Genomic DNA, 115,343 nt, shown 5'->3' with positions numbered 1-115,343 from the left:
CGGCATCGTCACCTGGTGCGTCGCCAGCGAAGGCGCCTGGGGCGCCGGCATCATCCTGCTGTCCGTCGTCTTTGCCGGGCTGCTGGCGATGAACTTTTTCGAACCGCTGGCCATCGGTCTGGATGGTATGCTGCCGGCCGGTTATGCCGATATCGTGGCGCTGTGTCTGCTGTTTACCGGATTTGTTTCGCTGCTGCGCGTTGCCACCGAATGGATTGCGCCCATCGATATCGAACTTCCCGCGCCGGTCTATCAAGCGGGGCGGTGGGGCTTCGCCGTGATCACCGGTTATACGACAATGGCCTTTCTGCTGACTGCCTTGCACACAGCACCGTTGCCCCGGGAGTTTGCCGGATTCAAACCAGAGCGAAAAAACCTACTCAATATGGTGGCTCCCGACCGTCAATGGCTGGGTTTTACGCAATATGTCTCCGAGCACGCATTGAACAATAGCGTCGCAGGTCGCCGTCGCGTGTTCGACGGCCTGGAATTTCGCCGTCCCGGACGTCCCAGCGATACCCTGTGGGCCGCGTTTCCGATCCGCTACGCCACCCGCCGCGAACTGATCTCCGGCGCATCGTCTAGCAGTTCATCGGGCAACACTCTGAGCGCCGGCGGCGGCTCAAGCGGGGGAGGAAGCAGTAGCGGCCCCCCCAAGCGCGGCACCGGGATGTAATCAACCGCGCCGGGGAGTTCACCCACCGCCAAAAACATGCTCGACAAATCGTGGCAGCAGTTGTTCGGTTTCCAGTGTGTCGCGGCACAATTCGCCGAAGTGTTCCGGCGGAATGTTTTCGATCCGTTCGACGTATTCCGGATAGATTTTGACGCGAGCTAACAGATCGTTGCGATTCAGTTCCGGGTGAAACTGCGTGCAATAAATCGGCGCATCCGCAAAACAGTATGCCTGGTTCTTCACCCGCCTGGATGAGGCTAGCAGCACGGCGTTTGCTGGTAAGCGCGTCACGCAATCCTCATGCCCCATCTGTCCAAAGAACGTTTCCCCCAGAGGACCAAAAATCGGATCAGCCCGGCCCGCTTCGGTCAACGTCAGCGTGTGCGTTCCGACCTCGGCCCGTTCCATGTCCTTGACCACTTCTCCTCCCATGGCGCGAGCCATGGCCTGAAATCCCCAGCAGGAGGCAAAGGTCGGCTTGCCCGCTGCATGCAATTGGCGGAGATAATCCAAGGCCCGCATCAGCCATTCCCCTTCGCCAGCGGCCGAATAATGCCCGCTGCCCCCCAACAGGCAAATATCCGCTTGCTCGGTGTTTTGACGCGACGGAAGGCTGTTGAGCATGTCGTGGACAGCAATCCGTTCCGTTGAGACCCCCAGGACCCGCGAAAAACTTTCGACTTCGTGGGTCTGCATCGGATCATTCGCATTCCGGACCTGGAGCAACAAATAGCGAAGGTTTTCGGCAAGGTTCATGGAGCGATCAGTCAGTGGATTGGGGCGACATAGCTTGATAAATGAAGCGCCCAGCTTAGAAGGCCCCGCCCAGTTGTTCAACCGGTCCAGGGCTGCGCGAGGGGCAGGGCGGATGCGAAATCGGAACAATCGGTCCTCTCGGATGTCGCGTTGCCCAAAACCAGGTCCGCCAACCGGTTCGCTGACTTGACGATCAAGTCAAAGGCCATATATTAGGAACACGCCCAGCCGAAGTGGCGGAATTGGCAGACGCGCTGGATTCAAAATCCAGTGAGGGTAAACCTCGTGTGGGTTCAAGTCCCACCTTCGGCACTCTACAAATCGACCCCAACGAACCCCATAGGCCCCTAAGACACGGGACCGAAGGGGTTCGTTGGGGTTTTTGTGTTTCTCGGGTCCCACAGGCACAAACCTAATTGACAAGTTTAGGATTGGCCTGAAGTTGGTGGAACCAGTTGCCAAACTGCTAACTCATCGAATATTTCGGTAGAACAATTGCGCCGTGATCGGGGTGAAAGGTGCCCCTACTGATGAGCCGCCCGGCGAATCGTTGTGCGGCAATGACTTACGCCGAAATCCAAGGAGAGGAATTAGACCGCGGTCCATTGTTGGTACAGTTCGTTCAGCTTGGCTTCTTGGGGTGTGCCGGTGTGCAGGACGACGCGATAGCGCAGGTTGAGTGTTTCCCCTTCCGACATCGTCCAAGGTGACTTGAGGAAAGCCAACGGCGACGGTGAAAGATGGCCATAGTCCCGCGTGAACCACGGGCAGTTGCCTCCGAAATTCTCCGGGTGATTCATGATGCAAATCCCTTCGACCAATTCCGGTCGGAGCTTTCGCTTGCCAAAATAACCACACCAATCCGCGGTTTTTCCATAGGTGCCTTTGGCGTTGAGATCTCCGTGGGAATTCATCAGCGTTCCGCCATAGGCGGGAGAAATGTCCGAAGCGGCCCGCATAGCAAAGAACGAATGTTTCGCCCGCTTGATGGAGATATCTTCGATGGCGGTGATCTCAAACTCGCAATCGATCCAGATTTGTGAATCATGGGGACGCGTGATGGTGTATTGACGCACATCGTTCAGCGGCGTGCTGCCGGGGCGAGTCCATTCGCATCTCTCGTTGAAGGTCACCAAGTTGTCGGTCTGCTTCTCGGTGTCCAGTGCTAATTCGACAGAACGAATTTGACCTGTCTTCAAAGGATTGTCCCCCCAGTAGTTCCCACCGTTGAGTGGGTCGCAGCCTAACCACAAACTGCGATGGTGCGGGTAGGGGAGAGCGCTCTCGGTAGTTAACGGCAATCCCGAATTGGGGCCGTTCAAGGGATAAAAGTAGGGATACTTCAAGTTCGACTGCGCCCGATACGCGAGGATCGGCAAATTGTCGTAGCGCACAATGAGATTCGAATGATTGCAATACGCCGTGAGTCCCTTGGCTTCGGGAACCGGCTGTGGGTAATCGATGGCCAACAATTCTGGTGAAAACATGCTGCCCAACGCAATTCCTGATACGGAAGCGGCACCGAGTGATTTTGCAATCATTTTTCGTCGAGTTAACATCAAATTATCCTTTTATGAAAATCGGTACGTCGCGATATGACTCGTTTGGACTCAGCGGCACTTGGGTCTGCCGACCTATCTGGTCAACCGGCGCGATGCTGTCGTTGTCATTGAGTGGATACGATTGGCCTTGCTGACTCAACCGTCTTTCACAGACAAGGGCAAGTCCACTGACACGCAGTGCGAGACAACGAATGTATCGCAAACAATGAGCGATTACCATTTGGTCATTGACAGATTTCACGCATGCAACGGTCTCGACGTACTGCTATTCGTCAGCCACACCGCACAGTATTACTTGGTCCCCCGCCATCACGGCTTGCCGGGGTCTGCAAGTTTTAATTCGATAACCTCGTTTTGATCAGATCAATCGAAAGACGCTGGCTTGGGTTTTCTGACATGCGCGGGGCGCTCGGCTAGCTAATCGATGTACAGAAACTCATTGGAGCACAGGAGCATGTGGACGAATTGTGCGAAGGACTTCTTCGGCACATCGGCTCCCGCGGCGTCGGAGGCTTCATAGAGTTGATCCAGGTGCTGCAAGTGCTCTTGCGCAGCTTCGACTTCAGAGTGCGACGGACTCCTTGAAAGCGCGAACCAGTAGGCCTGCTCAATCTTCTTGTCCAGCGGAGCATCGCTTCCGACGGTTTCTTCAACGCGGCGCGCTAGGTGGTCGGCGCTGTCGGTGAGGAATTCGCTGTTGATCATCGTTAACGACTGCAGCGGCGTCGCCGATGCCGACCGGCGCGTGCAGTTAACGTCGATGATCGGAAAATCGAACACACGCAAGAATGTAAGCGGGTTCGTCCGGCGGGCTATGAGATAAATGCTGCGCCGCTTGTCAGCAGCAACGGTCTGCAAACCGCTGGACGTCGCTTCCAGCAATACCGGCGGTCCGCCCAGCGTATAGTCCCCCTGACCACTGACAGCAACGACGGAATCGCGCAAAGCTTCGGCATCGAGTCGCCGCAGGTTCATTCGCCAAAGCAGTCGGTTCTCTCGATCGATGACAGAAGGAGATGACTGTCCGGCGATTTTTCTATCCTGTTCCTCGTCTGTTCCCGTTTTTGATGTCTGTCGGTAAGCCGTCGAGGTCATCATCATTTTGTGGAAACGTTTTGCGCTCCAGCCTTGCCGCATGAATTCTACAGCCAACCAATCCAGCAGCTGCGGGTGTGTGGGAGGCGTACCGGAGATGCCGAAATTCCCCGGCGTAGCCACGATACCACGGCCAAAATGATGCTGCCACAAACGATTCACAATCACCCGCGCGGTTAAAGGGTGGTCGGGATTGGTCAACCATTCAGCAAAGGCCAGACGCAAGCCGGTCGTGTTTCCCACTGCTGTTGTCGCGGGAATGGCAGCGGACATGCCCGGTTCGCTCAGAACCGTGAGGAATCCCGGACTGACTGTCGGGCCGGCGAACTCGACATCGCCGCGGTGTAGCAGGCGAATAGTGGGAGCCTCACCGACATCCCAAAGAGCCTGTATTTTCTCGATGCGAAGCGTGTCCAGAACCGCTTGGCCATCTCGGATTTGTTCTTGCAACGTGTCGCAAGCCATGCGGTCGGCCTCGCTCAAGGCCGCATCGACTTGAGCATCTGTCACGGAAACGGTTTTTTCGTACTTGCTCGCAAGCTCTTTCTGGTTCTTGTCGCGTTTTTTCGCTGCTATTGCGAGGGCTGCTTCGACATCGGCACGGACCGCTTCGGGGATCTGATTGAGTTTTTCCTTACGCAAACGATCCCGATAAGGCGCGCGAAGCTTCTTGAGCTGCGTTTGCAACTTGCTCAGAGTCGCGTTGGCTTCCTTCTTTTTCCGCTCAATTTCGGTCTGCTCGGTTTTCGAGACGTGGTAGAGATGTCGTTTCTTGGGCGGCAACCAATCGGTGGGATTGTATGCCGACGTAAACAACGACAGAAAACGATAATAGTCTGCTTGAGGAATCGGATCGAACTTATGATCGTGGCAGCGTGCACACGCCAAAGTCATCCCCAGCGTGCTTGATGAGACCCTTTCCATGAGCATGAACAAGGCTTCATAGCGATCGAACGGCAGGTTCGAAATATCTTCATCGGTGGCGTCCAACACATTGCGCAGATAGCCGGTCGCCGTGAGAAGTTCCAAAATTTCGGGCGTGTATTTTTCCGCGTTTCGCCAATCGACTAATTCGTCACCTGCGATCTGCTGGACCAAAAAACGGTCCCAGGGAGTGTCTTGATTCGTCGCATTGACGACGTAATCACGATAACGCCAATAGCCGTCGGACAACGTGGCCTTCGTGGGGTTGAAGTCTTTCCCCGCGGTATCCACATAGCCCACCACGTCGAGCCAATGCCGCCCCCAACGTTCGCCATAGTGCGGTGATGCGAGTAGTCGATCGATCAGGTGTTCGTAAGCATCCGGGCGGTCGTCGTCTAAGAATTCACGCGTCTGAGCGGGGGTCGGCGGGAGGCCGGTCAGATCGAAACAGGCCCGCCTGAGCAGCGTGAGTTTTGACGCATCGGGTGAGTACGTCAGTCCACGCGATTCCAATTTTGCCAGAATAAATTGATCGATAGGAGTACGAACGCGCTGTTTGGCTTTCACCTCGGGCAGTGGGACAGCCACGGGTTTCTGGAACGCCCAAAACTGACGATCCTCGTCAGTAATCGTCGAAGTCACCATCGAATCCGCTGACTGACTGTGCCGCGGCGTCACTTCGACAAAATCCGCAAACCGGCCTTTGTCGATCCAATGGGTGATGGTTTGAATTTCAGCGGCAGACAGTGGATCGTCCGAGTCGGGCGGAGGCATAGCATGGCTGGCGACTTTTCGGATGAGAATGCTCTTGTCGGAAAAACCTTCTACAATCACCGGGCCGCTTTTGCTACCGCGGACTAGAGACTCCAAGCTGCTGAGGTCTAACGCGGCATCCGGTTCGTCCTCGCCGTGACATGCGACGCAGCGCTCTGTCAGAATGGGTTGGATCTCTTTTTCGAATCGTGCGAAATGCTGTTGGACGTCCTCGGGCAACTCGGTCGATTCGTCGGACGGCGCACCGGTTTCGATCCAACGGCGCACCGTCTCGATTTCATCATCAGACAGTCTGAGCTTGAAGATCGCCGGCGGCATTTCGCGGGTCGAGACCTTCTTCCATAACAGACTCTCTTCCAGCGACCCTTTGACGAGGACCGCTCCGTTCTGGCTGCCGCGCATCGTCAAACGGGCTGAACGCAGGTCGAGTCCCAACTGCGGCGAACTCTTGCCGTGGCAGTTGAAACAGTAGCGTGTGAAGATCGGCAGAACGTCTTTTTCAAAGACAGGCTTTTCAACAACATCAGCCGAGGCCATCGACCCGTCAGCAATTACGATCGCGGCAATCACGATCATCAAGTAATTCGACATAAGAAGTTTCGTCATTCCGTCAGGTCATGAACTATAGACTGTGTTGCTCAACAGGTCGCCAACGACTTTGGCGCCGGTGACGGTCACATTGGAAGGAGTCTCAACACGACCGCCCAGAGGAAACTGGACTCTCTGGTGGTCTAACCCCAACTGATGGCAGACGGTGGCGATCATATCGGGAACGCCGACTCGATTGACGATGCTTTTGTAACCAAACTCGTCGGTTTCGCCATAGATCAGCCCCGGCTTAAATCCGCCTCCGGCAAACCAGAGAGTGAACGCGTTGCGGTTGTGGTCGCGGCCTTTTCCATTTTGTGTCGTGGGCAGACGACCAAACTCTCCGGCCCACATGACAATCGTGCTATCGAGCAATCCGCGTTGCTTGAGATCTTTGATGAGCGCCGCCGCCCCTTGGTCCGTCGCAGTGGCAATATTCGACATGCCTTTGCCGATATCGTTGTGATGGTCCCACGGTTGCCCGGGGCTTGTGGTGACTTGCACAAACCTCACGCCCGATTCGACAAGGCGGCGCGCCATCAAACAGCGCGTGCCGTATTTTGCAGTCGCCGGTTTATCGAGGCCGTAGAGTTTCTGTGTTTCCTGTGTTTCTCCGGCCAAATCGAGCACACTGGGCGCTTCCAGTTGCATCCGTGCTGCCAGTTCGAAGTTCTCGATCCGCGATTCCAACTCAGACTCGCCGGGACGATTGCGGAGATGTCGAGCGTTCAGTTGATTGAGAAAGTCCAAGTTGGCGCGCTGAGCGCCCGGCGGAAGTGACGCCGGAGGATTCAAATGGTGGATCGGTGCGCCGCGCGTACTGAACTCAACGCCCTGGTACAACGCAGGCAGAAAGGCGTTGGCCCAAAGTTGTTTCCCTCCGATTGTGTATCCATCCGGGTCGCGCAAGACGACGTACGCCGGCAGATTATTATTTTCGGTGCCCAAGGCATAGCTGATCCACGCTCCCATCACCGGTCTGCCGGGAAATATCTTGCAGGTGAGGAGCATGTTGAGCCCCTCCAGGTGATTGTTGTGCTCTGTGTACATCGAACGCACAAAGCATAGGTCATCCACAACGGTGCTGATGTGCGGCAACGCTTCGGAAACGTCCATGCCGCATTCACCATATTTTTGAAACTTCAACGGCGAAGGGAGCAGGCTGTTGACGTTATCTGGTTGGTGAATTTCGACTCCATCGGGGTGTGGTTTGCCGGCCATTTGTGTCAGCAGTGGCTTGGGGTCGAACAAGTCCATCTGACTGGGACCGCCGTTTTGGATCAGCTGGATGACCGCTTTGGCACCCGCCGGAAAATGCGTTTTCCGCGCGCGAAGATCACCGTGGATCGGAATGCGGGAGGGCTCCGGCGTTTCCGCACCGAATTGCTGGTCCCCACCAAGTAAATCGGCAACGGCAATTTGTCCCAAGCCAAATCCGGAAAGTGAAAGCATTCCGCGACGACTGAATTGCATCATGTTCTAGCTTACAAAATCTGACTTGCGGGTTGGAACGCCGTTTCAACCACAACAAGTCGATGAAACAGCAATGCTCCTTTTCTTCTATTTTCATGATACACGAATAAAGCAGCCGGCCACAGAGATAGGCAAACCGTGACTAAAAATTGCCTGACGAAATTCCCGGTAATTCTGCATTTTTCGGCGAATTCTCGGCACTTGGCGTCTATGGCGACGGGCCGCAACACGTTGTCAGAAACGATTACTCGTTGGTTGGGGGGCACACATGTCACGCTGGCTGCGAATGGAACGATCGCAGTGACGCAAGTCGTTTGTTGTTTAACGCGGGGAGGGTTATCTAATCCCCGGATCGCTGCTAAACGGTCATCCAACAACCAGCGTCGGTCACAATCCCGTAGGCCGAACAACCGCCGATTGGACTTTCGCGGGTGGCCCATTTAGATTCTATCCGGGACGACGAAGTCGGCAGTAGGTTTGCTGAAGGTTGGACTTGGCTGATAGGAACATCCCTCCCACGTCTGTGCCGTACCGATAGAATCTTTCGGGGGCACCCTGCGATCTCTGGCAAAAGTACCGTCTAACTTCAACTCAGTTGACAGAAGCCAAAACATAATGCTGCGCTCGCTTCTTCAACTTTTTAAACGTCCTAAGCCCCGCAAGCCCGCCTTTGATGGACGGATGTCTGAAGTGAATCCCCAAGGGGGCAGAATCAAGGAGCTTCTCCGGCAATTCGTGGAACAGGGCAACCAGGAGAGTACGAAACAGGTATTACATTTCGTGAATAGCCGTATGGACGATGCTGTCCGAGTAGAGTCGAATAAGACGCACGAGGCCTTGATGCAAGCACATCAGGAAGCTGTGGAAACAGAAACCTTCTTTATTGACGTGGAGCCAGCGATACCAACCGGAACCGCCCGTAGGACGCGACAAAGCCCTATTGCAGACGACTTATTGGGAAATACTTGGGTTTATTGCGGTAATGCGACTCAGCTTTTCCGACATTCCTTTATCCGGGAAATGAGAAATCGAAGGCGACACTTTTTATGTGCGCCGCGAAAACGGTATTGGTAGTGGTCCGTTCTGTGAACAGTGCTTTGCACGAACCCAAAAGGCATACCTGTTGGCGCATTCCCCGACGGAGGAAGTTCACATGAAATGTCCCAATTGTGAATTGCCTTGACCAGAGTGAGGTGACTGACCTCCGCGAACAGATGTTCATCTCAGCTGGATGATCGCAGGGTCCAAAAAAACGGCGGCCGGATAGAGATTCCGGCCGCCGTTCTTTGTTTTCCAAACATCAAACATCCGTTACGGATGCTCGAGGTAATCGTCGTCGCTGCCGACGGCTTGTTCGATTCCCGTGTCTTGTCCGACCGTTTCGGGGAACGGGTCTTCGCGGATGACGTCGAAACCGGCCGGGACGATGGTTTGCAATTCTCTGGGAATCGTTTCTCCCTCGGCCAAGGTCAATCGGACGTGCTGTTTCAGTTGTACTTGGTCGCGACGCTCATCCGGTCCCTGAATCAACCGCATGTCGTCGATGCGGTAGGCGTTGTTTTCTTTGACCAACCAGACGACCGCGCCCAGGTTTTGGTCGCCCAAGACGACTTGTACGTTTTTCGGATTGGAGTTTTCGACGCGATGCAGCGGCATTTTCAAGTGCGATGCAGGTGTGACATTCAAATGCGGAATACATCGGCATTGGCTCCAAGCCATACGGTTGAGTTCACGTGACGAGTTCACAGCCACCAGTTCTAGGTTGTTCAAGCGGAAACCGGCAGCGAAATCATAGATAGGAATCATAATTTCCGCGGTCTGTTTCAGTGAATCGGGACGTCCCTCGCTGGGGAACAGGATGTCGTCCACTTTCATTTCACCATGCAGAGCACGCATGACATAGGTGACCGGCTTGTCGCCTTGGTTGACGGTGATTTCGGTCAGTTGTCCGCGGAAGACAATGTTTTCCGGAATGGGCGGTGTGTTGGGAATGTCGTTGAGCGGCAGATCATGAATCGTGTCGGGTGTCAGCCGTTCCCAAACACGTTTGCGGAAATCTCGTGTGGAAAGATAATCGAGCGTCTTCAGATCGCGTTGTGCCAGGGCGTGGCTAAATACCTGCATCGACTGTTGTGCATTAAAGATAGCTGCCAGGCGTTTTTCTTGCCGATCCTGCCAAACCGTGACATCATCGACGCGGTATTTTCGCGGTGCATTGACGGGGGTGTCTTTATCCCGCATGAGCGTGATTTGCAGTACATCGTCGGCATCGCGGATCACGAACTCGGCGCGGCCTTCGACAATATCCACGCTCCGATTGTCTTGATCGACGTTGTCCATTGCCGGGATTGGAAATGATGCGAGGTCCGCCGAGGCGAGAGCCCCTTTAAAGAACTGCGGTGTGGTCACTTCTTCCAGACCGGTTTTGTCGTTTCCATCGTAGGCGGCACGGAATGAATTTGTGGTGATGAGTACGGCGGCTAAGTCTTGAATGGAAGGGATGTCCCGAACTTCGCCGCGTGATTCTCCGGAAATGCTCACGGCGACATTGTCGACCAGCCAGCGTCCGTCGTGGTTCCGATAGGCGGCAATAATTTTGCGGCCGTTTTTGCTCATGGAAACTTCGGCGGAATCTTCAGCCATACGAGCGCGGGGGTTGAATTTCTTACTGCCTTTTCCCTTACCGTGCACGCTGGTCAAGATGTGGTCGAGATCCGGTGGCGGCAATTCAGCCATCAGACGCGCCAGTCGCGGCGTGCAACTTCCCAAAACCTGTTGGCGGTCGCCGTTGGTCCAGATGTAGTTGAACTCTTGCACGGCTAGCAGCAGATTCATTTGTTGGGCGACGGAACGATAGCGTTTTTGCCCGGTCCGTTGCGTTTCAGAGCGATGCACGTCATCAACAACCCAATTTCCGGAATCATCATCCTGGGTGATTGTGAAGACCAACTCGCGTTTCGGTTTGTCCTTTTCGCCAATTTCAGCGATGACAATTTTGTTTTCGCCCTCATCTTGGACATCTTTGATTGTGATTTGTCCTTTAGGCAGGTTGAGCACCTTCAAAGCGGCGAACGGTTCGGCCGGTTTGCTCAGCGGGAACGCTTGCTCTCCAAGCTTATCGGAGCTGCGATCGCGAACTTTTGCCAGGTCCTCTTCTTCGACCTGCTCCATCCACTGACTGATGGTTCGCATTTCCAGCGTATTGGCACACCCGGTTACGAGACTCGCCAACAAAGCGATCAGGAATAGCGACTTGGCGTTGAGATTCATACCAAAAATCCTTCGGCGGACACGCGGATCGTGCGATGACGACCTGGCGTCGCCCGAATTGAGACGGGACGGACTTTGAGACTTGATTGAGAGAGGTGAAGAGGGTCGGGGTTCTCGCAGATTTTCAAAAACGCGTCAAGGCCTTCGGCGGCCCGTCAAGCGAAGTTTTTACGACCGGTCATGAAGAACATCAATTTAAGACGCGCCGCAGGGGCGGAGGTCTCGATTTCTTCGAGCGCGATTGTGCGAACCAGAAGCCATTTTGGGCTGTTCATTCCGGGAACGTGTGCCGTAACGGACGTCATGCGAAATCGTTGTAAACGTTACGATTGGATCTCAGGTCCGTTTCCACACAGTTTTGTGCGTGCGGACGGACTCAATTTGGCACGCAATCGCGGATTCGGGCTAGCTTTACGGGGAGTGGATCTCAAGGTCCGCTTCACACCAACAGATCAGCTGCGCTTAAGAATTCATTGAAATTTATCCGCGCCCTGCCTTTCCCCTGGGAGCCAGAACTGTGACCATCGCCCTCTCAAAACGATTTGATGAATTAAAAGCGACCGGGTTGTTGCCCTCTCCGACTGGAGTGGCAATGGAGATTTTGCGTTTGACGCAAAACGAAGGCTCGACGATTAAGCAGATCGCTCAGACCATCCAAGCCGACCCGGCATTGACGGGACGGACCTTGAAATTCGCAAACTCCGCCCATGCCGGCGCCCGCAAACCGATTGCTTCGGTTTCCGATGCGGTCGTACGCTTGGGCATGCGTACAGTGGGAACGTTGTCGTTGGGCTTTTCGGTATTGTCCAGTTCGCGCCGCGGGCCGTGCGAGGGGTTTGATTACGACCGGTTTTGGTCGAATTCCTTGGTCTTGGGAATCGCCTCAAAAACGTTGTGCGGAATGACAAAAGCCGCTCCTCAAGAAGAAGGTTTTGCTTGCGGGTTGTTAAGTCAAATCGGCCGGTTGGCGCTGGCGAGCGTCTACCCGGAAGAATACGCTGAGGTGCTAACGACTTGGGCGAACGGTACTGGGAACGAATTGCGGGATTTGGAACAACAAGCGTTCAGCACCGATCATGCGGAAATGACTGCGGCAATGTTGGAAGACTGGAGATTGCCCGAGTCATTCCGTATTGCGGTCTTAAATCAAATTGACGATCACCGCAAAGCGCCCTCGACAAAAACGCAGTCCGACGTATTGACTCTCATTCTCCAAACGGCCAATCAGATCGCTCGGGTCTGTGTCGAGGACGAAGACAGCCGCGCGGAACCAATCAAAAAGCTCATGGCTTGTTACGACCAGATTGACTTGGAATCGTCTGGGTTAGCGGAATTGTGCGACGAGGTCGCCGAGCAATGGCAAACATGGGGCGAAATCCTCAACGTCAATACGCGAGAACTGCCGAAATTCGAAGAGATATTGGAGAAATCGCGCGAGGTGGAATCGGAAGTAACGGTTGAGGAGCAGATCGAACCCGAAGGCGAGAACGACCCCCAACCCAAATCGTTGCGGATTTTGGTCGCCGAGGATGATCCACTGCAACTGGCATTGATCACAAAACTCGTAAAGGCGGCCGGGCATTCCGTTGTCGGAACGTCGAATGGCCGCGAAGCGTTACGAACCGCGTTAGAAACAAATCCCGATGTCGTGATCACCGACTGGATGATGCCGGAGATGGACGGGTTTGAGTTGTGCCGATCGTTGCGGAAAGCGAAGTTTGGTCGCCAGTTGTATCTGATCATTATGACCAGCAACGGCGAAGAAGAACGGCTGGTCGAGGCATTTGAAGCCGGTGCGGATGACTATTTGGTCAAACCACTGCGTGCCCGGCCCTTGCAAGCGCGAATTCGCGCCGCTGTGCGGATGATCGAATTACAGCACGAGGTGGAACTGGAACGAGAGCACATTCGACAGATGACGGCTGAACTGGCGGTCGTCAATCGCAAGTTGGAACAGGCGGCCTTTACGGATGCGTTGACCGCTTTGCCGAATCGGAGATACCTGATCAAATGTCTCAAGGAAGAGTGGGCCACGATCTCCCGCAAGGGGGGGCAACTGTCCTGCATGTTGCTAGATATCGATCGTTTCAAAAGCGTCAACGATACCTACGGACATGACGTGGGAGACTTGGTTTTGAAAAAAGTTGCGGCAATTCTGCAAACCGTGACTCGCGATAGCGACGTCGTCTGCCGGCAAGGTGGAGAGGAGTTTGTTGTTGTCTGCCCGGGAAGCGATCTCCAGTCAGCGGCACTAGGTGCCGAACGACTGCGGAGCAAGATCGAAAGCGAAACGTTGGGGTATTTCGAACAGTTTGAGCATCCGATCACGGTGAGTGTCGGCGTCGCGACGCGCGAAAGTTTAATGCGTGATGAAGATGTGATTCTCAAAGCGGCCGACGAGGCGTTATATCGCGCCAAAGAAACCGGTCGGAATCGGGTTTGTTGTGCCAACGACAAACCGGTCGAAAAAATCTCCAAAATTCAGGACTCGCTGCGATCGATATTCCAGTAGCCCAAACATTTTTGAGACGCTCCTAATGAAAATAGTAGCATCCGACGAAACGATACGGATGAATCCCGCCGCGGTGTATGTCGGCCGGCAAGCGATTTATGACAGTCGCTTGCAGGTGGCCGCCTATGAACTGCTGTATCGGGATAGTCATCACAATCGCGCGCTGTTCATCGACGGCGAAGAGGCGACAGGGCAACTGCTACTCAATACGTTTGTCGACATTGGCATTGAGCATATTGCCGGGTCGCGACCGGCGTTTATCAATGTCAGCGATGAGTTTGTGCTGAACGGGCATTGCGAATCGCTACCCAAGGAACGAGTTGTGCTGGAGTTGCTGGAAGATGCGAAACCGACTGCGGAGTTAGCGGATGCGTTGATGAAACTTTCGCAAATGGGGTATCGCATTGCGCTCGATGATTTTGTCTACGAACAACACCTCGACGCGCTCGTCCGCTGCGCGGACATCGTGAAAATCGACATCCAACAATTAAGCCAAGCCCAAGTCGAAGAGCACGCAAAATTGCTCAAAGGTTTCGGCGTTGAACTGTTGGCGGAAAAAATTGAAACGCATGACGAATATGAATTCTGTAAGAAACTGGGTTTCAAGTATTTTCAGGGTTATTTTACGTCGCGACCGCGCGTCATCGAAGGTTTTCAAGTCCCAGCCGATCGAATCACGACGATGCGCTTGGTGGCCAAGCTACATGACCCGAATGTGCAGATCAGCGAATTGGAAGAGTTGATCAAGCGTGATCCGGGACTTTGCTACAAATTGTTACTGTATATCAACTCAAGCAGTTGCGGTTTGAAAAACCAAATTGCCTCAATCCGGCAAGCCTCCACGCTCGTCGGTTTGCGCAAATTGCGCACCTGGGTCGGTCTCTTGGGGTTTGGAGCGATCAACGAAAAATCGCCCGAGTTGGTCGTCACGGCCAATGTGCGGGCAAAAATGTGTGAACTGTTAGCGGCGAAATCTGGCCACAAAGACTCCGATCAGTATTTGACCTTGGGACTGTTTTCGTTATTGGATGCCTTCGCCGACTGTCCGATGGAGCAAATCCTAAATCTTGTCCCGCTAGCCGACCCGATCACCGAGGCGTTGTTAGAATCCACCGGACCGCTCGCCTGGGCGCTGCAATGCGTCTTGGATTATGAACAGGCAAATTGGGATGCAGTAAATTCCACTGGTATCGATCCCTGTTTAATTAGCCAGGCCTACCTCGAAGCAGTCGACTGGACGGGGCAAATCATGGGCGAGCTCAGTCACCTCGACGAGTGAATTCCGCCCGCTGAAATCGAGCGCATTTTCATCGAACATTCGGCTGCCCCACTCCATCCCGCTGGATTGACGTGGAATCTCGCGTTAAGCTGCGCCATACGCTTGGTATCACCTTGGTACATAGGATTCTCGAAGGAAGTGGCGGTGCACGATGGCCGATTTTAAAGTTACACGGCTCGACGCGGATCTGGATTTTGACAGTTTGACCTATTGGGACGTTGTCATTATCGGGGCCGGTCCTGCGGGATTGGCGGCGAGTCTCACAACGGCTCACCGCGGTCTGACCACATTGGTCATTGAGGCAAAGGATCGGCCGGGGGGGCAGCCGCAGTTCTTGTACGCTGACAAACGCATCGTCGATATTCCTGGGTTTCCCGATGGAGTCACAGGTGAAGAGTTGTCGGATCGAACCTACCGTCAAGCTGTCGACGCCCTGGTCCAGTTTCGCTTTCAAGAAGAATTGACGGAGATCAACGAAACCGATCAGATCGAAAATGAAGATCAACTCAAGGAGGTCGTGACCAGCCAAGGCAGCTATCTGTGTCGCAAGGTGATTATTGCTTGCGGGTTGTTGCATTTTCCTCGCAAACATCCTGTGTTGGACGAGCTGCAGTCGAATAAGGTCTATTATAAAAACCCCAAAATCGGCGACTACGAGAACCAGCGAATCGCCATCATCGGCGGCGGGGATTCGGCTTTGGATGCGGCCGTCATGGTCTTGGAACGGGGTGGACTGGCGGAGGTCATCGTTCGAGAGGAGACACCGGTCGGTAAAGACGATTCATTGCAGCGGATCAAGGACTCCGGCGGCGTTGTTCACACAGCCACGGAGGTCACCAATGCCGAATTTTCCGGTGATCGCATAGCACTAACCCTTTCCAATTCACAGTCCCTGCCGTGCGACGGTGTGATCGTGCAAATCGGCTTTCTGTCGGCTAAAGACACGTTTGAACGGTTGGACGTGCGACTCAATGATGATGGCAGTATTGCCATCGACGCCTATTTCGAAACCAGCCGTCGCGGCATTTTTGCCATCGGCGACGTGCACGGCGACATCAAGCTCATTACGGTTGCCTGGGCTGAAGGAATTCAGGCGGCAATCTATGCCTTCAAAGAAATCAGCAGTCCATACTGGCTCAACGAAAAACGTCTCCGTGACAACAAGATCACCATGATCGGGGAGAAAATCACGCAAGCGGCCGCCGCACAGAAACCGCAGCGCAAACGACCGTAACGTCTCAACAAGGTGCCCCTCAATTCGGGAGATGCGATTCAAATCACCCGCGGACGTTGAAACCCGTTCTTTTCACGGCGTTGACGGACTCGCTGGGCGGCGGATTCGGCGTTTTTGTTTTCTAGACGCTCCAACGAACGTTGCCGGGCGTCATGACTGAGGTCGCAGGTGACGTCGTCTTGCAGTCGCGATGCAACCAAAGTGTAAGCGGCCGGGGGGCAATCGTCCAGGTATTCGACCACGCCCGCTTGCAGACTCGCGACAGGCATGCCATCTAGATAGACGATGCGGTTCGAGGCGGTACTGGGGACGCGAGGATGATCGGTGAGGATGCCGATCAGATTCAGCGGATCGGTTGCGGAGAGGACGATCAATTCTTGCCGCGGACCGTCGTCGCGCAGTTGCCGCAATTGATTGACGGTGTCCCCCAGCGCGAATTGTTCACCCCCCACACCGGCGATGAAACGTCCGCCGCGAATTTCGCCTCGAGCTTCCAGACGCCGGTAGACTTGCAACAATTCAAACCAACGTGGTGCGCCTTGTTCCCGCTGCAACAGGTCGCGGAAGATGACGCCCCAACGACGTAACAATTGCCACGCCCACTGTTCGTTCGTCTCTTCGACCGACAATGACGTTTCCGAATCACGTTCCCAGACCGACCAACGCCCGGTCGATTTGACCGGCAGCCGTCGGCGACCGGCGCCGCGACGCATGCGCGCCGGCAGGGCGGAGTTTGATGCAGCGGGTTTGTTGGCCACAAATTGCCGTATACCATCGAAGCCATCGGCGGTCACCAATCCACTGGCTACCAATTCTCCGAGCGTTTCGGCAAGCTGGCCGGGGAGCATGTGATTGGCGGCGGCCAAATCGCCGGCGAACATTGCGCCCCGCTCGGTCAGACACTCCAGCACTTGCTGCGCGGGCGTGGTCAGTTCATCCACATCGACCGCTGCGGAGGACGTACTCAACCAATCAGCGTCGGAGCGGAGGAATAGCGACATCCGCGCGATCTTGGTCAGGCTGACCATCGGACGGCTCCGTTGCGGGTCGCGGCGCGGAGGATACAGTCGTCCCCAACCGATTTCCCCCGTCATGCACAGTTCATCCAACCAGGCGGGTTGATAATTCTCGACGCGGGCAGAAAGCACGTCCCGTTCCCAAGCAACGGCCGGGACATCCATCCCTTGCAGTTGTGCGATCGCGTCAAACAATGCATCGGATCCCGTGCGGCGGGTTTCGGGAAGCACCTGTTGGTGCCGCGTGAGGTGTCGTATGAAAATATCAACGCTGACCGGCTCAATTTGTTTTCGCAGGCCTTGCAACGTAAGCCGATGAATCCGCGACAGCAGTCGTCGATGACACCATTCTCGCTGCACATCCTGGCTGGGTTGTGGGTCGTCCGATTTTTCATCGTAGCAGGCGGGTGTGAAATGGCCTTGTAGGACCACGCCCTCGCCTTCGAGTGCTTCCAAGGCAGCTGCCGCTTGGTTCAGCGCCGTCCAGGTTCGCTCGGCAACCTCTTCGACGGAAATCGGGCCGCACATTTCCATCAAACCCCGGACAATCGCAACACGGGCCTCGGTCGATTCCCATTCTTGCCGCACGTTTTCCGGAACAGTCACGGGCGGCGCGACGTCAATGTCATCAAACGTCGCCAACACCGCCGGCAGTCGTTCGGTCGCCACCCACGCGCGGCGCCCATCGGGCTGTGTGACGGTCGTCGCCCGCCCGTCCGTTTGCAATTCTAAATAGTGGGGCGACCAATCGGCCGCTTCATTCACGGGCAGCAAAATTCGCCCCAACAAGGCGTCGTGCAATTCATCCGCATCGCGCACCGTCGGGGTGGCTTCGTCGCGGACTTGCGAGATGGCTAGCGGATCGAGACGTCCAAGATCACTCACGCTATCGACGGTTAACGAGCGACGGGTCGCCACCATCCGCGCACGACGTTCGACGAACTCGCCACCATCCAAAAACGCGTACGGGCTAGCGTTGAGCAATTCGTAACAAAACGGCGAAGGCTCGCGGGTGTCGCGCGCAACGTACGTAATATCACCCCGCTGCACGCCGGTGAGAACGTTTTCCAATCCAGCAATGTCCATCGCCTCGAACAGACAATCTTCCATCGTTTGCCGAATGAGCGGATGGTCAGGGATCTCGTGATCGCCGGTGATATTCTCCTGGCAGCCGGTCAATTTGGGAAACACAGCCGTCAGCAAATCATCCGCGCGAAATCGTTGTAGCGGCGGCGGTACTTTTTTACCGTTATTCATCCGCGCGACAAGTAGCGAGCGGGTGACGTTCCACCGCCAGCGAATTTGAAACGTCGGCACTGCAAGCAATGCCTGTTCCAATAAATGGCGAGCGTTGTTGGGATTGAGCATGCCAAACATGCTCTCCAGCGGAAAACTGTGTTGCGGGCCGAGTGAAAGTATCAGGCCGTTGTCGTCCGCAGTCGCTTGCAGTTCAAAATCAAACGACCGGCAAAACCGTTTGCGCAGCGACATACCCCATGCCGTATTGATCCGACCGCCGAAGGGGGCATGAATCAACATCTGCATGCCGCCACTCTCATCAAAAAACCGCTCGAAGACCACGCGTTTGCAAGTCGGCAACAACCCCAACGCCGCTTTTTGCGCCGCGGCATACGTCACCGCTTGTTCAGCAGCTGCCGGGGTAATATCAGTTTCGCCAATGAGCCATTGCTGCGCTGCAGCTTCATCATCAAGCAGCGGTTCCAATTCCTCCCGCAGTCGCGAGACCTCTTCCGAGAGTTCTAAAGTCCGTCCCGGAGCTTCACCGCGCCAAAACGGAATCGACGGCGGTGCTCCATGTGCATCGAAGACGGTCACTTCACCACCGCGGACATGTTGAATCCGCCAGGACGTATTCCCCAGCAAAAAGATATCGCCCGCTTGGCTTTCCGCAGCGAATTCTTCATCCAATGTACCGACGACAGTTCGTTCCGGTTCAGCAATAACGCGATACGAAGCGACTTCGCCAATCGCCCCGCCGTTCATTGTTGCCGCCAAGCGCGCGCCGGGGCGCGGGCGGATTCGACGATTGACTTGATCGTGATGCAAAAAGACGCGGCTGCGGCCGTTGGCGTGTGCGACCCCTTCGCTCAGGAATTCAACGACCTTGTCAAAATCGGTCCGTGATAATTCATGATACGGTGCGGCGCGGCGGAATGCGGCGAACAGGTCGTCGGTGCCCCATTCCTCGGCCGAGACTTCAGCGACGATTTGTTGAGCAAGGATATCCAACGGAGCAGTCGGAATCGGAATGCGATCCAAGCGTCCACCACGCACCGCCCGCAGCAGCGCCATGCATTCATACAACTCATCGCGAGTCAGCGCGAACAACCGGCCTTTGGGGATCAAACCCAACGAGTGTCCCGACCGTCCGACACGTTGTAGAAACGTGGCAATCGAACGAGGCGAGCCGATTTGGATGACCAGATCGATATACCCAATGTCGATACCCAACTCCAAGGAAGCAGTCGCCACCACCGCCTTGAGTTTACCTTCCTTGAGACGTTGTTCGGTCTCCAAACGAAACTTGGCCGCCAACGAACCATGATGGCTGCTGACGGCGTCTTCGCCCATCAATTTGGTCAGCAGATGCGTAATCCGCTCCGCCATTCGCCGCGTATTGACAAAGATCAATGTGCTGCGGTGATTGTTAATCAACTCGGCGATCCGCTCATTCACCTCAGCCCATTGCTCGTGCATACAAACAGCGCCGAGTTCGCTGGGCGGGACTTCAATCGCCAAGTCCAATTCGCGCTGATGACCGACATCAATGATTTCGCAGGGTAACTGCCCGGCGTTTGGACCATGGAACCCGACCAGAAACCGCGCCGTATATTCGATCGGCCGCTGCGTGGCTGAAAGCCCCACGCGTTGAAACGGCCGTTCGCACCACGACTGCAGGCGTTCCAATGTCAACGACAAATGCGAGCCCCGTTTGTCGCGGACGAGGGCGTGGATTTCATCAACAATCACCGTCTCGACAGCCTTCAGTTTCTCGCGGCTCTTTTCGGCGGTGAGCATCAAGTACAACGACTCGGGGGTCGTGACGAGAATGTGCGGCGGTTTCCGCACCAGTGCGGCGCGTTGCGACGACTTGGTGTCACCGGTGCGCAGGCCCACACGAATCGGCGGGACATCGATGCCGTTTTCAGTGGCCAATGCCATGATCTCGTTGAGCGGGTCTTCCAGATTGCGGTGCATATCGTTCGACAGCGCCCGCAGCGGCGAGACGTAGACGACATACATCCGCTGCTCAAGTTCCCCCGCCAGCGCTAACTTCAACAACCGATCAATCGCCGCCAAGAAAGCGGTCAAAGTTTTTCCGCTCCCCGTCGGGGCAGCAATCAATGTGTGCTGTCCATCAGCAATGAACGGCCAGCCCCGCTGTTGCGGTTCAGTCGGCGCTGCGAACCGGGAGCGGAACCATTGTTGAATCAGCGGATGGAAGTTGTGAAGCGTGCTCATGATTTCGTGCATCAGCCCGTTTTTATTTTACATATGCACAAAGGGATTGGATCGTTTTTCTTCGCCGGTGGTGGTCGGCGGTCCATGTCCGGGATAGACGATCGTGTCATCCGGCAAGGTATACAACTTCGTGCGAATGCCATTGAGCAGTTTTTGTTCGTTGCCGCCGGGGAAATCAAAGCGGCCAATCCCCCCTTGGAAGAGCACATCGCCGCCCAACACAATGTGCGGCTCGACCTGTTCGATGACGTACACCACATGCCCAGCGGAATGGCCAGGAATTTCCAACACACGCAGCGAGATACCAGCTGCTTCAAGAACATCCCCCTCATCGACGGTCCGATCCGCCGGCGGGCTGGTGATACTCCCCCCAGCCAGCGCGCTGAGATTGGCCCGCGCATCGGTCAGCATGCCGGCATCCCCGGTCCCGATGACCAACGGCACGTCCGGCCAACGTTCCTTGAAAAAACCGTTGCCGGCAATGTGATCGGCGTGGCCATGCGTGAGCAGCACCATCGCCGGTTCGACGCCCAGCGACTTCATTTTCTCAGCAATCGCTTCGGGATCAAATCCCGGATCGACAACCAAACAATCGTCACGTCCTTCGACGCGGACAATCAAGCTATTTTCCATAAACGGGGGCGACACAATTGTGTCGACAGCAATATTCGCACTAGGCAACGGGGGGCCTCCTGATTTTATTCTGGCAGTGGTTTTCTCAAATTTGATTTTCGTCTGAGTATTGTATCCCGGTTGCCGGTGAGATGTTATCCTCGGCAGAAATACGTCGTGAAAATTGTTGCCGGAGTGCGTTCTCAACGAAATGCGGATAGGAACATGAATTCATCAGACACGGGAAAAATCGCGGTGGTCGTCGGGGCTTCTAGTGGAATGGGGCGGGCGATCGCTGCGGCTTTGGCTGCTACCGGCGCGCATGTCGTGGCTGCGGCACGGCGGGAAACGGCGTTGCGGGAACTCCAGCAGGAAGCTGAGAGCAACGGACACCCATTGGAGATTATCCCCGTGGACACGACCGTCCAGGGCGATGTCGAGCGACTGATCGAAGAAACCGTCGCCAAATTCGGCCGCATCGACCTATTGGTCTATGCCACCGGCACGAACATTCCCGACCGCAGTTTGGACGCACTTTCGCCCGACACTTGGGAAATGATGTTGTCAACCAATCTGACCGGCGCGTTTTTATGCACCCGCGCGGTCGTACCTGTGATGCGCGAAGGCGGTGGGGGATTGATTGTGTATCTCTCCACCGGGGCCGTACAAATGCCGGACGTCTCAGGCGTCGCTTATCAAGCCAGCAAACACGGCCTGACCGGTTTGGCACACGGCACACGGGTCGAAGAAAAAGCAAACGGCATTCGCACAACCATCATCTTCCCCGGCCTGTGCGACACCGAAATCCTCGACAAACGTCCCACACCAACGCCGCGCGACATCCTCGATCAAGCCCTACAACCACAAGACATCGCCGACGCCGTGCTATTCGTTGCCGGGTTGCCGGCCCGGGCGGTGGTGCCGGAGTTGCAGTTGTTTCCGAGCCGGTTGTGAGGCGGGGTTTGGCCTGCTGTCTAGCGGATGACGTTGACATGCGGCAGAAGCGTGCGGAGTTTGTGCTCGCCCCGTTCAGAAACCTTCGACTCGAGGATGCTGATTGTGCGTAGATCGCGACAAAGGCTTTGAAGATTCTCGACATCCGTTAATAATTCGATTGTGGCATCCGTCGTGTCGCCGCCGTCCAGTTTAACGGAAACGAGAGCTCCATCTTCAAACTCCAACCCACAATGTTTGCTGACGTAATGATCTGCATGATGTAATAAGCGGCTGAAAACTTCGAGAGAAGTTTGTGGAGGCTGTGGAGACGGAAGATCAGGTCCAAAAATGTGGATTAGGTTGACTTCGTGATACGTCTCAGACGCGATTGCAGCAAATATACTTTTCGAAATGCCCAGGGATTCTAATTGTTCACGGATCGTCGATGAATCTGCGGTTTCACGCATAAGTTGTATTTTTTGATCCGTTAGGTGTGCGAATTCTGTGTCAAAGGCATCGGTGTCGGCGCCTTCATCGGGAAGCAATCGATCGACGGCAATGTATTGTTTTTCATGTTCAGCGACGTAAATGCTAACGAACTGATTCATATGTGGAATCTTAAAGTGTTCAACATTCTGATCCAGGTCGCTTTCCGTCTGTGGAAAGCGAAAGGGAAGCAAACATTTCGCCGGTTCCGCAGCAACCCGACCTTCGTCCCAGACACAACAAATGACGATGTCCCATTCTTCGGGAGTAAGGGAGGTGGTGAAAACAGTCATAACCGTTTGCCAGAATTCCCCAAACGCATTTTTGATGTCCGCTTCATTTGTTGACATCACGCGGATTTCATGGTGCGTCGGTTTTGGGGTCGGAGTGCGACCTCTATCAGAATTCCGCGCTGCGGCAATGATTTCTGCAGTGGTTCGTTTCTTCGCCATATTGCGCTCTACCGTTCCGGTGCTCGATAACACTCAATGCCCCGACGACATCTTCAAACCAATAATACCTACAATAATCACACCCACAAACACAAACCGCATCAACTCGGCCGGTTCTTTGAACAGCAAAATACCCAATACAAACGCGCCCACGGCGCCGATGCCGGTCCAGACAGCGTAAGCGGTGCCCATGGGAATCGTGCGTTGCGCAAGCAGAAGAAACGCGCCGCTGAAAATCATCGACACCACCGCCCCGGCCAGCGGCCAAAAGTGGTAGCCTTTATCGTCGACGCCATATTTTAAGCCGACCGGCCAACCCCATTCCATCAGACCGGCGAGCAGTAGGTAAATCCAAGGCATGGTTTTCTCGGTGTGGTTAGTGGAGGACGACGGAGTGTCCAATGTCTAATCGCTTACGATTTTCATTAGTATCGCGGCATTGCACAAGACACTACAGGGTGTGATTTGGAACGCTCATTCCCAAAGGAGCATCATGTACGACCGCAAGCGGTCGGTTTGGGATTCATCGAACGATAAATTTGAATCCGTGTTTTGTCCGTGTTAATCTGTGGCTAATCGTACTCCTTGCCGAATCGCATCGGAATGCATCCACATGATCGATGAATCAGACATTCGACCGCATTACTCCGCAGAGGTGCAGTTGTTTCTTGAAGCGAACGGACAATCATGGCGCTTGGCTAAGGTCGGCCCCGGGCGGATTGTCCCTCGTGATAAGATTGAATTGGAAGCTGGCCCGGCGGAAATCTTAATGATAGTTGATGGCCAAGAACGTCGTTGGGGCGTCTATCTTGTCGATGGCATTGTTCCGTTCGACACCGAAGCGAGAACTGTGGCACGCTGACATATTGTACCCTATCCACTGAGATATTGCGGCGGACTTACCCCGCGCAGACGATGGGGGCGGTTTCACAAGATGCGCACCATTGTTGCCACATCGCTTGATAAGCCATTTCCAAGCGGTGTGTGAACCCGGCGGCGTTGCACAGGGATGAGCGTAGCATGGCGTCACGAAGTCCGCTGCGGAGGATGGTGAGCCGTTGTTCATCGCGCGCCAATTCGCCGGCGATTTGCACGTACTCCGCTTCGTCATGAGCCACCAGCTTGTTCAGACCCAACTGCGACAACAAACTTGTGCCGACGCGACTGACGTGCGTAGCGCCCGACAGGGTCACCACCGGTACGCCCATCCACAATGCCTCGCAAGTCGTCGTGGTGCCCCCATAGGGAAACGTATCCAGACCGATGTCGATTCTGTTGTACAGCGCCAAATGCTCCGTAGCGTCTTCGACGTGGCCCAACAATTCCAGTCGATGTGCGGGGATGTCGAGTTCCTCGAATCGTTGTGTCATGCGCGTGCGGACTGATTCGTCACGCAGTGCGCCGTTTTTTAAACACAACCGCGATTCGGGCATCTGCCGTAATAATTCCGCCCAGGTGCGCATTACGTCGGGCGTGATTTTAGCGAGACTATTGAATGAACCGAACGTGATATACCCGTTTTGCGTACACGGCAACTCAGCGACTTCCGGCGCTGCTTCGGGCGGGGCGAAACAGAGGAACCCGCCCGGCAGACGGATTAACGTCTCGCGGCAATACTCGTCGCTAAACCACGGATCAGCCCAAGCATCGCTGATACGATAGTCCATGGTCGCCAGTCCGGTCGTGGTGGAGTCTCCCAGATAATTCACCTGAATCGGCGCCGGTTTGCGGGCAAAAACGCGCAGCCGATGCCGCGCCGTGTGTCCTGCCAGATCCACCAGAATATCAACGCGATCCGCTGCGATTTGTTGCGCGACGTGTTCGTCACTCATGCCGTAGATATTACGCCAAGTTTCCACCAAAGATTGCAAATGCTGCGTCATGTTATCGGGGACGGCAACATCGGCGTAGCAGAGGACTTCAAACTCGGTGCAATGATTGGCAAGTATCGGTTGAATAAAACTCGCCACCGCATGTTCTCGAAAATCGGGTGAGATGTAACCGATTTTGATGATCCCGCCATTGATCTCGCTGCTGTGATGCGTTTGATGTGGGGCAATTTGTGCGGCAACCTCGTCGCCCCATTGGCAGCGGCGCTGGTGGATTTCTTGCGGGCAAACGTCGGCCGCATAGTCCAATGTCATCAACGCATTGGATTGCGCCAAATGGTGCCGTGGGTCGAGCGATAAAACTTGTTCGAAACAAGCACGAGCCTCATCAACGCGGCCTTGAATCCGCAGCGCCGAACCGAGGCTGTTGTAGGCATCGGTAAATTGCGGACGGCACGACAACGCGCGGCGAAAGCATTCCTCAGCTTCGGTGAGGCGGTCCTGGGCATCGAGGCAAAGACCGAAATTGTGCCAACTGTCCGCGTTGGTGTCATCGAGGGCCAGGACGCGTTGAAAACATTCGGTCGCTCCCGCAAGATCGCCTTGCGTTTGCAGTGCCGCTCCAAGATTATTCAGCGCATTGAGATGCTCAGGTTGTACCTGCAGCACCAACCGGTAGGCAGTCACCGCTTCGGCCAGTCGACCGGCAGCTTGCAATGCATTGCCGAGGTTGAAGCGAGCCTCGACGTAATTCGCATCGAGTTCCGCCGCCCGTTCAAAACTCACAATCGCTGCGTCAAGCAACGCCAATTCGCGCTGCGCAGCTCCGAGATTGTTGTGATAGACGGCCGAGGTCGGCGAAACATCGATCGCTTGTTGAATCGATTCAATCGCCTCCTGATGCGCGCCTTTTTGAAAGGCGACCACTCCCAACAAATGCAGTGCATCGGCGTTGCGCGGATCGATCGACAACACCTGCCGATAGATCGACGTCGCTTGCCCGAGTTCGCCCGCTTGATGCAGCCGCAAGGCGTCGTGGATGTCGGGGGAGCTGTTCTGCATAGCCGGATTCGATTCTTGTGAAAGTCGCTGTCAGGCTGCGGCGGTGTTCCCGCTGGCGAGCCGGTTTAGATAGGTCGGTTGCATGTTGGCGCCGGTCAAGGCGTCGTAATGTCGCAGCGCCAACGCCGCCATATCGTAGGAGCGATAGACCTCGTGCAGGATCACCGCCAGTTTGAGGAGTTTGTCGGCCGTTAATTCACCAAAGGACTCAAAACTTTTGACATACACCGCATCGGCCCACAGCCATTGTCCAAATCCGCGAAACGGTTGGTTGCTGAGCATCAACGGCTTAAACGCGCGACCCGCATGTCCTTCGAATTGGTGAAACAAAAATCCCTGCTCGCGCAAATGGCTATCCACATCGGCGAACAATGGCGCTTGTTTGTAGAGTGGCACGAAATGAACTTCGGTTTGCACTACGAGTGTATCTTCCAACACGCGCGGCGCGCCGCGAAAAACATCAAGCTCCGCACCATCGACATCGACTTTGAGCAGATCCACGTCACCCACTTCGGCAATCTCATCCAACCGCCGCGTTTGCACCTGTGCGGTCTGCACGACCCTCATGTATTCTTCTAGGTGCTGAAAGTGGCCCAACAGCGGCCGATTGGGTTCGTACAACGACGAAGACATCGCTGCCTGGGTGATGTAAAACGGATGGACATTGCCGTCGCCCACAAAATTCGGCAGATACGTCAGATGGTCCGCCGATTGTTGATTCAGCTTTTCGCATTCCTGGTCAATCGGTTCGAATCCCACCAGATGTGCAAAACCGCGATCGAGCAGCGACTGAAACGGCATCTCGCCGCCGACATCCATTGCACCGATATCGACGATGGTGATTTCCGAAAGCGCGTCGCCCAGTATGGACGTGATGTCAAACATGCTGCCACCGTTGAATTTGGACCGTTCAATCAGGACTGTGTCTCTTGTTGAAACATCGACGACGTTTGTTCCGTTGTGGAGACGTGCGAGAGAAAATTCGGGGCGGCAATCGCCGTCGGCGCGCTTTCCACGACCCCTTCGGGATGTGCAAATCCCAATAACTCCAGCGACTTCCAATAGTCGGCGTTGGCTTCGCATTGCTGCAGCAGTTCGGGTTCGAAATCCCGCCGGGGCAATTTTTTGATCGCCGTCTCTGCGCGGTTTTGGTTCATGTCGCCGGTGACTTTGGAGTAGTTCACCCATTCGGTTTCGAAACTCGGATCGTATTGCAGATCTAAGCGCTGGCACAGTTTTTGAATCTGGGTCGTCGGTGAATTGACAAGGTCGTCGTACCGCACGAATTCCATCTCGACGCATTTTTCGGCGAAATGCCGATATCCGGTTAGATACTGCGCCAACGAGACATGGCCATCAATCACAGCCAGCCGCCGCAGACTGAGCCATTGATCAATCGGATGCCGCACGCTGGCGGTGTGACGAATGTCGAAGCGGTCTTGCAGTGCCTCGACGATCGACAACTTGTACGTGGGAGCAGGAAACGGAGGATGCGCGGTGAAGTCGGCATGCGACCAGTCCCGCAACAACAACGTTTGTCCCCGTGCGGCGCAGCGGCTGTGGACGAGCTCGATCAAGGTGGCATAGTCCAACGACGTCTGTACGGTCAGCATTTCTGCTTCTTCAACGGTGAACAATTCATGCCATTTGTAGGCTTGCAGGATGGGGTGAAACTGGATGCAGGAACCGATCGTCGCAGGTGTGATCGCCCGGTAGGGAATGGGACTGACTTCGCTGAGCAACGTCACCCCTTGCATGCTGCCCAAACAGCGGGAAATAATCGTGCCCCCACTGCGGGCCATATGATGCAGAATACGGAGGGTCGGCTTGCCGTTGGCAGATTCCATGTCCAGATACTCCCGAAGCCTCAGTGAAGAGGCGAGATGTAAGGCTCTATTTTGCAGCAGGTTATGACAAATTGAATTCCTGCGGCGTCGGCGCGCGGTTTTTCAGCCGTGCGATCGGTCAAATCGATACAATCAGTATCGGCTCGCCAAAGCCCCTAACTGAGCATGCAGGTCACAAAACCGGAGATTTTGAGTCGCATCGTTGCCAGAAATCGCATCCGCAACTTATCTCATGAGTTGGAATCGCCGTAAGTTGCTCCCCTTGACGGGCTTGGACCACGCATCTATACTCGCGCGTCCAACGCTGCGACAAACTCTTAACCCGCAAATAACGCGGAAAAGAGGCGGAACGGGGCCGCTCACCACGTTGAGCACACCGGCCGACCGCATTTCTTTGTCGAGCGATCAAATTTCCAACATCCGCCCATGACGGCTGCCTGTGACAGTCTGAATAAACCATCATGAAAAGCGAACACCGCCACGAGTTGCAGACCAATGATCTGAGCAAGCTGACGCAGAAAGGCGTCCGGTTTGTCGAAGAACATGCGATGAAAATCACGATCGTCATTTGTGTAATCACGGTCGCAATTGCCGGTTATCGAATTTACGCCACCCAAGCCGCGTCGACGAGCGCAAACGCTTGGTACGATTTCTCCACCGCGCGCACGCCCGACGATTTTGCCACGATTGCCGAAAACGACCGTGTCAAAGGGACTGTTGCCGCCGACTGGGCAATCTTGTTGGGAGCGGAAGGACGCTTGTCACAGGCCATTCAAGGAATGTTCACCGACCGCGCAAACGCGGTCACCGAATTGACCGCGGCGCGCGACGACTTCCAAAAATTGGTCGAGAACCGCGATGGAATGATCAAACAACGCGCCATTTTTGGTTTGGCACGAGCAGAAGAATCACTGGGAAATCTGGAAGCTGCACGCGCTGCGTACGGTGATCTGGGCGGCGACGAATTCAAAGGCTCCGTCTACCAAAAAATGTCTCAAGAACGCGCCGAGTATTTGGCCAAATCCGGCCCGCAGGCGTTTTATGCGTGGTTCGAAAAACAGAATCCCAAACCGGCCGAACCTCCCAAGCCGGATAGCGGCTCAGGGCAGCCGGGTGGCAATATCTTCGATCCCGGCGAGTTACCCTTTGGCGGTGGACCGAATAGTCTGGAAAACCCATTGCGGGGTTTGCCGGCTCTTGACGACTCTGACAATGAAGGCCCCGCTGATACGGATGCGAAGCCGGACGCAGAAGCGAAACCGGATACAGCGGCTGATGATGCCGCTGAAACACCCGCTGAAACACCGGATGCCCCGGCCGACGACGCTGTTGAAGCGCCTGCCGACCCTGTGGATGCTCCGGCCAAACCCAGCGAACCCGCGACCGAGGCTGACACGGACGGCGCCGCCGATAATACCGACGACGCAAAATGAATGCCCCCGAATCGCGTGAGCCAATTTCTCTAGCCGTGGAAGACCGCGCGCATGGTTGGCGGCTCGATCACTATTTGACCCGGCTGTATCCCAACTTTAGCCGCTCCGCATTCCAAAAATCGATCTCTGCCGGAACGATCTTGGTCAATGGGTTGGAAGCCAAACCGGCCCATCGTTTACGGGTCAACGACATACTGTCGGTCCAACTTCCAACGGTGACCGACGGCGGAATCCCGGCTGAGAACATTCCGCTCTCCATCATTCATGAAGACGACTCGCTGGTCGTCATCAACAAGCAAGCCGGCATGATTGTGCACCCCGGTCGCGGCAATCCGCACGGGACGTTGGCAGCGGCGCTGCAATATCATTTTGATTCGCTCAGCGATGTCGCAGGCCGCTTTCGTCCTGGAATCGTACATCGCTTGGACCGGGACACCAGCGGGCTATTGGTGGTGGCGAAGGACAATCAGGTCCATAATCGCTTGAGCAGCCAGTTTGAACGCCGCGAAGTGAAAAAGGTGTACCACGCGATCGTGTGGGGCGAAGTCGAACTCGATAGCGACTATATCGAGACCCACGTGCGTGTGCATTCCAAGAATCGCGAGAAAATGACGATCTGCCCGCCCGGCGGCGAAGCGCGCGAGGCGGTTACGTTTTACGAGGTCATCGAGCGTTTTCGCGGCTTTACGCATGTGCGATTGCACCCCCGCACGGGACGCACGCATCAATTGCGGGTGCACATGCAGTACCTGGGGCATTCGATTGCCGCCGACCGTCTTTACGGCGGACATGCCAAGTTGGACCTGGAACGGCTCGTTACAGGTGAGAAATTTGCCGCAGCCGGTTACACTAGTGAACATGCCGATGATGAACCTTCTAGCGGGCGGCGTGCCTCGCTCATCAGCCGGCAGGCATTGCATGCCCGGCGGTTGTCGTTCACACATCCAGCCGACGGACAATGGTGCGAGTTTGAAGCTCCATTGCCCAGCGACATGCAAGCCTTGTTGAACGCCCTTCACGAACATAGAGCGACATAGCGATGCGAGTGGCAACGATTCAACTGGCCGACCAATCGACTCACTTGGCCTTAATTGAAGAGAAACGCGTGCGGATGTTGGACCTGATGCAGGTCGACAATTGTCACAATCTCGCCGATTTGCTGCATAGCCCCGATCCAATCGGGCTGGCCAAATACCTCATCGACCAAAAAGCAGCTCCGATTGGAATCGAAGAGGTCAACTTTCGCGCACCTGTCGATCGCCAGGAAATCTGGGCTGCCGGCGTGACCTATAAACGCAGCCAAGTCGCGCGGATGGAAGAATCGGATACAGCTGCGTCTCACTACGACCGCGTCTACACCGCCGATCGTCCAGAGTTATTTTTCAAAGCCACCCCCAGCCGCGTCTCCGGGCCCGGCGATCCGGTCCGCGTTCGCTTCGACAGCGGGTGGTCGGTTCCAGAACCTGAGTTGGCGCTCATGGTGTCGCCGGAAAAGAAACTCGTCGGTTTGACAGTTGGCAATGACATGTCCGCCCGGGACATTGAAGGCGAAAATCCGCTCTACTTGCCCCAGGCAAAATTCTACAACCAATGCTGCGGCTTGGGACCATGCGTCCTGATTCCAGAAAAACCGATCGACCGCGCCGGCACCAGTATTGTCCTGTCGATCAAACGAGGCGGCAGCGAGGTCTTCTCTGGCGAGACCAACGTCGATCAAATGGCCCGCAGCTTCGAAGATCTCATCAGTTGGCTGGGAAAAGAAAACGACTTCCCACACGGCGCGATCCTGCTCACCGGCACCGGCATCGTCCCCCCGGATGAATTCACATTAGAGCATGGTGATGAAGTCGCAATCACCATCACCGGCATCGGCACACTTGTCAATCCGGTCGTGAAAGACTGATCCGAAACGTCTCTGTCTCCTCATTCCCCTCTCTTCTTTCCCAAACGGAGTTTGGGAACCAGGGCAAGGGCGAAAACTCCTATGCCCCCACAGGAGCACCCCAGTGGTCGCGGTAGGGGCGTGACACCAGCGCGTTCGCCTCGTCATCGTTGATAAACGTTTCGTGCTCGGGATCGAATTCCAGCGAACGGCCTAAGCGCGTTGCGATGTTACCCAGATGGCATAGTGACGAACTGAGGTGGCCGTGCTGAATATCACCATGTGGACGGCGTTCGTTGCGCACGCTGTCGAGAAAATCGGCGACATGTTTCTCGGCGTTTTGCGGTTCGGGCGCCACAGCGACTTCGGTGCGACGATTGCGCTGACCGAGCACCTGAATCTTGCCGCGGCGGCTGAGAAACAGTTGTCCGTCGGTCCCGTAAAACTCAGCACCACTATCGACGTTGTGTGGATAGTTGGTGGACCACAATCGTTGTTCGTAGATGAACATTCGCCGGTTACCCGGCTTACCGTCACCGGGATATTCGAAGGTGACTTGCTGTGTATCGGGAAACTGTTGGTCGTCGTCAAAGAAATATTTCCCACCCACGGCAGTGACTTTCGAGGGATGCGTCGTGACGCCCAGTCCCCAGCGCGCATAATCAATATCGTGCACGCCATCGTTTCCCATATCGCCCGTACCAAAGTCGTACCACCAATGCCAACCGTCGTGGACGCGGTTCTCCTGGTACGGGACCATGGCCGCCGGACCGACCCAGTTGTCGTAATCCAGGCCGGCGGGCGCCTCACTTGGTTTGCCATGACCAATGGATTTGCGTTTCTGAATATTCCAGGCTTTGACGACCAGCACGTCGCCGATGATTCCTTCTCGCAGTTTTTGTACTGCTTCAATCATCATATCGGTGCTGCGGACTTGTGTCCCATGTTGCACAATCCGTTTGTTGCGTCGTGCTGCATCAACCAACAAACGGCCTTCGCGAATGTTGTGCGAGCACGGTTTTTCGACATACACATGCTTGCCCGCCTCGCAGGCTAAAATTGCTGCCGGCGCGTGCCAATGGTCGGGGGTGGCGACAATCACCGCGTCGACAGTTTTGTCGTCCAGCACCCGCCGCATATCATTGACCGCCTGGGGAGTCTTGCCGGAGATCTCGCGTCTTCCACGAGCGAGCCGGTCCTGGTCGACGTCGCAGAGATAGGCGACCTCCACGTTTTTCTCATTGGCGAACAGGCCGGAAAGATACCTTCCCCGCCCGCCGCAGCCGATCAGTCCCACAGTCACCTTGTCCGCCGCGCTGGCGGCACGTGTCGACGTCGGCATGGCCATGGTGCCCAGGCCGGTTATTACGGAGCCTTGTAGAAACGTGCGACGATTCGTTGTCGGCATCTTGGGGCCTCCCGATGTAGAACGACTGAGCGGTCATGATCATATACACTGCGCATTATGCATCATTGTGCCAGCAGAATCTGCGGTTTGCCATGCCAAAAGCACCCGATCAGTAAACAGACGGGTTTCGTCTCAACGCGGCAGTGCGTATAATCCGATTCCGCGTCAGGCAGGGTGCCCGCCTCGCACGCCAACATCTTCCCCAACGTGTAAGAAATCAAATGGGACTTGAAAATAGAGACTACGCTCGCAGCGGCAATAGCGGTGGCTATGGCGGCGGCTATGGCAACTCCGGTGGCAATTGGGCGATCAATTACCTGTTGGTCGCCAACATTGCCGTTTTTCTGCTGCAGCAGCTCTCCAAGCAGCCGGTCAATGCCGGAGGCTTTATCGTCATGGACGACCAGATATCGAATTATCTCAGTTTGAGTCTCCGTTCCCTGGAACAATTCCAAATCTGGCGGCTGGTCACCTACGGTTTTTGCCACGGCAGCTTTATGCACATTTTTTTCAACATGTACGTGCTGTGGATGTTTGGTCGCATTGTCGAACCGATTTACGGCTCCAAAGAATTTCTGGCATTTTATCTGACCGGCGTTGTTGTCAGCGGATTATGCCACGTCGCGATTCAACTTGTTGATGGAAACATCGCCGGGGTGATCGGGGCTTCGGGCGGCGTGAATGCGGTCGTCTTTTTGTGTGCCATGCTTTACCCGCGGATGACGATCCTGTTTATGTTCGTGATCCCCATCGAGTTTCGATTCTTAGCGGTTGGTTACGCGGCCATTGATCTGTTTGGCGTCATCAGACCCGGTGATTCGGTGATCGCCCACGCGGCGCACTTGGGCGGAGCGGCGTTTGGTGTCGCCTACAAATACTTCGGTTGGCGGATCATGCCGCTGCTCAGTTTCGGCAATTGGAAAATGCCCAAGCGCGGTCCCAAGTCCAATCCCAACATTCGCGCCTATCAACCGCCGGAGTCGCCACCGTCACAAAATCTCGACAGTCGTGTGGACGAGATTTTGATCAAAATTCAAGAGCAGGGCGAAGCCAGCCTGACCGATGAGGAACGCAAAATCCTCACCGATGCCAGCAAGAAATACAAAAACCGCCCCTAACAACGTATCGAACAACGGGAGAGGCACCCACCGCTTATCGGTGTATTTAATCGACGAACAAAAACTCGTTTGCGTTAAACAACAACCGGCAGGCATTGGCTAGGCCGTGTTGTTCGGCGTACGCAGTTAGCGTTTGCGATTCTTGCTCGCTTGGCACGCGTCCCAGGGCGGTCTGAAAGGCGAAGGCAATTTGTGCCGGCAGCCCCTCAGCTTGCGCTTGGGCTCTTGCAGCGAAATGCTCCGCTTGTCGCACCATGAATTTGTTGTTGAGCAGCGACAGCGCCTGCAGGGCTGTGACGGTGGAATTTCGCACCGGCACATTCTGCGAGGGATCGGCGCAGTCGAGGGTTTCCATGAATGGATCGGGGACTGAGCGGACGATGAAGCGATAAATGCTCCGTCGCAATCCGCGGGGATCATCGGGATCATATTTGTCGTACAAATAATGCGGCGAATGGTCGTCGATGAAACCAAACAGATCAAATCCCGGCCCATACATGGTCGTGTCCAATTTTCCGCTGGTCGCCAACACGGCATCTCGCAGCGCTTCGGCCTCCAATTGTCGGCGATTCATCCGCCACAGGAATTGATTCCCCGAATCGATCTTCGCATTGTGTTCGTCATACGCCGTCGACTGACGATAGGAGGCGCTGGTGACGATCAGCTTGTGCAATCGTTTGAGCGACTGCCCGTTGTCGCGAAAATCGGCCGCCAGCCAGTCGAGTAGTTCGGGATGCGTCGGCGTAGCCCCCATGTGACCAAAATCGTTGGGGCTATCAACGATGGCGCTGCCAAAATGATAATGCCATACGCGATTGACGATCGACCGCCACGTGAGCGGGTTTTTGACGTCGGTGATCCAAGCCGCCAATTGGACCCGCCTTGCTCCTTCGTCATCAGGATTGTCGAGTTGGAATCGCGACGGCAATCCGGGGATGCAACCAACCGTTCCAGGCTGCATCATTTCACCCGGCTGTTTCTCGCTTCCCCGATTGAGCAAATGAATCTCACGCGGCTTGCCACCGGTCGGGCGGAAACTTCCCGCGTGGGGAAAATTGGTCGCAGCGGCATAAACCAATGGCGGTTTTGGCAACTTAGCCAATGACGCTTCGATGGGGGCCAACTGTTTTTCAAGTTCCGCCAAGTCAGTTTTGGCTTTTTTGGCAGCATTGATTTTTGCGCGGAGGTCGTTTCGCTCCGCCGTCAATTGTGTGCGTTCTGCTTCAATCTCGGCATCGATTTTATAGGGACGTGGTGCGCGATCGATCCCGGCGAACACCGCTTGCAGGCTGTAGTAATCCGCTTGGGTGATGGGATCGAACTTGTGGTCGTGACACCGCGCGCAGTGCACCGTCAAGCTGCAAAAGGTGGCCATGGTGTTCGTGACCATATCATCACGGTCGAGGTTGCGAGTGATTGTTTTATCGAGTGTTCCTTCGCGCAGTTCCACGTGTCCCACAAAATCCCACGGCCCGGCAACGACAAAACCGGTCGCGATAATGCCATCCGGTTCGCCAGGAAAGAGCACGTCCCCGGCCAATTGTTCGCGGATAAATTGCGTATAGGGTTTGTCTTCGTTGAGTGAACGAATGACGTAATCGCGATAGGGCCATGCATTGGGGCGACGCTTGTCTTTGTCGTAGCCGTGCGTATCACCGTAATGCACCACATCGAGCCAATGCCGCGCCCAACGTTCGCCATACCGCGGCGAAGCCAACAACCGGTCGACCAATTTGTCATAGGCGGCCGGGTCAGAGTCGGCCACGAATGCGTCAATCTCCTCCTGTGTCGGCGGCAGACCGTGCAGATCAAATGTCAGCCGGCGAATGAGCGTGCGACGATCCGCTTCCTGGTTGGGGGTGAGTTTTTTCTGCGTGAGTCGTTCAAGAATGAACGCATCAACCGGCGTGCGGATCCACGGCGACGTCGCTTGCGGAACCGGCGGGTTGGCAAGCGGTCGTAGCGACCACCAATCGCCATCACCCGGCTTTGGTTGGAGGATTGTTGTCTTCGGCCAAGTCGCCCCGGAGGTAATCCATTGCCGCAAATCTGCGATTTGCTCTTGGGTCAGGGCAGGGCCACCCTCGGGCATCGCAGGATCGTCGCCGGTGACCATCTCCAACAGCAGACTGTCCTCAACCGCAGCAGCAACTGCCGCGCCGCTATCGCCCCCATCGTGCAGCCCTTGGGACGAAGAGAGATCCAAGCCCCCTTTTGCATTGTCTCCATTGTGGCAACGCACGCAACGTCGTTCGAGCACTGGTGCGACGCGCTCCAAGAAAAACTGCTCATCAGCTCGCAGCTGCGGGGCGATCGTCAGGAATATCCAAAGTCCAACAAAAACGCTTATACGTTTTAATGAGGCTACGAAACATCGTTGAATTGTTGCCATTCGAATCCGCATCTTGCGCCTTCAACAGGAGTACTCAAATCACTGCCATTTAGTATATCTCGAACGGAAGCAAATGCCGAGTAACAGCAGTCTATTGGCATACTTTGCGGCCTTAAAATATGAATGCGAGCGAGTCCGTGATTTTCCGCGCGGCGTCGCTTTTCGGCACCATCCTTCGGCGGTAAACTCGGTGACTGCACATTCAGCGATCAACACATTTATGAGGAAACAGCGATGGCATTTTTTACAGACATTTCCAAAATTGAATACGAAGGTCCCACGAGCAAAAACCCCTTGGCGTTTCGGCACTACAATGCCGACGAGATCGTCGAAGGTCGCTCGATGCGGGACCAGTTGCGATTCAGCGTTTGTTACTGGCATACGTTTCGCGGCACCGGAGCCGACCCGTTTGGCGCTGGGACCTTGCAGCGGCCGTGGGATGACGGGACCGAAAGCGTAGAGAACGCAATCAATCGCGTGCGGGTCGCGTTTGAATTTATCGAAAAGCTCGGCGCACCGTTTTATTGCTTCCATGACCGCGACGTCGCTCCCGAAGGCGCGACCTTGGCCGAAAGCCACAAAAACCTCGACGCCGTCGCCGATGCCTTGGCCGAGGAACAACAGCGGACCGGTATCGATCTGTTGTGGGGGACCGCCAATTTGTTTTCGCATCCGCGGTATCTGCACGGAGCGGCGACTTCCTGCAACGCCGATGTCTTCGCCTACGCTGCCTCCCAAGTCAAAAAAGCGATGGAAGTCACGCACCGACTCGGCGGCGAGAACTACGTCTTTTGGGGCGGTCGCGAAGGGTACATGAATCTGTACAACACCGACATGAAACGCGAGTTGGATCACTTAGCGGCGTTCATGCACATGGCGGTAGAACATGCAAAGAGCATTGGCTTCACCGGTCAGTTTTTGTTTGAGCCGAAGCCGAAAGAACCAACCAAACATCAATACGATTTCGATGCCGCTGCTTGTCTGAACTTTCTACGGCAATATGATCTGCTGGATCATGTGAAGCTCAACATCGAAACCAACCACGCCACGCTGGCCGGGCATACGATGGCGCATGAGTTGATCTATGCGTCGATCCAAGGCGGGCTGGGAAGTATCGATGCCAACACCGGGGACCTATTGCTGGGATGGGATACGGATCAATTTCCAACCGATATTTATCTGACCACGCAATGCATGTTGGCGATTTTGGATCAAGGCGGTTTGGCGCCCGGCGGGGTCAATTTTGACGCCAAGGTTCGTCGCGAAAGTTTCGAGCCAATCGATTTGTTCCACGCGCACATCGGTGGCATGGATGCCTTTGCGCACGGGCTGAAAATTGCGGCAGCGATCCGTGCCGATGGGGTGTTGAGTGATTTCGTCAAGAACCGCTATCGCAGTTTTGACGAAGGGATCGGAGCGAAGATCGAGGCGGGGTCGGTCACCTTTGCCGACTTAGAGTCTTACATGCTGGAGGCGGGAGAGGTGCATCCTAACGAAAGCGGACGTCAGGAGATGCTGGAGAACCTAGTCAACATGTATCTTTAGGCAGCAGTACGGCTAACTCGTTTGGCTCCCTAGGAATAGAAAGAAGCGGCTGGCGTAAACCAGCCGCTTCTTCTCGTTGTAACCCGTGTGCCGGTGGAGCCGGCAGTCGATTATTTCACCAAAGAAGTATTGCTACTTTTTCTTCTTTTTCTTTTTGGCGGTTTTTTTCTTGGCCGCCTTCTTCTTGGCTACCTTCTTCTTAGCGACTTTCTTTTTAGCGGTTTTTTTCTTAGCCGCTTTTTTCTTGGTCGCCTTCTTCTTTTTCTTGACGGCCTTTTTCTTGACGGCCTTTTTCTTGGTCGCCTTCTTCTTCACGGCCTTCTTCTTAGTCGCCTTTTTCTTTGCTGCCTTCTTGACAGCTTTCTTCGCTGCTTTTTTCTTGGCCACAGAAGTTCCTCCTTACAGAGCCAATTTGGTAGTCGTCTCGCCGCTGGCACCGGGCTTTAATTTCGGCAAAGACAAACCACACAACACCGAAACATGAATCCATTCCAACTTGTCGTACATGACAAGTGGCAGGAACGCTCATTGATCAACAGTCGCGTTATCAACCGCAAACTTTGAATCGAAATTCAAGCAATTCATAACTCTCGAACTCTTGAAAAATTAGAGTGTTCACTTGACACGTCGACATGGTAAGCATTTCGAGAGATTGTGCAAGACGACTGTGGATCATTTTTCGTTTCAATTGCTTTGCTGTGAATGCTTTGCGCGATGCGTCTTAACGATTCACTGACATAGAATTCTTTATCGCAACAAAGAACGCGCGCAACACCGCGCATGAAAAAACGCGAAAAACGCCTATAAAACAAGCGTTAATCGCGTACATCGTTTTTCAGGATGCGCTGCGCGTGCTACGCACTATCGTATTGTTGCGTTGTTAAGCATGCCTTCGATGCAGGGTATTTCCCCTGCGAAATTTTTTTTGCAAACTTTCATTTTTTTAACAAAAAAACGTCAAAGTACGCACCGTTGACGTCTAGGAAACTGCGTTAAGCGTCTCTTGCATGTAACGAAAACTTTCGCGCGCGATCAGTTCTGCGCCTGGTTTGTAATCGAAAACTTCCACCGAGACCCAACCATCGTATTGCGTTTCCAACAACGCTTTGAAGATCGGCGCGAAGTCGGTTTCGCCCATTCCCGGTCCCAATAAGTTACTGTCGTTGACATGAAAATGTCCGGTCACTTTTGCGTGACGATGTATCAATTCCGGAATCGAATCCGACTCGCTCAACATGGCTTTGACATCTTGATGCAAAATGAAATTCGGATGGTCCACCAACCCCATCAACTCCACCCCGTCGGCGCAGGTGGTGATGAAGTTTGTTTCCTTCGGCGTGAGCGGTTCCATACACAACTTCACATTGCGGTCACTCAGAACCGGCATCGCCTGTCGGAACACCTCAGCCGCATTGGCCATCGCCTGTTCCCGCGACATACCCTCTTCGAGGTTCCGTTGTTGAGGCGAGCCAAACACAAGAACCTCGCCCCCCAAATCAGCACATGCGTGGGCCAACTCGGCAATATAGTCCGCCGTATTACTGCGAACTCCTGCGTCGGCAGTGGTCAGATGTAGTCCTTCGGTTTTCGCCAGAAGCCAATGCAAGCCAACGACTTCCAACCCAGCGTCTTCTGCTTGCTTGCGCAAGGTTTGGCGTTGTTCAGCGGTGACGTCGGTGACTCGGTCAGCCAGTGTGAACGGAGCGACTTCAATCCCCGTGTACCCGACATCAGCGATAAACTTGCACTGCCGTTCCCAATCCCAGTCAACAAACAATTCTTGGCAAATGGCGAATTTCATCTTCGGTATCCTTAGATTCATTAGTACTGTTTTACGCGGAGATTCCCGACCCGGCAGGGTCGTGAAGGCAGTTCTCCCACTGCGCAGATTGTGTCGTCAATTTGTGAATCACCCTCGGACTATGAAAGCTGCGTCGCGACATTCCCTGCGAAGATTGGGACATGTCATGGTGGCGAGCAAGTCCCTCGAAACCAGGCTGATTACGGTCTTAGGATAACAGTGATCACCGGCGACGACGAGTCTCCTCAGCCGGTTTGTTGTTCATGCGGCGAGAACCGGTAGAATGTTGGGTAGCCGCGTGTCTCGAATGAACGATGGCGCTGAATTGTTTCGTTAACAATTGGGGCCATAGTGGCACATCGGTGGGATGGGATACAAATCGGCGCAGAAGTCCACGACCGCGACACCTCGACTGAAACGCATCATGCTCACGCTCTATTTCTGGATCACACTTTGCGGTTACCTCGTAACGTTGCTGTTGATCCCGGTTCTGCTGCTGCAAAAGAAACGGCCGGTCTCAACCGTGGCTTGGCTATTTTTAATCGTACTCGCCCCATATTTTGGCGCGTTGTTCTACGTCGTCTTCGGTGTCAACCGCGTACAACGGCGCGTGAGGCGTAAAACGGTCTCCGATCGGGAAATCTCGCGGCTACTTCCTGAACTCACGCACTATCAATTGCTCCCCGGCGAAGGTCTCACCACCAAGCAGCAGAACATTGTGCGGTTGATCAACCGTCTCTCTTCCACGCGGCCGACCATCAATAATCGTATCGAGTTGCTCAACGATACCAACCAAACCTTGGGCTTGATCGAACAGGCGATTCTTGCCGCTGAGCATTCGTTGCATTTGGAGTACTACATTTGGCAAATGGACCGCACTGGCACCCGCGTGCGGGACTTGTTGATTCAAAAAGCTCACGCGGGTGTGACCGTCCGGTTTTTGTATGACGGCATCGGCTCGATGTTCCTTAGTCGCAAATTTCTTCGTCCGATGATCGATGCGGGCATCCAAGTCGCTGCATTTCTACCGGGAAGATCTTTCCGTGAACGATGGTCTATCAATCTGCGCAGCCATCGTAAGATTGTGATCGTCGACGGGCAAATTGGATTCACCGGAGGGATGAACATCGGTGACGAATACTTAGGACGCAATCCGCAACTGGGGTATTGGCGAGATACACATTTAAAGATGCAAGGCCCGGTCGTTTTGCAGTTGCAACAAGTCTTCGCCGAAGACTGGTTTTATGCGGTCGGCGAAGAATTGACCCAACCGGCGCTCTATCCCGACCCGCGCATCAGTGGCGACAACATTGCCCAGATCGTCTCGTCGGGGCCGATCGATGAATTCAATTCGTTTCACGCGTTGTTCTTCGCTGCGATTGCTAAAGCCGAACAAAATATCACGATGGCAACAAGTTACTTCGTGCCAACAGAACCGTTAATGGCTGCACTAACGACCGCCGCATTTCGCGGGGTCAAGGTCCGCTTGTTATTGTCCGGACGGGGGGCTTATCGGTGGATGTTGTACGCAGGCCGCGGCTACTACGATGAATTGTTGGATGCCGGTGTCGAAATCTTTGAATACCAAAAAGGATTGCTGCATAGCAAAACGTTAACGATCGATGGCAATTGGTCACTAGTCGGGACGGCGAATTTCGACGTGCGCAGTTTGTTGCTCAACTTCGAAGTGGGCGTCGCCGTCTATGATCAGGAAATGGCGCGGCAACTGGAAACCGCATTTGAGAAAGACATCGCTTCAGCGCGGGTGATTGACAGCGAGTCCTGGGAAAACCGCGGTCTCGGCCAACGGCTGAGCGAAAATTTGATGAAGATCTTTTCGCCAGTCTTGTAACGCGCCCTCCATAAAACCTGCTCCCTCTCCCTCCGGGTGAGGGCCGGGGTTAGGGTTTTCGCTTTACCGAGCGATTTGCTACCTCGCCGAGTTGACCGCCCATAGTTTATTAGCGCTCAACGCAACACGACGCACCCATCGAAGCTGTAAACAGACGGCCTACGGAGGCACAAAGAAGCCTAAGAGAAGTTATTGAATGCTACGACCTTGATCAACAGACGCGACGCACTTTGTTGCGCAGGGGATGGATTAACTCTCCTGGTCGCGGTGTTCTTTTTCGGCAGCCTCTTTCCACGGTGATTCGGCCGGCGTGTCGGGTTTGACGTAGAACTCGCTGATGTCGAGTTGGTTTTTGGATTCACGCTCCAAGAGCGTCAGCCGTTTTTCCATGTTGAGGAGCTTGGCTTTTAATTCACCGACCAGCGACTCTTGTGAGGTCTTGGGTTGCGGGCGGGGGACCGCCGGGTATCCCAGGTGGCGCTGTAGGGCGGCGAACATGTATAACGGATCGCGGCCGCGGTTCGCATAAGCAATGCGGCCCGCCTTGTGCCCGAACAGCACCGGCTCGGCCGGTTCGTAGTCGGGATTGCGATTCTTACGACGGTACTCATCCACAGAGTACTGTGAGCGCATGCAAATCAGATCGGCAAAATCGGTTGCCCCCAACTGGAGACGCGTGCGCAGGATCCATTCGGACCAATCTTTATCATAAATTGGATCGCCCGCCATCGCCTTCATGCCTGCGTCGTAGCCCAGTTTATTGCGGCTGAGGCATTCAAAGTGATAGACGAACATACCGGCGGGTGTGGGGTCCTTGATGCGATATTCCGCTTCGTATTGCAAAATCTCCAGCGCCGTCCGCTGATCAAAGCGGGAATAATCGTCTTCGGCAGCTGAGATGATGTAGGTTTGAAACTCGGTGAAATAGTGATCCAGCCGCGCCATCCCCGCGGCCATCCGTCCGTTGAGCACCATCTCGCCCACCAGAAAATCGAGGGCCATCGGCAATTTTGTGGTGGCCAGAATTTCTTCTTTGAGGTCGGCCAGAATCACTTGCGACGGGACGCTATCCTCCAACCGCTGACGAAACACGCGAAAGAAATACGCCTGTTCCACATATTCTTCGGTTTCGAGCAAGGCGTGTGGCATGGGCAGCCAGGGGTCATCGAATGGAAACGGCAAGCGACGCGTGTGCGACGCAATCGGGTAAAACTGCGGGGTGTGATGCAGAGTCGCAAGTCTATTTCAACAACAACTCCGCTGCCCCATTCATATCGAGCTTCTTATCGATCAGCGTTAACTTACCCTGGGCAGCGTCATAGACGGTTTTCAATGGCTGTAGCTCAGCGTCGGGGACACCTTGGGTGCCGGCGACTGTCAATTCCGCCGGCGCGGCAAGAGCGGTCAGGCCTCCCAGTCCGCCATACTTCAGTGCGCCGGCCAATAGCATGGGGTCGTTGATCGACGTCACTGATTCAAATCCGAAACCGTTGGCGTCCACGATAGTTTTGTCGACCATTTTTCCTGCCAGTCCACGAGCCAACATCGCCCACGGGCCGGCTTCGCCCGTTCCGATTAAGTGAATCGTATTGATGTTTTCATCTTCGACCATGGTGCCGATCACCGTTAAAATATCGCGAACACGATTGGCGAGTACCGAACGGTTATAAGCCAACGTGTAACCCGCATAATTCTCATCCAGCGCCGGGTACTTAGGTTTTTCACCCTCAGCTACAAACTCCCCGGTCAAAAACAGATCGGCCCCGACGACTGCAAAGCCCTCGTCGAGCAAATCTTGGACTGCTGATTTTGGTTCGCCATCTTCGGTGAACAATCCCGCCTTGCCGTCGGCATGCACACAGAAGACGGCCTCGCCATTAAAATCGGGTGACACTAACGCAATCAACGGCACCTGTTCCTGCGCACCCTTGCGGCCGACGAGCAATTTGTAGATGTCATAACCCGATTCGTGGGCTGTATCCCTATCCTCGCGTTCCAGGTCCATCGCCGCGGGGACACCCGTATCCAACATCACATTTGCGGCAGCGCGAATCGTTTCTTCATACTTGGCCACGTCTGTTTGGGATTTGGGGAGGAGGCTATCGAACATCTGTTTTTGATACTCCGTGACAGCTTCACGGAGCGACGCCGCGTCGGATGCGTTTTCGGGCAATGGATGGGCCTCGTCGAACACACTCAGTTCGGCGGGGGGGATGGGTTCGAAATCGGTTTCCTTATAAGGAGTTTCGCGTCCGATCTTGAGGTGCTGGTTCATCCATTCATACATCCGTTCCCGTGCCACCTGGTTGTAATTGTGGCCGAACTGGGGAAACGCCTTAGCGTCCACCTTTTCCTGCGCGCCAAACAAGGAGTACACCTGCTTGAGTTCCGGCAAGCCTTTGGTTTCAATGTCAATCGTCCAGTCGTTGGCTCCGGTCATGCCCAGCGGACGCGGCGCGAAGAGCGCGGCGATGGCGACGTTGTTGATACCCAACCGCAGGTAAGAAGCATTCTCGCAAATGCAGCCACCCTGCATGTTGGTGGAGACCATGACCGCCGGAAAGGCGGCTGCTGGACGAGGGTCGATCGCGCACAGCATAAACGTCTGTGTCCCGCCGCCACTGGAGCCCGACACGCCGATGCGGTCCGTGTCGACATCGGGCAGCGAAGCGAGAAAGTCTAGTGCGCAGAGTGAATTGTATGTCTGCAATCCCATGAAATTTTGTAGACGCGACAAGGCCTCAACGTCGCGGAAACCTTGGGTATGTCCGATTTGCTTGCTGTCGGCGTTACCCACCATGTCATAGTGAAAGACAACGCACCCCATGCGAGCCAGTCCCACCATGCGGGCCTGCAGCGGATAGCGCGCAGCCGACATAAGGCTTTCGTCATCCCCTTCAATTTGTTTTTTTGCCGCCTCTTCACCGGCATCATAAAAGCGACCCTGGTTCCAGTGACCATGGGGGGCGAGTACCGCTGGCAATCGCCCGGGCCGATTTTTGGGGCGATACAAGTTGCCTGTCACGTAGTGTCCGGGAGCCGAGGGGAGAAACACCTTTTCCACGGTGTAGTCATCGCGGTCGATCTTGCCGTGAATGGTCGGTTTCGGTTCCGGGCGGGGAGGCAAGGGCCACAATCCGGTGCTCACCAACACCTGCTTGCGAATCGCGTCCGCTTCCCGCAGCCACGCAGCTTTGGTCGCTGGAGGCGCCCACGGGTGATTCTTGTCTCGCAAATGACGAGGCGTCCCCAGCCGCGCGTCCGCTGGCAATTGACCTGCCGGCAACACCCGCGAAACGTCCGCTGCTTTGTCCGCACCGCGCACGTCCGTCACGCAAATTGCAGAAACGAGGATCAAACCGCCAACCAGGTATTTCATAGCGATGCTTTCCGGACCAACAAATGAGGATTATCTAAATCCAAGACAAAATTCTGTCGACAAGTCGTTTCTCAACTCTCTGTTGCGTGCCGCGGTGTTGAGGCGTCACATGGTCAAACGCCATTCAGGAGGCTCATTGCTCGCCGCCGGAGTCTTTAACTGCAGTGGAATCGTCTTCGCTGTCAGTACTGGGCTGCGTTGACTCCTCTACATCTTTTTCTTTCGTGGGGGGCGTCGCGCCTTCATCGGCGGAGACATCCTCTGTTTTTCTGGCCTCTTCATTTTTTTTGAGTACTTCCAAGAGTTCCTCCTCACGCTTCATTTCGTCATAGATGCCGGCCCCGCGGCTGATGAGATCAGGCCGTTTGGCGACGATATGAAAGTCCAATCCATCCGCTAGAGAGGGGGAACCAGTGTACATGGCCAATGATTTGGAAAACACGGTTCGATGTTGCGACTCTATTCCGAACAAAACTTGTCCGGTGCAAACGATATTCGCATCACCTTGCATATTCGTGGTAAAATCGTATTCGTTGTCATCGGTGTAAATCGTCAACAGCGTCGCGACGAGCGGTCGTCCCTGTTCGTCTTCCAGATGCACGTGGACGGTGTTGGGGAGACCACTGGTTTTCCAAGTCACGTCCGCCAATGGACCATACTGGTTAGGAGACAACTCCTTCCAGAACCAGTTGCCGACGAGTCCCACCACAAAAATAACGACGATAAAAATTGCCCAACGTTTCAAGACGAGACCACCTTTGAACGAATACGTAAATAACCGTATATGAACTGTTATCATACCAATCCCCTGATAGGACGTCGAGTAATTGTCGCGTTCACAGGGCGGGGAGGGCTTGACCCGCAATTCGGTGTCCCCGCATAATGCAACCAAGCAAACGGACCTTGCCGAGAGGGCAATCTATTGACATCGGAACGTACGGAACCCGAAACAAACAAATTCGCGGCATTCGCCGGAACCCTGTGGAGCGTAGCGGTCAAAGTCGCCGCCGTTGTCCTCAGTTGGATCTGGCGAAAGTCGAGGATCGTCTGCGCCTATTACTGGGAACGCCGACAGAATTTTTGGCAGCATTTCACCGAATACGCCCGTGATTTGCGTCCGGAACGATTTGTCACCCGCGAAATTCGCGTTTCCAGCGAGGAACAATACCTCAATGCCGAATTCGACGACGATACGTGGAAAGTCCGACTCCCCAAAATGTGCGTCGTCTGCGGCACGCCGGGCGAAGGGGCGCCTTTGACGGAAAGTTATCAGGTCGAAAACCTGACCGCTCCTTTTTGGAGTGTCGTGGTCGGGACGCTTTCCGGATTTGTGTTGTGGATGTTGGTTTGGAATTGGTTTTTTCCGATCGGAATCATTCTCGGTTTCGCGATTGGCTACGGCCGACATGCGACCGTCAATGTGAAGATCAAGCAATGGAAGTGCGATAAGCATCGGGACTCAACCCGCTATCCACGGCTACGGACATTCGCCGACTTTTTAATCATCAGCGTTGGCAGCAAGGAATTGAGACAGGAATTCAGACATCAACGCAGCGGCGATCGAGGAGACTATGGTTCCAATGCCCCCGTACAGACCTATGTGCCGGCAGCCACCACGAATCAGCCGCCTCCCGAGATCGAGCCGATCCCGTTAGCAGAAGAAGCACATGATTCCATCGAAATTGACGAGCGAGAACGCCTGGATCCCTCCGCGATCGAGGATCAGGAACCACCGCCGTTATGACGGACCGGTTCGTCTCGGTTCAACACGACTCTGGAAACTGAATGCTATTTGAAGGTCACTATTAATTTACGGCCACCCAGTAGAGTGGCATTCAACACCCACTTGCGTTTTCGCCTTCCGGCGATTGAATATTGCTATTCCATATTTGTCACAACGTCTGAAATCGTTTTGTGGCACTGATCGGTGAGATCGATAACATGGCTGCCAGCTCGCGCTTTCGCAGAATCTTATCCAAAGTGGAAGGATATCTGGAACTCGAAATGCCCGAAAAAGCGCTGGAGGAATTGGCGAAAATCGACGAACAGTATCGATCCCGCTTCTCCGTTCAGTATTTGCACGGCATGGCGTATCGCGATCGCCAACAGTACGACCAGGCGTTGCCGTATTTCTTGCACGCCTTGGCTGAAAAACCGGAGCGCGTCGAAGTGCTCTTAGCATTGGCGTGGTGCTACAAACGCATCGACCGCTTGAACGAGGCCATCTCGGCGATGGAGCAGGCGTATCATGTCGCTCCGCAGGAGCCCATCGTGCTCTACAACATGGCCTGTTACTGGTCGCTCGCCGGCGATAAAACCAACGCCCTTTCTTGGCTGGGCCGCGCCTTGCGCATGGATCAGGACCTGCGAAAACTCATCGAAGACGAGCCTGATTTTGATACCTTGCGGCATGACCCCGATTTCGAGATGATCGTGCGTAGTAAGTAGTCATCCGTTCCGAGCGCTAAGTCGTGGCCACCCGGTCAGCGTTTGCTTTCGACTGTCTGTACTTCGGTTGCGCCTGGCCACAAGCGGCATGTTTGCCGACGGCTTTTGAATCAATTGCAATATCCGGGCGCGAGGCTCATTTCGAGTTGCGCTTTGTCCAAAACACGAACCAATCACCACAACCGTTGAATTCACAAGAGTCGGAGACCGCTATGGACTCATTCGAGGATCAGGAACACCCGCCGGTTTCGGAACTGTCCCGGCGACAACGCCGTGTGCTTGGCGTGCTTGTGGAAAAGGCGTTTACCACGCCGGAATATTATCCACTCACTCTTAAAGCGGCGACCAACGGTTGCAACCAAAAAAGCAACCGTGCCCCCGTCTCCAGTTACAACGAAGACGACGTCGAAGAAGCGTTGGACGAACTGCGCGAAATGGGTTTGGTCACGGTCATCCACACCGATGGCGGCCGCGCGCCGCGGTATCGACACTGGATGCGCAAACGTTTCTCGCTCTCCGAACCGCAATTGGCGATCTTGACCGAATTGCTACTCCGCGGACGCCAATCGCTCGGTGAACTCCGCTCGCGCAGCAGTCGCATGGTGTCGATTGATTCCTTGGATCAACTCCGCGAAGAATTGGCCGGATTGCAAGGACTGAACCTCTTGCAAGCCAGCGGATCTTTGGAACGTCGCGGCGTGGAAGTGGACCACAATTTATACGCCGCCAAAGAAGGCATGTCGCTCCCCACCGCTTCAGCAGACGTCGCAGACGAACCGTCCAGCCCGCGCGCCGCTGGTACACCTTCCCCGGCCCCTGCTGCCGCCAGCGACGGTCGTGTCGACGCGCTGGAAGCCGTCATTGGTGAACTCCGTACGCAAAACCAGGAATTCGCTGTGGAAATCAGTTCTCTCCGCGAGGAACTACAGCGGCTGGAAGACAACATGGAGCGGCTACGGTCGGAATTGGGCGGGTAACGAGAATAGCACGGGTTTTTCTTGATCGCTTTCGATGACAACCCTCCGACCGTTATGATCGTAGAGACATCGTCGCACTCGATTCGTTTGATCGCTGAAGGAATTCCCCGCATGAAAGCCCTTTTACTGTTCACCCTGACCGGATTGTTCGCAGCCTCAATGACCATCGCGACTCAAGCGGCCGAGGAAAAGGTTCCGCACATCGTGTTTATTACGGGCGATGAGGAATATCGCAGCGAAGAATCGATGCCCATGTTGGCTAAGATTCTTAAACGGGATTACGGTTTCAAGGTCACCGTTTGTTATTCCCTGGCCGAGGACGGCACGATCGATCCCGATAACCTCAGGTCGATTACGGGCATCGAAGCGTTGGACGATGCCGACCTGATGGTGCTGTTCACACGGTTCCGTGACTTGCCCGATGAACAGTTCAACCACTTTTTAAATTACGTCAAAACCGGAAAACCGATCGTCGGTTTTCGCACAGCCACGCATGCCTTCAAGTTTGACAACAATAAAAAGCATAGCGAGTGGGGTTGGCGCGGTGAAAAGATCGCCCAACTGCTGGGCCAAAATTGGATCACGCACCACGGGCATTTCGGTGACGGCCACCAATTTTTAACCAACATCACAATCGCCCCCGGGGAGAAACAGCACCCGATTCTCCGCGGCGTCAAGCCGTTTCAAGCCTACTCCTGGTTGTACCACGTTCAAGGGGGCGGCGATAAATTGCGCGGCGACGCTCAGCCGTTGATGATCGGCCGGGCATTGATTTCGGGACATGAAAAAGCGGGCAAGACAGATCGTTATCCCCTCACCAACCCCGTTGCCTGGACAAAAACCTATGAAGGCAACAACGGCGTCCGCGGCCGCGTCTTCTTTTCCACAGCTGCGCATCCGTTCGACTTCAAAGATGAATCGGCGCGAAAGCTATCAATCAATGGCATGCTCTGGGCGCTCGGCATGGAAGACCGCATCCCCGCCGAAGGAGCCAACGTAGAATTCGTCGGCGAATACGATCCAAACAATTCCGGCTATGGCAACAAGCCCAACCCCAAAGATCGCTTCAAGCCGAATCGCAAACCGGAAGAGATCTAGCCGCGCCGCTCAATTGTGCGCGGGCTGCTCGCAACGCGGGAATTCCAATCTACCGTTGGTTGAAAGAAAGTCTCACGCAAAGCCGCTATGGCGCAAAGAGATTCGCAAAGTCATTGGGCGATGCATCGGTTCCCGTAGCTTAGGTCCAACGCGCTGCAAATAAAGAGAGTACAAAAACGGCAATCTCGCCACACAGCTATCATTCACAAATTGGTCGATCCCCCGCGACCTTTTTGCGCCTTAGCGTGAGGCCTTTTTTAGCGCAGGCTACTCAGCATTTTCCAGCACGTTGTTGGTGCGGAATTTAGAAGGGGATTCGCCCAGATTGCGATGGGCAATCAATTCCGCCACGATACTAATGGCGATCTCTGGAACGGTTTGCGAACCGATGTCGAAGCCCAGCGGAGCATGGACGCGCAGCAGTGCTTCGCGCGAAATTCCTTCAGCCAACAGGTCGTCGAAGATCAATTTGATTTTTCGCCGACTGCCGATCATGCCCACGTAGCTCGCCGGGGTTTCCGCCAAATGATACAGCGCCTCTTCATCGTGATTGTGCCCACGGGTGACAATCACACAAAACGTGCGGGGATCAATTTCCAATCCGCTCAGTGCTGTGTCGATGTCGCCGACGATCAGGCGTTTGGCACGCGGAAAGCGATCGAGGTTGCAATACTCTTCACGGTCATCCACGACCCAAACATCGAAGTCGACGTCCGCCGCTAATTCCGCCACCCGCTGCCCCACATGCCCGCCTCCAACGACCAACAACCAGCAGCGTTGCAGAAATGGCAGAAACGAGACGCCTCCGGCCACATAGGCCCGTGGACGTTCCAGGATCGGCTTGAGGTGCTCATTGAGTCCCGCCGGGGGGGATGTCACGCTGCCGCGACAAGCAAGACTGTTGCCATCGGCATCCACCAGAAACCGGTCCCCTTCGCATCCTCCACCGGCACTTTCCGCATTAATAATCACCGCTTCGGTGCAGGGTGTGCCTGCGACGAGTGACTCGTCGAGGATCCGGAAGTAATCGACGTCTTCATCCGGGCGGATCGGATCGACCAGCATCTTCATGCGGCCGCCGCAGATCAACCCGTCATCCCAACCGTAGTTGTCGTCGAGTTGAAACGTCATCAGCTCAACGTTGCCCTCATCCAATAGACGCAACGCGCGGCGTTTGACTTCAGCTTCAACGCACCCACCCCCCAACGTGCCCGCCTGTGAACCGTCGGGATAAACTAACATCCGTGCCCCGGCCTTTTGCGGAGTCGAGCCGCGAGTCTCCACCAGCGCGGTATAGGCGACCGGCCGCCGATTCAGAATGTCTTCCTGCAATTGCCGCAACACATCTTGCATGATCGGGTCTCTTTTGGGGGAACGGGAATCGCTCGTTCCTGTATTCTACGGTGGCAGCACCGCACGAACAACTGGCGAGTCCGCGTGCGATCACGATTGCGTTGACGATGTCGGCTGGAGCATCACCCATGTCCCAGAATTTTCGATCGCGTTAATACAGCGCCGAGGCCAATTTGCGGCGGTATTCGTTGGCGACTTCAGAATTGTCGCCGACGAGATGAAAGATATTCACCATCGTTTCGCGCGCCTTATTGCGGAGTTTGCTGGCATCGCGGGTGATGATCGACAGACAGATGTCGAGCGCTTCGGGAAATTGGTGTGCCGCTGCGAGGGCGTCGGCGAGTTCCAATTGCAATTCCAGGTTGTCCGGGTCCGCGTCGGCTTTTTGGCGAATTTCTTCCGCGCCGCCGGCATCGGCCGCGACAGCTCGAAATTCCAACTCCGCTTTGACTTTTTCGACCTCATCTTCCAAATAGCCGCGATTTTCCAACTCGGCAATCATCGCCGAGCATTCCGCATCTTTTTCTTGAGCGAACAGTGCGCAGGTCAGGTCGACTTTGGCCGCATCGTTATTTGGTTCCAGCGCCACAGCTTCACGAAACTTCGTTTCGGCCGCTGCCGGATCTGATTCCTGCAGCGCGCGGCCTTCGGACAACAACGTCTGTGCCGGCGAGGGCATCAAAGAATCGAGCCATTGCCGGATCTGTTCTTCCGGCAGCAACCCCGTAAACTGATCGACCGCCTGCCCATTGACGACGGCAAAGACGTGCGGCACCGATTGCACGCCAAAGGCCATCGCCAGTTCTTGTTGCAGGTCGATATTGACTTTGACGAGCAGGAACTTGCCGTCGTACTCGACCGCCAGCTTTTCCAAAATCGGCAACAGTTGTTTACACGGCGCGCACCAAGTGGCCCAAAAATCAACGATCACCGGCATGTTCTGCGAACGCAGAATGACATCCTCTTCAAAGGTGTCTTTATCCGCATCAATAATCCAAACCGATTCGTCAGCCATCATTTTCCCAATTCATCAACAAGAACGGCCCTTTGCGAAAGAGGTTGCACACCTCTTTCGCAGGCCTGTCCCCTTAAGCCTTGTTTAGGCCAACAAGTCCTTGACCGTGTCCCGTTCGCTTTGCAGTTCAGCGACGGTCGCGTCAATTTTGGCCTGGGCGAATTCGTTGTGCTCCAAGCCCTGCACGACACTCCATTTGCTGCCGTCGGTGGTCAGCGGAAAACTGGTGATCAGACCTTCGTCGATGCCGTAGCTGCCATCGCTACAAATGGCGGCGCTGAACACAGTACCTGCCGAGGTGGGGTTGACGATGCTTTTCAGCGTGCCGAGAGCCGCATTGGCTGCCGAGGCGGCACTCGATGCGCCGCGGGCTTTAATAACGGCGGCACCGCGCTGTTGCACGGTGGCAATGAATTCTTCCTTCAGCCACGCATCGTCGCCGATCACATCAACAGCCGACTTGCCGCCGATTTTTGTGTTGAAGAAGTCCGGGAATTGGGTCGCGCTGTGATTGCCCCAAATCGCCATGCCGGTGATGGCGGCGACTGGTTGTCCCGATTTTTGGGCCAATTGAGCCACTGCACGGTTTTCATCCAACCGGGTCATGGCAAACCAACGATCGCTCGGCACATCAGGGGCATTGCTCATGGCGATCAGGCAATTGGTGTTACAGGGATTGCCCACAACGAGAACTCGAACGTCTTTGGCCGCGGCCGCTTGAATCGCTTTGCCCGTGCTGGTGAAGATCGGTCCGTTGATCCGAATCAGGTCGCCCCGTTCCATGCCTGCTTTGCGGGGAATGCTACCGACGCAGACGACAAAGTTGCAATCGGCGAAGCCAGCTTCCAGATCGTCGCTGCTGGCTTTGACGACACCAGCAAGTGTGGGATAGGCACAATCGTCCAGTTCCATCTCAATACCATCCAATGCGCCCATCGCTGGGGGGATTTCAATGAGATGCATGATCACCGGTTGGTCCGGTCCAAAAACTTCGCCCGAGGCGATGCGAAACACGAGGCTATAGCCAATTTGCCCGGCAGCGCCGGTGACAGCAATACGGATGGGGGTTGCCATGAGGATGCTCCTATGCAGCCAATCTTGTCATTGAAGAGATTCCCGTGCAGGGAATCCTGGTGTTTGTTATGAATTTTCGCTGTATTCGTGCCTCTGACGCGGACAGCAGCGTCGAGCGCAAAGCGAAGATTCGGTTTTAGCGACTTCCCAACATTGCGGCAACCAACGCACAGCGGGGAGAGGTGCGAGGTGTGAGGGAACAGGCTGGAGGGCTGGTTTTTGTCGGCAGTTGGTCTATTGCACAGGAAATGTCCCCTAGGAGCCAGCTTCGAAATTGAGCGAAAATCTCGCTGGGCGAAAAACGGGCGGATATCGCGCCGAACACGAAGCATGCGGGCAATGGGGGCTTTGCGTCGGGTTTGCGGCTGGCGGGCAATTGCCAAATCCGCCTCAACACCGTTACACACAGATCGTTTTAACATAACGACTTGCGACAATCGTATTTGTGTTGACCCTGTGAAGCGTGTCGACAATGTCCGCCGTTGACACGTTCTGCAATGCCCAATACATTCCACGCCCTGAGGCCGACCGGGCGGATCTGTTGCCTGTTGGCGGGACCATTGTCGCCATACCCGTTATCATAGACGGGGAGAAGATTTTGCGGGCAACGTCGAGACGGATACTGCGAGCAACGGTGTTCGTGCTGCTGGGAAGTACCCTTTCCAGTTGCACGCGGCATCATGCGTCGTTGCCGCCGGATGTGGTCACCGCACCGCGGCAAATTCCGACTGTCCCCTCGGTCGCCCGGATACGGGGGAACATTCCCACCACGTCCGTGCAACTGCCGACTCGGCCTGTCTCCCTGCCATCGGGAAACAACCCCTGGAAGCCAGACGGTCCTCCGCGAGAATGGAATTACATTGTATTGCACCACACTGCATCGCATGCGGGGAGTGTGGAACAAATCCATGAACAACATTTGGGAAAAGGTTGGGAAGGAATTGGGTACCACTTTGTGATCGGCAACGGCGACGGCATGGGAGATGGAGTCATCGAACCCACGTTTCGCTGGCGGGAACAAATGCACGGTGCCCATGCCGGAAAAAGGGACTACAACCAACACGGCATCGGAATCGTGTTGATCGGTAATTTTGAAGAAACATCCCCCTCATCAGCGCAAATGGATTCCGTCATCCGACTGGTGGCCACATTAAAAAGTGAATACGGCATCTCTGCCGACAAGGTGATTCCTCACAGCGAAGTCAAAGCGACAGCCTGTCCCGGCAAAAACTTTCCCTTAGCGGAAGTCGCTGCTGTTGAACTTGATCATCGCTTGACACAGAACCAACGAGACGAACCCAGGCCGAATTTGGCCGCCCAGTATAGGAGTACGACGCGATGAATACTCGATTTTCTCACAACGCCGCACAAGTCGGCGGAGAGGGCCTCGACGCTTTGGCGGCTACGGATCTGATCCCGACGAGCTATTCCGCTGCGCTCAGGCGGCGGTTTGACATCGATGTCGATACTATCGAATCCCCCGCGGCGACGTACGTCCCGGAATACTACGAATCCAACTATGCCTATCCGCTCTTAATCTGGCTGCACGATGAAGGGGGCACCGAACGGGACCTGCTCCGCATCATGCCGGAGATCAGCAACCGCAACTATTTTGGAATGTCGCTACGCGGTCCGCTTCAAGCCCGGACGGATCAGGATGGTTATCGCTGGTCGCATCTCATCGATGATGTGATCGCTGTCGAAAACGAACTGCACGAACAGGTCGGCCGATTGCGACGGATGTACAACATTCATTCGGAACGGGTCTTCATCGGTGGCTGCGGCGACGGAGCGACAGCCGCGATTCGAATCGCGCTGCGGCATCCGGAATGGTTCGCTGGCGTGGCGTGTCTCGGCGGAGGCATGCCGACCATGGACAAACCGCTGGCCAATTATCGCCAGATGCAAGGCAAACGAATTCTCTTGGCGAGCGAACAAAGCGGCGAGACCGCTGAGCCGTCACAAACCCGCGGATTGGGCACATTGCTGCATACCGCAGGGATGACCATCTGCTCGCGAATGTACGAATCGGCAAAGCCCACGCACCACGATGTTGTCCGTGATATCGACCGCTGGATGATGCAGGAATGCTACCGCACTGTGACGGTGGAATAGTTTCCCGTAACGGTTGCTCGGTGCCGCGAATCGGGCATCAGCGTCGACGCGTCCGCTGGTTTCGGTCTCAACTTGCACGCTCAGGTACGACCACTGACGTGCGCACTGTCGGACAAGCCGACAGTGGCACCCGAACGGCGAAACGCTTACTTACCGGGGTCTTGCGGATACACTAGCACGCGGTCGTGCGACAGCAAGATCAGGTCGTTGAGACCATCACCGGTGACATCGGCAATCGCTGCTTCACGGGGATTGGTGCCGGTCTGCTCCGAGGCATTGAGACTCTTTTCTTCAAAGACTTTGAAGTAAAATGCGTGTCGCAATCCCGTCTCGGGAGCAAAATCGAGCACCTCCACCAATTGCGACTTCGTGTCGAGGCAGGCGATGTCGGCAAATCCGTCGCCGTTGAGGTCGCCGGCAATCAGATCCGCGAAACGCGCCTTGTCCAACTCGGTCTCAAAACTAGCAACCTCCTTCAACTGTGGATCGGTCTGCCCGGCGTACAGCACGCCGAACCGGCCGCTGCCGAATAGCAGCAGGTCATCGCGTCCATCGCCGTTGAGGTCGGCGACATGTGTGGAGAGATAACGAAAATCGCCGATCTCCACTTCGCGCCAGGGGCGAAATAGGTTGTCGACCTTGTTAAGTAATCGCAATTTCTTAACGCCTGTATCAACCAGTACGACTTCGTCACCGGGAGTGTCATCAAGATTGATGGGAGCGGCTCCCACGATTTTGGCGCTGCTTTCTGCCGCATTGTACTGGTCCACAACCTGCCATTGCTGTTCGCCGTTAATCTTCATTTGGCGGGCAAAATTTTGTTGCGCCACCAGCAGGGTCGGATCCTGGCCGGTACTGGCAAATACCGCACCCGCGGCGACTTTCCCGAGCCCCAGACCGCGGCGGTTTTTCAGCAGTTCAGGAACGCCCTTCTCGTTGGTCAGCAGCAATTCCGGTTCGGAACCGGCGAAGACCAGAAAGTCGATCCGCCCATCGCCGTTGGCATCGAGCTTCATCAACTGTTTCGGTTGGCTTTTAAAGGTCAACTCGATGTCAGCTAGATCGCTTTGGCCCCAGGACTGCGGCGACCACTGATCGTCTTCTTCCAGTGACATGGCATGCAGGCGATATTTCGATCTGCCGTTGCGGGAAATACAGACTAACTCCTCGCGTCCATTGCCGTTGAGGTCGGCCAATTCAATCGCCAACGGCTCGTCTTCCAGCGGCAACACAATCGGAAACGAAAGTCGGCCGTGCGCCATCCGGCTATAACCGATCGCCTTTTCCTTAACGCTGAGCACAACAACTTCGTCCCCCTTGGGGTCGTTGTCCAAATTGCCGACGCGGACTTGTTGGGCATCGGTCAGGCTCGGAAAGGTTTGACCTTGATCGAGGCCGGTCTTGGGATGTTGGCGAAAGACCACGATTTGCGCGCTGCCTGGATCGGTGACAACCACATCTTTCAGTCCGTCGCCATTCACGTCGCCGATTCCCATATCGGTATGGCGACTGGAACCGCCCGATCCGAATCCGTAATAAATCATTTGCCCCGTTAAATCGCCTTCCTGTGGCTGGGAGCGGACGACGCGATGGACTTTCACACGTCCCGTACGATTTTCAATCGTCAGAATTTCGTCGCCCGGTTTGCCATCGAGATTGTACAGCGTCGACGCACGAGGCATCTCGATCTCGAAGCGATACTCAGGCCCCAAGTGGCCTTGCTGGTCTTGAAAACGAACACAAAACGGCCGCTCGTCTCCCTCCTGCGATTGATAGCTCAAGTCAGCGCGGCCATCCCCATCCAGGTCGGTGATGCGGACCAGTCCCAATTTGGCCGAAGTATTCATCACCGTTTGCGGTGCACCCAACTTGCCGTCTGGTTGTTGATAAATCAGGTAGGTCTCTTTTTGCCCCAAGACAGCAATATCGTCTTTACCGTCGCCGTTCAGGTCGCCGGCAGCTGTGTTCCAACTGGCGGGGGTGACTTCGGGTAGACGCAGCCGCCGCATCGACTGCCAGTTCCCGTCTTCGCCTTGATAACGGACAATTAACTGGTCTGCGCCGCCGAAATAGGCGAGATCGGTTCGACCGTCACCATTGAAATCGCCGGTTGTCAACGCAGAAACCGCTTTGTCCAAGGTGACCTTGTTGTGTTGCAAGCGGCCGTCACTGCCAATGAAATTCGCAAGACTTTCACCAGGCGCTGGCTGTTCGGCCACCTGTTCGCCATCACGTTGCAACAGCAGATCAAGCCGGCTGTTGCCATTGTCCACAATAATCAGATCAGTCCGACCATCGTGATTCAAATCGGCCGGCAGCAAGTTGCGGGAGCGCTTGTTGAGTTTATAAATTTCGAGCGGCCGAAAACCATAGTATTGAGCGAGGTCGGATTTCGCGGTCTGATCCTCCTCGGCACGCGCCGAGCGGCCATATCCATCAACAAGTCCGGCAAGCACGCAGACAACAAGCAACATCCGTTTGCAAAAGGCAGCCATCGGGCGCGTCCCTTCATGGGGCTGAAAAACTATGTGAAACCCTAACATCAAATCCGTAACGCCATGGTACGAATCGTCCTGCTTGGACATGCTAGTAGTCAGTCACGATTTGATAATTGGGGTGGGGTGCCACTGGCTTTGCCAGTGCGAATTCTAAAATGTGTGATACTTGTAAAACACTGGCAGAGCCAGTGGCACCCTCGTTCTTACAGTTGACGATGCATTAATTCAAATGCAGGTTGAACGGCATCAACACCAACACGCGTTGATTGCCGAACATCCTCAAGAGTTCTAAACCTTGAAGTTGCCGTGTGAGTTCCGGGGCGATGCCATCCAGCGTTCGGCGGAGCAGGGCTGTTTGGGCGGCGCTGCTCCGTGCATCGGCATCCATTGGCCCCAGAAATGCTTCCAACGGGTTGGGAGCCTTGGGCAGCACTTTGAGTTCCAAGTTTTTGTCGGCGTCAAACCCTGCTTTGACTTTCACAGCGGTAATCGTATCGGCCAAGGTGCCGAGTTCGTCGACGAGTCCCACCTTCAAGGCTTGGGTTCCGGTATACACGCGGCCGCCAGCCAATTCTTTAAGCCGCGCCAAATCCATCCCGCGACCCTTTGCGGCTTTGCCGGTGAACTGCTCATAAACCGTATTGAGCAACTTCACCATCGCTGCCCGCTCGGATTCGGTGAAACCGTCGGTCGTGCTGAACACGCCGGCATTCTTACCGCGACTGATGACGCTGGTGGTGACACCGACCTTATTGAACAACCCGCCAATCGCCAATTTGCCCCCGACCACCCCGATCGAACCGGTGAGCGTGCCCGGCTCGGCAAAGATCCGATCGGCTCCCATGGCAATGTAATACCCACCGCTGGCTGCCGTATCGCCCATGCTGACGTAGAAGGGAACTTCCAGCAGTTCCAGCTCGCGCCACATCAAGTCGCTAGCCAGCGCGCTGCCGCCGGGACTATCAACACGCAGCACGACCGCCTTAACGGTCTCATCTTCGCGGACTTCACGAATCGCCTTGATCAATGTTTCCGATCCGAGCGATTGGCCGCCGAACATGCTGGATCCGCTGCGCCCGGATGTAATCGCCCCAGTCGCATAGATCACGGCGATCTTGGGCCGTTTACTGGAGCGTTTGGTGTCGATGCCCATCAATTGATTCATGGTTTGTTGAAACCCGAATAACGAAAAATCGAGATTCATTTTTTTCTTGCCGTACCGCTTCGACAATTTCACGTCAGCTTCCGGGTTCAACTGTTCAACCGCGTCAATCAATTGATCTTCATAAGCCACGTGGTCAATCAACCCCAGTTGATGCGCTTCGGCAGCTGACAGCGGAGCGGTATCGATGGCTGCCTCCACGGCTTTGGGATCTAACTTGCGCGCCTCGGCGATCATCGAAATCATCTGCTCATAAAAGTTGCCGATGATTTCGTTCATTTCCTGACGAAACTCCGGACTCATCTCGGTCCGCGTATACGGCTCCGCCGCGGATTTGAACGCACCAACCCGCAACATTTCGGGTTGAATGCCCGCCTTGTCAAATAGATTTTTGTAAAAACTGATCTCAGCCCGCAAACCGGTGAGCATCAATGTCGCTGATTCAGGCATGTAGATTTGATCGCAGGCGGTCGCAATCTGGTATTCGCCACTGCTGCCTTGATCGACCCAGGCATAGACCGGTTTGCCTTTGGCGCGAATATTGCCAATTGCCTGCCGCAGTTCATTCAACTTCGCGCGCCCAATCGTGGGGCCGCTGATATTGAGAATCACGCCGGTGACCTTGCGGTCATCGGCCGCCTTATCCAGCCGCTCAATAATGGTGGCCAAACTATCTGATTTCTTGCTGAACAACGGCGGAGCTTGCGCCCCTTCGGGGTAGCTGCCGGTGATGTCCAGATGCGCCCAAGTGATGACCGGTTTCTTTTCGGGTTTTTTCGCCGGCTTCTCTACAGACTTGGTAGCGGTTGCTTCGGCGGACTTTTTTTCATCCGCTGCGGCAACGTAGGTGCAAAACAAGGCGGAGACGACGAGAGCGATTGTGGCGGGCATGCGACGCATGCGAGGTTCCTCCAACAAATTCGGGAAGCCCAGCGGGCCGATGACGAAAACGTAAATTTCCGACAGGCGGCTGCATCCGGACGGGAAAATGCTCAAACCAATCCGACAGGATGGGTTTAGCGAGCGATCTTTTTAAAATACGTAAAACCCGTTTCGAAAACCGGTTGCGCTTGTTTCAGAGATTTGCAGAACAGGGCCGGCAGAATGCGACAGAAGGTTTTGAAACGACTTAAGGCAGATACTTAAGTCTAAGTCGCGGGATTGTAGCGGTCAAGAAGCGTGGACCGGTTACGCAGAATTGTGCAGCAGTAAACACCTGTTAAAAATCGCCGCAGATGTGCGGCGGAAATCACTTGCCAGCAGCGACCCGGTGTGCGAGACTGGAAATACCTGCCCGGCAAGGTCCTATTGCGGTCAGGTTGAATTGATCCCGCGCGACGACATCACGCGGGCAGGTGAGGAAACTCCCAAGACATTCCCGCGGAGAAGAATTCGATGAATCGTCGTTTTGTTTGGGCTTTTATAGCGATATTGGGTGCGTCAGTGCTGTCCGCACCTCAAACGGCATCCGCACAAGGTCTGATTTGGAATCTGCCCGAAGAAGACGGAACCTGGGTCCGTTATGAAGGCGATTTCAAAAACGTCGAAGCCCGGCCGGACGACGACGAGGACTTAACGATCGAATGCAAGCGCTGGCTGACGATTAGCTCCGTCGGTACCGAAACCCGCGAATACCAAGGCAAGGAAGTTCCCTGTCGTTGGATCGAACTGAAAGTTGAGACCGGCCGTTCCTCAGCTGAAGGTGTGGATACCGGACGTTTTGGTACGATCCTCTATAAAGTTCTGATCCCCGAACAATCGGTGATCGGGAAGATCACGGACGAAGATGACATCCCGGTTACATTTCTGCCGATCCTGGAAGGCTATCGCAAATCTGGCGACCGACCGGTCAAAAAAGTGACAGAGAAGGTTCTAGCGGTCTATCCGATGATTTCGTTGATCGACCACTATCGCGACTTCAAAGCCAAGACCAAGGAACCGGAACCGATCGACGTCAAACTGGGGACTGTTCCGGCGCGACTTTACGAAGGCATCAAACTCTCGGAAACGGAAACCAGCCGCACAAAAAATGTCGCTGACGTGGCCCTGAGCACCGAGGTCCCCTTTGGTGTCGCCCAATGGTCGGTGACCGTCGAACGCGACGAAAAAGACCAACTCGAGGATGTCGAACAGTTTCGACGCACCTCTCGACTCGAGGTCAAAATGGAAGCGGTCGAAACGGGCAGCAACGCTCGTTCCGCAATCCAAACCCCCACCAACAACTAGCCGGCGTTTGATTAAGAGTCGATCCGTAGCCGCGCACTCACGTATGTTTTGAGTGCGCGATCTTGCTGCCTACCATTCTCTCCGCCTCTACCGCTGCGCCGAGCCGTTCCGACGGCAGAGTGCGTCTCGCTCGTTTTTTTGTGGGAATTGCGTTGCTCCACATGCTATAGAAGAGTGGCAGCACCGCGCGCAAATTGGATGGGGCGAATCCCAGCAAGTCTGCAACAAAGAGCAGGGGGCGAACATGAGCAAAAAACTCGAGCTGATTCGTGAGAAAAAACTACACAAGCTCTTGCCGAACAGTAAGAAGAAAAAGCTTGAGGCGAGTGGCGTCTACGTCGCGGACGAGTCCACCTGTTACGTCGTTTTCGACAACTTCAACAAGGTCGGCCGGGTTGACCTGAAGTTGAAATCATCAAAATCAAACAAGCTGATTCATCTCCTCAACGTGGGGACCGGATTCGAGGACATCACCTATGACCCGCTGAGTGATCGCTTTTACCTCATTGTCGAGGCCCTCGAAGACAAGTCGCATGGCGGTTTTCGTGGACTCGTTTCGGAGTATGATGGGGACTTCATGTTTCATCGTTGCTCACAACTCGAACCGGCATTTAAGAAAAAGAACAAAGGCTTCGAGGGCGTTGAGCACATCCGCCGCGGCGATGCCGAATACCTCGTCGGGCTGTGGGAAGACACGTTGGGCCAAGACGGCAACAAAGGCCGCGGCCGTTTGTACCTGTTCCCGAAAGCCAGCGACGGCTCATGGGCCAAGCCCCGTGCAATCAATTTGCCAGCCAGCGCAAAATTCAAAGACTTCGCCGCCATCGCCCGACGCGGAAACCGTGTCGCCGTGGTTTCACAAAAGTCGAAACGATTATGGCTCGGGGAAATTAATGAAACGTTCAGCGGGTTTGTCAAAGGAACGGGTACCACCTATCGGTTTCCCAAAAAATGCTACGGCAACGTCGAAGGGGTATCGTGGCTTTGCGATGACCGCCTCGTGATGGTCTCGGATAAAAAGAAGAAAAAACAGAAAAAGTGCTGCGCCGACAAGGACCAGTCCATCCACATCTTCCGCATTCCCAATGGCTAGTCCCCCCCAGCCCGTTGTGCAGCGCAGCCGTTTTTCTTTAGTCACGGATAAAACACAGATTTTCCAATGTGAAATCAAATAGCCCACAGTCTACTTGTTCGCAGTCTGGTCACTCTTCTTCGTTTCAGCGTGATCGACAAAGGTGAGCGAACGATCGCTCCCGGCTTTGCTCTTGGTTTCAATCCCATTGCGAATGCTGCCCACAAACTTCGGCACGCCGGGACCAATCTCGACTGTCACGATTCCTCCTTGCGTCGTAATTTTGCCCGCATGCAGTGCTGCTCGGCAGATCATGCTGGAGAAGTCATAGGTATCTGTCCCGTAGACGATTCTTGGACGCAAGTTGCTCGGGGCAGGCGGGCACCGAAACGAGAAGCGTTGGCCGACCAACCGTCGGTAGGCGAATCCACTCCGGGTGAACTTGGTGTCCCAATCGATGCGAGGAATGTGCGCCAGGTGAATTTTGTTGGTCTCGTCCGAACCGGGGCCCTCAACAAATGACATGCTGCGGCGAGTCTCAGGCAAGCCGGCCGTCTCGACGCCATTGCGTTTGCTGCCCACATATTTGGGTTTACCCGGGTTGAGCTGGATCGTTACCGTTCCACCCTCTTTGGTAATTTTTCCGGCATGCAGTGCAGCAATACAAATGGAGGTGTCACTCGGATAAAAATCCGTGCCGTAGACACCTGCAAAACTTTGATCCACCGCCGCCGGTGGACACTTTACTGTGAGGCGTTGGCCAATAAATTTGTCCGCATCAAATTGAAACTTATTCAGCGTCGTGTCCCATTTGATTTCAGGAAGGACCCGAGAATAGCTTCCCGTCTCAGCGGAATAGGCCACCGCACTTCCCAAACCCAACAGCAGCCCAGCAAAACTCAGCGTAAATACTCGGCCAAACTTGGTGCGGCGTTTGACCAGACAGGCTTTTGGGATACGAGCGATTGTCGTCGACATGGAAGACTTTCCTAAGCAAGAGATGTGAGGGGTTGTGCTGAATGAAGAAATCTCTTCACCGAATACGACACACAGCTTGAAGGTGTTGCTCGTTGGCCTGCATTGACTCGAAATCAACAAGACACTCACCAACGAGGCAGCGGTCGCCATGCTGTCGTGCTACTAATCCGATGGTTGAACAAGTTTGGGGCAGTTTTTTCCCAGCGACGCCACAACCTCGCTAGCTGGCCTCGACACCTTAGAATTCCCGGACCGCCTCAGGGGATTTCTGAGCTACCCATCTCGATTGAACTTGTTTTCCAAAAAATCTCGAAGTTCTCGATAGAGTTTTTCATGCCCTTTCGGATTACAGTGCAGTCCATCATCAGCCAGCAGGTTGCTCAGCTTCTCTGAATCCCAATTCTTAAAATAGTCGAGAATTGGACACGACCTCTCCTCGCAGACTTGCCGCAAAACATCCGTGTAGCGCGCTGCATCCGCTCGAAGATAATACCAATCGGAGCCCAAATAAGGTGTCGTTTTCTCTTCCTCAAATGGGAATCCCGTCAGCATCAAGGTTGGGGATATTTTCAGCGAGCATTCGACCAAGGCCGCCATGGAATTTCTAAACTCTTCAAGCGAGACAGAATTCTCAGAGGACTCAGCCCCCTCGCGTCGGATGTCATTAAATCCGGGATAGAGAATGAGAAGATGCGGGCGACGAATTCCAGCTTCAGTAGGGAGACGCGCAATGAGACTTTCGGTGCTTTCGCCAAAAATGCCCAGTTGATAGACAAAGTTTTTTGGACTTTGAGCTTCATGCCATAGTCGAAAGCGGTGAATAAACCCACCGAGTTCAAAGTCACCTCTTCCATGAATTGAACTGGAACCGAGAGCCACAATTTGCCTTGGAAACATGCGGGCTCCTCGCAGACGGTGCGAAAGAGATTCCATGAAAACGGTCTGCTACTGCAGTGATTATAAGTTGAAGCGGCTGATAACATCGCGGGATTCGTCCGGCTATGCAACGCCGATGTGGGCAGGGTGACCCCGAAAGATTCTTTCGGGGCGGCGCAGCCGTGGGAGTTTGTTCGTGGCGGCCATGACCCCGTCCTCAGGAGGACCGACTGCTAGACTTTGTCCTGCCGCGAAAAGTCTATTGGGAAACCTCACGTTAGCTTGCCTTTTTATTTGTCGCGAGATACCAATTCACCATTTCCGGCGTGTTACACAGCTTAATGAACCGGAGACGGTCCTCGTCGCTCATATCACCAAAGTCTACGTACAAGATTGGCCGCGTTGCCCCGCCCAGAACCTCAAGCCGAAAATAATTCAGTGCCCTCACAAGTGTTGACTCTAGCGTTTCGTAGTGTGTGTCGAATGCTGGGTCGTTGATCTCAAGCGAGTCGACGTATGAGAGCATTCCCTCAAGTCGCTCGTTCACGGAATCGAAGATTTCTAGGTAATCTCCACAATACGGCGTGGCGGCTACGGACCAACGGAGATCGATCGCGAGCTGTTCAAGCGATTGCTCATATCCGTGTTTGGTTTTGTATTCCCTAGCGACCTGTTTCAAACCCTGTTCGGTCAAAACCGAAATCCCGATGGCTGCAATAAGCGGAACCGGGTAAATGACGTACGCATAAATCTTTTCACCGCTGTGTTCGGCTACCCACTTGCGATAGTGCAGTGTGAGGGCGTCGACGATTTCCGGCATCAAGTTGTCGTAATTTGGCGGCGCAAGCATTAGTAAGAGCGTAGGCATCCAGGATTATAATTGCAATCAATGCGTCGTTTTACAGCCCTAAGTTATAATCTCCGTTGAAGCCGCTGTCACAACTCCAGGCAAGACGAACAACCCCATTGCTTCGCCCCAGAGTCGCCCCCCGGCTGGATGCCACGAGTTTTTGACGGAAACACCCTGAAGCATCCTGAACTGCGTCACGAATTCCGGGCGGCCAACCCAATTCTCAACGGTAACAACCACGATGACATGCCCGGCAAGTGTGCCATCACTGTCCGTCTCATCAACGTGGAGAAAGTCAAACAATCCATCGTCAACTGACGACATAAAAGTGGCAAGGTCGTGGCCGACGAAAAAATCGTACGTTACAGAGTTGTGGTATTGCGAATAACTCGGTGCGGTGGATATCTTATCTCGCTTGCTCTTAGTCGGCCACCAATTTGCCCAAGCAAAAATCAGCAAGCCAAAAACAGCGACGACGCTTGCCGCAACAACGTGTTCAGTGTCGGTCATTGAACGTTGGCCGCATAAAGGAATCTAAAATGTCCACCATTCGTATCGCGCCGATGGGCAGAATGTTTGCATGGAAAATAGCAATGCAAAGTTGAGAGCTAAGGCAGCGCGGATTCGCGAAATGTGGATTGCACCTCAAATTATAGCCATTGATCACTCACAATTCACGCAAATTCCCGCGCGATCAGCCGTTTCCCCCAATCACACCTCAGGCCGCCGCACCAACCGCGTCGCGATCGCCTCAGACCGCCCCGCCAGCGCCGACAGCACCTCGCGATACCCCAACAACGTCGCCAACAGCACCACGCGTTCCCAAGTCGCTGCCTCAGGGGAAACCTCGTCGGTGCGGCAATCGGCGAAGAGTTGCATGACCAGCGCATCCAAGGCCTCGATCGCCGCCGTCAGAGCCCAAGGCTCCACGTCGCGCCCCATCCGCTCCAATAAGCTACAGAAAATCGTCCCGTCGCCCCGCCAAGCATCGGGCGGATGAGCATCGGTAGCGGCAGCGTCCTCCCTCCGATGCAACTTCAAACCCGCACCATTTGTCGCCGCACCATTCTCACTCCCAGCCGTCATAAAATCGCCTCGCCTAAGAATCAAACGTCCCTCTCACTCAGCCACACACCTCACACAAACCGCGAGCGGTTGCGCGCAGTGCGGCTCATTACGCCATAGGCTGAAGTCCGTAGACGGTAGTGTTGGCGCACGTGCGCCGTTGGGCAGGGTCAACGCAATCTTTTCTGGCCACCGGCCACTCGCCACCGGCCACTAATCCTCCAGCACACGAACCGCATCCCCCACACGCACCGTGCCTGCTTCGTGCACGATCGTGCAAATGCCACCATGTCCCCGCATGGCTGCGTATCCGCCGTCGCCCAGATTGTATTCCATCCGCGAACAAGGGGCGCAGGGGCCGGTTCCCTCTAGCACGACGTCGCCGATGCTGAACTTGCGATCCTTGATCGCGATCAGGTTGATGCCCGACACGACAATATTTCGTCGCAATAGCCCGGGGTCGATCGGGTCGCGGCCCAAGATGGAGCTGATGAATGGCAAATGCTCGTGCTGAATCAACGTCACCTGCCGTTTAGAATTGTCCCCTTGAGCATGATGCTCGCCCACGATGCCATGACCGACGACGATCTCGACTTCGTCCTGGGGTTGAATCGCTGCCATCCGCGCATCGCTGATGCCGATCCACTCCACGCGCCCGACTTGCGGGACATACGTTTTCAGGTCTTTATCAGCGGACATCCGGCTCTCTCCTCGTTCCATCGTCTTCGGTCGGGTTGGTGTTTCGCGGGCCAATGAGCCGCGGCGCTTGTTCGCTACAAACGGGGATCTTAGTATGACAAAAGCGCCTCGGCGCGACAAACCAGTAACCAGGTCCGCCGTAGCCGGGTGATTGCCCAATGAAATGCTCGAAAACTCTGTTCCTTTGTCTGTTATGGTCCCTGACAATTACGGCAAACGCCCAAACCGGTCAGCCACTGGCTGGGACCAAACCGCTTCGGTTGCGGGGTGATCTTTCTCAGCGGATGCGTGAGGGGATCGACAAATATCTCACCCGCGAAACGGCCGCTACCGTCCGCTCTCGTCAAAAATTCTGGGCTCCCGATTTTTCCTCGCGCGAAGCCTACGGAAAATCAATCGCCGCGAATCGCCGCCGCTTTGCGTATGACATCGGCGCCAGCGATGAACTTCATACCGTCGCTGCATTGGAGCTAATCGAAACGCTCGATCAACCCGCGCTCATCGCCCGCACCGACCAGTATGCCGTCTTCGCTGTCCGCTGGCCCGCTTTCGGCAACGTGTTCGGCGAAGGCTTGTTGCTGGAACCGTTGGCACAACCAATCGGAGTCGTCGTTGCCATCCCCGATGCCGATCAGACACCGGAGATGCTCATCGGTTCGGCGCCCGGCATCGCACCCCGTTCACAATTCGCCCGCCGCTTAGCCGAACAAGGCTTTCGTGTGGTCGTGCCGGTGCTGATTGATCGTAACGACGAATGGGCGGGTAACCCGGCGGTGATCATGACCAATCAAACACACCGCGAATGGATTTACCGCAGCGCTTACCCCATGGGCCGCCACATCATTGGGTACGAAGTGAACAAAATCCTCGCCCTCGTCGATTGGCTCTCACGACAAGGCAAACCGGGCGATACGATCGGCGTCGCTGGTTACGGCGAAGGCGGGCTGTTGGCCCTCTATACGACCGCCCTCGATCCCCGCATCGACGCCACCCTGGTCAGCGGATATTTCGATTCGCGACAAGATGTCTGGCAAGAGCCGATTTACCGTAACGTGTTCGGACTGCTCCAGGAATTCGGGGACGCTGAGATCGCCGGGATGATTGCGCCGCGAGCTTTGATTGTTGAACATAGCATCGCCCCGGAAGTCGATGGTCCACCCAAGTTGCGGCCGGGCCGTTTGGAGTCAGCAGCACCGGGACGCTTGACGACACCAACATTCGCCTCGATCGATGCTGAAGTTGCTCGCGTACGGACCCGTTTTCCTGCTCAAGCGGAGATCCGCCCGAACATCACCCTGATTGCCGGCAAGACCGGCGCTCCAATTCCCTTTGGTTTCGACGACGCTCTGTCGGCATTTGTGAAAGCCTTGGAAATTGACCAGCCCTTGCAGCCGTCCGGCGATCTCCCAGTCGACACCCGTAGCGACTTTGATCCGGGATCGCGACAACAGCGGCAAGTCCAACAACTGATCGATCACACGATGCATTTGTTGGCAAACTCGCATCATGTCCGTGAAAAATTCTGGGAACCAGTCAAACCATCGTCGATCGAAGAATGGCAGCAAGGCACGGCCCGCTATCGTGAAGCCATGCTAGAGGAACTGATCGGCCGATTGCCCCCGGCGACGCTACCCCCCAAAGCCCGTACGCGGCAGATTTATGATCAACCGAAATGGACCGGTTACGAAGTGGTGCTGGATGTTTATCCCGATGTGATCTGCTGGGGGTATTTGTTGGTCCCCAAGGACATTCAAGAGGGTGAGAAAAGTCCCGTTGTCGTTTGTCAGCACGGGCTCGAAGGGACGCCGGAATCCGTTGTCACCGACGACCCCGACAATCGCGACTCCCAGATCTATTGCTCGTACGCCGCCAAATTGGCCGACGAAGGCTTCGTGACGTATGCTCCGCACAATTTCTATAAGGGGGGCAACGAATTTCGACAATTGCAGCGGAAAGCCAATCCGCTCAAAAATACGCTGTTCGGCATCACAACCGTGCAGCACCAACAAATGCTCGATTGGTTGAGCAGCTTGCCGTTTGTGGATCCCCAGCGAATTGGGTTTTATGGGCTTTCTTATGGCGGAAACACGGCCACTCGCGTGCCGGCGATCCTTGAGCAATACGCCTGTGTGATTGATTCCGGAGATTTCAATGAGTGGGTAACGAAAACCGTCTCGGTCCATTACAATTACTGTTTTCCCCCACTGGGCGCCTATGAAGTCGGCGAGTTCAATCTCGGCCACACCTTCAATCATTCCGACATGGTCGGCTTGATCGCCCCGCGGCCGTTTATGGTCGAACGGGGACACAAGGACGGCGTCGCGCCGGATGAATGGGTGGCAGCAGAATACGCCCGCGTCCGTCGCCTGTACGTCGAACTCGGTATTCCGGAACGAACTGAAATTGAGTTTTTTAACGGACCACACAAGATCAACGGCGTGGGGACGTTTGAATTTTTACGGAAACATTTGAATTGGCCGCGGCAGTAGGCAGTAAGAGTGGCGAGTGGCCGGTGGCCAGAAAATTATTTGCCCTGCCAAGCAGCGATCATCTGCCAACCCTACGGCCTATAGTCTACAGCCTAAAGCCTTACCTCAGGCCTGTCACCTTTTAAAAAAACGGAATCAACGCGATGCAACCTGCTAAAGAATTAAAAGCGAAAGTTAACCGGGGTGAACTGACGACGGGGCCGCTGGTGATCGATCATCTCTGGCCCGGGCTGATGGACCATGTCCTGCGTGCTGGTATGGATTACATGATCGTTTGCATGGAACACAGTTGTCACAACACCGAACGCGTGGCGGAGATGTGCGCACTCGGTCGGTTGGCGAGTTTTCCGGTCTTGGTCCGTCCGCCGAAACTTGATTTCAGTACGATCTCACGCACAATGGATCTGGGCGCTTGCGGCATGTTGTTGCCGACGGTTGAAACGCCGGAGCAGTTGGATGTCGTCCGCGACGCGATCCGCGTCCCTCCTCGCGGCCGCCGTCGACCGGGCGGAATGGGAAATCGTTGGATCAAAGATATGACCGCCGCCGACTGGGAAAATGACGTCGAGCAAGACACCATCATCCTGCCGCAAATCGAGAGTCAAAAGGGTATGGACAACCTCGACGCAATCGTCGGCCACGAAGTGACGACCTGCGCCGCCATCGGCCCCTACGACCTTTCGCACGACCTGGGCGTCGGCGCGCAGTGGGACAATCCCAAATTCCTCACAGCCCGCAACGAGATCCGCGCCGCCGCCAAGCGCGCCGGCAAAGTCATGTGGATGATCGGAGACGGCCCGTCATTGGCGAACGAGGGATTCACCTTTATCTGCGTCGGCGAACCATCGGTAATCCTGGAATCAGCAATGACACAAATCGTCAAGCAAACCCGCGGTGAAGCGAGCGAAGAGTCGCTGCGGGGGTATAACGCCTGATCACCGATGGCCACGCTTACATCTAACAACGAAGACGAAAACAAGTATCCCAGGAACGATAAGCCCTCTTATCCTCCGGCAGAGAAAGGGACCGTCTCGCCCCCTAGCGGGAGATGAACACAGCAGGTGTCAAAGCCATGACGGCCATCCAAATCAGTAAGTATCACTGCTGGGACAAACGCTTCAACGCCGACTCCTGGAAAGCAGACCACTCGATGATGGCAGGCATTGTCACATTCGCCCCCGCTGACCTACATGGCCCGGGAGTGCTCGTCATTGTGCAGACGACGATCGCGCCACCAGCAAATCAACGCCAATACCCCCGGCAAAAAGCAGGCTGGAAAGACCGGCCCACCTGGGAACCGGCCTGATGCTGCGAAGTTGAGTACGTAGAAGGCCGCCATCCCGCTGAGCGTCAGGATGCCGCCGGCTCCTTCCCATTTCCACAGCACCGCCATGCCAATTAATGCCATCAGCCACGCAAGGAACATTGTGCCTTCGATGCCACCGAGCGCGGTCACATCGAGATCGCGTCCCTCGCCGACCGCGAGCACAACCACAAATGCGATAATCAACAGCCCCATGATCCGGGCAGTCCAGCGAATTACGCTCATTATTGCCCCCCGTGATAGTTGATTCAACACCCGGAATATTGGGCGAGCTTTGCTATCATTTATCACGCATTAAACAAGGGTACTCGCAAACTAAGAGTCATTCACTCAGCTGCAAGCAATCGCCCTTCCGCAAGCGTTCAAATTCCGTTTCGATCTCCGTCCCCTCATAGAATGACAACCATCCGTGTAGCATCCGCTTTTCGCCGGGGGCGCAGTTGGGGAATTTGGGGTCGGAGTGCAAGCAGGGGCAGCGGGTGTTGCCCCAGGGGCGGTGGCAGTGGTCCCAAGCGGTGATGATCCAACGGTCACCCGCCGCATTGCGGGCAGCGCAGAACGGTTTGGAGAAGACCTTGTTGTCATTGGACTGCTCATTGAAGCCGACAGCCGCTTTGAGCATCACGCAGTTTTGCACGCGCAGGTCACTGAGGGTTTCTTTAGTTCCGTTTTCCAACCACAGTTCCATTTTTACACCGTCACGGCCGGGCATGATCTTGGCGCCGAAGGCAATTCCGTTGGGTAGTTTGCGTGTCATATCAAACGTCCCATCGTCGCGGCGGTTCCATTCGAGCGGTTTCAGTTCCAAGTCTTGCGCCTCCCAAATTGTGGGCACGTGTGTATGCGCCAGATAGGTCAGCCCCAGGTTCGACCAGATCGCTTCGGGAATGTCGGCTACCACGTAGCTGTGATCGTCCCACGGGGTGAAGACGCTGATTTTTGTGTCGCGCTGCGGACGAATCGCCCCCTCCAGAAATCCAATCCGCGGATGCCGCCCGCCTGGATAAGGCAACGTCAACAGCGGTGCTTCGGCCTGACGCTGCGGTTTGGTCTCCGCTGAGATGCGCAGTCGCTTCAGTGCTGATTGGATATCCGTTTCGCTCAGTCCGGTAGCATCCGAAATTTCCGCAGTAGAAAACCGGTGGTACCAGACCATGTTCTGCAACCAATACCTAAGTTCCGCGTCGCCAACCGGCGTTCGGGAGTTCTTGGGGACCGTGTCGTCGGCACGAAGCGGAGCGGCAAAGGAGATAATGGCCAGAACGACGCAAATGGACCGGAGATGGGTTGCCATGGTTATTCCTATGTTCAAATATCAGAGATTGCGGTTACCGTTCTTGGCAAGAATCCACAATCTGCGTGAATTGCCTTAGTAGCAAACTAGTCGTTCGAGTCCAAAAGAGTGGTCGACTTTACGGCGGGGTGCCGACTTAATCCAACAGTCAACTGATAAAAATGCGTAGTTCCCACAGGGGTTGTCGAGCTGGTTTTCGCTTCATGTAAGTGTCCTGAACGGTTTCTCGCTTATGGGAAGGTGGATGTCAATGTGACTCACAACCCGGAGATTCCAGCAACTGCGGGATATTCAGTGCATTGCTGATGGTAACAAACGGATAAAAACATGAACATGCGATCAGTTCTCTGAGAATCGTCTTGCCTTGAAGCCAGATTCTCTTAAAATTAACAGTGGAATCATTCAAAATTTGGCCGCAAGGTGGTGAAATGAGTCACCGTGATTCATCTTCCGGGAATCCTTTGTTGTCGCCGTTTGTTGTTATTTTACAAAACCATATTGGAGTGGAGAGCAAAGCGTGGCATTAACGCAAATTGATCGCACACTGCTCACCCGCTGCCTCGAAAAAGAGCCAGGTGCGTGGAAGGACTTTGTTGACCGATTTATGGGACTGTTCGTGCATGTTATTACGCACACGGCCCATTCTCGTAGCGTCCGTGTATCACAGGAAGATATCGATGACCTGTGCGCGGAGGTATTCGTTACGTTGTTGGCCAAGGACTTTGCCGTACTCCGGCACTTCGCCGGTAAGAGCTCCTTGGCGACCTATCTGACCGTGGTGGCGCGGCGCGTGATCGTGCGCGAGATGTCACAACGTCGGATGGCCCAAGCTATGGGACACACGCCGCCCAGCCCCGAAACCGTCGATCGTAGCGAATCTGGCGAATCGGGACGTGTCGCGGATGAAGAAGAAGTCGAGAGGATGCTCGAAGGTTTGGACGCGCGCGAAGCGGACATCGTCCGGCAATTCCACCTGGAAGGCCGCACCTACCGTGAAATCAGTTCAGGATTAGGTGTGCCGCAAAATACGATTGGCCCCACACTCTCCCGCGCTCGTGCTAAAATTCGCCGCAAAGTCGAACAATAAATCGAACCGTCGACGACGCTTAAAAATAGACAAAAAAGGGGGATGGCCTTGAGAAGCCATCCCCCTTTTTTATTGTCTCACAGATCGCGTTATTCTTCTTTCGTATCCGCTTCAGCCAGCACAGGCTCGCCTTCGGCAGGTACGGTTTCGGCTGTGGCTGCGACTGCAGCAGCAGCTTCAGCGGCAAGCCGTGCTGCTTCAGCTCGTGCTGCTTCTTGAGCAGCGATTTCGTCTTTGCGGAACCAAACCCGGTCCAAGGATTCAGAGACCAATTCCACAACGCGATTCTTGTTCAGTGTGCGGACACCGGCAGCGAACGGCTCAGCGGTCATCGGGCCTTCATAGCCAGTATCGCTGATCGTTTGCAGGAACGTATTGATGTCGATCACACCGGTCGATCCCGGCAAACGACGGACGTTGTCGATTTGTTCGTCATTGGGAATATCGGCCGGAGCGTCGTTGACATGAATTGCGACGATTTCTTCGGCTTTGAGGGAACTGAGGTCTGCTGCTGTTTCGCCCGCCATGTGCCAATGCCACGAATCGAGCAGATATCCCACGTTATCACGGGCAATCAGCTCCTTCAGTTGCTTCAAGCCGGCCAAGGTGTGAATGAATTCGTGTTTGGCATCTTTGCGTAATGTCGGGGTAGCCAGATATTCCAGCCCCAACTGCTGACCACATTCGCCAACGACATCGGCGATTTGTTGCAGCCGATTTTTGCTCCACTCGAGGTTTTCTTCCAGGGGACGCACGTTAGAGGTCGGAGGCACAGCGGTGGTCACGCGGGTGAAACCGGTGTCCTGAGCCAATTTCGCCAATTCAGGCAGTTCGGCTAGATCCCGTTGGAAAAGCGCTTCATCCTCGTCTTGCCACCGTGTGGGGAGCACCCAACTTCCGGGGGTGGAATCGGCCGCTTGAATGATTTGCTGGCAATACTTCAAGCCCATGGCGTTGGCCAGGGGGAGTACCAACTCGATTTGGACGTCAATTCCGCCAAATCCGTGCGTAATGGCCGCCTCGACAACCTCGGTCAAAGTCGCCTTTAAGCCGATAGCCCGTGCACTTAGTGATTTGTACATCATGTCTCCTCAGTCGCTGACTGCGGCAATGCCGCCGGTGTGATTTCTGTTTTTGGGGTCCGTATCATAGAAAAACGGTTCGAAAGTGCAAAGCTACCAGGGGTTTCCGTAGCTGATTGCCGGAGAAAAACCGCGATCGGGGTGAAATTGGCCCTGTTTCCCTCCGTGCCCCGGCCGCTGACCCAACTCAAAACCGTTTGGCAGACTTTAACGGTTAGGCTCAAGTTGACGGTTGTGCCGGTTCGATAGAAACCTCTGGTGGGGGGATTTTCGATTTTGATGGCGGCATTGTGTACCCAGGTTTTGGGATAACGGTGTCGCTGATCGGTCGGCGTACCCTGTCTCAGAAGCGGCGAACCTAACATGATCAACGGTTTATATCTCTCCGCTCAAGGCGCGCATACGCAACAAATCCGCTTGGATGTGGTTTCCAACAACTTGGCGAACGCGTCCTCGACAGGCTTCAAACGGGATATGACCGTTTTCGAGTCCCATTTGCCCTTTGATTTCGTACAGGGCAATCCGCGCGATACGCCCGAGAAGTTGGCCAACTCGTGGGGCGGGACCACCATTGCAGAGATCAAAACAGACTATTCGCAAAATCCTTTGCAAGCGACCGAGGGATCACTGGACGTCGCACTGGCGGGGCCTGGTTTCTTCAAAGTCGCCACGAAAGCCGGCAAGTTTCTGACTCGTGACGGAGCACTCACGCTTCAGCAGGACGGCACGCTGGAGACCGCGGGAGGTGCGAAGGTCCTCAGTGACGAAGGGGCACCCATTACGGTCAATCCTGCGGATGGGGAGATCACCATCGGTGCCGAGGGCATCGTCAGTCAGGCGACCGAAGGCGACTTGGAAGAAGTCGGCAGGATCGCGCTGGTGGAACCGCGGTCGTATGACTCTTTGAAAAAAGTTGGGGACAACTTGTATGCAAACACCGGCAGCGAACGTCCGGTGGGGCCGGAGACATCGCTGAAGCAAGGATTCCTCGAAGCATCGGGAGTCAAACCGGTGAATGAAATGGTGAACTTGATCGAAACGTCACGGGCTTTTGAAGCCAATCTGAACATGATCAAGTTTCAAGACGAAGCCTTAGGGAACTTGTTGAGCACTGTGCCGAGACTGTAGCCGGCGTCAAACAACTATACGTGACAAAATTTTATTGCGAAACGAGTCAGGATCGGATCTGCGAAAATCAGCCGCACCGTCCACAGGACTGCCAAATAGATTCGGGGGAACCAAACCGTGTTACGAGCGTTGAATTCATCGGCGACGGGGATGCAGGCCCAGGCCTTTAACCTCGATGTGATCGCCAACAACTTGGCCAACGCCGATACGACAGCCTTCAAAAGCTCGCGGGCGAACTTCGAGGACACCTACTACGAGCAGGTCGTCTTACCGGGACAGCAAAACGGCGTGGGCCAGCGGACTGCTGTCGGACAGGCCGTCGGTTTGGGAACGCGGATTCAAAGTACGCAGCTCGACTTCAGCCAAGGGGCGTTGCAGGCGACCGAACGGCCGTTGGACTTGGCGATTACGGGACCGGGATTTTTTCAGGTCTTGGATCAAAACCGAAATCAAATCATGTACACGCGGGCCGGCAACATTACCAAAAACGTGGATGGTCAATTGGTCATGGCTTCGTCCGATATTGGACGTCCCTTGGATCCATCAATCACGATCCCCCAGGACGCCACGAACATCGCGATTTCCTCCGATGGTGTCGTCTCGGTCTTACAACCGGGAAACCCCGACCTGCAACAAGTGGGCCAACTCCAACTGTCAAGGTTCATCAATCCCGAAGGACTCGTGCAAGTCGGAGATAACCTGTATCAGCAAAGTGCGGCGTCCGGGACTCCCATTGTTGCCTTCGGGGGACAAGACGGGATGGGGGTTGTCCGTTCGGGCTTCCTCGAAAAATCCAACGTCGAACCGGTGAAACAGCTCGTGGGGTTGATTCGCACGCAGCGTGCGTTCGAGTTAGCCAGTCAGGCAATCCAAGTCGCAGATGAACAACTCTCGTTAGTCGCGAACTTGCGGCGGTTTTAATGCAACTTAAACACGCGTCTCATAGGTAAAGAGATATGTCAGCTGTGCGTCCCGTAAATTTGGCGATCTTTCTGCTGGGGGTCATGATCTCCCAGTCGACCGCTGGCGCTGCGTTGATACATTTGAAATCGCAGTGCACCGCCTCATCGACGGTCGTGCAGTTGAGCGACATTGCAGAGATTCGCGATGCGGATCCCGCAACGGCGCAGCGTTTAGCCAACGTCACTTTTCAACCCGCGCCAGGTAGCGGGCGGAAAGCTCGCGTGCGGGTTGAGGACGTCAAGTCGCGTTTGCAGGCGTTGGGCGAAAACTTGGCGACAGTACAATTCAGCGGCGCATCCATCGTACAGGTGCATGGGCCGCAACCGGTCCGGTCCGAAGCGGAGCCGCATGTCTCCAATCACCAACTCAGCCAAGCCGAAAGGCGGGTGACTGGCGCGATTCAACAACACTTGGACGAGCGAGCGACCGGTGCGAAAATCACAGCACTGATGTTGCCGCGCGATGCAGCCACTTTGTCCGACCTACTCAGTACTAACGTGGCTTATTGGGAAATTTCCGGCGGTCAGGCACCTTGGACCGGTCGGCAAACAATGCAAATTCACGCCAGTTCGCCCGATGGGGGACAGGTTTTTGAAGTCGTTGCGGAGTTGTTTCCCAAGCCTCGGGCATTGGTATTACGGCACCCTGTTGCGCAAGGGCATGTGCTCGGTCTTCAAGATTTGGCCTGGCTGCCTGTGGCGGAATTGCCGCGACAACAGGCGGTTTTGACTGACCCGCGGGCGCTCGTCGGCCAACAAGCTGTTCGGGCACTGCCCGAGGGGCGTCCATTGACGGAACGAGACATCAAACGGTTGCCGCTCGTGAAACGCGGTGACACGGTGACGGTTTATTCGCGGTTTGGAGCGGTTTCGATCAAGACGGTCGCTCGCGCCGTGCAAGAAGGCGCCTACGGCGATCAAATCCCGCTCCGGACGCTGGAAGGAAATACAACAATCTTAGCCAGGGTGATTGATTTTCATATTGCGGAGATCACGCCTGAAATGTCGCAGCCGGGGCAGGACCAAGCCGGGTTGAAGGTGCGTTTCGCGCCGGCGGCAAGATACGGCGGTCAATAGCAAACAGTGTTCACAGCGGACGAATCCTGCAAACGGATTCGAGGTAATGATCAACAAGCAGGGAGGGCTTGGAGATGCGATGGATCATAGGATGTTTATTGGTGTACGGGGCGTTTCCGCTCACGGCGGAGGCGCAGACGACCCCCTTGGCGATGTTGAAGCGGCCCTATGAAAACGAGCCGGTGCCGTTGTTCGGCATCCAGAACCGGCCGCCGCAAATACTAACCCGCGACCACGGCAAAAAGTTAGTCGAGAGCTCATGGGTCTTGGCGCCGGCTCCGGTGCCTGAAGAGATCAAGGTTCACGATGTGGTTCTGGTTTTGGTTGACGAACGAGCGGTGCAACAACAACAGCGGCAATTTCAGCGTCAAAAGCAAGGCATCTATGCCGTGGAACTGGCCGACTGGATTGGCCTCGACAAAAAGGGAAACATGGTCAACGCGGCCACCAATCAACCGGCGGTCGAAGTCGAATACGAAAACCGACTGCAAGCACGCGGTAATCAAAATGTCTCAGAATCTTTAACGTACCGCATCGCTGCCAGTGTGACATCGATTCGGCCCAATGGAAATTTGATCATCGGAGCTCGCAAGTCCATCATTACCAACCATGATGCTTGGGTGTATCACATGACGGGCGAACTGGATCCCAAACACATCGATGGCAAAGACACAATTAAAAGCGAGTACATCGTCAATCTGCAAATTAACAAACGTTCTACCGGTAAAGTTCGTGACAGTGTCAAGCGGGGTTGGATGATACGCTTCCTCGATTTCGCCAGCCCGTTTTAATGCCTTGAATGCCCTGCGCATTCTGCAACTGAGACGATTGATTTTCAGAATGTTTCAGACGTCACCGAATCGCAAACTTGGAATTTCGAACATGAACACGCTCCTACGATTTGCCGGACTGCTCAGCCTGACGACGTTGATCGTCTCGGCCCCGTTGTCGAGCGCCAGTGGAGCCGTGCGTGTGCGTGATATTTGCACGATTTTGGGTCAAGAGGAGACACAACTGACCGGACTGGGAATGGTCACTGGTTTGGAAGGTACGGGAGACAGCAAGTTTGGCCCCACATACAAAGCCCTCCGCACGATGCTGGGTAGCCTCAACGATCGGGATCCGCGGAAGAATGCGATCGACATCAAAGGCCTGCTGGGTAGTAAAAACGTGGCGTTGGTGATTGTCTCGGCAACCGTTCCCGCGCGAGGCGTTAAACGAGGCCAAAAAATCGACTGCATGGTGACGGCGGTCGGGTCCGCTAAAAGCCTACGCGGAGGCCAATTGGTGATGACCCCGTTGAGCGACGTTCGCAACGAATTCACAATGGCGGTTGCTGCAGGGGCGGTTCGCATTCACGGGGAAGAATCCAAAACCAAAGGCAGCATCTCCTTTGGTGTGGAAATCAAACAGAACTTTACCGCAGACGTTATTTATGACATTGGCGACGGTGGACAAAGGCGACCGGGATTTTATCTCCTCTTGGATCCCTCGCGGGCCGGTTTTCAGATGGCCAGCGTGGTAGCCGATTCGGTGAATGAAGATACCAAGCAAGAAGCGGCGAGTTTCGGCCGTCGGGACATTGCCGGCTTCGACTTGCAGCAGCGTTTAGCGCGGGTCCGCGACGCGGGCACGATTGCCGTCGCAATTCCGCCGACATATCGGGAAGACCCGGAAGCGTTCATCGCCATCGTGTTGGATGTGCGGATCGAATCGGCGACGACCGAAGCACGCGTGATCGTTAACAAATCGACAAACACGGTTGTCATCTCCGGCGAGGTGGAATTGAGCCCCGTGATTGTGACCCACAAAGGACTGAAAATCGAAGTCACTGAAGACGACGTGGCACGCATTGATGCCTTTGTGGCGCTGGTCGATGATCAGCCGGGACAAAACGGTGTCGCCATCGCTTCGCAAGATAAAAAACTAGCACAACTGCTCGGGGCCATGGAACAACTCAAACTCCCCGCTGCGGACATCATCGACGTGATACTCAGCTTGGAAAAATCGGGCCGTCTGCACGCTCGGGTGATTGTTGTCGAATAAGTCCCACGAGTCACACCGGTCATTTTGAAATCAAAACTAGTAGGTCGTTCCCGAAAGAATTCACTCATGATTTCGCCCATTTCTTCCGGCATCTCCAACAACATCGCCGCCTCGACGCAACTGCAGCAAACGCGGCAGACGGTGCCGGATGAGAAAGCATTGGAAGAGAAACAGGCGTTTCAAAAATTCGCCGCGGGCACCTTTTATCAAACGATGATCAAATCGCTTAGAAGTACTGAACGCGAAACCAAATACTTCAACGGCGGACGAGCGGAGAAGATTTTTCAAGGCGAGTTCGACCAGCGGATTGCTTCGTCGATGGCCGAAGAACATGGCAGTCCCTTTGCCGGACCGTTGTTCGATCAATACTCCGCTATCCGGAACCGCGAGTCGATGTTTGCGGCGGCTGCTCAATCAACCAGCACTAGCGGAGCCAACCTATGAACGACCGATTACTCGAAGCCACCACGCTGTTTATGACGCAGTTGGAAGTCGTCCAAGGTGAGCTATCAGCTTTGATGGCGGAAAAACGGACGGCCATGACGCAGATCCAGGGCCACGATCTCGCCCGCATCTCGGCCGATGAAAGTGTATTGATTACCCGATTGCAAAAACTGTTGCGCGAGCGAAATCGGATTTTAGAGTTCGCGCAAGAGCGGGATTTGCCATCGCAGTCGTTACTGCATTTGGTCAAAGCCATCGCGCAGGAAACGCGCGACGAGCTAATCGCACGGATCGAACAGGCACAGCAGACAGCTGCGCAGTTACGGCACGAAAGCTGGGTGCATTGGATCATTTCGCATCGCTCGTTCAATCATTACACAGAACTGATCGACTTGATCGCCCATTGCGGACAACAATCACCGACGTACCACGAAGGGGATGATGAGTCCCATACGGGCGGCGCATTACTCGATGCTTCGATATAAATCTGCATGAATCTGAGGCGAATCGTCGGCTATCGGCTGTGCCGGGTGGCGGTTTCACTTTACCAACGATAATGGAATCCCTTCCATGGGACTGAATTCAGCATTAGCGATTGCGGGCCGTTCGCTGGAGGTGTTCACCACCGGCATCGAGGTCGCCGGCAACAACATCTCCAACGCCAACACGCCCGGTTATATCCGTGAGCGGTTGTACCTCAGTCCGAGCCAGGGGACCAAAAAAGGAGCCCTGGTCGTCGGCGGCGGTGTGCTGGTTGATGGCATCCGGCAGGAGATCGACAAGTATTTGGAAACCCGTATCCACACATCTTCGTCTGACTTTTACGGCTCGCAACAACGGGAAGACATCTACAAGCAATTGGAAGCGACCGTTAATGAACTTAGCGACGGCGATCTCTCCACGGGCCTGAATGAATTTTTGGGAAAAATACAGGACTTTGCCAATCAGCCCGAAGTCAGCGCCGTTGCCCAGATCGCGGTTCAGCAGGGCGTAGAATTCGCGCGGGAAATTGCTGACATGCGGGCGCGGTTCAACGACCAGCGCTCGAGCCTGGGCGTAAAAGTGACCGACTTGGTGAACGAAGCCAACGTGCTGATTGATCGCATTGGGGAACTGAACAGGAAAATCACCGAGACCGAAGCGGGCGGATTGCTCAATAGCGACGCGGGCGGATTGCGGACCGAGCGGTACAATGCGATGAACCGACTTGCTGAAATCATCCCGATCCGCGCCGTGGAACGCGAAACGGGTTACTTCGACATTTTCGTTGGCCCTGACCACTTGGTATTGCAAGGGGAAGTTCAGCATCTAGAAACCGAAGTGAGCGTTGATCGCGAGGCCCAAGTCCTGAACGTGAAAGTCGAAGGATCGATTTCAGATCTTCCCGGCACATCGGGCGAACTGAACGGAGTGATCGACGGTCGGGACCAAATCCTCGGCGGATTTATCGACGAACTCGATACGTATACGCAAAACATCATCTTCGAATTCAACAAGATCCACGCCTCGGGGCAGGGGACTGAGGGCTTCGATTCGGTCGCTGGGACCTATAGCGTGGAGGACACCGCTGCCAGTCTCGATGCGGCTGGCTTGGCCTTTGCACCTGAGCATGGCAGCTTCGAGGTGATCGTCGAAAACAAGCTCACCGGGGCCCGCGAAACAACAACCATTCAGATCGACCTCGACGGTATCAATCCCGGGCCCAACACATCGTTGGATAGCCTGCGAACCGATTTGGATGCCATTTCGAATGTGACTGCGACACTCACACCGGATCGGCGTTTGGAGCTTGAGGCGGATTCGAATTATGAAATCTATTTTGCCAACGACGATTCCGGAACGCTGGCCGCTTTGGGCATCAATACGTTTTTCACCGGATCCAGTTCATCGGACATCGCTGTCAACCAGGCAGTCCTCGAAGACACGTCCAAATTCGCGGTGGCCCAAGGAGGCGGCTCGGGCGATGGAAGCAACGCGCTCAAGTTGGCGAAGTTCATCGAGAATCCAGTCGAGGCTTTGGGGCAGCTGAATCTCGATGACTATTACGATGGCATGATTTCCGAATTGGCCCAAAACTCGGCTTCTGAAACGGCGGTCCGCCAAGGGTTTGAGTCATTTCGAAATTCATTGGTCACGCAAAAGCAGCAGTTTTCCGGCGTCAGTCTCGACGAAGAGGCGATCAAGGTCATGGAGTTGCAGCGGTCTTATCAAATGGCGGCGCGGCTCATCGGTGTGATCGATGAATTGTTGTCAACGCTCGTTTCGTTATGAGACACGGGTCGTTACGAGAGACAGTCCGGTATTTGTTCGCGTATTCCGGCTCGACTTGGAAGCGAAGTCTGGGATCCGCTCCTTTCCAATTTGCGGCGCGTTAAGCCGGGCGGTGCTGTCAAGATCTGCCGGTCCTGCCGGTTTTTCCCCAGCTTCAGTTGCAATACGTCGATACCGGTGACACGGCGTTCTCGACTGTGCGCATCGACGATGCACGGGAACGCATACGCAATCTCATTACCCATACGGTAACGACGATGAGCCTTGGTCCGATACTATCCGGCAGAATTCCCAACGGAATGGTTGCCTCCCGGCTCAACTCTAATATCCAAGAACAAACGCGCATGCTGGCGCAACTGCAAGAGCAGATCTCCAGCGGAGTGCGGTTTCAATTTGCCAGCGAAAGCCCTGCCGCGGCAGTGCGGACGATTACGCTGCAAAAGACCTTGGAGTTGCAGGCGCAAAACCAAACCAACGTGCAAACGTCGTCGTCATTGTTGTCGGCCAGTGATCAGGGCTTGGTCACCGTGTCCGACGCGCTCAATCAGGCCAAAGGGTTGATCGTTGCCGGCATCGGTGATTCCAGCACGCAAAGCGAACGAGATGCCATGGCGTTGGAAGCGGCCAGCTTGAAAACGCAAGTGCTCAACGCCGCCAACACACAATTCCGCGGGCGTTTCCTGTTTGGTGGAACCGCAACAGATTCGCCGCCGTTTACTTCGCAAGATACCTTCGTGCGTTACAACGGCGACCAGTTCAATATCAATTCCTATGCCGACAACAACCTGTTGATCGCCAATAACCTCGATGGGCATTCCGCACTGGGCGCCTTGACCGAACCAGTCGGCACGGATATCGATCCGGTGCTCACGCTCGATACGCGAATCAGCAACCTGCAGGGCGGGCAAGGGGCCAACCTGGGGGAACTGACGATCACCCTCGACAATACGCCGGAGACTGTGACTGTCGATTTGAGCTCGGCTAAGACCATCCAAGACGTACAGGCGATTCTCGAAAATGCTTTCGCCGGACAACCCACGACACTGACGGTCGCAATCAATGCCTCACAAGATGGGCTAGAATTGACGCCCTCAGCGGGAAACATTGAAGTGACCGAAGTGGGTGGCGGCACGACGGCCGCGCATTTAGGGATTGTGAGTGGCCCTGCGGCTTCAGTCACCGGTGGCGATCTCGATCCGGCAATTACATTGGGTACGAATCTGGCCGATCTCAACGGAGGGGCCGGCATTGGCGCTACCGCTGGCAACGGGCTGTTGATTACCAACGGTTACAAAACTCAAGTCGTCGATATTTCGGCAGCTGTGACCGTCGAGGACTTGTTGAATACGTTGGAGTTGGCCGATTTGGATCTCGATGTGGGCATCAATGAGTCGGGGACCGGCTTGGCGATTTCCAGCCGACTGAGTGGTGCTGGGTTTTCGATCGGTGAGAACGGCGGCCAAAACGCAACAAACTTGGGCATTCGTACGACTCTGTCGAGCACATTATTAGAGGACTTCAACTTTGGGCAGGGCGTACCGGTCGATGACGGCATCCCCTTGGAGATCCAACGCCGTGACGGCACGACCTCCAGTATCGATCTGGCCGGTGCAAGAACCGTGCAGGACGTGTTGGATGCGCTCAATGCGGAGCCGAATCTCACCGCCACGCTGAACGCCGTCGGCAATGGAATTACGATCGATGATACTTCCATTGGCGGCAATCCGCTGACCATCGAAAATACACCGTTGGCCGAAGCGCTCGGTGTCGTTGGGACGGAAGCCACTGGACCCGGCACCCCGCTTGTGGGCACCGACACGAATCAGCGGGAAGTGCAGGGGAGTCTGACGATCCTCTCCAAATTGGAAACGGCATTACTCAATGGCGACGATCAGGAGTTGCAACGACTCAACGAAATGCTGGATGGAGAATTGCGGCGGGTGAATTTGGCCCGCGGTGCTGTCGGCTCGCGCTTGAAAGTGTTGGATGAGGTCGGCAACCGTCTCGCCGACCAAGAAGTACAAATTCGCGAAACATTGTCGAAAGAATACGAAGTCGACATCGCCGAAGTCATCACGAACATCGCACAGCTGCAGACTTACATGCAGGCCTCCTATCAAATCTCGGCCTCAACTTTGCAACTGAATCTGTTCTCGTACATCTAGCGGCTCATTTCAAATGGCCTGTGGCGGTTATTTCAAAAGTACTCCGCTGCTGACTCGATAGCCCCGGGAAAGCGATACCTGTTTTGAGAGCGATCTTAAAACGCATTTTCCGGGAAAATGATCTTGTCGCAACGGGGGGCAATCGCGACACTACCGCCCCGAAAACCGAGCGCCTTTGAGCGCTGCGTGATCTTTGTGTTTGGTTGCCCCACATGTCCTGTCGAAAATGTTTGTTCCTGGCATTGATGCTACAAGCGTCCCTGACCGGTTGCGCGACGATGTCGTCTGTACCGGCCGGCGGGCAGGTGTTTGTGCGCGGACAAAACGATGAAATGGTGTGGGAGAAAACGGTCGATGTGGTGCACGACTATTTCTACATCGAGCGTGAAAACCATTTCGACAATGTGATCGAGACACAGTACAAGGTCGGCGCGGGTCTGTTGGAACCGTGGCAGCACGACAGCGTCGGATTCGAAAACCGGTTAGAAAGTACCCTGCAGTCCATTCGGCGGAAGGCCTTCGTGCATGTGACGCCGACCGGGGATGGGTATCTGATCAGCGTGCAGGTGTATCGCGAACGCGAAGACGTGGCCAGCCAATCGCAAATGTCGCCCGGTGGAGCTACCTTCCGTCAATACATCCCGCTGCAGCGGGAGTTGGAAATCGATTCGACCGACATCGCACGCGGTCGATGGATTCCCCTGGGACGCGACCCGGAGCTTGAGCAAGAGATGCTGGAGTCTCTGCAGGTTCGCTTGTCCCGGTAAACATCCGCTAGGGATCGGCCATTCTAGGTAGAAAGTCTCACGTTGCGTGCAGAGCAACAGGCTGATCAATACCCCGTCGCTCCAACAGCGACGCCACGGCAGAGTCATCTGTAAGCACCCAACCCAATGTGTAAAGCGTGACAAACTGCAATTCGGGTGGCGAAATGACCAGTGTGTGGGGAAATTGCCGAAAATCGATCACAAAGTTCGCATCGAGGATTGACAGTCTTTTTGTACTCGGCCATACTTGGAATCCAGTTGAGACTGAGTCTCAGTGTCTGTGCCGATGCTGTTTTTCGGTGCCGTTGTTGGCTGGGTGACAAACAATTGTCGTGGTGGTTTCTCGATTAGGATTTCGGATATGCTTCCAAAACGTGTTTTGCCAAATCGTCGCAACGGGTTTACTCTGATTGAGTTGCTGGTGGTGATTGCAATTATTGCCATTCTGATCTCTCTGTTGCTCCCCGCTGTGCAGCAGGCACGCGAAGCCGCACGGCGGACACAGTGTCGCAACAATCTCAAGCAAATTGGCTTGGCATTGCACAACTATCTTGACGTCAACCGGGCATTTCCTCCGGCATTCTCTCTCGGCAGCGGACCGGGTGGTCAGTGGTCGCTGCATGCCCGAATCCTGCCGTACGTCGACGGGGTGAACCTGTATCAGACCGCCGATTTGGAGCAGTCCTATACCGCAGGGCAGCCCCCTGCCAATGTCCGCGTCGCCACCTATCTGTGCCCCAGTGATATCAACGACAAGCCCCGGGGCAGCGATTATTACCCCACGTCGTATGGGTATAACGGCGGGACCTATACCGTTTTTACGCACAGCAGCGATACGGAGGTCATTGGCCCGGATACGTACATTTTGGGAGGGCAACTCAGCGACGGTTCGTTTGGGCCGAATAGCAACACCAAGATCCGAGATTTTACGGATGGCACGACCAACACGCTCTGCTTTGCGGAGGTGAAAGCGTTTACGCCTTATATTCGTGATGGATTGGACGGACCTGCCACCGCACCGACGGACTTGTCAGCACTCACCGCAGGCAGTTTTAAGGCCGACACAGGCCATACGGAGTGGGTCGATGGCCGCGTGCATCAAACCGGTTTTACCACAGTCTTCACGCCCAACGCGATCACTCCGATCACCGACGGCACGGATTCAGCTGAGAGCGGCGATTTTACTTCGTGTCGCGAAGGGAAGACTCCCTGTGTGGGTGAGCCCGTCCGCGCAGCCGTCACCGCTCGCAGTTATCACACCGGAATGGTCTTCACCTTGTTGATGGACGGTTCGGTACGATCGGTCAGCGAAAACATCAGCCTCTTCACATGGCGCGACCTCTCGACCCGTGCCGGTGGTGAAATCGTAGGTGAGTTTTAGGGGGCGGTGGCAGAACACGCTGCCGCTCATATTGCCCGGGCGAAATCCACTGAGGGGGCAAATCTCTTCTGTCGTTCCTCCGGCGAAGAAAACTGTCTGTCAAACTTGCTTTTGGCCCGCATTTGCTTATCATCACTGTGAGTTGCGACTCAGCGAGGCGCGACTCAATCGGGAGAGATGGCTGAGTGGTCGAAAGCGCCGGTTTGCTAAACCGGTGAACCCAGCAATGGGTTCCGCAGGTTCGAATCCTGTTCTCTCCGCCTACTAGAAAGCCGCAGGTCACTCTTTTGCGAGTGGCTTGCGGCTTTTTTTGCGCCCCGTCTGGCTCGGCGGAGCAGCGCACTCTTCCCGATGAGGCCTGAAGGTCTGTTACTGGGGGTGTCCACACCACTTGTTCTCGCGTGGGGTTTACCTTGCGTGTATTCAATATGATTATTGGTGTGTGGCCAAATAGATTTGTTTTTCCAGGGTGCTGCTCTCTGCCGTTAACTCGGGTTAGTGTTGTAGGTTGTTTTTCAGTAAGACCTTATGTTGATTTCATTTCTGTCGGGTGTTGATTGGCACGCCAAATGCTTTGTGTTGTAGAAGTCTCGAAACGAATTTGAGAGCAACTCAGGTAATCAAAACGAACCGCGGCGATTGCCCGGTTTTGAAACATCCAATCGAAAGGGGCAGTTATGAAAATTTTAGCAAAGGCCATGGTTTTGGCATTGGTTTTGGGCGCGGGGCTGTTTGTTACCGAGCAAGTTTCGGCGGAGCAAAGTGAGATCCGTCTCGCCAGCTCACACGGTCACCGTGGTGGTTTTCGCGGTGGATACCGTGGCGGATATCGCGGCGGGTTTCGTGGGGGCTACGGTCATGCCTATCGTGGCGGATATCGTGGCGGATATCGCGGCGGGTTCCGTGGTGGGTACCGTGGTGGATACCGGGGCGGATTTCGAGGGGGTTACGGCGGTGGATTTCGCGGTGGATACCGCGGCGGATTCCGTGGTGGATACGGCGGGTCGTACTACGGTGGGTACGGTAGCTCGTACTGTGACTAGTCGCGCCGAGTAACCGGCCACTTCCAGCAAGGGAGCGCACGGGGGTTCGGTATTGCCGCGTTGCAATGCTGAAGCCCCGTATGCGACTCCAGGCGAAATCTGACTGCTAGGTTTAGCAGCGTACTCACCAGTCTTTCAAAAATCCAAAAGGGACAAAACGATGTCCACGCGTATTCGTGTCTTCATGTTCTTCGCTATCGGCCACATGGTGTTGGTTGCGCTAGGGATGGCTCATATCGGCGTGTTGCCGACGACGACCATTCCCGGCAAGGCGCTCCGCGTGTATACGGGCGTTTCCGGAGCAGACAAAAGTTACGGATTCTTCGCGCCGGGAGTGCGGCATCAGGAGCGGGCAGTGTTCTTGATGACCGACGCTGAGGGGCGGCAATGGGAAGGGGACCTGGGTTTCGGGCAATCCGCGGAAGCTAATTTACGTCTGGGGAGCACGGCGAACGTACTGCGCGAGGTCGACGATGAAACGGCTTTCCATTTCATGCGTTCGATGGCGGCCAAGATGTTTCAGCGACACCCGACGGCGCAGACAATCAAAGTTCAGGTGCAAGCGTACGGAATCAAACTTCCCGGCGCGTCCAATGGGGTGCCGGCGATCGATTTTCCCACGATGGCTGAATTTCGCAGCGGGAAACAGCCGGAGTGGATTGATCTTTATTCATTGACTTTTCAAGCGGACGAAGCGGGGCAAACCGTCGCTGTTTTAGATAATCAGGGGATGCTGAAATGATTGAGCGTGAAACGATTAAACGTGGCGGCCAGCGGGTCGCTGCTGCAATGACCGAATTCTTCACGGCACCCGCCTCGGCAAAACCGTTGGCTGTGTTTCGTATCGGGTTGGCGGCGGTGTTGTTGGCACAGGCCTTTACCTTGGCGGCGAATGTGACCGATCTGTTTGGACGCCAGGGGTTGATTCAATGGGACGTCACCTATGACGGGACTGACCGCTCTGCGATGGCGTGGGCGTATCCACACCTGAGTTGGTTTGACGGGCTGTTTGCCGCATTGGGCTTGAGCGAGACAGCCGGGGTGTATGTGATGTTTTCGCTGTATGTCACGTCGTTGGTGTTTCTGTTGGTGGGTTTCAAAACCCGCGCAGCGTGCATTGCGACATTTGCGTTGCAGCTGATTCTGTCGAATAGCAGTCCGGCAACTGTTTATGGAGTCGATTCGTTTGCCCGAGTGTCATTGTTCTATGCCCTGTGGATGCCGTTGGGAGCGGTTTATTCCATCGATGCCATCCTGCAGCGCGGCGGAGCGGTGAACTCGTCAGCAGCGCGGATTGGCTTGCGGTTCCTGCAGTTGCACATGGCATTGATGTATTTGGCCTCGGGGATCGGAAAAGGCATGGGCGCGCAGTGGTGGAACGGCGAAGCGATCTGGCGGGCGGTGACGATGCCGGAACTCGCGCAATACGACTTGATGTGGCTGGCCAATTATGCGTGGCTGCCAATTTTCTTAGGTTGGGCAACAGTGATTTTAGAAGTCTTCTACATTGTCGCTGTTTGTAGTCGTCGCGCGCGGCTACCAATCGTATTGGCGGTGATCGGCATGCACGTGGGCATCGCGCTGTTTCTGGGGTTGGTGTCGTTCGCGTCGCTGATGATTATGCTCAACGTTTCGGCGTTTCTCATTCCCTCGGAACCGACCGGTTTGAAGCAAACCGCTGCTTCGTTTGACCCGCAATCGGTTGTCGCCGTAGCTGCTTGATGCGGCGGGGAAGGGGGGCGGCGTTTGTGCCGCGGCGGCATCGTGCATAGAATCAGAATCATTGGAATGAGGCGTTCGCCCAATGCCCGTTTTCCTGAGGACTACACACTATGCCGCGTATCTTGTTTCTTGTGGGATGTCTCGCTCTCGGGTTCCCTGCCACGGTACTGGCCGCGGAGCGACCGCCGAATCTCGTCTTGATCATGACCGACAATCACGGGCCGTGGACGCTCGGTTGTTATGGAAACCCGGACATCAAGACGCCGCACATCGATCGGTTTGCGGCACGGGGAACGTTGTTCTTGCATGCGATGGCCAACAACGCCGTCTGTTCGCCGACGCGGGCGAGCGTGCTGACCGGTCTGATGCCGTGCCAGCACGGTGTGCATCGTTTCCTGTCCGGGCCCACGCAGATCGGCCCCGAGGCCTACAACACTTTGGAAGAGTTCGACACGCTCCCCAGTATACTTGTGCAAAACGGCTATGTCGCAGGGCTGTGCGGCAAATGGCATTTGGGAGGCGAGATCGAGCCGCACGAAGGCTTCTCGCATTGGATTACGAAGCCCGCGGGTTCCAGCGCAGGGTTTTACGACCAGCGGGTGATTGAGAATGGCGAAATTCGTACCGAGCCGAAATATTTGACCGACTTGTGGACAGAACACGGCGTCCGGTTCATCCAACAGAATCGCGATCAGCCGTTCTTTCTGTTCCTGTCGTATAACGGCCCCTACGGTCTGGGCCGCGCGATGCGGGAACCGATTCGCAACCGTCACGCGGCGGACTATGCCGATCTGCCCCTGGATTCATTCCCGCGCACGGAGCCGCAGCCTTGGAATCATAACTACGGCTCCTGGATCGGCGACAAGCAGGTGATCCGCAAATATGCGGCGGAGATCAGCGGCATCGACGACGGTGTGGGCCGCATCATGCAGGCACTCGACGAACAGAATCTGACGGAAAACACGTTGGTAGTGTTCATGGCTGATCAGGGACTATCCGGCGGACATGCCGGCTATTGGGGCATGGGAGATCATACGCGGCCGTTGACGGCGTTTGACTGGACGATGACGATCCCATTGATCTTTCAATGGCCGGGGAAGGTGACTGCCGGTCACCGCGAAGAGCGGATAGTCAGCAATTATGATCTCCTGCCAACAATCTTGTCGCAATTGGGGTTAAGCGCCCCGACGCCCAGCAAGTTGCAGCGGCCCGGCCGAGACTTCTCAGCGATGCTCCGCGGCGAATCGATCTCGTGGGAAAACGAGCATTTCTACGAATTCGAAAACGTGCGGGCGATACGCACGAACCGCTGGAAATATATCGAGCGGATTCATCAACGGCCGAACGAGTTGTACGATCTGGTTCATGATCCACAGGAACATCACAATCTGTACGGTGACTCCGATTTTGCGGATCAAGTTATTCCGTTGCGGAAACGTCTATATCAGTTTTTTGAAAAACATGCCGACCCCAAATGGGACCTCTGGCGGGGCGGCGGCACGAAGACCGATTTGTTCACCGAAAAATTCTTCGGCATCAAAAATCCGTATACCCCGTCGCAGTACCTGCCCGACGGCCCGTTGCCTGCTTATCGCGCCCCTTGAGGGCATTTGCGGGGCCAGATTTTCATTTTAAGGGAACGAGCACTATGTCGCGAATCGTCTTTGTCGTTGGATGCTTCTTGGTGTGGGCGATGCCTACCGTCGAAGCTGCCCAGGGGCCGCCGAACATCGTGTTGATCATGGCCGACGACTTGGGTTATAGCGAGCTGGGGTGTTACGGCCAAAAAATCATCCGCACGCCGAACATCGACCGATTGGCGACCGAGGGAATGCGTTTCACGCAATGTTACTCCGGCAGCCCGGTCTGCGCGCCGTCGCGATGTGTGTTGATGACGGGCAAGCACACGGGGCACTCGTTTATTCGCAACAACAGGGCAACCAAACCGGAAGGGCAATGGCCCATGAATGCCGCCGAACTGACGGTGGCTGAGCTGCTCAAAGCGCAAGGGTACGCGACGGCTGCGATTGGCAAATGGGGGCTGGGTATGGTCGACACGCCCGGCGATCCCAACCGGCAGGGGTTTGATCTGTTCTTTGGTTTCAACTGCCAAACACATGCGCACAATCATTATCCGGTGTATTTGCGGCGTAACGATCAACGGGTGGAACTGGAAGGCAACACCCGCAGCCTGACCGGCGAACAGTATTCGCAGGACCTGTTTATTGACGAAGGGCTGCAATTCATTCGCGCGCATCGCGAGCAGCCGTTCTTCTTGTACTTGCCGTTCGCCGTTCCCCATTTGTCAATTCAAGTCCCCGAAGCCTCTCTTGCGGAATATACCGATGAAATTCGCGAAGAGGATTACAAACACAAGGGGTATCTCAAGCACCCCGCGCCGCGGGCGGGGTATGCGGCGATGATCACGCACATGGATCGGGGCGTGGGGCAAATCATGGAATTGCTCAAAGAGTTGAAACTCGACGACAATACGCTGGTGATTTTTACGTCGGACAACGGACCGACTTACAATCGGCTGGGCGGTTCGGATTCCGACTTCTTCCACTCCGCCGGAAAGTTCCGTGGATTGAAGGGCAGCGTCTACGAAGGGGGAATTCGCGTACCGCTCGTCGCCCGCTGGCCGGGACATATTGCAGCGGGAACCGTGAGCGATCATGTGTGCGCGTTGTGGGATATGTTGCCGACCTTAATGGACGTTGTCGGGGCCGGTGAGAAAACGCCAACAGATATCGACGGCATCAGTTTAGCGCCCACACTGTTGGGTGGTGGTGATCAACCCGTGCATGAGCACCTGTATTGGGAATTCCCCGCTTACCGAGGACAACAGGCGGTTCGCTGGGGCCGCTGGAAAGGGGTGCGGCAGAATATGTTTCAGGGAAATCTCGCGATCGAACTTTATGATCTTCAAGACGATCCAGGTGAATCGAATGATGTGTCCGCCGAGCATCCCGATGTTGTGAAAAAGATCCAGCAGCTCATGCAGTCGGAGCGCACTGTCTCGACAGTGTTTCCGTTTCCACAGCTCGACAGTGATTCGGCCCAGTAAACGCCCTCTAAAAAACGTTAGGACCTGCGGATGCCCCAAGCGGTTCAGAGTGATGAGGATCGATCCCCTGCGGCACAGCGGCCGACGAATGTGCGGTTGCTTGTGGTGATCATCGCGGCGGCAACGTCGGTGTTGTTGTATCTCGATCGGTTTTGCGTCAGCTTCGCGGCGGATTATATCAAGGAAGATTTGCACCTTACGCAGGAACAGGTGGGGTATTTTCTGAGCGCCTTCTTTTTCTCGTACGCATTAGCGCAGGTGCCCGCGGGGTGGCTCAGCGACCGGTACGGTGCGCGGATTATGCTGGCGCTTTATATTCTCGTCTGGTCGGTGTTCACCGCCATGATCGGTGCAGTGCACAGCTTTGCGATGCTGTTGCTAACGCGTCTGGCATGTGGTTTGGGACAAGCAGGGGCGTATCCCACCTGTGCCAGCGTGTTGAGCAAATGGGTGCCGTTTCGCAAACGCGGGGCGGCCAGCGCGTGGATTTCACTCGGCGGGCGTTTCGGGGGCGCGATCGCGCCGTTGCTGACCGCATTTTTAATCGTGCAGTTTGTTCCCAGCGATACGCCTGTTGAGTTTCAAGCGGAGGACATCAAAAATGGGCCGCGACTGTGCGCTAAGATCTTCCCCGGTGACGAAACGGGCGACGCGAGTTTGACTCCCACTCATGTCAATACGGTGGGGCGGCGCGTGTGGTCGCTATTGGATTTCAATGATCAGCAAGTGGTCCGCCACGGTGCGGAACTGTATCGGCAATCGATCGCGGTGGATGGGGCTTCCGATGAAAACACAACCGCGCCGCAGTTTACGGAGGTCGATGCAGCAAAACTGTCGGTGGCGATGAATGGAGTGCTCTCATCACCCGGACTCTACCAAGAAGAGGCTTTCAAGTCGGTGAATTTGGCGCGGGAAACGCTCAACACTTTGAGCCGGGATTTTGATCAACGATCGCTGAGAGGAATGAAGCTACGGCGGTTCAACCGGTTGCTGTTGGAGGCGGGGTTTCCGAATGAGGTTAGCAAACTCTACGTTCGTGGATGGCGGCCGGTGATGTATGTGTATGGTTTTGCCGGCATCATCGTCGCGGTTGCGGTGTGGATCGTGTATCGCAACCGGCCGGAAGTGCATCCCTGGTGCAATGCGGCGGAGTGCAAGTTGATCGCTGCCGAACGTCCCCCCAATGCGCCCAGCCCGCACGGCAAAGCGGGGAAGATTCCCCTGGGCCGGTTATTGAAAAGCCGCAGCATGTGGCTGTCCTGCTTGTCACAGTTGGGGACCAATATCGGCTGGGTGTTTTTGGTGACATGGTTTCCGCGGTATTTGATCTCGCAACACAACGTGCCGATCTTGCAGCGCGGGCTGATGGCGATGACGCCGCTGATGGTGGGAATCGCCGGGATGTATTGCGGGGGCTGGTTGACCGATAATTTGACGCGGCGTTTGGGGGTGCGGTGGGGACGGCGGTTGCCGATGTCGGTCACGCGATTCAGCGCTGCATGCGGTTACGGATTGTGCTTGTGGTTTTCGACGTTCGGGGCGGAGTCGGCGATGAATTCTCCCTGGATGTATGTTGCAGCATTTTCACTGGTGGCGTTTTCGACCGACATGGGAGTCCCCGCTTCTTGGGCGTTTAATCAAGATGTGGGCGGCCGGTACGTCGGCTCGATCCTGGGGTGGGGCAATATGTGGGGCAATTTGGGAGCAGCGCTTTCGCCACCGATCTATAACTACTTTCTGGGCGAAACACCGGGGCCGAGCCAATGGAATGCGATGTTTGTCTGTTGTCTGGCAGCGTTCGTGTTTTCCGGAATCTGTGGACTCGGTATCGACGCTTCGACGCCCATCGCGCCGCCGGATGAGGTCTCCGTTGAGGAGGGATAAGCTAGCTTCTGTCAGTGCGAACTGTGCGATCAGCAAGGCACTGCTGGACAAGACAGCAGTGGCACCCTTCGTAGTTGTTTTCGACCGTGTCACACTCGCAAAGAGGGTTTTATCGGCGTTTCATCCGAGGTTCTGTGAAGGAGTATTGTTCGGTGAACGCCTGGGCGGTACTCTACTTAAAGAGGATTTTGCGAATTGCCATGGCAATGGGGAGGCGACTGGATGTTGAGGATACCGGGAAGCGGATTTCGGCATTGCGACGGGGTTTCGCGGCGGTCATTCCTCCAGGTCGGCGGATTGGCGCTAGGCGGTTTGAGTCTGCCGCAACTTTTACAAGCTGAGGAGCAGGCTCCCGGCGGTAAGTCGCACAAGTCGGTGATCATGGTCTTTCTCACCGGAGGGCCACCGCATCAAGACATGGTTGATCTGAAGCCGGAGGCGCCGGCGGAGTATCGCGGCGAGTTTTCTCCCATTCATTCCAACGTGCCGGGCCTCGATGTTTGCGAGCATTTGCCGTTGTTATCGCAGCGCATGGACCGGCTAGCGGTGATTCGCACGCTGGTCGGCTCCGAGGGGCGGCATGCGGCGTTTCAATGTTTGCATGGGCATCCAGTGTTGAATCAGCCGCCCGGCGGGTGGCCCTGTTTTGGGTCTGCGGTTTCGAAGTTACAAGGTCCGCTGAATCGCGAGATTCCCGCCAGTATCAGTTTGCAGCCCCGCATCGGCATTCAGCCGTGGAGCGATCCCGGACAGCCGGGGTTTGCGGGCATGAAACATGCGCCGTATGCGCCCAACGCCACTGGAACACAGGATCTGGTGTTGGACGGGATGGATATGTCGAAGCTGAACGATCGCCGTGCGCTGTTGAATCGCATGGACCGCTTGCGACGCACGTTGGATACTAACGACGCCGTCGACGGCATGAATACATATTACCGGCAGGCGTTTGATATTTTAACATCGGGCCGTTTGGCGACCGCTTTGGATGTCGAACAGGAAGATCCAGCAGTGCGCCAGCGGTATGGACGCGGGTCGAAGGAACCGGCCGGTTATGGTGATGCGGGTTGGCTGAGGAATGAGGACTTTATCGTTGCCCGGCGACTCATCGAAGCGGGGGCGCGGGTCGTGACACTGTCGTTCGGACGCTGGGATTGGCACGGTCAGCCGCACGGTACGAACTTTGACAACGCCCGCGACCATCTGCCGGCGTTGGATCAAGCGTTAACGGCGCTATTGGATGATCTGCGTGACCGGAGCATGGAGGATGACGTCTCGGTCGTGGTCTGGGGTGAATTCGGCCGCACGCCGCTGATCAACAAGCGGGGCGGACGCGATCATTGGCCCAGCGTGGGATGTGCGCTGTTGGCCGGCGGCGGGATGCGTACAGGGCAAGTCATTGGTGCGACGAATGCGCGTGCGGAACATCCCATTCAACGCCCGGTGCATTTTCAAGAGATCTTCGCCACGCTGTATCACAATCTCGGTTTGGACGTGGGCCACCTGACGATCAGTGATTTGACAGGACGCCCGCAGTTTTTAATCGACCACGGAAAATATCAACCTCTACCGGAACTGGTGTAAGTTGCCATGACAATTCCGACCCTTAGTCTTAGGCACAGGAACGCCGCCTATTCGGTTGCGTTTTCTCGTGATGCGCAGTTGTTGGCCAGTGGATGCCTGGATAAGACGATCACCGTGTGGGATTTGCCGTCGGGAAAACAGCGGTTGCAGTTGCGTGGACATGGTGAGGCGGTGTGCGAAGTTGTTTTTTTACCCGACGGAGTCACGCTGCTGTCTGCGAGTTTGGACAAGACGTTGCGGCTGTGGGATCTGGAATCAGGCAAACTGAAATCGACGCTAACGGGAGGGCACCAGGTCTATCTGACCTGTATGAACGCGTCGGCCGATTGCCGACTGGCAGCATCCGGCTCGCATGACAAGAGCGTGGTTGTTTGGGATGTCGCCGCTGGCCAGCAATTGGGAGAACTCAAAGGGCATACAGATCTGATCACCGCTATTGCGATGTCGCCCGACGGAAAAGTGATCGCATCGGGCGGGCACGATGTACTTGTGCGGTTGTGGGATAAGGAGAAACGACAGCCGCTCAAAGAACTCGGTCCGCACACAGCGGCCATTCAAAGCCTCGCATACGCACCGGACGGAACCACGGTCGCCGCCGGTGATGATGATGGCGTGATTCGAATTTGGAATATCCAGACCGGCGACTTCGCAGAGATTCGCGGCAAGCATCAGCGGACGGTGAAGTCGCTCTCCTTTTCACCCGATGGAACCCAACTTGCCTCCGGTGGTGCAGACACGACGGTGCGGATTCACGATGTGGCCACGGCACGCGAAGTGAGGATTCTGCAAGGGCATCGCAACAGCGTCTACGACGTGGCCTTTGCCGCCGACGGCAAACAGCTGGCCTCCGCCGGTTTTGATCGGACGGTGCATGTTTGGAGCCTTTGACGTTTGAACGGACGGAACAAAGGAGACGGTTTTGAGTGGTTCGGGATCCCTCCTAGATAACCAACAGGCGTGGAAACGCCGCGACTTATTGCGGGCAGGCGCAGTCGGTGCGCTGGGACTGTCGTCGAGCGGCGCTCACCTGACAAACGCCGCCGAAGTGATCCATCCTGCCGCTGCACGGGCGAAACGTTGTTTGCTGTTGTATATCTACGGCGCCTGGAGCCAGTTGGACACGTTTGATCCCAAGCCGGACGCGCCTGAGGAGATTCGCGGCGAATTTGCTTCGGTGCAGTCCTGCTTGAGCGGCGTCCGAGTCAATGAACATCTGCCGCAGTCGGCGCAGGTTTTGGATCGTTGCACGTTGGTCCGGTCGATGTCGCATCCCTGGAACATTCACTCAGCTTCCTACACACTGACCGGCAATCCCGACACAGCGCGCATTGAAGGGCGTCAGCGGCATCCCGAACAATGGCCGTATCTGGGGTCGCTGGTTGATTACGTGGGTGAGCGGGGGCAGTTGGGAGAATCTGCTCCGGGCGTTCCGCGGAATGTGATGTTGCCCTGGCGGCAAAGCCTGTATGCAAATCCGAATAAGCGGTCGGGAACGTTTGGCGGGTTTTTAGGAACGGCGTACGATCCGCTGTGGACAGAATTCGATGGGGACATGCCGCTGGGCGATCCGTTTCGTGCGATCACCCCCGAAGGGCGCTTTGCGTTCGGAGCGGGAGGCGGAGCGCCGCTCAGCTCCGGTGAATTGCAGCGCCGCCGATCTCTGTTAAGCCGATTGGAAGGGCCGGCCGATACGATCAGCCGCGCGAAAGCGGCCCGGGGGTACGCGCGACAACGCGCGGCTGCGTTTGAGTTGTTGGCGACTCCGCAGGTAACCAATGCGCTTCAGATTGAGCGTGAGCCGGCTGCGCTGCGCGACGAATACGGCATGACGCTGTTCGGCCAATCCTGTCTGGCTGCGCGGCGATTGCTGGAAGCGGACGTGAAATTTGTCACCGTTGTCTGGGATGAATACGGCCAAACCGATGAGAGTTGGGATACTCACTACGATCACCATTCCCGTCTAAAAGAGTTTCTGTTACCGGCGTTTGACCGTGCGTATGCGACGCTCATCCGTGATTTGGAGCAGCGCGGGTTGTTGGACGACACGTTGGTCCTGTGCCTCAGCGAGCATGGCCGCACACCGAAGTTTTTCGCCACCGCCGCCGGCGCGCCGGGCCGGGATCATTGGTCGCGAGCGTATTCTCAACTCTTTGCCGGTGCCGGAGTGCCGCGGGGACAGGTTGTGGGAACCACCGATGCGGTCGCCGGAGATGTCATTGATCAGGCGATCGATCCCAAAGATGTGCTATGCACAGCCTGTCATCTCTTGGGCGTCGACCCGCGGCAAGAGATCCTCGCAAGTCCCGGACGACCGGTCCCCTTGGTCGCCGGCGGTCGGAAGATTCAACAGCTCTTGGGTTAGAGAAAGTGAAGGACCGCTTTTAATTCTCTGCTTTTTTCGGGCGTTATGCGGTCGCCTGGCATCGCTGGGGCGTGTGGCTTGTTAAGACTTTGCCTTCAGCGCGATATCGGGATATAACAAACGTAACAAGACGTCGGTCGAAACGACGGATGTCCTTTGATTGCTGGGAATGGAGTCCCGATTCGGATTCGCGCTTGGGCTGCTGAAACAAAAAAGAGGCGTGGGGATATGGTGGACTGCAGATGTTTTTCCTCATGCCTGTCCCCTCAAGCCTCGTTTCAGGAGAAGTGCGATGACTCTTTGCCCGATCGCAGTCGCCGTAGGCTGCAAAAAGTGTGCGGTGTATTCCGTTTGCCCGTTGAAAAGCGTGATCGGTGATGTCCGCCCTCCGGAAGTGGTGCAGATGACACCTCGCAGGGAAGAGCAGGAGACGAAGTCCGAAACGGATCAGGGGTAAAGAGTGCGCATAACTCTTGGACCTACATTTGCCACGCCACTTCACTATTAGCGGACTCCTCCGAAATAACAGGACTTATTCAAATGGCTCGTCAAAAACAGGCGCAGGTGGCGGTCACGCCGCGGGCAAAGGTCTGGTTGGAGGTCGACGGTACTTACATCTTTGGGTTGGGGATTTGCCGGATTTTGGAGGCTGTTGAAGAGACCGGATCGATCAAGAACGCCGCCGCTGCTGTCAATAAAAGCTATCGGCACGTGTGGTCCCGCATTAAAGAAGTCGAATCCCGATTGGGGATCGTGCTCGTGGAAACGCAGGTGGGGGGCGGCGATCTGCGGCGGAGCACGCTGACGGAACCCGCGCGGCAATTGACGGCTCGGTATCGAGAGATGCGGCAAGAAGTCTTTGCGATTGTTGAAGAGCAGTTTAGTGCGGATATTCAGGAAATCGTAAATGGCGTGAGGGGGACGGCGTGAGGGGGACGGCGTGAGGGGGACGGCGTGAGGGGGACGGCGTGAGGTCTGCTCCGCTCGCCTTATATTGCGTGTGGCAGCGGTTTGCGTTACGATTTGACCAAGTGGCACGGGTTTGCCATTTGGTGGGATTTTAGATCGTAAATGAGAATGACGCATGACGCCGGCTTTAAAACCGCATCCTGGGCTGCTGGGCAAATCCAGGTTGCAGCGACTGGCCCGCGCGAGCGATGTGCCGTCGACCACGGAGTGGCTGATCCTGATTGGATTTGGCGTTCTCACCGCAGCTATGTCGACGCTGATTGACTTGCATCTGCGCATTCCGGGGCATGCGATTTTGAAGGTCGTCTTTCCGGTGGCGGCAGGGTTGGCATTGGTTCCGCGAGAAGGAGCCGGGTCAATCATCGGCGTCTCGGCATTGGCCACGGCAATATCCTTGCGCATGCTTGGTTTTGGCGGATCGGGATTGGGGTTTGGGGCGTTGACAAGTCTGACCGTCATCGGTCCTACGCTGGATTGGATGTTGCGGCATGCAAGTTCTAGCCGCGCGGTTTATATCGGATTCGTTCTCGGCGGACTGTTCGCCAATCTTTCGGCGCTGTTGGTCCGCGGAACGTTGAAGGGAGTAGGGCTGGAACACGCGGGCGGGCGTCCGCTCTCGGTCTGGCTGTCGCAAGCAGTAATCACTTACACGATCTGCGGAATCGTGGCCGGATTGTTGAGCGCCTCGGTGTGGTTTGGTGCGAATCTGCCCCAGCAGCAGGAGTCGTCGCCGTGATTATTGTCGGCATTGATGACACGGATATCATCGGCTCGCGGGGGACAAATCAATTGGCGCGGCAAATCGTCCGCGAACTTTCACCGGAATGGAGTTGTCTGCGAATCGTCCGTCACCAACTTCTGGACGATCCCCGTGTGCCGTACACCTCAAAAAACGGTTCGGCGTCGATCACGTTACAGCGTCGGCAAGATTCGTTGCGCTCGCCGGATCTTGCCGACGAAACGCAATTGGCCGTCGAGTCCGTACTTCCATGTTGCCGCCGGGTGATGCGGGATTGGTTTATCGAAGGGAGTGACCCGGGGCTATGCATCCTAACCGGGGAGTGCCCACCGGAAGTTGTGGAATGGGGCCAGAGCTGCCAAAGCGAGTTTGTGGCCCGCGAAACCGCGTTCGCAATTGCCGCCGCTGTCGGCGTGCACCTAGAAGCGTTGGGCGGCACCGAAGATGGGGTGATTGGAGCGTTGGCTGCAGTCGGTCTGGCATGGGCACAGAACAGCGGTCGCATCATTCAATTGGGTGAGTGGCCTGATGATCTTTCCGGTGCGCAGCCCGTCGACGCGCTCCACAGTCGGGATGTGTGCGTGCAGGAATACGTGACGGACCAGGAAATTGCTCAGGGTACCGTCGACGTGGGAAAACATCTCCGTCCCAACGTACGGCAAGGGGCGGCAGTGCTGTTTGTTAAGGCGGACGCCACCGGCTCGCCGCATCTCTATCAAGCGGTCAAATTACATTAGAGGTCCTACTGCGATGAAGTTCAGTGCTCGAAATTTCATGCGTTCGCCGAAGCCAGCGAGCGGCAAAGGCTTTACGTTAATCGAACTGTTGGTAGTGATTGCGATTATTGCGATTTTGGTTGCATTGTTATTGCCGGCTGTGCAGCAAGCCCGTGAAGCAGCTCGGCGGACGACCTGCAAAAACAACATGCGGCAGATTGCGCTGGCGCTGCACAACTATCAATCGACGCACCTTGTGTTTCCGATGGGGGTGTTGGGGACCAGCGGCAGCACCTCGGATGGGCATTTGCTAACAACTTGGCAGACGCTGATTTTGCCCTACATCGAACAAGTTGCCGTGTACAACGATTACGATTTCAATGTGCGATTCGATGACCCCAACAATGCCGCTGCTGTTATATGCGTCATTCCGACCTACCAGTGTGCCTCGCAGCCCGAAACCGACGTCGTCGACTTGCTGTACGGCCCCAGCCACTATGCCGCAGCGTCCGGCACGACCCCCGGGGCGGATGATGGAATCTTGTTTCCGCTCTCTGCAACACGTTTCCGGAATGTGACGGATGGCACGACCAATACCTTGGCAGCCGGAGAAATCAATTTCGAATTCGGCGGTTGGGCGCGAGGAGCCATCAATTCCGGCGGAGGTGGTGGCGGCGGCGGTGGGGGAGGAGGCGGAGGCGGCAGTCAAGGTTTCGCACGCGGCGTACTCCGCTGGTGGAAGGCGTCTCCCAATTGTGCCCAGGCGGGAATGAATCCGCCGGAGACGAGTTGTTCCGGCAGTGCCGAGCGGCGATTTCAGTTCTCCAGCCCCCATGTGGGCGGCAGCCACTTTTCATTGGCCGATGGCAGCGGACGGTTTATTAGTGAATCGATTGACGTCGACCTCTACCGCGCGCTATTCACGGTCCAGGGTGGCGAGGTTGTCAACGAGTTTTAACGGCGGCCGGTGAGGCTTTTGCCGAGCAACTTGGGTTGGCTGCATCGTTCGCCCGATATGGAAAGGTGCGTCGCGACACACCCTACATTCTCCTCACGCCTCGCGCCTCCTAAAACAAACGGTTGAGGCCGTTGAGGGCGGCGACGCGGTAGCCCTCGGCCATCGTAGGATAGTTAAACGTCGAGTTGACGAAATAGCGGAGTGAGTTTTGTTCGCCCGGCTGTGACATGATGGCTTGGCCAATGTGGATAATTTCTGAGGCGTTGGCTCCGAAGCAGTGAATGCCGAGCAGTTGCAGCGTCTCACGATGGAAGAGCAGCTTGAGCATGCCCACGGTTTGTCCGGTGATTTGTGCGCGGGCTAGGCTTTTGAATGTCGATTGCCCAACTTCGTAGGGGACCCCCATCTCGGTGAGTTCGCGTTCGGTCTTGCCCAGCGAACTGATTTCTGGGCTGGTGTAAATGCCCGTGGGAATGTCTTCGATCAAGGCCCGCTCGCATTCGCCGTGTACCAGATGAAAGGCGGCGTAGCGGCCTTGCACATAGGCGGCGCTGGCCAGCGAAGGTTGGCCGATCACGTCCCCCACAGCATAGATGTGTTCGGCGGACGTTCGGAAATGCTCGTCCACGTGGAGCAGTCCACGCGAGTCCGGTTCGATGCCGACGGACTCTAAGCCCAGGTCGTTGGTATTTCCACTCCGTCCCGCTGCCCACAACAGGATGTCGGTTTTGATTTGTTTGCCGGACTTGAGATGCAGGATCACGCCGTTATCCACAGGTTCGACGCGTTCATACGACTCCCGGTGTCGGATAATCACGCCGCGGTCTCGGAGGTGGTAGCTGAGCGCATCGATGATCTCATCATCCAGAAACTCCAGAAGTTTGTCGCGAGTGTTGATGAGATTGACCTTCACACCGATGTTGCGAAACATCGAGGCATATTCACAACCGATGACGCCCGCACCAAACACGCTGATTGAACGGGGGGTTTCCTGAAGATCCAGGATCGAGTCACTATCGTGGACCAGCGGATGGTCGAAGTCGATTTCGGGGGGCCGAAAGGGGCGTGAGCCGGTGGCGATCACAAACGTTTTTGCCGTTAATGTGCGTTTGCCTCCCAGTTCGTCGTAAATATCAATGGTATTTGGGTCGCGGAACTTCGCGTGTCCGTCGTAAACCGGCACACTGTTACGGTCATAAAAGCTTTGCCGCATATCGACCTGTCGCTCGATTACGGAATGGGCGGAGCGGCGGAGGTTGGATAAGGATCGTGCTTTGGCGAGCGCTTCGGAATCGACGAGCCGACTGGTGAGTAAGTTGGCAACTTGGAAGATAGCGAACCTGAGCGCTTTGCTGGGAATGGTCCCTTTGTGCGTGCAGTTTCCGCCGATCATTTCCATGCGTTCGACGACGGCGACGGACCGGCCCAATTTGGCCGCCTGCATCACCGCCCCTTCACCGCCTGGTCCCGTACCGATCACAACAACATCGTAAGTATGATTATTCAATGGTTTTGTCGTCCGTTCTCGTGGCCGATAACTTCCCGCACAGTGACGCAAAGTCGTAAAAACAATTCAAAAGGTCAGAACGCAAATCCAGTGCCGCGAAGAGCGGACCGTGCTGAGTTTGCAATCCAAACCGGGCAGGGGAGGGGGTGTCGGTTCACTCGACTCAGGGACTCCACAGATTGTGGTCACAATTGAGTTTTCGAAATCGTGGTTCCCAAGGACTTGGCCGTCGTGCATTATTTACAGGCAGCCGATGCCAGCTAATCCAGCGTTTGCCTGTTGGGTTGGTGTTGGGGCGATTTGTCGCGGCTCGATTTGTGCGAAATGCTGGGATTGCCGGTGAAAGGTTGTGGTGTGTCCATTCCTCGCGGCAACAGTCTGAATTTTGCTGTTTTTCAGGTAAAACTTGGGTATGGTGTGGTTTGAATATCGAGCGAGACGTGCCCCGGTGACCGTACCATCCGTAATGGTTTGAGAAATCATACACGCTGCGGCGATGTTTGGCACGTGCTCTGCTATCCAATTGCACTGTATGCAGTTGTTGATAGCAATAACTGCATGTTCAACAGTTCATGGGCAGTCGACGTTTGTCGAGTAGTTTCTTGCGGAAATCCCGACCGTGACTTTACGGACGGCATTAAGAAGACATCTGGTCGGTTACCGGGAAGTTGAGGCCCCAGCAACTTTGCGGGCCGAGACGAAGGTCGTGACCAGTATTTGTATCATCGCTGCTCAGGAAGAACAGCTTGTTTTGGTAGGGAGACTGAAACCCGGTGGAGATGTGGGAGTCGGCGCGACGATCGCCGCGAGAAAGGTACTGACACAGTGAGTACGGTTACAAACCAGGGCGCTAAAAAAGACGGCACATACGCAACATCCAGCAACGGATCGAAGACGACGGTCGGCTCAGCTAGGTCTGCCGCCATCGCGGCGGTGACCGGTTATTCGCCGAGTCCGTCGCCGATGAATTTTAAGGACACGCCGACCGGCGAGCTGTTCAACGCCAACGTCTTTTCCAAGGCGGTGATGAAGCAGCGGTTGCCCAAGCCCGTTTTTAAAACACTGTGCGGCACAATCGACGCTGGTGAAAAGTTGGATTGTTCCACTGCCGATGCGGTGGCCTCAGCAATGAAGGATTGGGCGATTGAAAAAGGGGCCACGCACTACGCCCACGTTTTCTACCCGTTGACCGGCTTTACTGCCGAGAAGCATGACAGCTTTCTCTCGCCTGACGGTGAAGGGGGCGCACTGGCCGAATTCTCCGGCAAGCAGTTGATTCAAGGCGAACCGGACGGTTCCAGTTTCCCGACCGGCGGGATTCGCGTAACGTTTGAAGCCCGGGGTTATACGATTTGGGACGTTACCAGTCCCGCGTATATCATGGAAAACCCCAACGGAACGACGCTGTGTATTCCGACGGCGTTTGTCTCTTGGACAGGCGAAGCCCTGGACAAAAAGACGCCGGTGCTGCGTTCGATGCAAGCGTTGAACATACAAGCCCAGCGGATTCTCAAACTCTTCGGCCACACAGACGGAGCCATGGTTTCCTCGACGGCCGGTCCGGAGCAAGAGTATTTTCTGGTCGACCGGAATTTCTATTTTGCCCGTCCGGACTTGTTGAATGCCGGTCGGACATTGATGGGGGCTCCGCCGCCAAAGGGTCAAGAATTCGACGATCATTACTTCGGTGCGATTCCCGATCGCGTGTTGGCATTCATGCTCGAAAGTGAACGGGAACTGTTCAAGCTGGGGGTTCCGGTTAAAACGCGGCACAACGAAGTGGCTCCGGGCCAATTCGAGATTGCCCCGATGTTTGAATTCGCCAACCTGGCAACTGACCATCAACAGTTGTTGATGACCACCTTAAAGCGGACGGCCGAGAAGTACGGAATGGCCTGCTTAATGCATGAAAAACCGTTCGCGGGAGTGAATGGTTCTGGCAAGCACGTCAATTGGTCGATGGGGAGTGCCACGCAAGGCAATCTGATCGACCCGGGCGACACGCCGCACGAAAACGCGCAGTTCCTGTTGTTCTGCGCTGCAGTCATTCGGGGTGTCCACAAGTTCCAGGGCTTACTGCGGGCCGTCGTGGCCTCGGCGAGTAATGATCATCGCTTGGGGGCCAACGAAGCTCCGCCAGCGATTATGTCGGTTTTCCTGGGAGACCAATTGACCGACGTCTTCGAGCAAATCAAAGCGGGAGGTGCCAATTCTTCGATTCCCAAGGGAACGTTGACCGTTGGTGTCGATGTGTTACCGCCGCTACCCAAGGATGCCGGCGACCGTAACCGGACGAGCCCGTTCGCCTTTACCGGAAATCGGTTCGAATTCCGTGCTGTGGGATCGAGTCAATCGATCGCCGGTCCATTGGTCGCCATGAATACGATCGTGGCGGATTCGCTGGACTTCTGCGCAACACGATTGGAAGAAGCGACCGGTGGTGATCCGAGTAAATTGCACGCCGAGTTGCAAAAACTACTGACTGAAATCATCAACGAGCATGGCGCGGTTGTGTTCAATGGTGATGGATATAGCGACGCTTGGCATGAGGAAGCCGAAAAACGGGGCTTGCTCAATCTGAAGACCACGACCGATGCTCTGCCGGTTCTGCAGTCGGAAGAGGTCAAGGAATTGTTCGGCAAGTACGCTGTACTTTCTGATCGTGAGTTGTCCAGTCGTCTCGATACGTATCTTGAACAGTATTGCAATACCGTCGGTGTGGAGGTCAATCTGACCATCGAAATGGCCAGGACCATGATCTTCCCGGCTGCGATTCGGTATCAGAATGAGTTGGCTTCGACGTGTGCGAACCTGAAAATGTTGGGCTTCGAATTCGATACCGATACGTTGGATACGATGACCAGCTTGGTGAAAGCATTGCAAGACAGCATTGCTGAACTGGAAGCGACATTGGAAGAGCCGGAGACGGAAGATTTGCTGGCAGAGGCTAGCAATTATTGCCATGTCGTGTTGCCGGCCATGAGCAAAGTTCGCTCGATTGCCGACAAATTGGAAGCGGTGGTGGCCGATGATTTATGGCCGTTGCCCACCTATCAGGAAATGCTGTTTATCAAGTAATCATCGCAGTTGCAAATTGCTGAACAGACAACGCGACCGGCTTCGGGAATGTGTACGCCCGTGGCCGGTCGTGTTCGGGTCTGGAGCAACACGGCGAGTCTTGTAGCACCATTTCGGTTGTAGAGTGGGATGAAACAATTGTGGGATCCGAAGCCTCCGCGCCCTATGTCGCACCGATATCGCCTTTCTTGCGGAAGTCGGGACCGTTTCGCAAGATCGTTACGGGAATGGCTTTGTTCTTGGCGATTTGCGTGATTGCGATCACGGGCTACGTGGCGGCGGGCTGGGGTCTGGCAGATTCGATTTACATGGTGATTATCACCATCTTCGGCGTCGGTTACGGCGAAGTGCACCCGATTGATTCGCCGGGTCTGAGGGCGCTGACGATTATGGTCATCATCGCCGGTTACGGCGCGGTGATTTATACCGTCGGCGGGTTCATGCAGATGCTGGTCGACGGAGAACTGAATCAGGCTTTGGGAGCGCGGAAAATGGCCAAAGAAATCGAACGATTGAAAGGCCACACGATCATTTGTGGCGTGGGGCGTATGGGCTCGATTCTGGCCCGCGACCTGTACGCTGCTCAGAAACCGTTTGTGATCATCGACTCTGACGAACGGCGGCGGCATGCGGCCGAAGCCCAAGGCTATCGGGTGATCAACGGAGACGCCACGGAAGAATATATTCTTGAACAAGCCGGCATTCGCCATGCAGCGGTTTTGGCGACCGTACTCTCGGCTGACACCACAAACGTCTTTGTGACGATCACCGCCCGGGAGATGAATCCTGACGTATTGATCATCGCTCGGGGTGAAAACCCCCGCACTGAGAAAAAGTTGTTGGGCTGCGGCGCCAACCGAGTGGTCTTGCCGACGGCCATCGGTGCGACTAAAGTTGCGCAACTGATTATTCGGCCTACTGCAGAGAACATGCTGGAGCAAATCACTCATCAAAGCAGCATGCAGGAGGAGTTGGGGCACATCGGGTTGCAATTTGACGAGCTGGCGATCGGTCCCGGCTCTGTCATGGAAAACAAACCGCTCAGTGATATCGAGGTTCGCGGGAACCACGGTTTCCTGATCGTGGGAGTGCGGCATGCCGACGGTTCGCTGGCGCTGAACGTCAGCACGGATACCAAATTGGTACAAGGGGACGTCGTGATTGTGCTGGGGTATAAATCGGATATTCCGCAATTGGCGGCGAAAGTCTCCGCCAAAACAAACGTGCTTACCTACCGAGGCGTTTCGGTGCAGACTTAATGTTCGCATACACTTCGAGACAATATGGGGTGCAATCTTTTTACCAGTAGGATTTCTAGAGCCAGTTTCCAGACCCGGTTGTGCTTGTTCTCGAAGCGTTCAGATCAGTGTCAGTGAGATGCGTCAGAGGGTTTTGAAATGACTTGTACTACGTTTCGTGCAGTCCCTATCAACACGAACGTACCATCGAACTGTGTGCTACGCAGCGGGCGCCCTTGGCGATTGTCGGTAAAATTGTGAGTCGCGTCTGCCGTTTTCGGAAAGTGTCTAGTTAAGCAAATGCCTGAAGCGGAATTGAATCGACTGGCCGCTGAATCGCGGCGTGAAACCGGTGCGAACTGGAAACGGTGGGGGCCTTATCTCGCAGAACGGCAATGGGGCACCGTCCGCGAAGATTACTCCAGTGACGGCAGGCCCTGGCTGCATTTTACCCATGAAGAGGCGGTTTGGCGGGCTTACCGTTGGGGCGAGGATGGGCTGCTGGGGATCACCGACCGGCAATGCCGACTCTGCTTTGCCATCGCTCTATGGAATGGTCAGGATCCGATCCTCAAGGAACGTCTGTTTGGCTTGACCGGACCGGAGGGGAATCACGGCGAGGACGTCAAAGAGGCCTATTATTACCTTGATTCTACGCCGACGCATTCTTACCTCAAAGCATTGTACAAGTATCCGCAGGCAGAATATCCCTACCAGCATTTGCGGTCAGAAAACGCACAGCGCACACGACACGATCCGGAATTCGAACTGACGGAGACGGGGGTCTTCGACGACGGTCGTTATTTCGATGTGCAGATCGAATACGCCAAAGCGGCGTGCGAAGACATTCTTATTTGGATTGTGATATCGAATCGCGGGCCGGAGGCTTCCCCAATCCATCTGTTGCCGACATGGTGGTATCGCAATACGTGGTCCTGTGGGCCAACCGATGAACAGCCAAGCGTGAAGCCGAGCCTGCGCCAAATCGACAGCAACAGCCTATTGGCCGTGCATGAGACGTTGGGCGAGTTCCAGATTCATGCAGATGCCGGACCGGACCAGAAGCCGCCCGGTTGGATGTTTACGGAAAACGAAACCAATACGTGGCGGATCGATGACCCGGAAAGCCGTCGTCCCTCTTGTAAGGACGCCTTCCACTTAGCCGTGGTGGAGGGAATCGAAGGCGTGGTGAATCCTGAGCCAGAGGGGACCAAAGCGGCGGCACGGTACCACGCGATGGTCCCGGCAGGCGGATCTGTAGAGTTCCGCTTGCGGATGACAGCGACGAATCAGGTTCCAGACCAACCATTTGGCAAAGAATTCGACCGCACGTTTGAGCAGCGAATTGCCGAAGCGGATGCATTTTCGGCATCGCTGGTGGACCCGGGACTGTCAGTCGACGAGCAGCGCGTTTTACGCCAAGCCAATGCGGGGCTGCTGTGGACCAAGCAGTTCTATCATTATGTCATCCCCCGTTGGCTGGATGGAAAGAGCCCGCCGGGGCAGCATACCGGACCGCGGACCGTTCGCCGTAATAGCGATTGGGGGCACCTATTCAATCGCGACATCATTTCGATGCCGGACAAATGGGAATACCCCTGGTATGCCGCCTGGGATTCCGCGTTCCACATGATTCCGTTCGCCGATTTGGACCCGGATTTCGCCAAGGGGCAGGCGATCCTATTTTTGCGTGAATGGTATATGCACCCGACGGGGCAGATTCCGGCATACGAATGGAATCTGAGCGACGTTAATCCTCCCGTGCACGCCTGGGCCTGCTGGCGGGTGTATCAGATTACGGCGAGTCTGGGAGACCGGGACCGTATCTTTTTGGAACGGGTGTTTCAAAAGCTATTGCTGAATTTTACCTGGTGGGTCAACCGCAAGGATGTTCGCGGCAAACATGTCTTTACCGGCGGTTTTCTCGGACTGGACAACATCGGGATCTTCGATCGGTCCAAGCCATTGCCGACGGGCGGGCACTTGGAGCAGGCCGACGGGACGGCTTGGATGGCCTATTACTGTTCCAGCATGTTGTCGATCGCGTTTGATTTGGCGGAAGATAATCCGGCCTACGAGGATATGGCTTCGAAGTTTTTTGAGCATTATGTTTCGATCGCCGAAGCGATGAATTCGCTGGATGGGACGGGGCTGTGGGATGAGACCGACGGTTTTTACTATGACCATTTGCATTTGGATGGTCACAGCATGCCCTTGCGGATTCGTTCGATTGTTGGTTTGATTCCGCTATTGACCGTCGATGTGATTTACGACCGCGTTCTTGATCAGTTGCCAGGGTTCCGCAAGCGGATGGATTGGTTCCTGAACCATCGTCCCGATCTCTCGAACTTTATGACCTATATGGAACGGGGCGATCCGAACCAGGATGGCAATGGGTTGCGATTGTTGGCAATTCCGACACGGGAACGGTTATCGCGGCTGTTATGGTATTTGCTCAACGAAGATGAGTTTCTCTCTCCCTACGGAGTGCGGTCGCTTTCGAAATATCATGAGGAGCATCCCTTCGAATACGATTTGAACGGTGAAAAACTGCGCGTGCAGTATTTGTCCGGCGAGTCGGACAGTGGGTTGTTCGGCGGCAATTCCAACTGGCGAGGTCCCGTTTGGTTTCCGTTGAATTATCTTCTCATCGAAGCATTGGAGCGGTATCATCAGTTCTACGGAGAGACTTTACGGGTTGAATGTCCTACGCGTTCCGGTCGATATATGAATTTGCGGCAGGTAGCGGATGAGATCCGCAAGCGGTTGGCGAAGCTGTTCTTGGCGGATTCAGAAGGGGATCGTCCTTGTTATACGCGGGGGGAACGATTCCTGAATGATCCACATTGGCGCGACTTGGTTCTGTTCTATGAGTACTTCGACGCCGAGACCGGCAAGGGACTGGGCGCGAGTCATCAGACAGGCTGGACGGCGTTGATTTCCCCGATCCTAAAGACTTTGGCGAGTCGTCGAGAACTCGATTAGCGGCAGGCGATTCCTGGTTGCCTGCATTTCAGTCAAGTTTGGGTGATGTGCGATTTCAGGCGTCTATCCCGGGCTCTGCGAATGGATGCGCGTGGCAGATAAGTGTGCGGTTTAGTGCCTTTCGGTAGGTGTGCCTAGATGCGTGCTGTCTTTGCGTAAAGTTTGGGCATGTCAAGCGGTGGGCCTTCACGTTCCTTTTAACCGGCGTTCGCCGGTCAACTCTGCGGAGCGCAGAATTGTCTAAGTTGTATGCTATTCCGCTTTATGGGCTGTGCACGGCATGTGACTTGCATATGTGAACATTGTGGTTGTGCGTGCGGAAGTTCTTGGTTCCTAGTATTCGGTTGAAAAACTCGAGGAATTCGCAGATGAGGCTAGCTTCCTATCAGTCGAAAGGCGTCTTCGACGAAATGTTTGCTCCCAATGGTCAACCCCGGGCCAGTGGCGCTCAATTCGTAGAACGGTTGCAGACGCTGTCGGACGGCAGTTTGCAGCAACGGCAAAAAGCGGCTGAGTTGAGCCTGGAAAACATGGGGATTACGTTCAACGTCTATGGGCATGCCGCCGGGACGGAGAAGGTGTGGCCGTTTGACCTGCTACCGCGAATCATCGATGCGACCGAATGGGCGATGGTGGAAAAAGGTTTGCAGCAGCGAATTCGCGCGTTGAACTTTTTTGTCAACGATGTCTACAACGAACAGAAGATCTTCAAGGATGGCCTCGTCCCGGAAGAACTTGTGCTCTCTTCAAAAACGTTGCGGAAGCAATGTCAGGGGTTTCAACCGCCGCAGGGGGTTTGGTGTCATATCACGGGCGTCGATTTGATTCGTGATAACGACGGACAAATCTACGTGCTGGAGGACAACTTGCGCTGTCCGTCGGGCGTGTCCTATGTGCTCGAAAACCGCGAAATGATGAAGCGGACGTTCGCGCACGTGTTTCAGGGCATGTCGGTCGCTCCGATCGAAGATTATAGCGAGCAATTATTGCAGACGTTGTTAGACTGCGCCCCTGAGGGAATCAGCGAACCGACGGCCGTGGTCCTGACGCCGGGAATTTACAACTCGGCCTATTTTGAGCACACTTTTCTCGCCCAGCAAATGGGTGTGGAACTGGTGCAAGGCTCGGACCTTGTCGTCGAAAACGGCTACGTGCACATGAATACAACGCGGGGACTGCGCCGCGTGGATGTGATTTATCGTCGCATCGACGATGATTTTTTGGATGCTAAGTGTTTTCGCAAAGACTCAACGTTGGGTGTCGATCATTTGATGGACGTGTATCGCGAAGGACGCGTTACGTTGGCCAACGCACCCGGCACTGGGGTGGCGGACGACAAAGCGGTCTATGCTTACGTGCCTGAAATCATCAAATACTACTTGGGCGAAGACGCGATTCTGCCGAATGTTCCCACGTTTTTGTGTTCCGTCGAGAAGCAGCGTAAGCACGTGCTGGCAAACTTAGACAAATTGGTGGTCAAGCCCACGAACGAGTCGGGCGGATATGGGATTCTGATGGGTCCGCAAGCATCGCAGGCGGAGCGTGACAAAACGGCTGAGGCGATTCGCGCAAATCCGCGCGAGTGGATCGCGCAGCCGATGCTCAAACTGTCGACCGTTCCCACCTTGGTCGGCGATGAGTTAAAGCCCCGCCACGTTGATTTGCGGCCCTTCGTCTTATGCGGCAAGGAGGTTTACGTGATGCCCGGCGGATTGACGCGGGTGGCGTTGCGAGAAGGATCAATGGTCGTCAATTCCTCGCAAGGAGGAGGCAGCAAGGATACATGGGTGCTGCGGAACGGTGAAACCGTGCCTCCGCTCGCTACGAAGGATGCCGGAGGGAAGATTTAATGCTGAGTCGCGTTGCGAATTCTGTGTATTGGTTGAGTCGTTATATTGAGCGGGCGGAAAACGTCGCCCGATTTATCGATGTGAACTACAACTTGACGTTGGGCGAGACCGATTCGCTTGGCAACCAGTGGGCGCCGTTGGTTTATACCACTGGTGACCAGGAGCCGTTTGAAAAAAGGTATGGGGCTCCGACGCGTGAAAATGTGTTGAAGTTTTTGTCGTTCGACGAGGACAACCCGAATTCGATCATCTCCTGTGCAGCGTTTGCCCGCGAAAATGCGCGGACGATTCGTGAGAGTCTGCCGTCAGTGGTTTGGGAACAACTCAACAAGTTTTTCTTTATGGTCCGCACAGCTGCCAAAGTCAGTTCGACATTGGACCAACCCCAGGAATTCTGCGAGCGGGTGCGCTTGGCAAGCCATTTGTTGGTGGGCGCGACCGATGCCACGATGTCACACGGCGAGGCTTGGCATTTCTTGCGGTTGGGGCGCTTATTGGAACGAGCCGACAAGACCTCACGGATTGTCGACGTGCAGTATTTTATTTTGTTACCCGATGCACACGACGTGGGGTCGGCGCTCGACGTGGTCCGTTGGTCGGCCTTGTTGAAATCGGCCAGTGCGCTGGAGATGTACCGTCGGCAACATGGCAAAATTGTTCCCAACCGGGTGGCGGATTTTCTGGTGCTGGATCGCCACTTTCCACGGGCGATGCATTTTTGCTTGATGAAAGCGCAGGAGTCGTTGCGGAATATCACGGGGAGTACATCGGGCACATTTTGCAATTTGGCCGAACAACGGATGGGGCAATTGTGTTCAGCGATGGATTACACGAGCGTGCGGGATATCGTCCAGCACGGACTGCATCAATATATCGACGACTTTCAGGACAGATTGAATCTCGTAGGCGCTGCTATTAGCGATGATTTTTTTACAACACACCAACAACGGCAGGCACGCAACGCCGAAACCTCAAGTCAATCACAAACACAATCGAGTTGAGATTACCGGACAAGATTTCTTTCTGGAGCCCAGCGCGTCAGTGCCTTCAATCAGTTTTGGAAAATAATAGCCACAGAGTTCACAGAGGACACAGAGAGAGTTCGGGCACGGTGACGGAAGTGGTTGAGTTGATTGATGAGTATAGAAGTTGCGTGTTTTGTTCGATGAGGAGGTTTTACGGGATTCGCCGCGAAGCGTTTCTCTGCGGCCTCGGCGTTCTCTGTGGCTAAAATCTGTGCGCGAGACCGCTAGAACGTAACTTCCCAAGTCGACGGCTTGCCGTCGCGAACAACAAAGCACTATCTGAAAATGGATTGCCGGTAGATACAGACGGAGCGCATTTGAGAGTATAAGAAACCAGTCGTAGGCATCCGTTGAACGGACAACTGAAATGATACGCGTTGCACTGAACCACAAATCCATTTATGAGTACGATCGCGCCGTCGAGATGAACCCTCACGTCGTGCGACTGCGGCCCGCGCCGCATTGCCGTACGCCGATTAACAGCTATTCGCTGCGGGTACTCCCTGGCAAGCATTTTCTCAACTGGCAACAAGATCCTCACAGCAACCATTTGGCGCGGCTGATCTTCAATGGAGAGACCACGCTGTTCGAAGTGGAAGTCGATCTGGTCGCGGAGATGACGGTCGTTAATCCGTTCGATTTCTTTCTCGAACCGGATGCGGAAATGTTTCCATTCAAATATGAGGAATCGCTGGCTAAGGATCTGTTGCCATTCCTGCACGTTCATCCTGCGGGCCCGGAATTGACGGCGCTGTTCGAGTCGGTCGACATGACTCCGACGAAGACGATCGACTTCATTGTTGATCTGAACCGGCGTCTGCAACAGATCGTGAGTTACGTCGTCCGGTTGGAGCATGGCGTGCAAACCCCGGAGGAAACTTTAGAGTTGGGCAGCGGATCCTGCCGGGACAGTGCGTGGTTGATGGTTCAACTATTACGGCGATTGGGGTTGGCCGCACGCTTCGTCTCGGGATATTTGATTCAACTCAAGCCGGATGTCGAATCGCTGGATGGTCCCTCGGGCGCTACAGAGGACTTTACCGATCTGCATGCCTGGGCGGAGGTCTATCTACCGGGCGCCGGTTGGATTGGATTAGATCCTACGTCGGGTTTGTTGGCCGGCGAAGGCCACATTCCGCTGGCGTGTACGCCCGAACCCATCAATGCGGCGCCAATTACCGGATCCATCGGGGAATGCGAAGTCACATTCCGGCATGAGATGACCGTCACGCGCGTCCACGAAGACCCCCGCGTCACTAAACCGTATAGCGATGCTGAGTGGCAGCGGATCGAAGCGACCGGCCATGAGGTCGACGAACTGTTGAATCAAGGGGATGTGCGGCTGACCATGGGGGGCGAACCGACGTTTGTGTCGATCGACGACATGGATGGCGACGAATGGAAGACCGCCGCTATCGGGCCGAACAAACGCCGCCTCGCGGGCAATCTGATCAGTCGTTTGCGTGAACGCTATGCTGACGGAGGATTGATTCATTACGGACAGGGCAAATGGTATCCCGGCGAACCATTGCCCCGCTGGGCACTGACTTGCATGTGGAGAACGGACGGCCAACCGATGTGGGACAACACCGCACTGTTGGCTGATCCGAATCAAGACTACGGGCACACGGTCGAACATGCAGAACAGTTTTCGGCGGCGTTGGCGAAACGACTCGACGTCAATCCCGAACACATTGCGCCGGCGTACGAAGATGCCATGTATTATGTCTGGAAAGAGCGGCGGCTGGCGGTGAATACCGAAGTTCATAAAGCCGATTTGGAAGACAAAGAGGAACGCGCACGGTTGGCCCGCGTGTTTGGGCAGGGACTCACTGCAAAGGTGGGTTGTGTGCTGCCGTTGGTCCATCAATGGTGGAATGCTCAACCGCGCTGGTTGAGCGGTCAGTGGCCGGTCCGTCCCGAACAGATGTTTTTAGTCCCGGGTGATTCGCCCATGGGGCTACGTTTGCCGTTGGATTCGTTACCGGTTGAAGGGCCGGGGGACTATGTTTCGGTGCCGGTTGTTCCGTTTGAGCCTTCCAAACAACTTCCCGATTTCGAATTCTTTCGCCAAAACTACTCGGCCCGCCTCAATTCTCAATCGACTCGTGCACGGACGCGCGACCACGCGCTCCAGCCAGTCGGACCGGGAGGTGAACTCTCGGAATCCGCTGAGAATTCCTCAGAGGACAATTCGTCACCTGAGGAGCAGCCCCCCCACAACGACATCACGCGGAAAGAATACGAGAGCGGAATTGTCCGCACCGCTATGTGTTTTGAAGTACGCAACGGGGTTTTGCATGTGTTCATGCCTCCGGTGGACCGTTTGGAAGATTATCTCGATCTGATTACGGCGATCGAACAGACCGCCGCTGAACTTGAGATGCCGGTGATCATCGAGGGTTACTTGCCGCCGTCCGATTATCGGTTGCAACACGTGAAGGTCACGCCCGATCCGGGGGTGATCGAGGTGAATGTGCAACCGGCCGAGAATTGGCCGGAGTTGGTTTCCATCGCTTCGGGGATTTATGAGGATGCCCGTTTGTCGCGGTTGGGGACCGAAAAATTTGACGTCGATGGCACGCACACCGGTACGGGAGGCGGTAACCATGTGGTCATGGGGGCGCTGACACCGGCGGACAGTCCGTTTTTGCGGCGTCCCGATTTGCTGCGAAGCTTAGTGGCGTATTGGCACAATCATCCCTCGTTGTCGTATCTGTTTTCAGGGCGATTTATTGGTCCGACGAGCCAAGCGCCGCGGGTGGATGAAGGCCGCGGCGATGCGACTTACGAATTGCAGATCGCGTTCGAACAAATTCCGGAAAAGGGTCCCTGTCCCCCCTGGTTGGTCGACCGCGTTTTTCGGCATTTGCTGGTGGATCTGACTGGCAACACGCACCGCGCCGAGTTTTGCATCGAC

Annotated in this window: 88 protein-coding genes, 2 tRNA genes and 1 pseudogene (2 of these 91 only partly in view); 56 read left to right on the top strand and 35 right to left on the bottom strand. The window is 55.3% G+C overall.

The genetic code is table 11. From position 1 onward, the window contains the following. On the top strand, positions 1-676 hold the 3' portion of the coding sequence (locus CA54_RS02250) for a CvpA family protein (protein ID WP_197532137.1). The gene continues 38 nt to the left of window position 1, outside the view; only the last 676 of its 714 coding nucleotides appear in the window; the start codon falls outside the window, past its left edge; the stop codon is at positions 674-676. 18 nt (positions 677-694) lie between these two features. Here the strand turns inward: CA54_RS02250 and CA54_RS02245 are convergent, their stop codons facing one another. Continuing rightward, positions 695-1,432 carry a type 1 glutamine amidotransferase gene (locus CA54_RS02245; protein WP_146369245.1) on the bottom strand — a complete coding sequence of 246 codons (738 nt, stop codon included), beginning with the start codon at positions 1,430-1,432 and terminating at the stop codon, positions 695-697. Between the two features lie 227 nt (positions 1,433-1,659). On the opposite strand from CA54_RS02245, the gene CA54_RS02240 reads away from it, so the two are divergent. Then, positions 1,660-1,744, top strand: a tRNA-Leu gene (locus CA54_RS02240). A gap of 278 nt (positions 1,745-2,022) precedes the next feature. On the opposite strand, the gene CA54_RS02235 is transcribed toward CA54_RS02240, so the two are convergent. The 5 genes from CA54_RS02235 to CA54_RS29090 all read right to left on the bottom strand — a co-directional run bounded on the left by CA54_RS02235 (position 2,023) and on the right by CA54_RS29090 (position 11,423). Beyond that, positions 2,023-2,991, bottom strand: coding sequence for a DUF6807 domain-containing protein (locus CA54_RS02235; RefSeq protein WP_146369244.1), 969 nt, complete (start codon positions 2,989-2,991; stop codon positions 2,023-2,025). Between the two features lie 420 nt (positions 2,992-3,411). Continuing rightward, entirely contained in the window at positions 3,412-6,393 is a 2,982-nt protein-coding gene (locus tag CA54_RS02230) for a DUF1553 domain-containing protein (RefSeq protein ID WP_146369243.1), read from the bottom strand. Between the two features lie 9 nt (positions 6,394-6,402). After that, entirely contained in the window at positions 6,403-7,851 is a 1,449-nt protein-coding gene (locus CA54_RS02225) for a DUF1501 domain-containing protein (RefSeq protein WP_146369242.1), read from the bottom strand. A 1,308-nt stretch (positions 7,852-9,159) separates the two neighbouring features. After that, entirely contained in the window at positions 9,160-11,118 is a 1,959-nt protein-coding gene (locus CA54_RS02220; protein WP_146369241.1) for a hypothetical protein, read from the bottom strand. 155 nt (positions 11,119-11,273) lie between these two features. Next, positions 11,274-11,423 carry a hypothetical protein gene (locus CA54_RS29090; RefSeq protein ID WP_197532136.1) on the bottom strand — a complete coding sequence of 50 codons (150 nt, stop codon included), beginning with the start codon at positions 11,421-11,423 and terminating at the stop codon, positions 11,274-11,276. A gap of 212 nt (positions 11,424-11,635) precedes the next feature. On the opposite strand from CA54_RS29090, the gene CA54_RS02215 reads away from it, so the two are divergent. The 3 genes from CA54_RS02215 (at position 11,636) to CA54_RS02205 (ending at position 16,143) form a co-directional block, all read left to right on the top strand. Further along, positions 11,636-13,630: an HDOD domain-containing protein gene (locus tag CA54_RS02215; protein ID WP_146369240.1), complete on the top strand. Its 1,995-nt coding sequence runs from the start codon at positions 11,636-11,638 to the stop codon at positions 13,628-13,630. 25 nt (positions 13,631-13,655) lie between these two features. After that, complete coding sequence (locus CA54_RS02210; protein ID WP_146369239.1) at positions 13,656-14,909, top strand: EAL and HDOD domain-containing protein; 1,254 nt, start codon at positions 13,656-13,658, stop codon at positions 14,907-14,909. 151 nt (positions 14,910-15,060) lie between these two features. After that, positions 15,061-16,143 (top strand): NAD(P)/FAD-dependent oxidoreductase, encoded by a 1,083-nt coding sequence (locus CA54_RS02205; protein WP_146369238.1) that lies wholly within the window; start codon positions 15,061-15,063, stop codon positions 16,141-16,143. A 38-nt stretch (positions 16,144-16,181) separates the two neighbouring features. Here CA54_RS02205 and CA54_RS02200 read toward each other — a convergent pair whose 3' ends face one another. Both CA54_RS02200 and CA54_RS02195 read right to left on the bottom strand, forming a co-directional pair. After that, entirely contained in the window at positions 16,182-20,642 is a 4,461-nt protein-coding gene (locus CA54_RS02200; protein ID WP_146369237.1) for a DEAD/DEAH box helicase, read from the bottom strand. 27 nt (positions 20,643-20,669) lie between these two features. Next, positions 20,670-21,323 carry an MBL fold metallo-hydrolase gene (locus CA54_RS02195; protein ID WP_197532135.1) on the bottom strand — a complete coding sequence of 218 codons (654 nt, stop codon included), beginning with the start codon at positions 21,321-21,323 and terminating at the stop codon, positions 20,670-20,672. 156 nt (positions 21,324-21,479) lie between these two features. Here CA54_RS02195 and CA54_RS02190 point away from each other — a divergent pair, with 156 nt between their 5' ends. Further along, positions 21,480-22,208 (top strand): SDR family oxidoreductase, encoded by a 729-nt coding sequence (locus CA54_RS02190; RefSeq protein ID WP_146369236.1) that lies wholly within the window; start codon positions 21,480-21,482, stop codon positions 22,206-22,208. A 20-nt stretch (positions 22,209-22,228) separates the two neighbouring features. On the opposite strand, the gene CA54_RS02185 is transcribed toward CA54_RS02190, so the two are convergent. Beyond that, positions 22,229-23,026 carry a hypothetical protein gene (locus CA54_RS02185; RefSeq protein WP_146369235.1) on the bottom strand — a complete coding sequence of 266 codons (798 nt, stop codon included), beginning with the start codon at positions 23,024-23,026 and terminating at the stop codon, positions 22,229-22,231. Between the two features lie 135 nt (positions 23,027-23,161). Continuing rightward, the gene (locus CA54_RS02180) at positions 23,162-23,488 is read right to left on the bottom strand and encodes a DMT family transporter (protein ID WP_146369234.1); all 327 of its coding nucleotides are present in this window, start codon (positions 23,486-23,488) and stop codon (positions 23,162-23,164) included. Between the two features lie 253 nt (positions 23,489-23,741). On the opposite strand from CA54_RS02180, the gene CA54_RS02175 reads away from it, so the two are divergent. Further along, complete coding sequence (locus CA54_RS02175; protein WP_146369233.1) at positions 23,742-23,990, top strand: hypothetical protein; 249 nt, start codon at positions 23,742-23,744, stop codon at positions 23,988-23,990. Between the two features lie 37 nt (positions 23,991-24,027). On the opposite strand, the gene CA54_RS02170 is transcribed toward CA54_RS02175, so the two are convergent. From CA54_RS02170 to CA54_RS29085, 3 genes are read right to left on the bottom strand one after another with little or no spacing between them, the layout of a single operon-like run. Then, positions 24,028-26,019 (bottom strand): O-linked N-acetylglucosamine transferase family protein, encoded by a 1,992-nt coding sequence (locus CA54_RS02170; RefSeq protein ID WP_146369232.1) that lies wholly within the window; start codon positions 26,017-26,019, stop codon positions 24,028-24,030. 30 nt (positions 26,020-26,049) lie between these two features. Then, positions 26,050-26,904, bottom strand: coding sequence for an FkbM family methyltransferase (locus CA54_RS02165; RefSeq protein ID WP_197532134.1), 855 nt, complete (start codon positions 26,902-26,904; stop codon positions 26,050-26,052). 29 nt (positions 26,905-26,933) lie between these two features. Next, complete coding sequence (locus tag CA54_RS29085) at positions 26,934-27,866, bottom strand: hypothetical protein (RefSeq protein WP_197532133.1); 933 nt, start codon at positions 27,864-27,866, stop codon at positions 26,934-26,936. Positions 27,867-28,327: 461 nt separating this feature from the next. Between CA54_RS29085 and CA54_RS02160 the strand changes: the two genes are divergently transcribed. From CA54_RS02160 to CA54_RS02150, 3 genes are read left to right on the top strand one after another with little or no spacing between them, the layout of a single operon-like run. Beyond that, positions 28,328-29,299 (top strand): hypothetical protein, encoded by a 972-nt coding sequence (locus CA54_RS02160; RefSeq protein ID WP_146369230.1) that lies wholly within the window; start codon positions 28,328-28,330, stop codon positions 29,297-29,299. Further along, positions 29,296-30,336: an RluA family pseudouridine synthase gene (locus CA54_RS02155; RefSeq protein ID WP_146369229.1), complete on the top strand. Its 1,041-nt coding sequence runs from the start codon at positions 29,296-29,298 to the stop codon at positions 30,334-30,336. The genes CA54_RS02160 and CA54_RS02155 overlap by 4 nt, the downstream gene beginning before the upstream one ends. A 2-nt stretch (positions 30,337-30,338) precedes the next feature. After that, complete coding sequence (locus CA54_RS02150; protein WP_146369228.1) at positions 30,339-31,202, top strand: fumarylacetoacetate hydrolase family protein; 864 nt, start codon at positions 30,339-30,341, stop codon at positions 31,200-31,202. Positions 31,203-31,281: 79 nt separating this feature from the next. Here CA54_RS02150 and CA54_RS02145 read toward each other — a convergent pair whose 3' ends face one another. Further along, positions 31,282-32,589, bottom strand: coding sequence for a Gfo/Idh/MocA family protein (locus CA54_RS02145; protein ID WP_146369227.1), 1,308 nt, complete (start codon positions 32,587-32,589; stop codon positions 31,282-31,284). A gap of 221 nt (positions 32,590-32,810) precedes the next feature. On the opposite strand from CA54_RS02145, the gene CA54_RS02140 reads away from it, so the two are divergent. Further along, positions 32,811-33,707 carry a rhomboid family intramembrane serine protease gene (locus tag CA54_RS02140; RefSeq protein ID WP_146369226.1) on the top strand — a complete coding sequence of 299 codons (897 nt, stop codon included), beginning with the start codon at positions 32,811-32,813 and terminating at the stop codon, positions 33,705-33,707. A gap of 46 nt (positions 33,708-33,753) precedes the next feature. Here CA54_RS02140 and CA54_RS02135 read toward each other — a convergent pair whose 3' ends face one another. Next, entirely contained in the window at positions 33,754-35,967 is a 2,214-nt protein-coding gene (locus tag CA54_RS02135) for a PSD1 and planctomycete cytochrome C domain-containing protein (RefSeq protein WP_197532132.1), read from the bottom strand. 366 nt (positions 35,968-36,333) lie between these two features. Here CA54_RS02135 and xylA point away from each other — a divergent pair, with 366 nt between their 5' ends. Then, positions 36,334-37,644: a xylose isomerase gene (gene xylA / locus CA54_RS02130; RefSeq protein ID WP_146369224.1), complete on the top strand. Its 1,311-nt coding sequence runs from the start codon at positions 36,334-36,336 to the stop codon at positions 37,642-37,644. Between the two features lie 177 nt (positions 37,645-37,821). On the opposite strand, the pseudogene CA54_RS30135 reads toward xylA, so the two are convergent. Beyond that, a pseudogene (locus CA54_RS30135) lies at positions 37,822-37,902 on the bottom strand (histidine biosynthesis protein HisIE); the annotation flags it as partial. A 721-nt stretch (positions 37,903-38,623) separates the two neighbouring features. Further along, a complete protein-coding gene (locus CA54_RS02120) occupies positions 38,624-39,445 on the bottom strand; it encodes a sugar phosphate isomerase/epimerase family protein (protein ID WP_146369222.1) in 822 nt (273 codons plus the stop codon). A 367-nt stretch (positions 39,446-39,812) separates the two neighbouring features. On the opposite strand from CA54_RS02120, the gene cls reads away from it, so the two are divergent. Then, on the top strand, positions 39,813-41,297 hold the full coding sequence (gene cls, locus CA54_RS02115; protein ID WP_231962937.1) for a cardiolipin synthase: 1,485 nt from the start codon (positions 39,813-39,815) through the stop codon (positions 41,295-41,297). Between the two features lie 249 nt (positions 41,298-41,546). Here cls and CA54_RS02110 read toward each other — a convergent pair whose 3' ends face one another. The 3 genes from CA54_RS02110 to CA54_RS02100 form a co-directional block, all read right to left on the bottom strand. Next, on the bottom strand, positions 41,547-42,446 hold the full coding sequence (locus tag CA54_RS02110; RefSeq protein WP_146369220.1) for a hypothetical protein: 900 nt from the start codon (positions 42,444-42,446) through the stop codon (positions 41,547-41,549). Positions 42,447-42,537: 91 nt separating this feature from the next. Beyond that, complete coding sequence (locus tag CA54_RS02105) at positions 42,538-44,676, bottom strand: alpha/beta hydrolase family protein (protein WP_146369219.1); 2,139 nt, start codon at positions 44,674-44,676, stop codon at positions 42,538-42,540. 133 nt (positions 44,677-44,809) lie between these two features. Continuing rightward, positions 44,810-45,421 carry a hypothetical protein gene (locus CA54_RS02100; RefSeq protein ID WP_146369218.1) on the bottom strand — a complete coding sequence of 204 codons (612 nt, stop codon included), beginning with the start codon at positions 45,419-45,421 and terminating at the stop codon, positions 44,810-44,812. A gap of 177 nt (positions 45,422-45,598) precedes the next feature. On the opposite strand from CA54_RS02100, the gene CA54_RS02095 reads away from it, so the two are divergent. From CA54_RS02095 to CA54_RS02080, 4 genes are all read left to right on the top strand, one after another. Continuing rightward, entirely contained in the window at positions 45,599-46,420 is an 822-nt protein-coding gene (locus CA54_RS02095) for a hypothetical protein (protein ID WP_146369217.1), read from the top strand. Positions 46,421-46,617: 197 nt separating this feature from the next. Further along, positions 46,618-47,124 (top strand): TPR end-of-group domain-containing protein, encoded by a 507-nt coding sequence (locus tag CA54_RS02090; protein WP_146369216.1) that lies wholly within the window; start codon positions 46,618-46,620, stop codon positions 47,122-47,124. Positions 47,125-47,336: 212 nt separating this feature from the next. After that, the gene (locus CA54_RS02085) at positions 47,337-48,101 is read left to right on the top strand and encodes a YceH family protein (protein ID WP_146369215.1); all 765 of its coding nucleotides are present in this window, start codon (positions 47,337-47,339) and stop codon (positions 48,099-48,101) included. Between the two features lie 111 nt (positions 48,102-48,212). Then, positions 48,213-49,199, top strand: a complete 987-nt coding sequence (locus CA54_RS02080) for a ThuA domain-containing protein (RefSeq protein WP_146369214.1) — start codon at positions 48,213-48,215, stop codon at positions 49,197-49,199. A gap of 267 nt (positions 49,200-49,466) precedes the next feature. Here CA54_RS02080 and CA54_RS02075 read toward each other — a convergent pair whose 3' ends face one another. From CA54_RS02075 to CA54_RS02065, 3 genes are all read right to left on the bottom strand, one after another. Beyond that, positions 49,467-50,552: an XdhC family protein gene (locus CA54_RS02075; protein ID WP_146369213.1), complete on the bottom strand. Its 1,086-nt coding sequence runs from the start codon at positions 50,550-50,552 to the stop codon at positions 49,467-49,469. Positions 50,553-50,703: 151 nt separating this feature from the next. Further along, positions 50,704-51,570, bottom strand: a complete 867-nt coding sequence (gene trxA / locus CA54_RS02070; RefSeq protein WP_231962936.1) for a thioredoxin — start codon at positions 51,568-51,570, stop codon at positions 50,704-50,706. Between the two features lie 81 nt (positions 51,571-51,651). Then, the gene (locus tag CA54_RS02065; protein WP_146369212.1) at positions 51,652-52,641 is read right to left on the bottom strand and encodes a malate dehydrogenase; all 990 of its coding nucleotides are present in this window, start codon (positions 52,639-52,641) and stop codon (positions 51,652-51,654) included. A 472-nt stretch (positions 52,642-53,113) separates the two neighbouring features. Here CA54_RS02065 and CA54_RS02060 point away from each other — a divergent pair, with 472 nt between their 5' ends. Together CA54_RS02060 and CA54_RS02055 are read left to right on the top strand one after the other, a co-directional pair. Beyond that, on the top strand, positions 53,114-53,983 hold the full coding sequence (locus CA54_RS02060) for a peptidoglycan recognition protein family protein (RefSeq protein ID WP_146369211.1): 870 nt from the start codon (positions 53,114-53,116) through the stop codon (positions 53,981-53,983). Then, on the top strand, positions 53,980-54,756 hold the full coding sequence (locus CA54_RS02055; protein ID WP_146369210.1) for an alpha/beta hydrolase: 777 nt from the start codon (positions 53,980-53,982) through the stop codon (positions 54,754-54,756). The genes CA54_RS02060 and CA54_RS02055 overlap by 4 nt, the downstream gene beginning before the upstream one ends. A gap of 146 nt (positions 54,757-54,902) precedes the next feature. Here the strand turns inward: CA54_RS02055 and CA54_RS02050 are convergent, their stop codons facing one another. After that, positions 54,903-56,915, bottom strand: a complete 2,013-nt coding sequence (locus tag CA54_RS02050) for an FG-GAP repeat domain-containing protein (RefSeq protein WP_390815406.1) — start codon at positions 56,913-56,915, stop codon at positions 54,903-54,905. Between CA54_RS02050 and CA54_RS30130 the strand changes: the two genes are divergently transcribed. Further along, a complete protein-coding gene (locus tag CA54_RS30130) occupies positions 56,907-57,296 on the top strand; it encodes a hypothetical protein (protein ID WP_390815404.1) in 390 nt (129 codons plus the stop codon). The genes CA54_RS02050 and CA54_RS30130 overlap by 9 nt on opposite strands. A 178-nt stretch (positions 57,297-57,474) precedes the next feature. Here CA54_RS30130 and sppA read toward each other — a convergent pair whose 3' ends face one another. After that, positions 57,475-59,316, bottom strand: coding sequence for a signal peptide peptidase SppA (gene sppA / locus CA54_RS02045; protein ID WP_146369208.1), 1,842 nt, complete (start codon positions 59,314-59,316; stop codon positions 57,475-57,477). 495 nt (positions 59,317-59,811) lie between these two features. Here sppA and CA54_RS02040 point away from each other — a divergent pair, with 495 nt between their 5' ends. Both CA54_RS02040 and CA54_RS02035 read left to right on the top strand, forming a co-directional pair. Continuing rightward, positions 59,812-60,642 (top strand): hypothetical protein, encoded by an 831-nt coding sequence (locus CA54_RS02040; RefSeq protein WP_146369207.1) that lies wholly within the window; start codon positions 59,812-59,814, stop codon positions 60,640-60,642. A gap of 244 nt (positions 60,643-60,886) precedes the next feature. Then, positions 60,887-61,735, top strand: a complete 849-nt coding sequence (locus CA54_RS02035; RefSeq protein WP_146369206.1) for a hypothetical protein — start codon at positions 60,887-60,889, stop codon at positions 61,733-61,735. Between the two features lie 90 nt (positions 61,736-61,825). Here the strand turns inward: CA54_RS02035 and CA54_RS02030 are convergent, their stop codons facing one another. The 6 genes from CA54_RS02030 to CA54_RS02005 form a co-directional block, all read right to left on the bottom strand. Next, positions 61,826-62,692, bottom strand: coding sequence for an LCCL domain-containing protein (locus CA54_RS02030; protein ID WP_197532130.1), 867 nt, complete (start codon positions 62,690-62,692; stop codon positions 61,826-61,828). A 273-nt stretch (positions 62,693-62,965) separates the two neighbouring features. Next, positions 62,966-63,589 (bottom strand): SGNH/GDSL hydrolase family protein, encoded by a 624-nt coding sequence (locus CA54_RS02025; RefSeq protein ID WP_197532129.1) that lies wholly within the window; start codon positions 63,587-63,589, stop codon positions 62,966-62,968. A gap of 256 nt (positions 63,590-63,845) precedes the next feature. Then, on the bottom strand, positions 63,846-64,436 hold the full coding sequence (locus tag CA54_RS02020; RefSeq protein WP_146369203.1) for a DUF4303 domain-containing protein: 591 nt from the start codon (positions 64,434-64,436) through the stop codon (positions 63,846-63,848). A gap of 39 nt (positions 64,437-64,475) precedes the next feature. Then, positions 64,476-64,928 carry a hypothetical protein gene (locus CA54_RS02015; RefSeq protein ID WP_146369202.1) on the bottom strand — a complete coding sequence of 151 codons (453 nt, stop codon included), beginning with the start codon at positions 64,926-64,928 and terminating at the stop codon, positions 64,476-64,478. Positions 64,929-65,129: 201 nt separating this feature from the next. Next, positions 65,130-65,504, bottom strand: coding sequence for a hypothetical protein (locus CA54_RS02010; RefSeq protein ID WP_146369201.1), 375 nt, complete (start codon positions 65,502-65,504; stop codon positions 65,130-65,132). A 192-nt stretch (positions 65,505-65,696) separates the two neighbouring features. After that, positions 65,697-66,182 (bottom strand): MOSC domain-containing protein, encoded by a 486-nt coding sequence (locus CA54_RS02005; protein ID WP_146369200.1) that lies wholly within the window; start codon positions 66,180-66,182, stop codon positions 65,697-65,699. A 158-nt stretch (positions 66,183-66,340) separates the two neighbouring features. On the opposite strand from CA54_RS02005, the gene CA54_RS02000 reads away from it, so the two are divergent. Both CA54_RS02000 and CA54_RS01995 read left to right on the top strand, forming a co-directional pair. Continuing rightward, positions 66,341-68,671, top strand: a complete 2,331-nt coding sequence (locus CA54_RS02000; RefSeq protein WP_146369199.1) for a dienelactone hydrolase family protein — start codon at positions 66,341-66,343, stop codon at positions 68,669-68,671. 143 nt (positions 68,672-68,814) lie between these two features. Beyond that, complete coding sequence (locus tag CA54_RS01995; RefSeq protein ID WP_146369198.1) at positions 68,815-69,606, top strand: aldolase/citrate lyase family protein; 792 nt, start codon at positions 68,815-68,817, stop codon at positions 69,604-69,606. 251 nt (positions 69,607-69,857) lie between these two features. Here the strand turns inward: CA54_RS01995 and CA54_RS01990 are convergent, their stop codons facing one another. After that, positions 69,858-70,220 carry a DUF7670 domain-containing protein gene (locus CA54_RS01990; protein ID WP_146369197.1) on the bottom strand — a complete coding sequence of 121 codons (363 nt, stop codon included), beginning with the start codon at positions 70,218-70,220 and terminating at the stop codon, positions 69,858-69,860. 97 nt (positions 70,221-70,317) lie between these two features. Beyond that, entirely contained in the window at positions 70,318-71,289 is a 972-nt protein-coding gene (locus CA54_RS01985; RefSeq protein WP_146369196.1) for a hypothetical protein, read from the bottom strand. A gap of 517 nt (positions 71,290-71,806) precedes the next feature. Between CA54_RS01985 and CA54_RS01980 the strand changes: the two genes are divergently transcribed. After that, entirely contained in the window at positions 71,807-72,376 is a 570-nt protein-coding gene (locus tag CA54_RS01980) for a sigma-70 family RNA polymerase sigma factor (RefSeq protein ID WP_146369195.1), read from the top strand. A gap of 89 nt (positions 72,377-72,465) precedes the next feature. Here the strand turns inward: CA54_RS01980 and CA54_RS01975 are convergent, their stop codons facing one another. After that, entirely contained in the window at positions 72,466-73,461 is a 996-nt protein-coding gene (locus tag CA54_RS01975) for a sugar phosphate isomerase/epimerase family protein (protein WP_146369194.1), read from the bottom strand. Positions 73,462-73,821: 360 nt separating this feature from the next. Here CA54_RS01975 and CA54_RS01970 point away from each other — a divergent pair, with 360 nt between their 5' ends. The 25 genes from CA54_RS01970 to CA54_RS01850 all read left to right on the top strand — a co-directional run bounded on the left by CA54_RS01970 (position 73,822) and on the right by CA54_RS01850 (position 100,740). Continuing rightward, the gene (locus CA54_RS01970; protein WP_146369193.1) at positions 73,822-74,586 is read left to right on the top strand and encodes a flagellar hook-basal body protein; all 765 of its coding nucleotides are present in this window, start codon (positions 73,822-73,824) and stop codon (positions 74,584-74,586) included. 117 nt (positions 74,587-74,703) lie between these two features. Further along, the gene (flgG, locus tag CA54_RS01965; RefSeq protein ID WP_231962935.1) at positions 74,704-75,507 is read left to right on the top strand and encodes a flagellar basal-body rod protein FlgG; all 804 of its coding nucleotides are present in this window, start codon (positions 74,704-74,706) and stop codon (positions 75,505-75,507) included. A gap of 35 nt (positions 75,508-75,542) precedes the next feature. After that, positions 75,543-76,625 carry a flagellar basal body P-ring formation chaperone FlgA gene (flgA, locus tag CA54_RS01960; RefSeq protein WP_146369192.1) on the top strand — a complete coding sequence of 361 codons (1,083 nt, stop codon included), beginning with the start codon at positions 75,543-75,545 and terminating at the stop codon, positions 76,623-76,625. Positions 76,626-76,699: 74 nt separating this feature from the next. Next, positions 76,700-77,416, top strand: a complete 717-nt coding sequence (locus CA54_RS01955) for a flagellar basal body L-ring protein FlgH (RefSeq protein WP_146369191.1) — start codon at positions 76,700-76,702, stop codon at positions 77,414-77,416. A 91-nt stretch (positions 77,417-77,507) separates the two neighbouring features. Further along, positions 77,508-78,671, top strand: a complete 1,164-nt coding sequence (locus tag CA54_RS01950) for a flagellar basal body P-ring protein FlgI (protein ID WP_197532128.1) — start codon at positions 77,508-77,510, stop codon at positions 78,669-78,671. Positions 78,672-78,737: 66 nt separating this feature from the next. Further along, positions 78,738-79,115 (top strand): rod-binding protein, encoded by a 378-nt coding sequence (locus tag CA54_RS01945; protein ID WP_146369189.1) that lies wholly within the window; start codon positions 78,738-78,740, stop codon positions 79,113-79,115. After that, positions 79,112-79,600: a flagellar export chaperone FlgN gene (locus tag CA54_RS01940; protein ID WP_146369188.1), complete on the top strand. Its 489-nt coding sequence runs from the start codon at positions 79,112-79,114 to the stop codon at positions 79,598-79,600. The genes CA54_RS01945 and CA54_RS01940 overlap by 4 nt, the downstream gene beginning before the upstream one ends. Positions 79,601-79,685: 85 nt before the next feature. Then, a complete protein-coding gene (gene flgK / locus CA54_RS01935) occupies positions 79,686-81,386 on the top strand; it encodes a flagellar hook-associated protein FlgK (RefSeq protein ID WP_231962934.1) in 1,701 nt (566 codons plus the stop codon). 257 nt (positions 81,387-81,643) lie between these two features. Continuing rightward, positions 81,644-83,551: a flagellin N-terminal helical domain-containing protein gene (locus CA54_RS01930; protein WP_146369187.1), complete on the top strand. Its 1,908-nt coding sequence runs from the start codon at positions 81,644-81,646 to the stop codon at positions 83,549-83,551. 212 nt (positions 83,552-83,763) lie between these two features. Further along, complete coding sequence (locus CA54_RS01925; RefSeq protein WP_231962932.1) at positions 83,764-84,318, top strand: hypothetical protein; 555 nt, start codon at positions 83,764-83,766, stop codon at positions 84,316-84,318. A gap of 361 nt (positions 84,319-84,679) precedes the next feature. After that, a complete protein-coding gene (locus tag CA54_RS01920; RefSeq protein ID WP_146369186.1) occupies positions 84,680-85,699 on the top strand; it encodes a DUF1559 domain-containing protein in 1,020 nt (339 codons plus the stop codon). Positions 85,700-85,870: 171 nt separating this feature from the next. Beyond that, positions 85,871-85,959 (top strand) — tRNA-Ser (locus tag CA54_RS01915). 417 nt (positions 85,960-86,376) lie between these two features. Then, entirely contained in the window at positions 86,377-86,742 is a 366-nt protein-coding gene (locus CA54_RS29080) for a hypothetical protein (RefSeq protein WP_197532127.1), read from the top strand. Between the two features lie 160 nt (positions 86,743-86,902). After that, positions 86,903-87,484, top strand: a complete 582-nt coding sequence (locus tag CA54_RS01905) for a hypothetical protein (RefSeq protein ID WP_146369185.1) — start codon at positions 86,903-86,905, stop codon at positions 87,482-87,484. Further along, positions 87,481-88,464: an HTTM domain-containing protein gene (locus CA54_RS01900; protein WP_146369184.1), complete on the top strand. Its 984-nt coding sequence runs from the start codon at positions 87,481-87,483 to the stop codon at positions 88,462-88,464. Before CA54_RS01905 ends, CA54_RS01900 begins: the two co-directional genes overlap by 4 nt. A gap of 110 nt (positions 88,465-88,574) precedes the next feature. After that, positions 88,575-90,068, top strand: a complete 1,494-nt coding sequence (locus CA54_RS01895) for a sulfatase family protein (RefSeq protein ID WP_146369183.1) — start codon at positions 88,575-88,577, stop codon at positions 90,066-90,068. Between the two features lie 44 nt (positions 90,069-90,112). Next, positions 90,113-91,531: an arylsulfatase gene (locus tag CA54_RS01890; protein ID WP_146369182.1), complete on the top strand. Its 1,419-nt coding sequence runs from the start codon at positions 90,113-90,115 to the stop codon at positions 91,529-91,531. Positions 91,532-91,561: 30 nt separating this feature from the next. After that, positions 91,562-93,415, top strand: a complete 1,854-nt coding sequence (locus CA54_RS01885) for an MFS transporter (RefSeq protein WP_146369181.1) — start codon at positions 91,562-91,564, stop codon at positions 93,413-93,415. 222 nt (positions 93,416-93,637) lie between these two features. Further along, positions 93,638-94,996, top strand: a complete 1,359-nt coding sequence (locus tag CA54_RS01880) for a DUF1501 domain-containing protein (RefSeq protein ID WP_146369180.1) — start codon at positions 93,638-93,640, stop codon at positions 94,994-94,996. A gap of 6 nt (positions 94,997-95,002) precedes the next feature. After that, positions 95,003-95,884, top strand: coding sequence for a WD40 repeat domain-containing protein (locus tag CA54_RS01875; protein WP_146369179.1), 882 nt, complete (start codon positions 95,003-95,005; stop codon positions 95,882-95,884). 31 nt (positions 95,885-95,915) lie between these two features. Then, entirely contained in the window at positions 95,916-97,358 is a 1,443-nt protein-coding gene (locus tag CA54_RS01870; protein ID WP_146369178.1) for a DUF1501 domain-containing protein, read from the top strand. 540 nt (positions 97,359-97,898) lie between these two features. After that, complete coding sequence (locus CA54_RS01865) at positions 97,899-98,288, top strand: winged helix-turn-helix domain-containing protein (RefSeq protein WP_146369177.1); 390 nt, start codon at positions 97,899-97,901, stop codon at positions 98,286-98,288. Between the two features lie 154 nt (positions 98,289-98,442). Beyond that, the gene (locus CA54_RS01860; RefSeq protein WP_146369176.1) at positions 98,443-99,063 is read left to right on the top strand and encodes a hypothetical protein; all 621 of its coding nucleotides are present in this window, start codon (positions 98,443-98,445) and stop codon (positions 99,061-99,063) included. Continuing rightward, complete coding sequence (locus tag CA54_RS01855; protein ID WP_146369175.1) at positions 99,060-99,803, top strand: hypothetical protein; 744 nt, start codon at positions 99,060-99,062, stop codon at positions 99,801-99,803. Before CA54_RS01860 ends, CA54_RS01855 begins: the two co-directional genes overlap by 4 nt. 37 nt (positions 99,804-99,840) lie before the next feature. Next, the gene (locus tag CA54_RS01850) at positions 99,841-100,740 is read left to right on the top strand and encodes a DUF1559 family PulG-like putative transporter (RefSeq protein ID WP_146369174.1); all 900 of its coding nucleotides are present in this window, start codon (positions 99,841-99,843) and stop codon (positions 100,738-100,740) included. A gap of 109 nt (positions 100,741-100,849) precedes the next feature. Here CA54_RS01850 and sthA read toward each other — a convergent pair whose 3' ends face one another. Continuing rightward, on the bottom strand, positions 100,850-102,184 hold the full coding sequence (sthA, locus tag CA54_RS01845) for a Si-specific NAD(P)(+) transhydrogenase (RefSeq protein WP_390816716.1): 1,335 nt from the start codon (positions 102,182-102,184) through the stop codon (positions 100,850-100,852). A 1,026-nt stretch (positions 102,185-103,210) separates the two neighbouring features. On the opposite strand from sthA, the gene CA54_RS01840 reads away from it, so the two are divergent. The 6 genes from CA54_RS01840 to CA54_RS01815 all read left to right on the top strand — a co-directional run. Further along, positions 103,211-105,325, top strand: coding sequence for a glutamine synthetase III family protein (locus tag CA54_RS01840; RefSeq protein WP_146372241.1), 2,115 nt, complete (start codon positions 103,211-103,213; stop codon positions 105,323-105,325). A 140-nt stretch (positions 105,326-105,465) separates the two neighbouring features. Continuing rightward, positions 105,466-106,584 (top strand): potassium channel family protein, encoded by a 1,119-nt coding sequence (locus CA54_RS01835; RefSeq protein ID WP_231962931.1) that lies wholly within the window; start codon positions 105,466-105,468, stop codon positions 106,582-106,584. A gap of 279 nt (positions 106,585-106,863) precedes the next feature. Further along, a complete protein-coding gene (locus CA54_RS01830; protein WP_146369172.1) occupies positions 106,864-109,548 on the top strand; it encodes an MGH1-like glycoside hydrolase domain-containing protein in 2,685 nt (894 codons plus the stop codon). A 368-nt stretch (positions 109,549-109,916) separates the two neighbouring features. Beyond that, complete coding sequence (locus tag CA54_RS01825; RefSeq protein WP_146369171.1) at positions 109,917-111,398, top strand: circularly permuted type 2 ATP-grasp protein; 1,482 nt, start codon at positions 109,917-109,919, stop codon at positions 111,396-111,398. Continuing rightward, entirely contained in the window at positions 111,398-112,399 is a 1,002-nt protein-coding gene (locus CA54_RS01820; protein ID WP_146369170.1) for an alpha-E domain-containing protein, read from the top strand. Before CA54_RS01825 ends, CA54_RS01820 begins: the two co-directional genes overlap by 1 nt. A 391-nt stretch (positions 112,400-112,790) precedes the next feature. Next, positions 112,791-115,343, top strand: partial view of a transglutaminase family protein gene (locus CA54_RS01815; RefSeq protein ID WP_146369169.1) — the 5' portion only. 849 nt of this gene lie beyond the right edge of the window; 2,553 of the gene's 3,402 nt are visible here — the first part of the coding sequence; it begins with the start codon at positions 112,791-112,793; its stop codon lies off the right edge, out of view.

The organism is Symmachiella macrocystis (genome assembly GCF_007860075.1).
In the GTDB taxonomy this organism is placed as follows: domain Bacteria; phylum Planctomycetota; class Planctomycetia; order Planctomycetales; family Planctomycetaceae; genus Symmachiella; species Symmachiella macrocystis.
The sequence above is the reverse complement of the archived record's forward strand: the minus strand, read 5'-3'. Positions and strand labels throughout refer to the sequence as shown.

What these genes read in the sequence shown, in the direction of transcription:
- CA54_RS01940 (WP_146369188.1), top strand. Translation starts at nt 79,112, where the DNA reads ATGAACGACCGATTACTCGAAGCCACCACGCTGTTTATGACGCAGTTG.
- CA54_RS01955 (WP_146369191.1), top strand. Translation starts at nt 76,700, where the DNA reads ATGCGATGGATCATAGGATGTTTATTGGTGTACGGGGCGTTTCCGCTC.
- CA54_RS02030 (WP_197532130.1), bottom strand. Translation starts at nt 62,692, where the DNA reads ATGTCGACGACAATCGCTCGTATCCCAAAAGCCTGTCTGGTCAAACGC.
- CA54_RS02190 (WP_146369236.1), top strand. Translation starts at nt 21,480, where the DNA reads ATGAATTCATCAGACACGGGAAAAATCGCGGTGGTCGTCGGGGCTTCT.
- CA54_RS01970 (WP_146369193.1), top strand. Translation starts at nt 73,822, where the DNA reads ATGATCAACGGTTTATATCTCTCCGCTCAAGGCGCGCATACGCAACAA.
- CA54_RS02040 (WP_146369207.1), top strand. Translation starts at nt 59,812, where the DNA reads ATGAATCGTCGTTTTGTTTGGGCTTTTATAGCGATATTGGGTGCGTCA.
- CA54_RS01820 (WP_146369170.1), top strand. Translation starts at nt 111,398, where the DNA reads ATGCTGAGTCGCGTTGCGAATTCTGTGTATTGGTTGAGTCGTTATATT.
- sthA (WP_390816716.1), bottom strand. Translation starts at nt 102,184, where the DNA reads ATGCAGGCGGCCAAATTGGGCCGGTCCGTCGCCGTCGTCGAACGCATG.
- cls (WP_231962937.1), top strand. Translation starts at nt 39,813, where the DNA reads ATGGGATACAAATCGGCGCAGAAGTCCACGACCGCGACACCTCGACTG.
- CA54_RS02235 (WP_146369244.1), bottom strand. Translation starts at nt 2,991, where the DNA reads ATGTTAACTCGACGAAAAATGATTGCAAAATCACTCGGTGCCGCTTCC.
- CA54_RS02090 (WP_146369216.1), top strand. Translation starts at nt 46,618, where the DNA reads ATGGCTGCCAGCTCGCGCTTTCGCAGAATCTTATCCAAAGTGGAAGGA.
- CA54_RS02200 (WP_146369237.1), bottom strand. Translation starts at nt 20,642, where the DNA reads ATGAGCACGCTTCACAACTTCCATCCGCTGATTCAACAATGGTTCCGC.
- CA54_RS01895 (WP_146369183.1), top strand. Translation starts at nt 88,575, where the DNA reads ATGCCGCGTATCTTGTTTCTTGTGGGATGTCTCGCTCTCGGGTTCCCT.
- trxA (WP_231962936.1), bottom strand. Translation starts at nt 51,570, where the DNA reads ATGATGGCTGACGAATCGGTTTGGATTATTGATGCGGATAAAGACACC.
- CA54_RS02105 (WP_146369219.1), bottom strand. Translation starts at nt 44,676, where the DNA reads ATGAAATACCTGGTTGGCGGTTTGATCCTCGTTTCTGCAATTTGCGTG.
- CA54_RS02160 (WP_146369230.1), top strand. Translation starts at nt 28,328, where the DNA reads ATGAAAAGCGAACACCGCCACGAGTTGCAGACCAATGATCTGAGCAAG.
- CA54_RS01905 (WP_146369185.1), top strand. Translation starts at nt 86,903, where the DNA reads ATGTCCACGCGTATTCGTGTCTTCATGTTCTTCGCTATCGGCCACATG.
- CA54_RS01950 (WP_197532128.1), top strand. Translation starts at nt 77,508, where the DNA reads ATGAACACGCTCCTACGATTTGCCGGACTGCTCAGCCTGACGACGTTG.
- CA54_RS02085 (WP_146369215.1), top strand. Translation starts at nt 47,337, where the DNA reads ATGGACTCATTCGAGGATCAGGAACACCCGCCGGTTTCGGAACTGTCC.
- CA54_RS01840 (WP_146372241.1), top strand. Translation starts at nt 103,211, where the DNA reads ATGAATTTTAAGGACACGCCGACCGGCGAGCTGTTCAACGCCAACGTC.
- CA54_RS02000 (WP_146369199.1), top strand. Translation starts at nt 66,341, where the DNA reads ATGAAATGCTCGAAAACTCTGTTCCTTTGTCTGTTATGGTCCCTGACA.
- CA54_RS02060 (WP_146369211.1), top strand. Translation starts at nt 53,114, where the DNA reads ATGTCCGCCGTTGACACGTTCTGCAATGCCCAATACATTCCACGCCCT.
- CA54_RS02005 (WP_146369200.1), bottom strand. Translation starts at nt 66,182, where the DNA reads ATGTCCGCTGATAAAGACCTGAAAACGTATGTCCCGCAAGTCGGGCGC.
- CA54_RS02120 (WP_146369222.1), bottom strand. Translation starts at nt 39,445, where the DNA reads ATGAAATTCGCCATTTGCCAAGAATTGTTTGTTGACTGGGATTGGGAA.
- xylA (WP_146369224.1), top strand. Translation starts at nt 36,334, where the DNA reads ATGGCATTTTTTACAGACATTTCCAAAATTGAATACGAAGGTCCCACG.
- CA54_RS02165 (WP_197532134.1), bottom strand. Translation starts at nt 26,904, where the DNA reads ATGTTTGACATCACGTCCATACTGGGCGACGCGCTTTCGGAAATCACC.
- CA54_RS01830 (WP_146369172.1), top strand. Translation starts at nt 106,864, where the DNA reads ATGCCTGAAGCGGAATTGAATCGACTGGCCGCTGAATCGCGGCGTGAA.
- CA54_RS01900 (WP_146369184.1), top strand. Translation starts at nt 87,481, where the DNA reads ATGATTGAGCGTGAAACGATTAAACGTGGCGGCCAGCGGGTCGCTGCT.
- CA54_RS01985 (WP_146369196.1), bottom strand. Translation starts at nt 71,289, where the DNA reads ATGGCAACCCATCTCCGGTCCATTTGCGTCGTTCTGGCCATTATCTCC.
- CA54_RS01930 (WP_146369187.1), top strand. Translation starts at nt 81,644, where the DNA reads ATGAGCCTTGGTCCGATACTATCCGGCAGAATTCCCAACGGAATGGTT.
- CA54_RS01885 (WP_146369181.1), top strand. Translation starts at nt 91,562, where the DNA reads ATGCCCCAAGCGGTTCAGAGTGATGAGGATCGATCCCCTGCGGCACAG.
- CA54_RS02225 (WP_146369242.1), bottom strand. Translation starts at nt 7,851, where the DNA reads ATGATGCAATTCAGTCGTCGCGGAATGCTTTCACTTTCCGGATTTGGC.
- CA54_RS02025 (WP_197532129.1), bottom strand. Translation starts at nt 63,589, where the DNA reads ATGTTTCCAAGGCAAATTGTGGCTCTCGGTTCCAGTTCAATTCATGGA.
- CA54_RS02150 (WP_146369228.1), top strand. Translation starts at nt 30,339, where the DNA reads ATGCGAGTGGCAACGATTCAACTGGCCGACCAATCGACTCACTTGGCC.
- CA54_RS02140 (WP_146369226.1), top strand. Translation starts at nt 32,811, where the DNA reads ATGGGACTTGAAAATAGAGACTACGCTCGCAGCGGCAATAGCGGTGGC.
- CA54_RS01990 (WP_146369197.1), bottom strand. Translation starts at nt 70,220, where the DNA reads ATGAGCGTAATTCGCTGGACTGCCCGGATCATGGGGCTGTTGATTATC.
- CA54_RS02145 (WP_146369227.1), bottom strand. Translation starts at nt 32,589, where the DNA reads ATGCCGACAACGAATCGTCGCACGTTTCTACAAGGCTCCGTAATAACC.
- CA54_RS02075 (WP_146369213.1), bottom strand. Translation starts at nt 50,552, where the DNA reads ATGCAAGATGTGTTGCGGCAATTGCAGGAAGACATTCTGAATCGGCGG.
- CA54_RS02020 (WP_146369203.1), bottom strand. Translation starts at nt 64,436, where the DNA reads ATGCCTACGCTCTTACTAATGCTTGCGCCGCCAAATTACGACAACTTG.
- CA54_RS02245 (WP_146369245.1), bottom strand. Translation starts at nt 1,432, where the DNA reads ATGAACCTTGCCGAAAACCTTCGCTATTTGTTGCTCCAGGTCCGGAAT.
- CA54_RS02220 (WP_146369241.1), bottom strand. Translation starts at nt 11,118, where the DNA reads ATGAATCTCAACGCCAAGTCGCTATTCCTGATCGCTTTGTTGGCGAGT.
- CA54_RS01975 (WP_146369194.1), bottom strand. Translation starts at nt 73,461, where the DNA reads ATGATGTACAAATCACTAAGTGCACGGGCTATCGGCTTAAAGGCGACT.
- CA54_RS02035 (WP_146369206.1), top strand. Translation starts at nt 60,887, where the DNA reads ATGAGCAAAAAACTCGAGCTGATTCGTGAGAAAAAACTACACAAGCTC.
- CA54_RS01920 (WP_146369186.1), top strand. Translation starts at nt 84,680, where the DNA reads ATGCTTCCAAAACGTGTTTTGCCAAATCGTCGCAACGGGTTTACTCTG.
- CA54_RS02080 (WP_146369214.1), top strand. Translation starts at nt 48,213, where the DNA reads ATGAAAGCCCTTTTACTGTTCACCCTGACCGGATTGTTCGCAGCCTCA.
- flgK (WP_231962934.1), top strand. Translation starts at nt 79,686, where the DNA reads ATGGGACTGAATTCAGCATTAGCGATTGCGGGCCGTTCGCTGGAGGTG.
- CA54_RS29090 (WP_197532136.1), bottom strand. Translation starts at nt 11,423, where the DNA reads ATGACGTCCGTTACGGCACACGTTCCCGGAATGAACAGCCCAAAATGG.
- CA54_RS01825 (WP_146369171.1), top strand. Translation starts at nt 109,917, where the DNA reads ATGAGGCTAGCTTCCTATCAGTCGAAAGGCGTCTTCGACGAAATGTTT.
- CA54_RS02065 (WP_146369212.1), bottom strand. Translation starts at nt 52,641, where the DNA reads ATGGCAACCCCCATCCGTATTGCTGTCACCGGCGCTGCCGGGCAAATT.
- sppA (WP_146369208.1), bottom strand. Translation starts at nt 59,316, where the DNA reads ATGCGTCGCATGCCCGCCACAATCGCTCTCGTCGTCTCCGCCTTGTTT.
- CA54_RS02055 (WP_146369210.1), top strand. Translation starts at nt 53,980, where the DNA reads ATGAATACTCGATTTTCTCACAACGCCGCACAAGTCGGCGGAGAGGGC.
- CA54_RS02110 (WP_146369220.1), bottom strand. Translation starts at nt 42,446, where the DNA reads ATGCCACACGCCTTGCTCGAAACCGAAGAATATGTGGAACAGGCGTAT.
- CA54_RS01860 (WP_146369176.1), top strand. Translation starts at nt 98,443, where the DNA reads ATGACGCCGGCTTTAAAACCGCATCCTGGGCTGCTGGGCAAATCCAGG.
- CA54_RS01880 (WP_146369180.1), top strand. Translation starts at nt 93,638, where the DNA reads ATGTTGAGGATACCGGGAAGCGGATTTCGGCATTGCGACGGGGTTTCG.
- CA54_RS02210 (WP_146369239.1), top strand. Translation starts at nt 13,656, where the DNA reads ATGAAAATAGTAGCATCCGACGAAACGATACGGATGAATCCCGCCGCG.
- CA54_RS01925 (WP_231962932.1), top strand. Translation starts at nt 83,764, where the DNA reads ATGTCCTGTCGAAAATGTTTGTTCCTGGCATTGATGCTACAAGCGTCC.
- CA54_RS02175 (WP_146369233.1), top strand. Translation starts at nt 23,742, where the DNA reads ATGATCGATGAATCAGACATTCGACCGCATTACTCCGCAGAGGTGCAG.
- CA54_RS01890 (WP_146369182.1), top strand. Translation starts at nt 90,113, where the DNA reads ATGTCGCGAATCGTCTTTGTCGTTGGATGCTTCTTGGTGTGGGCGATG.
- CA54_RS01945 (WP_146369189.1), top strand. Translation starts at nt 78,738, where the DNA reads ATGATTTCGCCCATTTCTTCCGGCATCTCCAACAACATCGCCGCCTCG.
- CA54_RS01995 (WP_146369198.1), top strand. Translation starts at nt 68,815, where the DNA reads ATGCAACCTGCTAAAGAATTAAAAGCGAAAGTTAACCGGGGTGAACTG.
- flgA (WP_146369192.1), top strand. Translation starts at nt 75,543, where the DNA reads ATGTCAGCTGTGCGTCCCGTAAATTTGGCGATCTTTCTGCTGGGGGTC.
- CA54_RS01875 (WP_146369179.1), top strand. Translation starts at nt 95,003, where the DNA reads ATGACAATTCCGACCCTTAGTCTTAGGCACAGGAACGCCGCCTATTCG.
- CA54_RS02155 (WP_146369229.1), top strand. Translation starts at nt 29,296, where the DNA reads ATGAATGCCCCCGAATCGCGTGAGCCAATTTCTCTAGCCGTGGAAGAC.
- CA54_RS29085 (WP_197532133.1), bottom strand. Translation starts at nt 27,866, where the DNA reads ATGGAATCTGCCAACGGCAAGCCGACCCTCCGTATTCTGCATCATATG.
- CA54_RS02185 (WP_146369235.1), bottom strand. Translation starts at nt 23,026, where the DNA reads ATGTCAACAAATGAAGCGGACATCAAAAATGCGTTTGGGGAATTCTGG.
- CA54_RS02010 (WP_146369201.1), bottom strand. Translation starts at nt 65,504, where the DNA reads ATGACGGCTGGGAGTGAGAATGGTGCGGCGACAAATGGTGCGGGTTTG.
- CA54_RS01865 (WP_146369177.1), top strand. Translation starts at nt 97,899, where the DNA reads ATGGCTCGTCAAAAACAGGCGCAGGTGGCGGTCACGCCGCGGGCAAAG.
- CA54_RS02170 (WP_146369232.1), bottom strand. Translation starts at nt 26,019, where the DNA reads ATGCAGAACAGCTCCCCCGACATCCACGACGCCTTGCGGCTGCATCAA.
- CA54_RS02230 (WP_146369243.1), bottom strand. Translation starts at nt 6,393, where the DNA reads ATGACGAAACTTCTTATGTCGAATTACTTGATGATCGTGATTGCCGCG.
- CA54_RS01850 (WP_146369174.1), top strand. Translation starts at nt 99,841, where the DNA reads ATGCGTTCGCCGAAGCCAGCGAGCGGCAAAGGCTTTACGTTAATCGAA.
- CA54_RS02205 (WP_146369238.1), top strand. Translation starts at nt 15,061, where the DNA reads ATGGCCGATTTTAAAGTTACACGGCTCGACGCGGATCTGGATTTTGAC.
- CA54_RS29080 (WP_197532127.1), top strand. Translation starts at nt 86,377, where the DNA reads ATGAAAATTTTAGCAAAGGCCATGGTTTTGGCATTGGTTTTGGGCGCG.
- CA54_RS02015 (WP_146369202.1), bottom strand. Translation starts at nt 64,928, where the DNA reads ATGACCGACACTGAACACGTTGTTGCGGCAAGCGTCGTCGCTGTTTTT.
- CA54_RS02180 (WP_146369234.1), bottom strand. Translation starts at nt 23,488, where the DNA reads ATGCCTTGGATTTACCTACTGCTCGCCGGTCTGATGGAATGGGGTTGG.